79 protein-coding genes, 3 tRNA genes and 1 pseudogene (1 of these 83 only partly in view) are annotated in these 115,343 nt (G+C 53.6%); 50 read left to right on the top strand and 33 right to left on the bottom strand.

Going from position 1 to position 115,343, the window contains the following annotated elements; genetic code table 11:
• Window positions 1-81: 81 nt before the first annotated feature.
• Window positions 82-486 carry a type II toxin-antitoxin system VapC family toxin gene (locus AC5S16_RS14135; protein ID WP_493930723.1) on the bottom strand — a complete coding sequence of 135 codons (405 nt, stop codon included), beginning with the start codon at window positions 484-486 and terminating at the stop codon, window positions 82-84.
• On the bottom strand, window positions 486-737 hold the full coding sequence (locus AC5S16_RS14130) for a type II toxin-antitoxin system VapB family antitoxin (RefSeq protein WP_493930722.1): 252 nt from the start codon (window positions 735-737) through the stop codon (window positions 486-488). Before AC5S16_RS14130 ends, AC5S16_RS14135 begins: the two co-directional genes overlap by 1 nt.
• Window positions 738-1,482: 745 nt before the next feature.
• Between AC5S16_RS14130 and AC5S16_RS14125 the strand changes: the two genes are divergently transcribed.
• Entirely contained in the window at window positions 1,483-2,208 is a 726-nt protein-coding gene (locus AC5S16_RS14125) for a hypothetical protein (RefSeq protein WP_493930721.1), read from the top strand.
• 299 nt (window positions 2,209-2,507) lie between these two features.
• Here AC5S16_RS14125 and AC5S16_RS14120 read toward each other — a convergent pair whose 3' ends face one another.
• The 6 genes from AC5S16_RS14120 to AC5S16_RS14095 form a co-directional block, all read right to left on the bottom strand.
• Window positions 2,508-3,098, bottom strand: coding sequence for a hypothetical protein (locus tag AC5S16_RS14120; protein WP_493930720.1), 591 nt, complete (start codon window positions 3,096-3,098; stop codon window positions 2,508-2,510).
• Window positions 3,099-3,110: 12 nt separating this feature from the next.
• The gene (locus AC5S16_RS14115; RefSeq protein WP_493930719.1) at window positions 3,111-3,281 is read right to left on the bottom strand and encodes a hypothetical protein; all 171 of its coding nucleotides are present in this window, start codon (window positions 3,279-3,281) and stop codon (window positions 3,111-3,113) included.
• Between the two features lie 440 nt (window positions 3,282-3,721).
• Window positions 3,722-3,970 (bottom strand): helix-turn-helix domain-containing protein, encoded by a 249-nt coding sequence (locus AC5S16_RS14110; RefSeq protein WP_493930718.1) that lies wholly within the window; start codon window positions 3,968-3,970, stop codon window positions 3,722-3,724.
• Between the two features lie 146 nt (window positions 3,971-4,116).
• Complete coding sequence (locus AC5S16_RS14105) at window positions 4,117-4,365, bottom strand: helix-turn-helix domain-containing protein (protein ID WP_493930717.1); 249 nt, start codon at window positions 4,363-4,365, stop codon at window positions 4,117-4,119.
• Between the two features lie 581 nt (window positions 4,366-4,946).
• The gene (locus AC5S16_RS14100) at window positions 4,947-5,168 is read right to left on the bottom strand and encodes a hypothetical protein (protein WP_493930716.1); all 222 of its coding nucleotides are present in this window, start codon (window positions 5,166-5,168) and stop codon (window positions 4,947-4,949) included.
• Between the two features lie 182 nt (window positions 5,169-5,350).
• Complete coding sequence (locus AC5S16_RS14095; protein ID WP_493930715.1) at window positions 5,351-6,067, bottom strand: sensor histidine kinase; 717 nt, start codon at window positions 6,065-6,067, stop codon at window positions 5,351-5,353.
• Between the two features lie 353 nt (window positions 6,068-6,420).
• Here AC5S16_RS14095 and AC5S16_RS14090 point away from each other — a divergent pair, with 353 nt between their 5' ends.
• The 5 genes and pseudogenes from AC5S16_RS14090 to AC5S16_RS14070 all read left to right on the top strand — a co-directional run bounded on the left by AC5S16_RS14090 (window position 6,421) and on the right by AC5S16_RS14070 (window position 15,850).
• A complete protein-coding gene (locus AC5S16_RS14090) occupies window positions 6,421-7,140 on the top strand; it encodes a response regulator transcription factor (protein WP_493930714.1) in 720 nt (239 codons plus the stop codon).
• Window positions 7,141-7,280: 140 nt separating this feature from the next.
• Window positions 7,281-7,472, top strand: a pseudogene (locus AC5S16_RS14085) (hypothetical protein); the annotation flags it as partial.
• A gap of 150 nt (window positions 7,473-7,622) precedes the next feature.
• Complete coding sequence (locus AC5S16_RS14080) at window positions 7,623-10,235, top strand: hypothetical protein (protein ID WP_493930948.1); 2,613 nt, start codon at window positions 7,623-7,625, stop codon at window positions 10,233-10,235.
• Window positions 10,236-10,304: 69 nt separating this feature from the next.
• The gene (locus AC5S16_RS14075) at window positions 10,305-13,454 is read left to right on the top strand and encodes a TonB-dependent receptor (protein WP_493930713.1); all 3,150 of its coding nucleotides are present in this window, start codon (window positions 10,305-10,307) and stop codon (window positions 13,452-13,454) included.
• A gap of 125 nt (window positions 13,455-13,579) precedes the next feature.
• Entirely contained in the window at window positions 13,580-15,850 is a 2,271-nt protein-coding gene (locus AC5S16_RS14070) for a prolyl oligopeptidase family serine peptidase (protein WP_493930712.1), read from the top strand.
• A 312-nt stretch (window positions 15,851-16,162) separates the two neighbouring features.
• Here AC5S16_RS14070 and AC5S16_RS14065 read toward each other — a convergent pair whose 3' ends face one another.
• The 5 genes from AC5S16_RS14065 to AC5S16_RS14045 all read right to left on the bottom strand — a co-directional run bounded on the left by AC5S16_RS14065 (window position 16,163) and on the right by AC5S16_RS14045 (window position 22,151).
• Window positions 16,163-18,103: an asparagine synthetase B family protein gene (locus tag AC5S16_RS14065; protein ID WP_493930711.1), complete on the bottom strand. Its 1,941-nt coding sequence runs from the start codon at window positions 18,101-18,103 to the stop codon at window positions 16,163-16,165.
• A 9-nt stretch (window positions 18,104-18,112) separates the two neighbouring features.
• Window positions 18,113-18,490 carry a lasso peptide biosynthesis B2 protein gene (locus tag AC5S16_RS14060; RefSeq protein ID WP_493930710.1) on the bottom strand — a complete coding sequence of 126 codons (378 nt, stop codon included), beginning with the start codon at window positions 18,488-18,490 and terminating at the stop codon, window positions 18,113-18,115.
• Complete coding sequence (locus AC5S16_RS14055) at window positions 18,471-20,498, bottom strand: prolyl oligopeptidase family serine peptidase (protein ID WP_493930709.1); 2,028 nt, start codon at window positions 20,496-20,498, stop codon at window positions 18,471-18,473. Before AC5S16_RS14055 ends, AC5S16_RS14060 begins: the two co-directional genes overlap by 20 nt.
• On the bottom strand, window positions 20,495-21,751 hold the full coding sequence (locus AC5S16_RS14050; protein WP_493930708.1) for a hypothetical protein: 1,257 nt from the start codon (window positions 21,749-21,751) through the stop codon (window positions 20,495-20,497). The genes AC5S16_RS14055 and AC5S16_RS14050 overlap by 4 nt, the downstream gene beginning before the upstream one ends.
• Window positions 21,752-21,896: 145 nt before the next feature.
• On the bottom strand, window positions 21,897-22,151 hold the full coding sequence (locus AC5S16_RS14045; RefSeq protein WP_493930707.1) for a PqqD family protein: 255 nt from the start codon (window positions 22,149-22,151) through the stop codon (window positions 21,897-21,899).
• Window positions 22,152-22,565: 414 nt separating this feature from the next.
• On the opposite strand from AC5S16_RS14045, the gene AC5S16_RS14040 reads away from it, so the two are divergent.
• Complete coding sequence (locus AC5S16_RS14040) at window positions 22,566-24,407, top strand: ABC transporter ATP-binding protein (RefSeq protein WP_493930706.1); 1,842 nt, start codon at window positions 22,566-22,568, stop codon at window positions 24,405-24,407.
• 21 nt (window positions 24,408-24,428) lie between these two features.
• Here the strand turns inward: AC5S16_RS14040 and AC5S16_RS14035 are convergent, their stop codons facing one another.
• From AC5S16_RS14035 to AC5S16_RS14025, 3 genes are all read right to left on the bottom strand, one after another.
• On the bottom strand, window positions 24,429-24,866 hold the full coding sequence (locus tag AC5S16_RS14035) for a helix-turn-helix domain-containing protein (protein WP_493930705.1): 438 nt from the start codon (window positions 24,864-24,866) through the stop codon (window positions 24,429-24,431).
• A gap of 506 nt (window positions 24,867-25,372) precedes the next feature.
• Window positions 25,373-26,002, bottom strand: a complete 630-nt coding sequence (locus AC5S16_RS14030; protein WP_493930704.1) for an RNA polymerase sigma factor — start codon at window positions 26,000-26,002, stop codon at window positions 25,373-25,375.
• Window positions 26,003-26,314: 312 nt separating this feature from the next.
• Entirely contained in the window at window positions 26,315-26,902 is a 588-nt protein-coding gene (locus AC5S16_RS14025; RefSeq protein ID WP_493930703.1) for a hypothetical protein, read from the bottom strand.
• 912 nt (window positions 26,903-27,814) lie between these two features.
• Between AC5S16_RS14025 and AC5S16_RS14020 the strand changes: the two genes are divergently transcribed.
• From AC5S16_RS14020 to AC5S16_RS13915, 22 genes are all read left to right on the top strand, one after another.
• Window positions 27,815-28,591 carry a hypothetical protein gene (locus AC5S16_RS14020; RefSeq protein ID WP_493930702.1) on the top strand — a complete coding sequence of 259 codons (777 nt, stop codon included), beginning with the start codon at window positions 27,815-27,817 and terminating at the stop codon, window positions 28,589-28,591.
• 458 nt (window positions 28,592-29,049) lie between these two features.
• Window positions 29,050-29,565, top strand: a complete 516-nt coding sequence (gene nusG, locus AC5S16_RS14015; protein WP_493930701.1) for a transcription termination/antitermination protein NusG — start codon at window positions 29,050-29,052, stop codon at window positions 29,563-29,565.
• Between the two features lie 196 nt (window positions 29,566-29,761).
• Window positions 29,762-30,274, top strand: coding sequence for a transcription termination/antitermination protein NusG (gene nusG / locus AC5S16_RS14010; RefSeq protein ID WP_493930700.1), 513 nt, complete (start codon window positions 29,762-29,764; stop codon window positions 30,272-30,274).
• Window positions 30,275-30,371: 97 nt separating this feature from the next.
• The gene (locus tag AC5S16_RS14005) at window positions 30,372-30,752 is read left to right on the top strand and encodes a hypothetical protein (RefSeq protein ID WP_493930699.1); all 381 of its coding nucleotides are present in this window, start codon (window positions 30,372-30,374) and stop codon (window positions 30,750-30,752) included.
• Between the two features lie 318 nt (window positions 30,753-31,070).
• Window positions 31,071-32,072, top strand: coding sequence for an MDR/zinc-dependent alcohol dehydrogenase-like family protein (locus AC5S16_RS14000; RefSeq protein WP_493930698.1), 1,002 nt, complete (start codon window positions 31,071-31,073; stop codon window positions 32,070-32,072).
• Between the two features lie 133 nt (window positions 32,073-32,205).
• Window positions 32,206-38,292, top strand: a complete 6,087-nt coding sequence (locus AC5S16_RS13995) for a type I polyketide synthase (RefSeq protein ID WP_493930697.1) — start codon at window positions 32,206-32,208, stop codon at window positions 38,290-38,292.
• A 209-nt stretch (window positions 38,293-38,501) separates the two neighbouring features.
• Window positions 38,502-44,936, top strand: coding sequence for a MupA/Atu3671 family FMN-dependent luciferase-like monooxygenase (locus AC5S16_RS13990; RefSeq protein WP_493930696.1), 6,435 nt, complete (start codon window positions 38,502-38,504; stop codon window positions 44,934-44,936).
• Window positions 44,933-49,573, top strand: coding sequence for a type I polyketide synthase (locus AC5S16_RS13985; RefSeq protein ID WP_493930695.1), 4,641 nt, complete (start codon window positions 44,933-44,935; stop codon window positions 49,571-49,573). The genes AC5S16_RS13990 and AC5S16_RS13985 overlap by 4 nt, the downstream gene beginning before the upstream one ends.
• 96 nt (window positions 49,574-49,669) lie before the next feature.
• Window positions 49,670-52,708: a type I polyketide synthase gene (locus AC5S16_RS13980; protein WP_493930694.1), complete on the top strand. Its 3,039-nt coding sequence runs from the start codon at window positions 49,670-49,672 to the stop codon at window positions 52,706-52,708.
• A 183-nt stretch (window positions 52,709-52,891) separates the two neighbouring features.
• On the top strand, window positions 52,892-53,638 hold the full coding sequence (locus tag AC5S16_RS13975; protein ID WP_493930693.1) for a thioesterase II family protein: 747 nt from the start codon (window positions 52,892-52,894) through the stop codon (window positions 53,636-53,638).
• Between the two features lie 117 nt (window positions 53,639-53,755).
• A complete protein-coding gene (locus AC5S16_RS13970) occupies window positions 53,756-56,791 on the top strand; it encodes a type I polyketide synthase (RefSeq protein WP_493930692.1) in 3,036 nt (1,011 codons plus the stop codon).
• A gap of 454 nt (window positions 56,792-57,245) precedes the next feature.
• Window positions 57,246-58,022 carry a TylF/MycF/NovP-related O-methyltransferase gene (locus AC5S16_RS13965; protein WP_493930691.1) on the top strand — a complete coding sequence of 259 codons (777 nt, stop codon included), beginning with the start codon at window positions 57,246-57,248 and terminating at the stop codon, window positions 58,020-58,022.
• A gap of 380 nt (window positions 58,023-58,402) precedes the next feature.
• Window positions 58,403-58,879, top strand: coding sequence for a hypothetical protein (locus tag AC5S16_RS13960; protein WP_493930690.1), 477 nt, complete (start codon window positions 58,403-58,405; stop codon window positions 58,877-58,879).
• A gap of 132 nt (window positions 58,880-59,011) precedes the next feature.
• The gene (locus tag AC5S16_RS13955) at window positions 59,012-60,004 is read left to right on the top strand and encodes an NAD-dependent epimerase/dehydratase family protein (protein ID WP_493930689.1); all 993 of its coding nucleotides are present in this window, start codon (window positions 59,012-59,014) and stop codon (window positions 60,002-60,004) included.
• A 63-nt stretch (window positions 60,005-60,067) separates the two neighbouring features.
• Window positions 60,068-61,261 (top strand): glycosyltransferase, encoded by a 1,194-nt coding sequence (locus AC5S16_RS13950; protein WP_493930688.1) that lies wholly within the window; start codon window positions 60,068-60,070, stop codon window positions 61,259-61,261.
• A 57-nt stretch (window positions 61,262-61,318) separates the two neighbouring features.
• Window positions 61,319-62,197 (top strand): alpha-1,2-fucosyltransferase, encoded by an 879-nt coding sequence (locus AC5S16_RS13945; RefSeq protein ID WP_493930687.1) that lies wholly within the window; start codon window positions 61,319-61,321, stop codon window positions 62,195-62,197.
• Between the two features lie 1,454 nt (window positions 62,198-63,651).
• Complete coding sequence (locus AC5S16_RS13940) at window positions 63,652-64,554, top strand: hypothetical protein (RefSeq protein WP_493930686.1); 903 nt, start codon at window positions 63,652-63,654, stop codon at window positions 64,552-64,554.
• 260 nt (window positions 64,555-64,814) lie between these two features.
• Complete coding sequence (locus tag AC5S16_RS13935) at window positions 64,815-65,630, top strand: hypothetical protein (protein WP_493930685.1); 816 nt, start codon at window positions 64,815-64,817, stop codon at window positions 65,628-65,630.
• A 206-nt stretch (window positions 65,631-65,836) separates the two neighbouring features.
• On the top strand, window positions 65,837-68,173 hold the full coding sequence (locus tag AC5S16_RS13930) for a condensation domain-containing protein (protein WP_493930684.1): 2,337 nt from the start codon (window positions 65,837-65,839) through the stop codon (window positions 68,171-68,173).
• Between the two features lie 568 nt (window positions 68,174-68,741).
• Window positions 68,742-69,617, top strand: a complete 876-nt coding sequence (locus tag AC5S16_RS13925) for an alpha-1,2-fucosyltransferase (protein ID WP_493930683.1) — start codon at window positions 68,742-68,744, stop codon at window positions 69,615-69,617.
• A gap of 87 nt (window positions 69,618-69,704) precedes the next feature.
• The gene (locus AC5S16_RS13920; RefSeq protein WP_493930682.1) at window positions 69,705-70,316 is read left to right on the top strand and encodes a glycosyltransferase family 25 protein; all 612 of its coding nucleotides are present in this window, start codon (window positions 69,705-69,707) and stop codon (window positions 70,314-70,316) included.
• Between the two features lie 654 nt (window positions 70,317-70,970).
• The gene (locus AC5S16_RS13915) at window positions 70,971-72,521 is read left to right on the top strand and encodes an ABC transporter ATP-binding protein (RefSeq protein WP_493930681.1); all 1,551 of its coding nucleotides are present in this window, start codon (window positions 70,971-70,973) and stop codon (window positions 72,519-72,521) included.
• A gap of 2 nt (window positions 72,522-72,523) precedes the next feature.
• Here AC5S16_RS13915 and AC5S16_RS13910 read toward each other — a convergent pair whose 3' ends face one another.
• Window positions 72,524-73,276 carry a LytR/AlgR family response regulator transcription factor gene (locus tag AC5S16_RS13910; protein WP_493930680.1) on the bottom strand — a complete coding sequence of 251 codons (753 nt, stop codon included), beginning with the start codon at window positions 73,274-73,276 and terminating at the stop codon, window positions 72,524-72,526.
• Window positions 73,277-73,290: 14 nt separating this feature from the next.
• Window positions 73,291-74,421 (bottom strand): sensor histidine kinase, encoded by a 1,131-nt coding sequence (locus AC5S16_RS13905; RefSeq protein ID WP_493930679.1) that lies wholly within the window; start codon window positions 74,419-74,421, stop codon window positions 73,291-73,293.
• 354 nt (window positions 74,422-74,775) lie between these two features.
• On the opposite strand from AC5S16_RS13905, the gene AC5S16_RS13900 reads away from it, so the two are divergent.
• From AC5S16_RS13900 to AC5S16_RS13880, 5 genes are all read left to right on the top strand, one after another.
• Complete coding sequence (locus tag AC5S16_RS13900; RefSeq protein WP_493930678.1) at window positions 74,776-77,448, top strand: TonB-dependent receptor; 2,673 nt, start codon at window positions 74,776-74,778, stop codon at window positions 77,446-77,448.
• A 139-nt stretch (window positions 77,449-77,587) separates the two neighbouring features.
• The gene (locus tag AC5S16_RS13895; protein ID WP_493930677.1) at window positions 77,588-78,523 is read left to right on the top strand and encodes a tetratricopeptide repeat protein; all 936 of its coding nucleotides are present in this window, start codon (window positions 77,588-77,590) and stop codon (window positions 78,521-78,523) included.
• A gap of 254 nt (window positions 78,524-78,777) precedes the next feature.
• Window positions 78,778-79,365 carry a carboxymuconolactone decarboxylase family protein gene (locus tag AC5S16_RS13890; RefSeq protein ID WP_493930676.1) on the top strand — a complete coding sequence of 196 codons (588 nt, stop codon included), beginning with the start codon at window positions 78,778-78,780 and terminating at the stop codon, window positions 79,363-79,365.
• A gap of 494 nt (window positions 79,366-79,859) precedes the next feature.
• The gene (locus AC5S16_RS13885) at window positions 79,860-80,810 is read left to right on the top strand and encodes a class I SAM-dependent methyltransferase (RefSeq protein ID WP_493930675.1); all 951 of its coding nucleotides are present in this window, start codon (window positions 79,860-79,862) and stop codon (window positions 80,808-80,810) included.
• A 383-nt stretch (window positions 80,811-81,193) separates the two neighbouring features.
• Window positions 81,194-82,315: a YqcI/YcgG family protein gene (locus AC5S16_RS13880; protein WP_493930674.1), complete on the top strand. Its 1,122-nt coding sequence runs from the start codon at window positions 81,194-81,196 to the stop codon at window positions 82,313-82,315.
• A 144-nt stretch (window positions 82,316-82,459) separates the two neighbouring features.
• On the opposite strand, the gene AC5S16_RS13875 is transcribed toward AC5S16_RS13880, so the two are convergent.
• The 3 genes from AC5S16_RS13875 to AC5S16_RS13865 are packed head-to-tail and all read right to left on the bottom strand — an operon-like array spanning window position 82,460 to window position 87,919.
• Window positions 82,460-85,636 (bottom strand): DNA polymerase III subunit alpha, encoded by a 3,177-nt coding sequence (locus AC5S16_RS13875; RefSeq protein WP_493930673.1) that lies wholly within the window; start codon window positions 85,634-85,636, stop codon window positions 82,460-82,462.
• Window positions 85,636-87,138 (bottom strand): DNA polymerase Y family protein, encoded by a 1,503-nt coding sequence (locus tag AC5S16_RS13870; protein ID WP_493930672.1) that lies wholly within the window; start codon window positions 87,136-87,138, stop codon window positions 85,636-85,638. The genes AC5S16_RS13875 and AC5S16_RS13870 overlap by 1 nt, the downstream gene beginning before the upstream one ends.
• 7 nt (window positions 87,139-87,145) lie before the next feature.
• Window positions 87,146-87,919 carry a P-loop NTPase family protein gene (locus AC5S16_RS13865; protein WP_493930671.1) on the bottom strand — a complete coding sequence of 258 codons (774 nt, stop codon included), beginning with the start codon at window positions 87,917-87,919 and terminating at the stop codon, window positions 87,146-87,148.
• 370 nt (window positions 87,920-88,289) lie between these two features.
• Between AC5S16_RS13865 and AC5S16_RS13860 the strand changes: the two genes are divergently transcribed.
• On the top strand, window positions 88,290-88,916 hold the full coding sequence (locus AC5S16_RS13860) for a hypothetical protein (protein ID WP_493930670.1): 627 nt from the start codon (window positions 88,290-88,292) through the stop codon (window positions 88,914-88,916).
• Window positions 88,917-89,080: 164 nt separating this feature from the next.
• On the opposite strand, the gene AC5S16_RS13855 is transcribed toward AC5S16_RS13860, so the two are convergent.
• The gene (locus AC5S16_RS13855; RefSeq protein ID WP_493930669.1) at window positions 89,081-91,441 is read right to left on the bottom strand and encodes an ABC transporter permease; all 2,361 of its coding nucleotides are present in this window, start codon (window positions 91,439-91,441) and stop codon (window positions 89,081-89,083) included.
• A 187-nt stretch (window positions 91,442-91,628) separates the two neighbouring features.
• On the opposite strand from AC5S16_RS13855, the gene AC5S16_RS13850 reads away from it, so the two are divergent.
• Window positions 91,629-92,381 (top strand): 4'-phosphopantetheinyl transferase family protein, encoded by a 753-nt coding sequence (locus AC5S16_RS13850; RefSeq protein ID WP_493930668.1) that lies wholly within the window; start codon window positions 91,629-91,631, stop codon window positions 92,379-92,381.
• A 434-nt stretch (window positions 92,382-92,815) separates the two neighbouring features.
• Here AC5S16_RS13850 and AC5S16_RS13845 read toward each other — a convergent pair whose 3' ends face one another.
• Window positions 92,816-93,205, bottom strand: coding sequence for a DUF5367 family protein (locus tag AC5S16_RS13845; protein WP_493930667.1), 390 nt, complete (start codon window positions 93,203-93,205; stop codon window positions 92,816-92,818).
• A gap of 60 nt (window positions 93,206-93,265) precedes the next feature.
• Here AC5S16_RS13845 and AC5S16_RS13840 point away from each other — a divergent pair, with 60 nt between their 5' ends.
• Window positions 93,266-93,883, top strand: coding sequence for a TetR/AcrR family transcriptional regulator (locus AC5S16_RS13840; RefSeq protein ID WP_493930666.1), 618 nt, complete (start codon window positions 93,266-93,268; stop codon window positions 93,881-93,883).
• A 108-nt stretch (window positions 93,884-93,991) separates the two neighbouring features.
• Here AC5S16_RS13840 and AC5S16_RS13835 read toward each other — a convergent pair whose 3' ends face one another.
• The 5 genes from AC5S16_RS13835 to AC5S16_RS13815 all read right to left on the bottom strand — a co-directional run bounded on the left by AC5S16_RS13835 (window position 93,992) and on the right by AC5S16_RS13815 (window position 102,777).
• Window positions 93,992-97,381, bottom strand: a complete 3,390-nt coding sequence (locus AC5S16_RS13835; RefSeq protein ID WP_493930665.1) for an NERD domain-containing protein — start codon at window positions 97,379-97,381, stop codon at window positions 93,992-93,994.
• Window positions 97,382-97,457: 76 nt separating this feature from the next.
• Window positions 97,458-100,967: a DEAD/DEAH box helicase gene (locus AC5S16_RS13830; protein WP_493930664.1), complete on the bottom strand. Its 3,510-nt coding sequence runs from the start codon at window positions 100,965-100,967 to the stop codon at window positions 97,458-97,460.
• Entirely contained in the window at window positions 100,951-101,730 is a 780-nt protein-coding gene (locus AC5S16_RS13825) for a Hachiman antiphage defense system protein HamA (RefSeq protein ID WP_493930663.1), read from the bottom strand. The genes AC5S16_RS13830 and AC5S16_RS13825 overlap by 17 nt, the downstream gene beginning before the upstream one ends.
• A gap of 421 nt (window positions 101,731-102,151) precedes the next feature.
• A tRNA-Pro gene (locus AC5S16_RS13820) sits at window positions 102,152-102,228 on the bottom strand.
• A 33-nt stretch (window positions 102,229-102,261) separates the two neighbouring features.
• Window positions 102,262-102,777 (bottom strand): DUF4112 domain-containing protein, encoded by a 516-nt coding sequence (locus AC5S16_RS13815; RefSeq protein WP_493930662.1) that lies wholly within the window; start codon window positions 102,775-102,777, stop codon window positions 102,262-102,264.
• Between the two features lie 75 nt (window positions 102,778-102,852).
• Here AC5S16_RS13815 and AC5S16_RS13810 point away from each other — a divergent pair.
• The 5 genes from AC5S16_RS13810 to AC5S16_RS13790 all read left to right on the top strand — a co-directional run bounded on the left by AC5S16_RS13810 (window position 102,853) and on the right by AC5S16_RS13790 (window position 105,362).
• Window positions 102,853-102,927 (top strand) — tRNA-His (locus tag AC5S16_RS13810).
• A gap of 28 nt (window positions 102,928-102,955) precedes the next feature.
• Window positions 102,956-103,669: a DUF72 domain-containing protein gene (locus AC5S16_RS13805; protein WP_493930661.1), complete on the top strand. Its 714-nt coding sequence runs from the start codon at window positions 102,956-102,958 to the stop codon at window positions 103,667-103,669.
• Window positions 103,666-104,760: a YheT family hydrolase gene (locus AC5S16_RS13800; protein WP_493930660.1), complete on the top strand. Its 1,095-nt coding sequence runs from the start codon at window positions 103,666-103,668 to the stop codon at window positions 104,758-104,760. Before AC5S16_RS13805 ends, AC5S16_RS13800 begins: the two co-directional genes overlap by 4 nt.
• A complete protein-coding gene (locus AC5S16_RS13795; protein WP_493930659.1) occupies window positions 104,738-105,295 on the top strand; it encodes a hypothetical protein in 558 nt (185 codons plus the stop codon). Before AC5S16_RS13800 ends, AC5S16_RS13795 begins: the two co-directional genes overlap by 23 nt.
• Window positions 105,286-105,362, top strand: a tRNA-Arg gene (locus AC5S16_RS13790). Before AC5S16_RS13795 ends, AC5S16_RS13790 begins: the two co-directional genes overlap by 10 nt.
• Here AC5S16_RS13790 and AC5S16_RS13785 read toward each other — a convergent pair.
• From AC5S16_RS13785 to AC5S16_RS13775, 3 genes are read right to left on the bottom strand one after another with little or no spacing between them, the layout of a single operon-like run.
• Window positions 105,341-105,703 (bottom strand): HigA family addiction module antitoxin, encoded by a 363-nt coding sequence (locus tag AC5S16_RS13785; RefSeq protein ID WP_493930658.1) that lies wholly within the window; start codon window positions 105,701-105,703, stop codon window positions 105,341-105,343. The two genes, AC5S16_RS13790 and AC5S16_RS13785, sit on opposite strands and share 22 nt — an antisense overlap.
• Before the next feature lie 19 nt (window positions 105,704-105,722).
• On the bottom strand, window positions 105,723-106,001 hold the full coding sequence (locus tag AC5S16_RS13780) for a type II toxin-antitoxin system RelE/ParE family toxin (protein ID WP_493930657.1): 279 nt from the start codon (window positions 105,999-106,001) through the stop codon (window positions 105,723-105,725).
• 54 nt (window positions 106,002-106,055) lie between these two features.
• Window positions 106,056-106,547 (bottom strand): hypothetical protein, encoded by a 492-nt coding sequence (locus tag AC5S16_RS13775; protein ID WP_493930656.1) that lies wholly within the window; start codon window positions 106,545-106,547, stop codon window positions 106,056-106,058.
• Window positions 106,548-106,607: 60 nt separating this feature from the next.
• Between AC5S16_RS13775 and AC5S16_RS13770 the strand changes: the two genes are divergently transcribed.
• Genes AC5S16_RS13770 through AC5S16_RS13760 form a run of 3 tightly spaced genes read left to right on the top strand, consistent with a single transcriptional unit; the run spans window position 106,608 to window position 108,665 of the window.
• A complete protein-coding gene (locus AC5S16_RS13770; protein WP_493930655.1) occupies window positions 106,608-107,075 on the top strand; it encodes a GNAT family N-acetyltransferase in 468 nt (155 codons plus the stop codon).
• 15 nt (window positions 107,076-107,090) lie between these two features.
• A complete protein-coding gene (locus AC5S16_RS13765) occupies window positions 107,091-107,654 on the top strand; it encodes an anthranilate synthase component II (protein WP_493930654.1) in 564 nt (187 codons plus the stop codon).
• A gap of 36 nt (window positions 107,655-107,690) precedes the next feature.
• Complete coding sequence (locus AC5S16_RS13760; RefSeq protein WP_493930653.1) at window positions 107,691-108,665, top strand: nuclease; 975 nt, start codon at window positions 107,691-107,693, stop codon at window positions 108,663-108,665.
• Window positions 108,666-108,827: 162 nt separating this feature from the next.
• Here the strand turns inward: AC5S16_RS13760 and AC5S16_RS13755 are convergent, their stop codons facing one another.
• Window positions 108,828-109,943, bottom strand: coding sequence for a VWA domain-containing protein (locus AC5S16_RS13755; RefSeq protein WP_493930652.1), 1,116 nt, complete (start codon window positions 109,941-109,943; stop codon window positions 108,828-108,830).
• On the bottom strand, window positions 109,927-110,997 hold the full coding sequence (locus AC5S16_RS13750) for a VWA domain-containing protein (RefSeq protein WP_493930651.1): 1,071 nt from the start codon (window positions 110,995-110,997) through the stop codon (window positions 109,927-109,929). The genes AC5S16_RS13755 and AC5S16_RS13750 overlap by 17 nt, the downstream gene beginning before the upstream one ends.
• A 239-nt stretch (window positions 110,998-111,236) precedes the next feature.
• Between AC5S16_RS13750 and AC5S16_RS13745 the strand changes: the two genes are divergently transcribed.
• The 5 genes in view from AC5S16_RS13745 to AC5S16_RS13725 are tightly spaced (at most 30 nt apart) and all read left to right on the top strand, a layout consistent with a single transcriptional unit that may run on beyond the window.
• A complete protein-coding gene (locus AC5S16_RS13745) occupies window positions 111,237-112,571 on the top strand; it encodes a DUF1015 domain-containing protein (RefSeq protein WP_493930650.1) in 1,335 nt (444 codons plus the stop codon).
• Between the two features lie 22 nt (window positions 112,572-112,593).
• Window positions 112,594-113,280 (top strand): N-acetylmuramoyl-L-alanine amidase family protein, encoded by a 687-nt coding sequence (locus AC5S16_RS13740; RefSeq protein ID WP_493930649.1) that lies wholly within the window; start codon window positions 112,594-112,596, stop codon window positions 113,278-113,280.
• Window positions 113,277-113,861 carry a GerMN domain-containing protein gene (locus AC5S16_RS13735; RefSeq protein WP_493930648.1) on the top strand — a complete coding sequence of 195 codons (585 nt, stop codon included), beginning with the start codon at window positions 113,277-113,279 and terminating at the stop codon, window positions 113,859-113,861. Before AC5S16_RS13740 ends, AC5S16_RS13735 begins: the two co-directional genes overlap by 4 nt.
• Window positions 113,858-114,652 (top strand): glutamate racemase, encoded by a 795-nt coding sequence (murI, locus tag AC5S16_RS13730; protein ID WP_493930647.1) that lies wholly within the window; start codon window positions 113,858-113,860, stop codon window positions 114,650-114,652. Before AC5S16_RS13735 ends, murI begins: the two co-directional genes overlap by 4 nt.
• A gap of 30 nt (window positions 114,653-114,682) precedes the next feature.
• Window positions 114,683-115,343 carry the 5' portion of an enoyl-ACP reductase FabI gene (locus AC5S16_RS13725; protein ID WP_493930646.1) on the top strand. 107 nt of this gene lie beyond the right edge of the window, so only the first 661 of its 768 coding nucleotides appear in the window; its start codon is at window positions 114,683-114,685; its stop codon lies off the right edge, out of view.

Below are 115,343 nucleotides of genomic sequence, written 5' to 3'. Positions count from 1 at the left end.
GGTAAAATCGGGCGCGACGATAGGTTCCAAAAACAGGATCGGCTTGCGATCCCACCAAGCTTCTAAGTAACAGAATACAAATTATTTATCCAGTATCATCGCCGCCCGGATATCCGTCTTGGAAAAATCATTTCCTTTGAAAAGGAGCGGAAGGTTCCGTGTTTTTGCGAGGGCATAGGCGGCGCAATCAATGATGTTAAGTTGTGCAGGGTGCCCTCGCCCTTTCCCAAATTTGCTATAAGCCTCGTATGCGTCGCTGGCGAGCTGCCCGTCGAATGGTTCGACGACGAATCCTGCCCGGTCCATCAAGGTGTCAAATGTCACGATCGCGTCTGGTCCGAGACGCGACGACAAGACGATACGAGTCTCCAATACAGTCACCGCTGAAATCAGGCGCAGCGGCGCAAGCTTCATCGTTTTGCGGTATAAGAGGCCATCGTGCTCATTCGCTATGGCTGCGACGATCGCCGATGTATCAATGACCATCAGTGAGGCAGACCGTCCGGGCCGTAGCCGAGAATCTCATCGGAAGAACGGTCATCGAGAACCGGCATGCTGGCTAACTTTTCAAATAAAGCATCCACTTCGTCTGTTGCAATCGCCGCGGACTGCCGCGTCACCCGTATCAGACGTTCCTCGATGGCTCGTACAACAGCAGTATCCAAATCCTCGCCCGTAGCGGCGGCCAGCTCAGAGGCGAGGTCACTTGCTTTGGCGGAATGGAGTTCGAGAGACATATCACCCAACCTTGTCTCTCTACTTTACCGCTAGCAACGCTGCTGATCAATCAGTACAGATCAAATCTGGAGGCCCTTCGGATACAGGATATCTACCGCATTGGACTATGACCTTTCGCCGAGTTTATTGATATCGTTCTTGCTTCGTGAAGGCTCCAGAAAATTTCGCGTCCGCTCCTGGCCGTCTGCGAAGGCGACGTTCAAGAAGTGCTAGAGTGCCCGATTCCACCGGTCTTCCCGCGGGCCCAAGGGGCCTGTGAAGTAGCGCAGGCCACGGCGTCTTCACGGAATTGCGGATGCGATTAAGGAGACTGGGCACTCGCAGCGCCCGAGAGACGCCACGATTCGACGGCACATTAATATGAAGGACCGCCGACCTAAATCATGGTGAAGCTTGCCATGCGTCGTCTCCACCGGCTGCCGGCTTGGGCCGGTTTTGCGAGGGGTATCTTCAAGCCTTGCTCGATCTCGACTGTTCTCAGACCCGGCGACGGAAACCGAATGATTCTCACCTGGTAAGAGCCCAGACGACGAATTCTAAGGCATCTGTCTAGCCACAAGACGCGCTCCTGCACGCCATGTCGGGAAATGCGTCTCAATTTTGAACAACATCCCGAATCCTAAATACAACTTGCTCTGTCTATTGGGGTATCGCGAGCATCTCGACCCGCAACAGGGAGGAGATCTCATTTTTCCAAAGCAGAATGGAGAAATTCCCGAATGTAGATCCCCGGAGTCATGAGCTATGAAGAGGAATCAATTCCCAGGCAGTTCGGAACCGACGCATCGTCGGCGTTATCAGTGGCCTCAAGAAGCGGAAAAACTCGTCCGGCAAAAACCCCGCCTCCATCCCTCGAACCTCATTGAACAGTTACAGCAGCTAACCGGCTATCCGCGCGATGCGTGTTGGAGGTTTGCTGCCAAGTACGGCGTGCGAAGGCCCACACATTATCGCCTTTGGACCGATGAGGAACAGCAGAAGGTTCTCGAGATGAGTGAGACCCGGCTGGTACCGGAAATAGCAAAACACTTCGGCGTCACTCCAAAGGCAATCTATCATGTGATCGCGCATCACCAACGTCAAGTATCCCGGCGCTCCGAGTGGTTCGGCTTGCATGCGATCGCCAAGTATCTCACTACCAAACCCGGCCGCGTCCGCTCCTGGATCGACTCCGGGAAACTGAGGTGCGTGATCGAACAGCATGGAATGCTTAAATATACGATGATCTCCGGAGCGGAGCTTGTTCGCTTCTGCAAGAGCAACAAAGATGAGTTGCTTCGCCAGCGCATACCCGAAAAGCGCATTCTGTTCTTGACGGACTACGTCGTCGCCGCGGACGTGTCAGACGATTATGGCGCTCGTTCCGACAAGTTGGAGAGAGAGGCCTTCGCACGAGGAGAGTACAAAAAGCTCTCTGCCGGCGAGTCATCAACATCCGATTTTGACGACGGGGAAGAAGACGAAACATAAAGGAACTCGCCCCGTTGGAGATGCTCTTTTCCATGGACTGATAGCAGTTCGAAGAGTAGGCCGGCCCTGGGATGCGTGGGGTTGCATCGCCGCTATTTGCATTTCGCACGGACCGATTTACAACTAGGATTGGTCCGTATGCGCGCGGATGGGAATCCCTCTTCTTGCTCGTGTTTCCATTTGAGCCGCGCGCCAGAGCCACTTGTGGTTTGAGCAAGGGTGATTCAGCGCTGAATCAAAAAGCAATGGTAGTCCAATATCTCTTGGATCTCTTGCCAAGACTCAAGTAATGCCATTGGCTATCTGGATTTTGGATAAGTCCAACGACTCTTGCTCACCGAAGGCTCGGAGGGAGTGACCGGAACGTTGCTTCCCAATTGCACCTCCATCCATCGGCGGTGCGCATGTTCTTTCCCGGCATGGTAGGCATCTCGTTCTGGAGTCCCGTGAGGAAACCGATAAGGAGTCCAAGTACCATCCATCATATATCTCACTACGTCGAGCATTCCCAATCTATATTCCTCGCTGTGAACCCCCTCCATCGTTCGGAGTTCCTGATCCACCGTCTGCTCGACTCGCGCTGGGAAGCCCTTGAATTTCTTCGTGTCAGGAATGAACGAGGCGACCCCAATCCAGTCCTCTCCTCTTCTGCGCGCTGTTCGATAGGCATCCAACTCCTCTCTTTTCGTGTGCGCTCCATAAATCCCACCGCCAAGTTCGATGTGCTCGCCGGTATCCGTATATTGACCAATAAATCGGACACGCCATCCCGGACCGTAGGCTAGAGGCTCAATAATGTAGTGAGAAGGTTTGAGGTCCCGGTGCGTCTCGAGCTTCGGAGAGCTCTTTCGTCGTTCGATGGAAGTCTTCTTCAATACCTTGTCCCGCATACCTACTGGACCTCATGGATAGAGATTCCCATCGGCCTCGATATTCGGCCCGAATGGGCCATATCCTGCTCCGTCGCCCTGGCGGATGCAAGCCATCGCTCCCATTGCACCGCTTTTTTGGGGGGCCGCGCTCAACAGGCTGATCTCTCCTCCGTCCGCATCGGAACTCGCGGCACGGCGCAAACGGTCTCAAATACTCTACTCGAAAGAAAGAAATTTTCCCAACAGGGAAAATTTACATTGCTATCTTGCTTCTTAGCCTTCCGTAATCGTGCCAGGCGTTCGCGGAAGGGAACCTAGAATTTTCAGAATGCATCCTAATACGATGTATTTCGTTGACAAATATACCGTATTACGTGTCAACGTGATCCACGCGACCGTAAACGCATCGCGTTTAGCACGATACCAGCGGCTGGTTCTGTCATCGGCGTCGCACGAATCATTCTCCCGGGAGCCACGTTGGATTCGATTTGTTCTCGTAAAAAGAAGCAACATTCACTCGACGTCCAAGAGCCCTACGGCCATGCGTATTGAAAGGTCAATGTCCGCACACGGATGGTTGGCAGAAGATACCCGAATACAGGAGCCGATCTATCGTCGCTCCGTTGGAAGATTGCGTAGGCTTAGGCTGACGGCTTCTTGCGGCCGATATGCTCTTTTCTCAGGCGTTCGGCTTCTGATATCAGTCTGCCAAGCTGCACGTCGAGCAGGGTTGCAAGATCATGCATGGTCCGCAACGTGGCGCTCTTCGTTCCCCTTTCCAGATCTCCTATGTAGCGAAGGCTATAGCCAGATGCAACTGCCAGATCCACCTGAGACATGCCTCGCTTGTCGCGCCAGGCGACCAGAACCAGCCCAAATGCCTGCTCCAAAGTTAACGACTCTTGCTTCCTTATTCTGGTCACAGAGCCATCTTTGCGGACACGCCAGAAGTGGGCAGGCACTATAGTGCTATGCTGTTCTGCCAGGAATGTTTACCGGAGTAAAACCATGAAAAGGAGACGGTTTTTCTAGTGGCTTACAGGAGACCTCTTGCCCTTTTAAGGAGTTCTTCCAACAGCACGCCATAGAAGACAGCGAAGATCTCCATCGTATCGAGCGTAGGACTCGCTTCGGCGCGCTCCGTCGCGCCGATCGCCCTCACACTCAGCCCAGTAGCTGCCGAAACGTCCGCCCGGTCCAGACCTCGCTCCTCCCTCAGAGTCCTGATGATCTGACCGAATGCTTTCCTCAGGTTTGGCGGTTTGGTCCCGCTGCGATCGGACATGCCTCCGATCATTTGGGATTGGCATCGGTAGCCGGAGGAACTATTGTGCCGACCTCATGTGGAACTATAGTGCTATAATGAATTGCCGTAATTTGGGCCCAGGAGTGAGGAGGGATTCTCTGTTTGTTGTCAGCGGGTATCCCCGTGCGTCCGCAGACACGAAACCTGACAGAAGTTTATCAGGAGGCTTGTATAACTATCGTCCTTGCAGAACGCGCGGAAGGAGGGAGAAAGCGGGTTGGCTATCGTTGACTTCCCACTAATTCGTGTAAACCGTCTTACCGATCAGCATCCGATGGTTTTGGGTTTTTCTCCAAAGCCCAGGCGATGAGGAATCTCACAGCGTCCTGTGGCGACTCGAAGCGATGAACAAACCGGTACTCTTTGATGCGGGCGTGAAGGTCTTTCTCCAATCGCAGGTGCATGATTGGATTTGTGGTCTTCCGCTGCTGGGGCGTTTTCTTGGTAGGCACCCCGAGATCATAAGAAGAACGCCCGATCAATGCTAATTTTGATCTTGCGATCTGATGATCGCATGATCTCATGGTTCGGCGCAGCAGGATCACTGCGGCATGGGCCAGTCAGAGAGCAGGCGGTGGTGGCTCATTGTCGAGAGCCCAGGCGAGGAGGTGGCGTGCAGCATCTTCTTTCTTTTCAAAGCGATTCGCAAATCGGTAGTCGATCAAACGCTGATATAGATCGGTATCGATGCGGAGGCGCAGGTAGGTCGTATCTTTCTTTTTCTTGGCGGGCTCTTTCTTATCGAGTTTCTTCTTGCCTGCATTGGGTCCGGTGGCTCGCACTCTTCGATCATAGAAAGAACCAGGGATCAGTTCTATTTTTGATCACAAGATCACTTGAGCACATACGATCAGATGATACGATGTATCAGAGTGTGACGAATTGTGACGATTTCGACAAACAAGTGCCTGTCAGCTGCATCCTAGGGCATAAACGATATGACGTGCGTCATCGGCGCGAGAGACTACGAGTTCTCAGATGCAGGCAATTCAACAACGAAAGATGTGCCGCCATCGACCCCAGCTTCGACGCAGACGCGGCCACGATGCAGATCCACGACTCGGCGCACAAAGGCCAATCCGAGACCGCGGCCATTGGATCTCACATCGTCCGGCTGATCACGACGGGAAGGTGTTCCATGCAGTTTTTCGAGAATATGGCCTGGGATACCAGAGCCTGTATCGGAAACGGATATGCGAATGTAGTCCTGCTGCTGCCCGACTTCGATGCCAACGAATCCAAGACGAGGGGTATTTTCGATCGCATTCAGGATCACATTCTGGAACGCACGGGAAAGGAGTTTCGCATCCCCCTGCACATAGCAGGGCATGGGAGGGGTCTGATAATCGAGTTCAATATTCTTCAGGTCTGCGTCCATCTCCAGTCTGTCTGCCACTTGCAGGACGAGAATATCCACCTGTGTCGGCTCAAGAACTGGCTCTGAACTGTCAAGATCGAGATGATCCACAATGCCGGATCGCAAACTCTCGACTTCGCGTAGCTCGCGACGGATTCCGTCGGCGATCTCAAGCAAGCGACCGTGATCGATAGCTTTATCGGCAGCCAGCGATTCCAGAACGAGACCATGTTGGCGGATGTGTTCTAGCGGCACCTTGAAATCATGGGCGAGATAAGTAAGCCAGTCATGTATTTGAGACGGAGGATGAGGAGAATTATCCATACAAGGCTGATCCTGAACTGTGGGGTTGTCGATATAGTGCCAGCGGTCGCGGATTCGTTTCGCTTGCCCATCGGAATGCTACTCCGTCCGAGGGCAAGATGACTACTTGCGAATGAATTACGCTGAGGAGACTGGAAGCGAGCACACAAACGTTTGACTTACAAAATAAGCCCGAAGACGAGGGCGGTTACAACCAGTAACCGCAAAAGAGCACTTAAGTTCGTATTTTGAAATGCTGATGAACAATGGTAATTTGCGAAGGTTTATTGATTTGAATATGGGCATTTCATGACTACAATTAAGGTCAAATACCGCTGCTTTGTTGACTCCCCCAGAAACTAACTATTGCGATTATGAAGTCTATTCTTCTTGTCGATGACGACACGTTTATGTGTGAGCGGCTTTGCGCTTTATTGGGACGCTTCAAGCTCCAGGTCGAAGCTGTGCATACCTTCGAGGAGGGTTATAGGAGGGCCTGTGATCGCGCCTATTCTCTCTACCTGATCGATCTGTGCATTGGAACGGATCACGGAATTCTGCTCATCAAACAATTGCGCGCGATGAAGATCATTGCACCGATTCTGGTTTGGAGTCAGCACGACCCTGCACAATTCGAGCCGAGAGCTCTCGATGCTGGTGCAGACGCTTTCATCGAGAAACGCACCGAGCCGGAGTGCCTGGTAAGTCGGATCAATGCTCATTTGCGCAGGGAAGAGTGGCGTGAAGGATGGAAGCCATCGTCGGAACGCAGAGTTCCAATTGGCCGCGCGGTTCTTGATCGCGAAGCGCATGCGATCGAGATTGATACCCGCGTCATCAAACTCACGAAGAAAGAGACCAGCATCCTCGATTTGCTAAGTAGCGATGCAAATCGCGTCTTCAATCCAGCCGATATCCTCAAGCAAATATGGGGACCCTCCTCACTGCAAACTGAGGAGGCCGTCCACTCCGTGATTAAACGACTGCGCAAGAAACTGGACGAGGAGTGCGGGCTGTCCGGGCTGATTGAGAATTATCACGGGAGAGGATTCAAGCTGCGAAAGCAGGCTCTCCTTGAGCTCTCGCTGCTCTAACTGAATACCGTCAATGAATGCCTTTCTTTTGCCAAAATTGACGGCAATTCTGGTCGTGGCATGACCGTATCGCCGCGCATTCTGTTTTACAGCCGGGTCTCTTCTGTGCGTAGTAGTGAGCAAGAGGAGAATTCAGCAGCTTGCGCCTTCCGGCCCCATTTTCCAAAGTCAAGACCCCCGAGGAAGTCTTTGTCGAGCACTATGACTGGCTTGTAAAGTGGTCTCTCCAGTTCAGTGAGCAGTTCCCCGAAGATGCGAACGACCTCGTCCATGACCTCTATCTCCTGCTCGTTCGCTCCCGACCGAGAATTGATACTTCTAATGAAGACCGTGTGCGTGGATACCTTTACACCATGCTCCATAACCTCGCGATTTCAAAAGCGAGACGCAGTGGTCATGACCCTCTTTCCGCACTCTCCATCGTTGATTATGACTCGGTAGAATACGGCATCGCAGCCGTCGACCGAAGTGAATTGATTTTCGTGCGCAGCGATCTGGCACGAATCAGCGAATACGCAATACGCCGCAAAGAAACCTCCCGGGCCGCGTGCGTGCTCATCCTCCGATTCTTTCTCTCCTATTTCCCGAGTGAAATCGTAAAACTTCTTAGGGCGACCACGCGCGTAGCTGTCGAGAACCATCTGCGGGTAGCGCGTATCGAAGCTCGCGCCTATCTGAAAAAACCACAATCTCTCCGCTTTCTAGGTTTCGATGTTACCCCCTCTCCTGCCCCTGCGCTGTTGCCAGATAATCCGGAATCCCTGTTTTTCGAACTCCGCAGACGCCTCTTCGAAAACAACGTCGGTGCATGTCTTTCCAATGCAGCCATCGAATCCTGGTATGAGCCCATTTCCGTCTCCGTGGAGATACCGGAACTCGCCCACATCGTAGGTTGTCCTCGCTGCCTGGACAAACTCAATCGCGTTCTCGGCTTACCGCCTCTCGCAGAGCGCTTCCCGGGCGATTCGATAGACCGGGACTCAGGAGGGCAGCCGCCGGCATCCTCAGGTGGCGGCATCACAGAAGACGCTGCCCTGAAACGCAAAGAGCGCAACACCTACGAGCACCAGCCTCGCAAGCTCCAGATTGCGGTAGACGGGGAGATCCGTGCTGCCCAGCGCGTGTCCCTCACTCATAATGAGCTGCAGATCAAACTAAATCCGTTACGGAAACCCTCTTTTCTTGAGGTGTTCAGCGAACAAGGTGTCCGGCTTCTCTATCTCCAACTCGACAACTCCGTGCCGAATCTCTCTGCCCCCACAGCCACGATGGCAGAGCTGAGCGACGGTCGTTCCGTCGAAATGGAATTTAGTCTCGCTCGCGGCGCGGCGGTAGCAAGCGCCATCTATTACGATCCGTACGTTCCGGAGCTTCTCTCAGAAGAAGGCGCAGATCCGCAAGAACAGAGGTCGCTGGAGGATGGTTCTTTAACTCTGCCAGAACGGAATGCAGCCGGCGGCCAACTCAGTCTTGGAATCCGGCGCGTTCGTTCCTTGCTGTCCCAACTGCGATTTCTGGTGCCGGTTGGTCTCGGCATCGCATTGGCAGGATTTTTCTTCTTTTTCCTGCAAAATCTCCTCAAGAAACCAACCTCAGCGGTCCATGATCCGGTGAAAACGGCAGGGGGACTCATTGCCCAGTTCGAGTCGCAGCGCCGAGCAGCCATTTTGAATGGCGGAGCGATTCATAGCACCTACTCACTTGAAACCGTATCTTCCAAGGGCAAGGTTCTCGACACAGAAACCATAGAGCAATGGAGCAGTATTCAGCCGCGTCGCTCAGCCATCCGATTGACAAACTCCAGGGGTGTTCTCCTGGCGGGCCGTTGGCGCCCAGAGAAAGGCAAGGTCCTTACTTACGCGAAGGATCGTTCCTCAGTCAGGCGTCGGCCCCCCAGCACAGGCACACCCAATCTACAAGAGGTATGGGAACTGGTACCCGGTGACGAGGCTGTGCCGGTCTGGACAAACTTTGCGGCGGAGGCCAGCATTGCGCGTCGCGCGAATGAATATGTGATTCATTACGAGAGGCCTGCGAATCATTCAGAACGAGGGATCGTTCGTGCGGACCTCGTCTTCGATCTCGCTGCAACGCGGCCAATCCGACAGGATCTCGTACTTAGTGATGGCGGTACCACTAGAGAGTACCGCTTCCAGGAGTTGACATACGACGTTCTGCCGGCGGATCAGCTGCATGACAGCGACTTCGAACCGCCAGCTGAACTGGGAGATCTTCGTTCCGATCTAAGCCCATCCACAACCCTTCGTGGCAACAATGCTCTCCTCACGCTTTCCGCACTAGAAATTCTTGAACGGTTTGGGCCTGACATTTCCGATGCACTCGATCTTGAACGGCTCCCGGATGGACGAGTGCAGGTCAGCGGCGTTGTCGGCACCCCCCAACAGAAGACCACTGTTTCAGAGGCACTGATGTCTCTGGGGGCAAGCGATCGATTAAAGGTCGCAATACACTCGTCCGACGAACCGTTCACGGCTGCCGCAAACCCCCAGTCAATTCGAGTGGAATCCACTGCGCCAATATCCGTCGCGGATACGCGTATTCCATTGGATTCGGAATTGCGTGAAGCTTTTGTGTCCCAGGGCCTTGCGGGCAATGATCTCGAGTCGCACATCCGTGACGTCGCAAGCGCCGCTGTAAGTGACAGCTCCAGACTTCACCGGGACGCTTGGCTACTTCAGCAGATCGCCGCGGAAGACTTCAACATTAGAGTTCTGCAGAAACTTCGACGTAGTGATCAACGTCGTTGGATCGTACTGCTTGATCATCATGTTCGCTCGCTCGACCAGCACCTTGTTGTCTTGTCCCGCGATCTCTTCTTCCTGCCTGCCCCCTCTTCCTCCCCGACTGGACCACTCCTTCCCCTTGACAATGCTGCCGAACTCGCAGAAGAGTCGCAAGACCTGAGGCACGATTGCAAGCAGATGGAAAGATTGCTCATGGCCGGATTGACCCTCGCCCCGCCCGGTTCCACGTCGGCAGCTTCGGTGACTGAACTCGCGGAGTTGCTGGCCCAGATCAAAACCCGAGAGAGGGTCGTAAGCGCCACGGTCGAGCACCTTGCGACGAATCCCTGAGGCCCTGAGGCCGACGTTCAACACCGTCTGAATCACTGACTGATTTTCACCGGATCGAGGTATCTTACTATGCGTGTCTTTGCTTTGCTTCGTTTGCAGCATGCCTTCTGGGTCGCACTTCTTTTCCCGTTCCTGACTACCTGTTGTGCGCTTCATGCCGATACCAGTTCGGCAAGCCTGTCTGTGCGCGTCGAGGACAGCTCTCACGCGGTCATTCCGGACGCGACGGTGATCCTCCGTAATGTCGCCACTGGCCAAAAACAGCAATTCGTTAGCTCTGAGACAGGTGATGCCCGGTTCGCGTTTCTTCAGCCGGGACAATATTCTTTGCTTGTTCAGAAAGCCGGCTTTGCCGAGATCTCCATCAGCAACGTTGTCCTCAATGTCGGAGACAATCGCCAGTTGCCGGTTGTTATGAAAGTCGGCAAAGAAGCCCAGACTGTAACCGTCGACGCCAGCGGCCCAACAATGAACACAACCGATGGATCAGTGAGTACAGTCATCGATAGGCAGACCGTTGCCAATATTCCTTTGAATGGGCGGAGCTTCCAAGATCTCATCTCAATGACTCCCGGAGTAGTAACAGCGAGCCCACAAACGAACAGCTCAACCCCGGGCAGCAATGGAGACTTTAGTGTCAATGGCCAGCGCACAGAAGCAAACTACTACATGGTCGACGGTGTAGCCGCCAATGTCAGCGCCGGGCCTAGCACAGCCAATGGCTATGGGGCTGCTGGCGTCATGGCCGGGACTTCCGCCCTTGGAACAACTCAGAGTCTGCTCTCTGTAGATGCCCTTCAAGAATTTCGTGTCGAAAGTTCCTCGTACTCGGCTGAGTACGGGCGTTCGCCGGGAGGCCAACTAACGTTTGCTACGCGATCGGGGACAACGAATTTCCATGGCAGCGCCTACGACTATCTCCGCAACGGGTGGTTCGACGCTAATGACTGGTTCAACAATCAATTGAAGCAGCCTAAGCAACAGCTTCACATGAATGATTTTGGTGGCACCCTTGGAGGGCCTGTAAGGCTCTGGCCTTTATATCCAGGAGAGAACAAGACATTCTTCTTTGGCTCCTATGAAGGGCTGCGTATGACGCAACCAGTGGCCGCATCTATCCTGTACGTCCCAGACATATATATGCGCCAGCAGGCCGCGTCCGCTATTCAACCTCTGCTGAATGCCTTTCCGAAACCGAATACAAATGGAATTGATTACGGCAGTGCAATGGCACCGAACTTGGCGCAATTTTTTCAGGGCTATTCTGTTCCGGGTAGCATCGATTCTACAAGCGTTAGACTCGACCACACATTTACATCAGGCCTGTCTGCGTTCTTCCGCTTTGCTGACACGCCGAGTTCTACGGACTCAAGATCATCCTCCATCGTTACATCTGGGAAGATGAATACCCAGATGTACACGTTTGGGACAACATACTCCCTGACGGCATCTATAACGGATCAGTTTCGTCTCGGCTACAGCAACAGCGATTCTGCAAGCAAAAGTGTGATTGACTCGTTCGGTGGTGCGACACCTGTAGATTTGGCAAACGTCATGGGAAGTTCTGCCGGGGTGACCGGGCAAGATCAGAGAGCGCAATTACTGATAACGATCACAGGCGCTGGAACGGCTTCGCTCAATACTCCAGTGGCAAGCGTAAATCAGAGGCAGTGGAATCTGACCGACAGCATTGATGTGGAGCACCGCAGCCAGCATTGGAAGTTCGGTGCGGATTTCAGACGAATCAATAGTTTGCAGACACCGCAGCCGATCATTACATTGGCGAGCTTTACGAGCTTCAACAGCATACGCGACAACCGAGCAGACAGCGCTACATACCTCACTTATACTCCCGTTCGCCCTATCATTAACCAATTCGCTCTTTACTTTCAGGACGATTGGCGGATCAATTCACGCTTGTCTATCTCTGGTGGCCTACGCTGGGAACTAGCTCCTCCACCTCATAACGGAACCAATCCACAACCGTACACACTTGCTGGGACTCTTGGCGATCCGAAGTCTCTGACACTTGCCCCGGCAGGTACCCCACTATGGCACACAGCATGGTACAGTTTTGCACCTCGCCTTGGAATGGCATGGCAAGCGCACAATACAAACAACTGGGCGACTGTGGTTCGTATTGGAGGAGGCGTCTTCTTCGACACTAGTAACCAAGCGGCTATACCGACCTTCTCGGCGTTTGGTTATAGTGCCTCGACGACATACTCCTACATCCCACTGCCATTTACGCAAGCACAGCAGACGGCGACGGTCAAACTTAGTCCACCCTTCACCAATATTTATCTCTTTCCAACTCGGCTTCAGCTTCCCTACACACTCGAATGGAACACAAGTGTTGAGCAGCAACTAGGCGTAGAGAATATGGCGACTATCACATATGTGGGTTCTGAAGGAAGGAGACTGCCCGGCAAGCAACAACTGTCCCTTGCTTCGCTCAATAGTTCATTAGGGACCGTCTATTACCTTCAAAGCCTCACGTCTGATTACAACGCACTACAGGCGAAGTTCCAACGCAGCCTCGGCAAAGGATTGAACGCACTCATTGCCTATACATGGGCCCATTCCGTCGACTATGGATCAAACTTCGCAGCACTTCCTCTCACAAGAGGTAATTCTGATTTTGACGTTCGCAATAGTTTTCAGGGCGGATTAACCTGGCAGCTTCCTAACTCTAAGCGGTCGACGCTGTTTACGCAGCTATTCCATGATTGGGCCATTGATGGGCGCCTAATTGCTCGCTCAGGCTATCCCATTACTCTTCAGGGGAATACCTTGACAGACCCAGCCACCGGAAGTCGATACATGACCAATGTCGATCTGGTACCAAGCAATCCGCTCTATCTCTATGGCAGTCGATATCCAGGTGGGCGTGCGCTGAATCGCGCCGCATTTTCTCTCCCTATCGGTACTAATCCCGGAAATGCGCCAAGAAACTTTGTACGCGGGTTTGGAGAAACTCAGGTGAATTTTGCAGTAAGGAAAGACATTCAGCTGGTGGAACGGCTTCACCTACAGTTTCGCGCAGAAGCCTTCAATATTTTCAATCACCCGAATTTCGGCTATGTCGATCCCGCACTCGCCGATGCAACTTTTGGACAGGCAACTCAGATGCTCAACCGTAGTTTGGGTACAGTTGCCTCGCAATACCAACAAGGCGGCCCCCGTTCCATGCAGTTTTCGCTTCGTCTCTCCTTCTGAACGAGGTTCTCATAGAAATGCCAGCCATCGGTCTGCATTTCTGCACGTAAAGTTTTGGAGATAACACTGTGCCGTCTCGCTTATTCAGTCGACTGGATTTCTTGTGTTTCTTGAGTGTAGTTTGCTTGAGCGTTGTACTCCCACGCGCGCAAGCAAAGCAGCTGCTTACACCTCAGGCATGTACTGAGCTTCACTACGTTGCCCAAGGGGGCGATACCGATCGCTCTCGTATGGCAATAAGTCCGGATGGCCGCAAGATCGCATATGTTCTGCAGGTTCCTGACGTTTCTGCGAATGAGAACAACGAGGATCTATATGTCACAGGGCTTCAACATGGACCAAAGATGCAGCCTGCGGTGTTGGTTGCCTCAAATCGCACTATAGAAGCGATCCACTGGTTCCCAGACAATAGACATCTCGCTGCGCTGTTACGCCATGGGCAAAGGATCGTTCTTACTGAGATAGACAGCATCGCCAAAACTCAAGCGGTTATTTGGCAGGCAGATAACGACATCACGGATTATTCGATGGATTCCTCTGGTCGGACTATCGCGATAGGTGTAAGGATCGCGCCACACGTAGAGCATCCGTCTGAAGCGTCGCGTGATAGCAAGAGAGGTTATCGCCTCGACCGCTCGTCTATCAGTCATTCTGAAGGTTCCAGACGCCGAATTTATATCCTGCGTCATGCCGACAACGATCATTGGGTCGTATCGTCGCCCATCAAGGTTGTGTCGCCGTTATCCGGAAAGACGATTGATAACATACTCGACAACCACTCACTATCCATCAATCTTTCCCCCAATGGCCGTATGCTTCTGCTGGACACTACGGAAAGGTTCTTAGACATTCGCAAAGAAGGTGGATGGCAAGAGAGTCATCTGGCGAAATATGTGTGGGAACGTGGTGGCGCAAATGTGTACGTCAGTTATTTGTATGATCTTGAGACCGGACAAACCTCTATGCCGCTGGAGTCACCATATAGTTTCAAAGCACTATGGGCGCAGGACAGTAGGTCCTACATGCAGGTGGCGCTTGCACCAGTCGGGAGTGAATGGGAACGTTTGGACCTAGCAAAGAACACTCCAACCGAACATATGACCCATCTATTTTCGGTCGAAGTCAGTACTGGAATGGTGAGCGAAGTACTCAGTCGCGCAGAAAAGCTACCTGTTGCCTGGACACGATCAGGAGAGGTCATCGTCAGGAATCCATCTGGTACGTTGACAACGTTTAGGAAAACATTAGACCGGTGGATACCAACAGACACGAAGAGCATTGTCCCAGCAGGAGGCGCGACATATAGTGCCTTCGTATCCGATGGGGATCACGCGGTTATGGAATATCAAGATGCGCGAACCGCACCGGAGCTTGTTGCTTGGGATTTGAAATCTGGGCAATCATGGGTAATCGTGAAACTCAATCCCCAAATTGAAAACTTTACATTGCCCAAAACAGAAAGGATCAGTTGGACTACAGCGACTGGCTACACGGCAGAGGGTCTCTTGCTCCTACCGCCTGACTACGACCCCCATAGACGCTACCCTTTGGCCATCGAAAATGGTTCAATTCTATACTCGGGAGAATTTGTTTGCGATTCAGGAGTAAACCATGTTCCAGCCTTCACACGAGGCATTCTTGCAGACGCAGGGGTGATGTACCTTATGAGGTATTGGCCAGGAATTGATGATTGGAAGACAAACTACTATTCAAAGGGTCTTCCTGGAGGGATATCTGAGGCCGCGTTCCAGCAAGATCTCGTTGAGAGTGCAGTGAAATATTTGGACCAACGAAAAATGATCGATCCAACAAGGTTAGGACTGATCGGATTTAGCCGTGGAGGTTGGTATGTCGACTACATGTTAGTACATTCAGCAATTCCGTTTGCTGTGGCATCAACGTATGACAACGTCCAATATTCTCTAGGTGAATATTGGTATATGAACAACGAACGAACTGCCCGCCAATGGGCGGCTATGTATGGTGGCCCCCCGTACGGCAAGAGCCTGAAGAATTGGCTTGACTATTCCATTTCCTTTAATCTGGACAAGGTTCATACACCGCTGCTGATGGAGATTATGGGCTACGGAAAGAAGTACGACGACCCCGACTCGCCGCCAGACAATCTAGCGATGCACAATGAGGTCTTTGTTGGATTGAGTGAACTTCACAAGCCCGTCGAATACTACTACTATCCTAATGAGGGTCATCAGCCCGATCATCCTGAGGCCCGTATCGCGAGCTTGCAGCGGAACGTCGATTGGTTCCTATTCTGGTTGCAGGGATATGAGCGCACAGACCCCCGAGATGCCGATCAATACAAGCGCTGGGAACAATTGCGGTCTCTGAGAAAAGCAAATCAATCAGGAAGCGTGAAGGGAACCGAGGCTCAGTAGTTAACGATCAATCTTCCGACAAACGACGCAAACAACAGAATTTGGATATTCAGATATCGTTAGTGGGCAGTTGCTGGTGCTGCTAATTGACCTCAAGGCATATCCAACAACTGCCCACAGAAACGTCACGCGGGTTACTCGTCGCTACGATAGGCGGCGTTTGTAGACTCGCTGGACGAATTGTCGGACCCTATCGGTTGCTTGCCACCCATAATTACGGATGACGCCTTCTTCACATTGAGTACTTCTGGTTTGGTGTATTTCATTGTAGTGCTCCTTCGTGTTGGATTTTCCACGCGTAACAACATCGTGTCAGGAAGCTATAACGCGGGAACTTGCTCTGCGGCCACCATCTCGCCAACAGGATTCCGAATTAATTCCACTTCTACTCTTGAAATTTGCGCGATATCGCAGCCACGTCTCCAGCCATGCGAATCGTAAGAGTAATCCCCACCAATGAGTCGTATTGCCTCGGACTGTTTCGGTTAGCGCCCTTTCGATGCACGTTTTGTCTATGTATCCGTACTCCGCTAGGAGTGAGGTTCTTAGATTCATAAGTAGTTGCGGTGCTAGTTGACTGATGTTCCTGAGGCGACTTGCGAGCAGATATGCCTTGCGGCGGCGTTCCAGAATCTCCTCTGGGACAATCCCCCGTAAAGCAAGCCGCATCAATGCGCGCCGCCGACCGGGCTGAGCTAGTTGATCCGTCGGGACTTGTAGAAGGAATTCGAGAAAATCTCGATCAAGGTACGGATAACGATATTCATAGCGGTAGACTTCGCTCGGCTTCAAGTGCGGCTGGTTCCGTAGGGCGAACCACCACGTCAGACTCTGTTCTGCCGTGACAGATCGTACACTGAAGGGCTTGAAATGAGCTAAGGGAAGCTCACTAAAGGCTGCCTTGACATGCTGACTTGCCATCTTCGTCAGCCAAGGGACACATGTTGTAGAGGATTCGATTTGCGATGAGTCCAAATGGCATCTCACAAATGACACGGTTTGGCTGAGTAGTTGAACAAGCGATAACCTAAGAGCGAGGCACCAAGCAATGGCATCTTTTGCTCCAGCAAAGAATCTCCCCGCGAGTACCAGATCTGCAATTTCTGCAGAAGGATTGAGAATTCCGCCGGTGAATTCATCTCCGCCTATTCCCGAAAGGATTGCCCGATAACCTCCTGCCCCAATTAGAGAATAGATATCGCGGTCGCGCCTGATGTGACTATGTTCGATGCCCGGGTATAGGTACTGAGCTGCGTTATCGGGGAATCTTTCAAAGGACGTCGGGTACAGAGACGTATCCAGGTGGAACCCCTGGCGACCTCGCTTTGCTTCGACCAAAGTGAAGTAGGGCCGTTCATTCCAGGTCGGTTCAGAGTCATCAAAGAACGACAGAGTGTCAAGTGGTTCATTCACATCACTAGAGCATTTGCGCAGGCGGTCGGCAACACACACGATGGAAGTCGAATCCATCCCTCCGCTGAGCTGGGCTAGCACGGGTGCGCCTGCACTGGTACGTCGTGCCACCGATTGTTCAAACAGATGGAGAAACTCCGCCTTAAGATCGTCTGCAGACCTGAAAGACCTTTGCCGCTGTACTGTGGGTGACCAAAACTGTGTTCTTATCGTTTCCAGGGAAGACACTTTCACAAAGTGGCCCGGGAGAACAGCCTCTATCTGTCGATATGGAGTTCGCCCATAGCATGGCAGCATAGCGAGATACGCGGTCATGTAGACGGGGTCTAGGTGCTCAAAAAGATCGTTTCCAATGTATGAATCTAGATAGGTCGCCCATTTTACGGTACCGAGGGCGTTGTGAGTGTAGTGGAGTAGTCTGGTACCTGCATGATCGCGCGCCAAGTAGAGCTTGCGTATTCGGGAATCCCAGAGCACCAATGCCCAGTCACCGATTAGACGCACAAAGCACCCTTCACCCCAACGCTCATACGCGCGCAGAATGATCTCAGAGTCGGATGTTTCTTCGTCACAAAGGCCAAGCTCACTGGCGAGGTCACGGTAATTGTCCAGTCGACCGTCATAGACAAGTACATTCCCTATGGCGTCCCGTACCGGCTGTGCCTCGAGCCTAGAACGTGCGTGAGTGTACTGCGCCTGAATCCCGAACGCGATCTCGGAAGTGATCTCGAACCATTCTCCGTCAGAAGCAAACCGCCGGGTATGCTCTGCCATCGCTTCCAGCTCTTCTCGCTGGACCGCTGGTCCGCCGGGACGCCATATGCCGAAAAGGATATTCATAGAAGCGCCTCAGCAGCGGTCAAGGACCTGGTACATCTCAAGCATGTAGGGCTTATCGTTGATGACGGCACCGTTCAGCTCCGCCCAGGCGTGGTTCTCGAAGGTGCCGATGGAACAGCCCGTCACGAACTCCGCGGGCCACCCATAGCTGCGAAGAACACTGACGCAAGCCACCGACCTCTGAAGGCAAAGAACCGTCTTAGGATAGAAGACACAAGCGAGGTCCATGGCCCGGCAAACTCGCTCATACGGAATTCTGCAGTCCTCGGCAATCTGCCTGGTCTTGCTCCTGTGAACGATCCCGTATGCTTTCTTCAAGCCGCCCCTCCGTACCGCGAAACCGACAGCCATCAGCATGAAGTAGCTTCTAAAGAACAGGTACGCCATGACGAGCACCTCCTTCGTCGGTCACATCGAGTTGCTCACAGAGGAACGCAATCTTTCGCGCGAGCAAGTGAACACGCTCAGTGAGGGTAAGGGTGGGAACATGACCCCAGTTTTCGGCGTAGTCCAACAGGATCGGGTGCCTCTGTCCAACCCGCTCCTGAAGCGCCGCGACGATCTTTCTTGCATGGGCAGGGTTGCAACGATCGTCCGCATCGCCAGAGACCACGAGCATCGATGGATAATCAACCATGTCCTTGACATTGTGGTAAGGCGAATAAGACAACAGAGCTCGGAAGTCTTCGAGATCTTCCCACGTACCATATTCGGACCTCCACTTCGCCGCCCGGTCAAAATGCTCATAGCGCACCATATCGGTGAGAGGTCCCGTGCATACCACGGCCTTGAACAGTTCAGGTCGCTGGACCGCAGCCGCGGCGACTAAGAGGCCGCCATTGGAGCTTCCCATGATTGCGAGGTGCTGCTCGTCGGTGATGCCTTCAGACTGAAGCCACTCGGCGGCTGCCACGAAGTCATCGATCGATGTTTGCCGCTTCCTTCCGACCGCCGCCTGGTGCCATTCCTCACCGAACTCGGATCCACCCCGGATGCCTGCTCTGGCAACGGTTACTCCGAACTCGAGCATGACCTTGGTGAACCGGGAAAAGCGCGGTTTCTCGGCGGCCCCGAAACCGCCGTATCCCACAAGGACAACCGGACGAATACCCGATTGACCGTCTCCTTGGGGCTCGATGAGAGTCATCGGAACATTTGTTCCGTCGAGAGAGGAGTAGCGGAATTCGCGAATGGTAGCTGAAAGGTTTTCCTCGGAATGGCTGAGCGGTGTGGCTACGCCTGACGCGCCCATCCCAAGGTTGATCTCCCACAGGGTCGGAGCTTCTGTGTAGCTCTCATGAAGGAAGAATATGGAGGATACCTTCTCCGCGAGTGTCGGCAGCACCTCAATGGATCCTGTACCGGGAAGGCGATAATCTCCGATGAACTCTCCGTCGGTGGACCAATGCTCGACCCTTGTCAGCCCATGATCAACATAGCTAACAACGAGGCCGCCATCAGTGACGGCGCATCTCCGGATTCGGCCCGGTCTCTCGGGAACAACCACGCGTTGAGTTTCATGTCCATCGCAGAGTTCGAGGACCCTTCCACTCCGCGGGTCGTCTCGTTCGATCAGGAACATCCTCCCATGAGCGATCAAGGGTGTGACCGCTTTCTTCAGGTGTTCGCAGACAGGCTTCCAGGGGTCAAGAGGCGCATCTTTCATGACGAACAGAGCCTGCGCCATCTCCTCGCTGACAGAGTTGGTTACCAGTGCGCCAAGCATACTGTCATTTCCAAGGAGGATCAGGCGGCTCCGTGCTTCCCATGGAATTGTAAAGAGCACGGTATCTTCCGCAAGCTCTGTACCAAAACGGTGGTGGCGAATGGAGAGTGAATCCGTCCGCTGAATAGGCTCCATCGCGTAATAGAAACCCAATCCTTGTCGGTCGAACCTAAAGCCGCGTCCGTACCCTAATGGAAGATGGTCCGGCAGAATGATGCCCGACCGCACGTCAACAACATGTACCTCCAAGGCATCCGTGCCACTGGACCGAACCCCGTAAGCAAGGAATGAAGCATCACGAGAGATGTGCAGGATTTCAACGGAGATTCCGGAGCCAAGCGCATCGGGCCCCACCAAGACCCTCTCTGCTGCGCCGTTGTCAGTGCATACTCGAATCGAAGCCTGTTCCTCAGCCCGTCCTTGCTTTCTGAGAAATAGATATCCGCCGACACGAGCTGCCTGATCGATAAGGTCGACCGAGAGCGTCGCACGGATAGTTCGCAGGAGAGAGTGATATCGATGGCTCCTTAAGAAATATTCATCGCAGATGTTGCGCTGTCGGCGCAGCCAAGCCTCTGTCTCCGGCAACTTACGCCTTTCGAGCCAGCGATATGGATCCTGGACCTCCACGCCGTGAATGATCTCGGTGACGCCCGTCATACCGCTCATGATGAAAGAGCCTCCCCGGATATGAGCTCCGCGGCGGCACGATCCATGCACCGCGCCAACGTGCGCGCGAAGCTCTGAAATGCCGGTTGGTCGCGCCGTTCGGAATGCAACCAGTCTCCCCGGCCATGCAGGTAGTCCGCCATCGTAAGCAGAGGCATGAGTGAGATGGCCCTGTCGATCGCGCAACTATCGATCAGAGGAAGCCATTTCGCGCGGTAGGTTCCACAAAGAGCTGGAACCCACTCCTCGTGCTCCCCGTCGCGGATGACGTGCTGGATAAGCTGCTGCAAGGTCAGGAATGGACTGCCGATCCCGCCCTCGGCCCAATCGATGAAGCGATACCCAATGCCATCAAACAGGATGTTGTCGAGATTGATGTCCCCATTCACCAAAGTGTCGGGAATCTTAAGTTGCTCCATCTCAGAGCAGGCTTCGTCTACGACACTCCTAATTTCGTGTAGCCTCGATGGAGCCAGCGGCTTGACCTTTGTTGATGATTGCTTCGCCATTGCTTCTTCAAGGAAAGAGAACATCTCTGGAAGATCGAATTGGAGACTACTGAGGGGACGATTCATAGCACCGGCCGCCCCAATGCAGGAAATGTACTTGATACTTTCGATCTGCAAGTCCGCCAGCGCTCTTACAGCGCCTGTCACCAGCCCCAGATCTCTGGTTCCGTTGAGAGACATTCCTATGTCTTCTGTAATCCACGCATTCCAGTCTTCTCGCATCGCGACGACTCTCGGAAGCAGAGCTGGAAAAATCTCTGCAATCCCAACCGTGAGTGAGCATTCATGTTCATTCGGCTTACCTGTTGCCTTGAGCCAATAGGAACTGCCATCCGTAGCATTGAGTCGTAGAAGAGCGAACGAGTCACTTGCGTTGTACTGCTGTACGTCATCGGTAAACTCAATGTTTCGTCCAGGGATACAGTCTTTAATCCAGGCTTTAGCCTCCCTCAGCCAGCCCCGACGAGAGAAGGGCCCAGAGGACGGATTTTCGCCAGCTATCATCTTGGACAGAAAGTCACCTTCGCTGGCGGTAAGGTCTGACGCATCAACTTCCTTGAGGTCTTTTGCTTCGAGCTGGTTTGCGGTTGTTATCTGGAATGGGGTGAGTAGTTCCCCAACTGCACAGGGCGAGCCTGCCGCTGGTGGCTGCAGAAAGTCGAGCACAAAAGAGTTAAGGTTCCACTCCCGAAACACGGCGCGATTGATTTCTTCGGCGATTCGGGTCCATTTAGGGATTTTCAATCGAGGTAGTCTGAAGGTTCCGCGATCTGGCTCAACCACCAGCCTGTCTGATGCCGAATCGAGAAGCGCGACCCTGTACTCGATCATCTCTGCGTGGTTTTCTAAGGCAGTCGTCATGGACACTTCGCTTTAGAAAGCTATAAAGCTACATTGTTACTAACCGTCTTACCGTCAATTGATCGACGAACTCTCGCACGTCGGCGGCGACTACCGCGCGATCATGGCTCGTCGACTCTGAAATGTCGTCGATAATTTCCTCTACACTCTTGCCTTCTTTTAGTTGTGCCCAGACATAGCCTCCCGACTCGTTAAGCGTCGTCAGTTCGTCGGCTGGAATGTCGAGAATCATCGCACCCTCTTTTGTCACGAGGAATCGAAGATGAGGTTTCGGTGTCGGCATATTGCCTTCTCCTTCTGGCAGCTGGGAAGAGCAAGACAGATTCGTGCGTTTCTTCGGATCTTGCAGATATGCGAAGATCCGCTCTGACGCCAACGGGCGAGTCGACTGGCCGCAGCTATGAGGGTGCAATGTGCTGGGAGTTTTTCAGAAATGCCGGCGAAGTCACTTCGTGAGGTGCGGCGGTATTTGATTAAACCTCAGACACTACCGATCCAGCTGTGGAAAGGAGTGTGCCACTCGCGAATCATCCTTGCAAGAGGAAATGAGACGCAATCCCCGACAAAAGACACGGCAAGTATCAATAGCCACCCAAACCAGCGCTAAAGTGTGGACAAGGCCAGAGCACACCATGGCATTCATCGATGCTCGCGAGAGCGGAAAGGCTCCTCTCCCCATCGTTCTGAAATTTTTCCTATGGATCATACATCAGCACCTAAGATCGGCAGCCGCATGAAGGAAACAAGATGGCTCTTGTTGCATATACGTCCGTATACGCCGAGGGTGGTTGGTTCGCTTGGGCTAATCGTCGCCGCTGGAATTGTTGCGACACTCGATCCTCTCTTGATGAAGTACGTCATCGACCGTTCATTTCCAAACCACCATTATGTGGAAGCCGCCGTCATTGGCGCGCTAATCGCTTTGTGCTTTGCAGTTCGCGCGGCCCTATCTGGGAAGGGTATGCTGTGGAGTTTCCGCGTTACTCAAGCCGTGGGACAGGATCTTCGCCGCGAGTTGCTTCAACACATGACGCGACTCTCTGCGGACTGGCATGAGAAAACAGTGTTGGGCGACAAACTAAGCCGCTTTAATACTGATGTTGAGCAGATCGCACAATTCGGTTCTGATGCTGCCAACATGATTGTCCGGTCATCGGTGTTGTTTTGTCTCAACCTAGTCGTCATGCTTCGGCTGAGCGCGGGAATGACCTTGACACTATTGCCGCTACTGCCGGTGTTCTATATGGTTAGACGAAGGTTCAGGTCGCGGATTCAAGATCGCGCAAGAGAGGCACAAGAAGGAACCGGTTGGGCAATTGGACGCATCACAGAGCATCTTGGAGGCGTCGTCCAATTGCAGCTGCTCGGCGCCACTAATGCAAGAATCGCGGATAGCGTGGTTTCCTGGGCCGAAGTCGTAGAGGCGCAGTGGCAACAGCGTCGTACCGAAATCAGCTTTACAATAGCCATCAGTTGTGTGCTCGCCCTGGCGATCCTCGTTGCTCAAGAGGTCGGGATCCATGAGTTTGCTGAACAGGAACTCACTCTCGGTACAGTTGTAGCGTTTTACGCCTACATCACTCGCATCTTCGAACCCGTTTCCTCTGGCATGGAACTTTATGCGCGCGCGCAGCGGATGCTGGCAAGTGCAAGGCGCGTTCTTGAGATATTGGACGAAGATCCATCCGTGCCCGATGCCGGCACTTGCTCACTGGATATCGGTCGACTGCGGTCAGGACTGCGTATGAACGAGGTCTTCTTTCGCTATGCGGACCGCTATGTGTTGCGCAACATCTCTCTCGATATCCATCCAGGTGAGATCGTCGCCATTGTCGGCATGAGCGGCTCTGGCAAATCTTCGTTGGCCAGGCTCTTCGTGCGCTTGGCCGATCCATCCAGTGGCTCCCTACTGATCGATGGCCGACCGGTTGCGGACTATTCACTAGCCAGCCTCCGTAGAAGCATCTGCTATGTGCCCCAGGCTCCCACGCTTTTTGAAGGAACCATTCGCGAAAATATTCTTTGTGGGAGAGCGAGCGTCGCTCAAAGCACAATCGACGAAGTGTTGGTGGCCACTCGTCTCGAGTCCGTCGTTGCTCGTCTCAAACGTGGTCTCGACCATCGGCTCTATGCCGGCGCGGCGGGCCTGTCCGGAGGGGAACAACAAAGGCTTGCGATTGCGCGCGCACTCGTGCGGGATGCAGCTGTTCTCGTGCTCGATGAATCCACGGCTGCTTTGGACGCACCGACGGAAACCAGCGTGCTGCAATCCATACGACGGTTACGTCCCGATCTGACTCTCATTGTGATCTCGCACCGCGTCAAAGCCTTGAACTGGATAGATCGTTTTTTGGTGCTGGAGAATGGGCTACTGATTGCTCAGGGGAACCATCAGAATCTCTATGCGGAATGCAGTCACTATCGTCTTCTTCTAGCACAAGGCGAGGAAGAAACTCATTTGACTTTCCTGGATCGCATCAACTCGATTATCGACCAGCTTCAAGTTCCAGATGGCCCGGTTAGAGGCAGCCGTCAATGATTGCCGCTTCCATTGGAGACTTCAGGAGTTCTCGGACGGGGTGTCGTTCTCATCGGAATCGTGACCCAAGATTATCTTTTCGATGTAGTCGTGCGGCTTGTACCCGGTTCGCTTGCGAAAATAGCGACTAAATTCGCTCAACCGGTCGTATCCCATATCGAAAGCGAGTGCGGACAACTTCTGTCCCGGTTCTGCCTTCATGCACCAAATGGTCCGCGCCAAACGGAGGGAATCCTGGCGCTTATACATCGATTCGCCATAACGAGCCTTGAACTCGCGTTGAAGTGAGCGCATAGCGCAGCCCAAGGCCGGGCAGATACACTCAAGCCGGATGCGATTACTACCGTGATAGTCGTCAAGGATGCCATTGATCAGGGCTGCGCGATCCGCGACACTTCCAGGCACCAGGCCATTTCGATATGAGGACATCCAAACTTCGATTCTGCTGATCGCTTCCATTTCTTTTCCAGAGAGCTCCTTTCGCCTCTTGCCGGACATAGCTCGAACTCATGCCTCGGCGCGTTGCGAGGTGCGGGCGCGCTGCTGTTGAAACCATATGGGATATGACATGACGAATCCGCATCTGACTTCGGGGAGAACAATCCGAGACGGACGCCATGTCTTTAGCCAACAACGAGGGACCAAAACCATCGATTCGATCCTTGAGCAGATTCCGGATGAAACATGAGCAGCGCGCATGTCCTTTGGCATGTACGTCTGCTCGCCTCGAACGAACGGTTCAAACAGCGCTCAGAGAATTCTGGCCTCACTCTTCGAACAGTGGCAGGTGGTATCGCTACCATCCGTCGATCACGGGGGGTCAGAACCTCCTACTGGACGATCCCCACGGTAGCTATTGCAGGGCCCTCTCAGTAAATCGGGAGTCGCACAACAGTCCTCTACTGATATAAATCTCCGTTTGCAGGGAAAACCCGCCGAACTTTTGTAATTTTTTTTTGGATGGCTTATTTGGCTGCGAAAATGGTGCGTAGTCGCGAAATAGAACGTCGAATCGAACCTTCCACTCCACGCACGCTCAAGCGGACGTCGGGAAGCTCAGCGATTTCCCTAATGGACAGTCCTTCCCGGAACCGAAGCCGAAAGACCAGTTCATCCCGCTGTCCGTTCTTGGACGATCGAAGTGTGCAGGACAGGCGTTTGAGCAGATCCTGCACTAAAATTCTTTGATTCAGGTCCTCTTCCGCTTCGGATCCTGAAAGAGGCACATCCATGTCGTCAAGGTCCACACCGTCAATTCTTGTGCCCTCAAAGCGCTTCTTTCGTCTCGCGTCACGAAAGAAGGTGCGCGTAGTCTTGGCGGCCAGATCGCGGAGGAGGACTTCTGCCTCCTCCTCACTTCGAGGTCGAAAATTCCGAAGATACCTATAATCATTGCGAAAGATGCGCACATAAATCTCCTGCACGATTTCGTCATGCAGAAAGACTGAGTGCTGGTTATGCGACGAGGCGATCGACGATGCAACTGCCGTCATGTTCCGGTGATAGCGCCGATAAAACTCAATCCATGCGTCTTCGTTGGTCGCATCGCAACATGCTAGAGCGAGATCCAAGGCAGACAGGTCCGCGTAATCCATAGAAAACCGCCGCAAAGGCAAACGGGGCCTCGAGCAGATAGCGCAGGATAGCCACTTCTCTGATGCCGGGTCCCAGTTCAATTCGAGAACAGATTGTTCTTGATAGTGAAAGTCGGTATTTCAGCGTTTCAGGGGAATCGTTCTCGGAGAAGAAAACATATTACATCGCGGAAACGACGCAGTGAAACAATCGAAAAAGACCCTCATCTCAAAGGGTTTTGTTTCCGTTGCTTGTAAGCAACTATCTGGAGTGTCTGTTGCTTATAAGCAACAGACGCTCCAGAGAAGCCCGGCTTGACTCATTTCGAAGCCTCAAAGCGCATCGCGGAGCTGCGGTAGCAGGGCAGAATTGCTGATTGCGACGAGGGCAATAAGCCTTCGTGTCATCAGAAAGTATGACCCGGCGATACGCTGCAGACGCAAAGGAACGGAGATGTCCGCCTTGTCATGGCGCAGTGATCGTTTCAGTTGCCGAACCTCCCTGCGAATATCCTGTGCGCTCATCCGAAAATGCTCTGTTACTTCAATTGCCTCGGTACTCCACTGTTGAAGATAAAATGCCACATCCACGAGAATCTCGGCATTTTGCTCTATGATCTTCAGGCCCTCCCATCCTCCCACCAGTTCCCAGGTGATGGTGCGTCCCAACCGAACCTCGCTCCGAAGGTCGATCTTGTCGGGAGTTGGTTCGAGCAGGTCTCCGGCCACGACCTCCAGGCCGACTTTGCTAAGGGGTTGAAGTTTGTTCAGCAGTTCCGGTAGGGTCATTGTCACACGCTTCCGTCGACGCTTCATCGCATATACCACCAGCGATATCAGGAAGCCTAACAAGACCGTCAGTTCCGCAAAAAACCAGAGGTTTCGAGACATGGAGTGATCGCGGGTGCCTCTGCCGCGCATCCGATTCTAATTCAGGCATCTGCTCGGATGGAACTTCTCTTCAACTGGAACTTCGCACCCTTCACATATATATCTTGTCAGCGTTTTCGCTTCCTTGGCGCCCGGAAGTATGGTGCGCTGGCTGGTGGCTTGAAGGACAGTAAGGCGTAACCGACGGAATTCATCGACCTCGCCAACATGCATATGTTGCTAGCGGGTCCAAGGTCTCCCGTCCTTCCCCTGCAGTTCCGCTAACTTGAACACCCCCATGGAAGAAGGTTTTGTGTACCGGATTCCTGAGACCATTCTCAACGGAGCCAATCTGCCTGCAGCATCGATGGTGTTGCTTATAAGCACCACACGATGACGGCTTCGGCCATATCCTCTTTATTTCCACGTTGTCGGGCTTTGCGTCTCAAGTTTCCTTGCATGGTCTTGCGAGGTATGTAAAACTCCGCTCATTCTTGGTCAGATTGGCGCTTTTGCAGCGTCAACAAGCTCAGGGCGTTGAAATGTATGGCGAGTAAGTACCAGCGCGCAACCTGAGGAGACTGAAGGATGCAGTTAAACCTTGTACTGTACCTGCTCTGAGGCAGGTTTCCCAGAGTTTGCTTGTTAACAGGCCATGACCACAGCCGGTGGGCAGGGGTTGGCTTCTCGAGATCGTGTGTCGGGAAGCACCGCCGAGCGCCACTTTCGCGTTGTCCTGAACAAGTGTCTGTTGGAGGCGAGGTGTTAAAGCTTGCGAAACGACCCGACCACCGCTTTGCCGATGCTGAAAGTCGGAAGGACCCCGCTGGGTTCGGACGACCCGACAACTCATCGGGCGTTCCCACCTCAGATCGAGTTTTACCGCGTTCTCACACTGTCCCTATCGCGTTGGCCAGAGATGGACCTGTGGCGTCAGAGAGAAAGCCGGTTCAAGGAGTCGGCGTGGAGCTACCAGAACCAGCGCGATTCGACCATAACCCGGTGATGATCGAGGAAGAACTTCATCGAGTTCTTCAAAGTAAATTGTTTTCGAGATCGTCGCGCCTAAGACGCCTGCTTGAATACATCATCATTCATTGGCTCGCTGGCGAAGTGGACCTACTCGACGGTTATAACCTGGCGTTAGCAGTATTTGGACGAGGCCCATCCTTTGAGTCAGCGCTCGATCCTATCGTTCGGGTTCACGTTTCACGCCTCCGTAAGCTCCTGACACGCTATTATCTGGAGGAAGGAATCCGAGATATTCTCCGCATCGACATTCCCCGGGGCACATACATACCGGTAGCGCGAGCGCCTTCACACCATCCTCCTAACGCCCTAACAGCGACAGACTTCGAAAATATCTTAGTCATGGTCGTTCCATTTGAAGTCAGGGGCGGCACGATGCAAGAAACTCCGTATGCATTTGCTTTTGCCGACGAGCTCATGTATTTGCTGACGCAAGCTCCGGGCATCTGTGTCACGTCTCGCATTTCTGCTGCACATCTTGATCCATCCCTTGATGCTCGACTTGTCGGGCAGCGGTTCGGCGCACAATTCATTGTCGAAGGAGTCGTCACGACTCTGGTGGACAAGTGTGATCTCATCGTCCATCTATCCGATACCGCAAGAGGCCACAACCTTTGGTCAGATCACTTTGCTGCAACCGCAGAGAGTCTGATGGCCACATCTTCGGAGATCGCTCGCGCTCTTATCCATGAAATCAAGAAGGCCAGATGAGATCGGTATCGCTGATTGGAGAGGCAGGGCCTACATTAACCTTTCCTTCAAACTTTAACAGTTACAGAGTAGCTACTGCGATGCTTCGATCCTTATTACGGAATGCTTGCATGCCTCTGACGCAAGCTAGTTGCATTTGGGTCGAGATCCAAAAGATATAAGCGACACATGGCATTCGATATCGGACATCGTGTAGATCGTGCGACCTTCACGGTTGACGCTTGGACGTTTGCTCCAGTATTAGCTTAGGACAATGTGTAACAGTAACTTTTGAATTGTTACTCGCGCAGAAAAACCTCTTCTGCCATACTTCTCGGGCTTGAACTAATGACTGTCTTTTGTAAGGGAAGAGGCCTCGGTGGCCAGACTGGCGATAGCCTGTGTTCTTTTACAACAATGAGACGTCTTGCTCTAAGCATTAAGGACTTCGGAGTTGTAGGGAGAGGGACTGCAGCGTCATGTTGCCCGAAGAAAAACTCCAGTGGTTTGCTGTTCAAGTAATGCCTCAACATGAACACTCTGTTGCTCTGCAACTAGAGATCAAAGGGCAAGAACACTTCCTTCCCACAGTCCAATCCGCGCGGCGATGGTCGGATCGAACAAAGATTCTGACGTTGCCATTATTCCCAGGATACCTGTTCTGCAAGACGAAGAGATCATTGTTCGGAACCGTGCTCAATATCCAAGGCGTATACCGCATTGTGAGCTTCGGCGGTAAAGCGCATCCGATACCTGATGACGAAATCCTTTCCTTGCGGCGAGTCCTTGATTCCGGAAGAGATTTATGCCCGGTGCCCTATGTATCACTTGGCCAGAAAGTGCAGATCGCGCAGGGGCCATTGTCCGGTGTCACGGGAATCGTCACGCGCCTCAAGAAGAGGGATCGCTTGGTTATTTCGGTTGACTTGATCATGAAGTCAATTTCCATTGACATTTCAACATCTGAGCTTTCTGCAGTTCATCTCGCTTCATAATGGAGGAGTGCTTCTGTACGCCGTTGCAGAATCGAGCTCAGAGCTTCATTTCTCTAGTGGTGCATTTGGCTGGTCATTTTTCTTTTGATTGAAATGGGAGACAGCACTCAGAAGTGGTCGCTGCTTCTGGTCCTAAGCAGGTAGGGGTTGGATCCACGCTGTCGAGGCCCAGATCGCGAAGCAGATCGGTGGAGAGATGACGATTCAGTCTGGCGCCCATTGGTATGCCCTTCAAGTCCGTCCGAACCACGAAGCCTTGGTTGCGTCACGGCTACGGATACTTGACATTACGGAATATGTGCCCAAATCTCTCTCGGCGCAAACAGCGCTCCATGGGAAGAAAACAAAAGTCTTAATTCCAGGATATGTTTTTTGTTTTTTTGACTTGATGCTTGGCCCCAACCTGTATTTAGTCCCCGGCGTGATTCGGATCGTGGGAAATGGTAAATATCCTACACCGATCGAGAAAAGAGAAATGGATATCCTCCAATTGCTCTCAGATATTTCATTGCCTTTCGAATCTTGTGGCTATCAACACTACAGTCGTGAGGTTACTCTGATTGATGGTCCGCTGGCGGGAATGCCCGGCTCAGTTCTGAGCGACGGCATGGGCTATAAGTTCGTCGTCTCTTTACCAGGACTGCGATATTCTTTTGCCGTTTCAATTCGCCCCGAATGGATCCCTGTACTTCCTGGATCGAGTCAATGACGTCGCGTGGACCAGTGAAAGGAAAACGCGCACGGCGATAGAAGTTTGTGGATTCGTCATTGAACGGGTCCTTCCTTTCTCCGGCGGGAGAATAGTGATGTCTAACGATCACATCATCTCGTTGATTGATCGGGAGCTTTCTTTCTTGCAGGAAATGCGTTCCCTGCTCGTTGGGGTACCTATTATTCCTGAATCATCGAGACAGATTGAGTCCGCGCTGGATCCTGCACTGACTAATATGCATTTGCCGTATCAGCCTACCTCGGTTCGACGAAAAGTCCAGCGCCGAGGGTCTTATGGGGGAAGCGTGCCCGCAAAGGAAAAGAAAAAGAGCGCTGTTTCTACCGCAACCGCCGTCAAACAGCCAAAAGCGGCTCTGACCGCCAATATACCCATTGGGCCAATTGCTGTATCAGCGGAAGAGGCAAGAAGAGTACGGGAAGGCATAACTAGAGTTCCCAAGATTTTGGACAGTTGATACAGCAGCGCACTGAAGCCAAAGCTGGGAGGATGGCAACACAATTTGCGTTCGGTTCAACGACATCCCCAGACGTTTCCTAAAGACTCCTTCGACAACCGATCAATCCGAGCCGGATAACCTGTGCCGGGCACACTTCAACGATGTAGGAACCAGGAGCATTTTGTGGGGATTAATTGCAAAGCATGGTTTCTCTATGCTGGAAGTCGTGGAGAGAACGGGAAACACGCTACGCTGCGGTTGGAGTCGCATGAGCTTCCTTCTCCGGGGCCCAAAGATGTACTTGCCGAGCCGATTTTTGGCTGCTGGGAAGGAAATATGGCGCATGCAATCATGAGAAAACCCATTGACGTGTGCCATCTAAGACGTGAGCCGCGAGTCGTTCTTGGAAATGCTGGCGTTGTTCGTGTTCTAAAGCCTGGATCCGATGTAAAGTCGCTGAAAGAAGGTGACTATGCGATGATTGTTGCCGCCTCGGTGGTTGACCGATGGGGATATCCGGACAAGATATTTGCTTACGATGCGCCCTATACGATGGGATGCCTCAGCACAAAGATCATTGCGAAAGAGCATGAACTTCTGCTCATTCCCGAGTCGAGCAGATACTCACTGGCCCAATGGGCCGCATTTGCTGTCAGATATGTCACGGCGTGGTCGAATTGGGAGCTCGCGTTTGCGACGTTCCGCCTTCTTGTCCCTACAAGCGACTCTCCAACCCCCAATGTTTGGGGGTGGAGCGGTGGCACTACCCTTGCCGAATTAAGTCTGGCCGTGCGAGCAGGATGTAAGACCGTTATGGTCTCCGGCGATGATCGTAGGCTTCAGACGATTGCAGCGTTGGGTATCGAGCCTCTGGACCGACGAAATATACCTCTGCCACTGTTTGATGATGCCCGTGTGTCGGATCCAGCGTACAGGCGAGAATATGAACGGACCGAGCGCGCATTTCTTGATCAGGTTGAGAAACGCACCTGCTCTGAGATGGTGCAAATATTTGTGGATTATCTTGGTACGCCCGTCCTGCGTGCAACGCTGAAGGCGCTGAGTAGAGAAGGCATCATCACCACAGCTGGTTGGAAAGAAGGAATGCCCACCCGATTCCTTCGATCGTCGGAGTGTATTGCGCGGCATCAACACATCCACACGCATTATGCAACGCGCAATCAAGCCAAGGCAGCAATGCAGTATGGCGAAGACAATGCCTGGATGCCGATTCTCGAAGAGGCACCAGTACCATTTGAAGACGTTCCTACCCTTTCCGATCGATTTCTGAGGGGGGATGTGGGTTATTTCCCGATCTATTCGATTAACCCCGCTTAGCCTTACTTTGCAGAGTGCGGGTTGCCTCCCTACCTGTCACATCCCCTTGCCGGGTCCTCAGCTTTGGACATGAATGAATCGTAAATAGCCTTGCACTTCATTGAAGCACCATACGGTCAGATGGAGGTTACCGATGAAATCCAATATCAGTGAAGCTGCGCCGGCCCCCGTAGCTGTCGTTGGTATTGGGTGCCGGTTCCCAGGGGCCAATACGCCCGATCAATTCTGGGAGCTTCTCGATCAAGGGAGAAATGCTATCACGGAAGTGCCCAAAGATCGCTTCGACCTTGATAGATATTTCGATCCTATCCCTGGCACACCTGGCAAGGTGAGCAGTCGATTCGGCGGCTTTCTGGACGATGTCGCGGGATTTGACGCAGCTTTCTTTGGGATCGCGCCGAGCGAAGCGCGCATGATGGATCCTCAGCAACGACTCCTATTGGAAGTCAGTTGGGAAGCCATGGAGGATGCAGGACTAACGCTCAAGATGGCACGTGAGGTGCGTACTGCCGTTTTTGTTGCAATGCAATCGAGCGATTACCTATCCCATTTGCCGCTGAGTTCGATTGATTTCGATCTCTCAGCTGTCGCCAATACTTCTAGGGGTGCTGCAGCCGCCAGAATTTCACACGCTTTTGGTTTTTGTGGGCCGAGTATGACGATAGACGCAGATCGTTCGTCTGCACTCGTCGCCATTCATCTTGCAACTCAAAGCTTGCAGACCAATGAGTCCGATGTTGCGTTTGTAGGAGCATCGAATCTAATTCTTTCGCCTGAAATGAGTGTCGCGTTGTCGCGCTCTGGTCTCCTGGCTCCGGATGGGCAGTGCAAATTCTGCGATGCTCGCGCCGATGGCATAGTGCGGTCCGAGGGAGTAGGAGTCGTGGTACTGAAGCGCGAAGAGGACGCCATTGCGGCTGGTGATCTGATTTATGCTGTGATCCGCGGGAGCGCAGTCCGCCATGCCGCGGCAACCGGAAATGATTTTCTCGCCCCCAGCGTTGCCAGCCAAACGGCACTCATTAAGGCGGCATATGCCCGTGCTGAAATATCCGCTTCCAAGGTCCAATACATTGAGGCCCATGGTGCTGGGAATCCAAAAGGCGATGCCATCGAAATTGCTGCTCTTCACAATTTTCTCTTAGGAGAGGAACGGTCTCATCCATGTCTCGTAGGCTCAGTAAAAACAAACATTGGCCATGCGGAAGCGGCTGGAGGGATGGCGGCATTTATCAAGACCTCTCTTTCCCTGCATTATGCACGAATACCAGCGACGCTTCATTTCGCGAATCCCCATCCGGCCATAGATTTTGATGATCGCTTTCTCCGGGTCTCCACATGCACGGCTTCTTGGCCGAACCCTGAACACAAAATCGCGGGGGTCACCTCGATCGGTCTTACAGGGACAATGGCCCACGTCGTGCTGGAGTCCCCCAATCACCAGACACCGCTAAGCACGGCCAGATCTCTTCTTTCGCCCGTTATCATTCCTCTCTCGGCGCGCTCACAACAAGCACTAAAGGATCTCGCCGGACGCTATCATCAAAGTCTTGAAAGTAGCCAGCACCTCAGTCTAGGGGAGATTGGGTATAGCGCTGCAATGCGCCGCGAGCATCACACCTGCCGCACCGCCTTCGTTGCAACCTCGCTTACCGAATTACAAGGTTGGGTCTACTCACTACGGGCAGAAGCAGAGTTCCCGGTCGGTGTATCTATTCGACGTGAGAACAGGTCTCCGATCGTCTTCGTATTTTCCGGGCACGGAAGCCAATGGCGCGGAATGGGCTGCGATCTCCTCAGAAGTTCGAGCACTTTCCGATCGGCCATCGAAGAGTACGACACACATCTGCAACGAGAGACCGGCCTCTCGATATTGGAAGCGCTGACATCTCCGTCGACAAATTTGGAAGATTTTTCAGTTACGCAGCCGCTACTGGTTGGAGTCATGATTGCACTCGACCGTGTCTTGCGTTCCTGGAACATTCAACCAGATGCAGTTATAGGGGCAAGTGTTGGCGAGGTTGCGGCTGCTTATTCTGCGGGGGCGATATCGATGCGTGACGCAGTAAGGATTGTCGCTCTGCGATCAAAAGTGCTCCAGGAACTCGCAGGGGATGGTGTCCTTGCAGTCCTGCAAATGTCACGTGCTGATGCCGAAGAGTTGATTGAGGAGTTTGGTGATCAGGTTGCGGTCGCCTGCGCTAATGGCCCGAGATCGACTGTTCTCACAGGTGCCGCTAAGGCACTTCATCAGATCGTCGCCGGACTGAAAGAGAAAGGCATTCAATGCACGATTCCTGATGTACGCACGGCTGCCCATAGCAGACTGATCGAGCCATTCCAACACGAGTTCCGAGACCGCCTGCGAGATATTACCCCAGTTCGAGGAACCATCAGCCTTTGGTCAACTGTGACGGGATCGCTAATCCCACATGGTGAATTGAATGCCGATTATTGGGCGGCCAATTTGAGACTGCCTGTCCTTTTTGAAGATGGTATTCGCAGTTTACTGAAAGCAGGATATCAAACGTTTATTGAAATCAGCCCACATCCGCTCCTTTGCGAATCAATACTGGATGTGGCCTTCGAAGAGAGTATTTCCGTCACCACCGCCTTCTGCTCGCAGCGTGAAAAGGGAGATAAGGCGCAATTGCTTGAAGTAGCAGCGAGACTCTACGAAGCCGGATATGATTTGGATTGGTCCGCGCTGAATGAAAATGGGCAACCCCGCTTCCATCGACTCCCTTGCTACCCGTGGCAGCATAAAACCTTCTGGCATAGTGGAGAATCATCGACCGAAACTGCACACGATAGCAACGGTAGGACGCCAGAGCCGGAAGGTTCGATGCTGGCCTCGAAGCTGAAGCGGACCACAACGAATGAGAAAAAGATTGTCCTTAGCGATCTCCTTACCAATCTGGTTGCGAAAGTGGTGGGTATTCCTCACGAAGATATTGATCCCAGACTCTCGTTCCGAGACATGAACGTCACATCTTTGATGGGTACCGAAATTCGTGTTCAGTTGGAGCGTGCCCTCGGGACGTCACTTTCTTCGAGCCTTCTGTTCAATTATCCGTCGATCGAAAGCTTAGCGGTCCATATAACCGACACAACCGAGGGGCATGCCCATCTTGCGGAATTGGTGACCAAGGCCCCTTTAGCAGAAGCACAGAGCCAGACCGATCCGGAAGCCATTGCAATCGTTGGCATGGCATGCAACTTTCCCGGAGACATCGACGACGCCGAATCGTTCTGGAATTTTTTGATACACGGAAAGGATGCAATTGGCGACATCCCATTCGACCGCTGGGATGTGAATGAATATTATGATCCAGATCCGGCTGCACCGGGCAAGTCGTATAGCAAGTGGGGAGGATTTCTTTCTTCTGTCTATGCGTTTGATCCCGAGTTTTTCGGGATTACTTCGCGACAAGCGGAAGCCATGGATCCACAACAGCGCCTTGTTCTCGAGACGGCCTGGCATGCACTCGAGGATTCCGGCGTAGTCCCCAGTGAGCTTTTTGGGTCAGAGGCAGGCGTATTTCTAGGTGCCATCACTAACAACGACTACGCAAGTCTCAAAAGCAACGCTTTTCCAATCTATGTTGCAGATGCACATGACAGTGTTGGGAATGCAGTGGCATCGACTGCAGGCCGGCTGTCCTATTTCCTGGGTGCACACGGACCAAGCATGTGCATTGATACTGCTTGCTCCTCTTCTCTAGTCGCCGTCCATCTCGCATGTCAGAGCCTGCGGCTCCGGGAGTGTTCTATTGCTATCGCCGGAGGTGTCAACGTCTTGTTGAGCCCGGAGCCCACTGTCCTGTACAGCAAAACAAGGATGCTCTCACCAACTGGACGGTGTAGGACATTCGATGCCTCTGCCGACGGGTATGTGCGGAGCGAAGGGTGCGGCATCATCGTTCTTAAGCGGCTTTGTGATGTGTCGCCCTCCGACAGAGTCCTGGCGGTCGTCGCCGCGTCGGCAGTAAACCAGGACGGCCGGAGCAACGGTTTGACGGCTCCGAATGGAGTGGCGCAGCAGAAGCTCTTGAAACAAGCACTCGATCGTTCCGGCTTGAAGTCTAGCGACGTTGCGTTGATCGAGGCCCATGGAACTGGCACTCCTCTCGGAGATCCCATTGAGGTAGAGGCCATTGGAGCAGTCCTGGGGTTGGAACGACCTATCAATCGGCCATTGTTGGTCGGATCTGTAAAAGCGAACATCGGACATCTCGAAGGAGCTGCGGGCATCGCTGGCTTGATCAAAGCCGTGCTATGTCTAACGCATTCATCTGTTCCACCGCAAATTCATTTCGACACCGTCAACCCAGCGATAGACTTACCTCGTCTAGGGATTCGCGTGCCGTTGTCACCGGAGCCTTGGCCATCGCCGGTAATAAGGCGCGTCGCCGGCGTCAGCTCGTTCGGATTTACCGGCACAAACGCGCACGTCCTCCTGTGTTCAAAGAGTACAGAAGGAGACAATTATGAATACGGCTCGTTCTCAAGGCCTGCATATTTAATCACAGCATCAGGGCGTTCGCCGCAGGCTATACAGAGAGTTGCAGTACAGTACCCGAAATTCCTTGAAGCCCACGTGTCAACTCCACTCTCTGATATCGCATTCACGGCCAATGCGGGAAGAGAGCATCATCCCCATCGTATTGCTGTTGTGGCGAGCAGTTCCGCTGACGCAGCTGAACGGTTTCGAGAGATTTCTCAAAGCCTCTCTGAATCCAAAAGCTTGAAACTTGCCCTCAAAAATAAACGGCCCAAAATTGCCTTTCTTTTCGCTGGGCAGGGATCGCAGTACCCATATATGGGGCGCCAACTCTACAGCATAGATCCTGTATTCCGAAAAGAAATGGATAGATGTTCCCGTTTCTTGGAACAGTGGCTTAACCGATCTCTAGTCGAAGACCTGTATGTATCGCGTGGTCCGGAGATGATTCGCGACCTTACGCTGTCGCAAGTGGCGATGTTTTGCATCGAATACTCGCTCGCGAAGACCTGGGAATCATGGGGTATTCGGCCTGATTTTGTGATGGGCCATAGTCTCGGGGAGTACGCGGCTGCGTGCATTTCCGGTCTCTTGTCTCTTGAGGATGCTTTGACCTTTACCTATCACCGGGCAGAGATTTTCCAAAACCTGACCGAATTGGGCCATGCCGTTATCGCATTTGCTGGACAAGAGCGCATTCGATCAATCATAGACGAAACCTCTGATGACATCGTTATCGCAGCTGTGAACTCGCCTTCACAGGTACTTCTGAGTGGAACCGAAGAGTCAATCCGAAACAGTGTTTCCAAGTTGAAAGACCACGGAGTCGACACGAAACATCTCGATGGCATGATCGGTGTTCACTCTAGATTGATGGACCCAATTCTTGATTCGGTTGAGGAACTCGCTACCAAGCTCGACTTTGGAAGGCTTGCGATACCGTTCGTGTCCACCGTTTACGGTTCGCGCATCGATGAAGCAACACTGTCCTCGCCATCATATTGGAGGCGACATCTCCGACAACCAGTCGAATTCATGATGGCGATGGGCGCGCTCCATTCAGAAAAGTGCGATTTCTTTCTCGAGATCGGGCCTCGGCATACCCTTATCAGGCTGGGTCAGGCTTGCATTCCGGCTGATGAGCACCTATGGCTTCAGTCTCTCAGCAAAGAAAAACAAGACTGGCAGCAAATGCTCGAAACGCTTGGAGAACTTTACACTCATGGCGTTGATGTTGACTTCTCGGCATTTCACCGTGCTCATCCAGGCCATGTTACCTCTCTACCGCAATATCCATTCGAACGACAAGAATTTCGCCCAGCCTCCCCCTCGAGTCATCGAGCGGAGGTTGTCCGTGATTCGAAAAATGATGACACCGAGAAACAATCAGTCTTCAGTGCAGAATGGCTCGCGTGTGACCCGGGTAATCGTAAGCTCCTGTTAGAGCAAAACCTCAAGTCGATGCTCAATAAACTGGCGGCAATTCCTCTCGATCAGATCGCAGACGACGCGCGATTTGAGGAGCTTGGTGTGGACTCCCTTATAGCAATGGATTTGGTGATGGTGTTGGATAAAACGCTTGGGGTTTCGGTGTCGGAAACAGTCGTGAGCGACTACCCCACTCTCTCGGCACTGACGGATCATCTCACGGGCCTGCTTCAGGAATACCTCAATGTTAGTCCGTCGGCGTCCCTTCAACCCCAAATGCCTGCATAGGTCGGTTTCTTTACGCGATGGAAGTGGCGAACGCTGTCCACCGAAGACCAGCCGTATCTGACGCGATAACAAACCGTATTTCTACTCCGTCCCGAGACTTGAACTTCGCACTTAACAGACGTTGCTGTGCTTTCGGAAGTGCAAGTGCTTAAACGAACATGAGCTACGTCTTGATACCTCACTAAGAGTCAGATAACAGGTGTGTAGAGATGACACTGAGCGCACAATTCCAATGCTCGATGGCGGATATGTTGAACCAACACGCCTCGAGGCGGCCGGACGCCATCGCATACATTTATTTGGATGATAGCCTCAACCAAACCAAGCGGCTCACTTTCTGCGCCCTGCAGAAAGAAATAAACACGATCGCGCACGAACTCCATAAATTCGCTTCTCCGGGCGAAAGAGCCCTACTTCTTTACCCGTCCGGTCTGGAATTCATAAGCGCTTTTCTCGCCTGCCTGCAGGCCGGCATCATCGCAGTGCCAGTGCACGCACCGCGGTCTACACGACACCGGGATCGCTTGGATACCATCGTGAGAGACTGCCAGCCAAGCATAGTCATGACCAGTCAACATTTCTTCGCCCAGGCCTCGGGCGTTTTTCCTGCCGAGGCCGGAACTCTAGGCTTACCACACCTCTTTACCGATGAGATTGCGCTCAGCTCAGCCAGCGAAGATCATCGAGTTCTCGTTAGCGGAGAAGAGACCGCATTCCTGCAATACACATCCGGTTCAACCACCTCGCCTAGGGGTGTGATGGTCACGCACAGTAACATTGCTGCGAACGAACGAATCATCAAGGAAGCCTTTCGCGCAAACCAAGACTCTGTGGTGGTAAGTTGGCTCCCGCACTATCACGACATGGGTTTGATCGGAGGCATACTTCATCCGTTGTGGGTCGGAGCGCAATGCATCTTGATGTCCCCTCAAGCGTTCTTACGGAGACCGAAATCGTGGCTTCAGGCAATCAGCGACTATCGTGCGACTATAAGCGGCGGTCCCAACTTCGCGTATGAATTGTGCAGCTCACGAATTTTGGAGGAAGAGAAGCAGACGCTGGATCTCTCTCCCTGGACGGTTGCGTTTAACGGTGCGGAGCCTGTCCGCCTCGCGACAGTGGAACGATTCTGCGGCGCGTTTCAAGCTTCTGGGTTTCGAAAGAATGCAATCGCGCCGTGCTATGGACTTGCAGAAGCAACGTTACTAGTCTCGGCAAAACATGAAGGATCCGAATACACAGTCCACAATGCTCCCGCAACCGGATCTAATAGCGATTCCGTGCAGGATGCCGACAACCCTTCCAAACGAAAACGCCTGGTTGGTTGCGGCGAAATCGGTGTCGAGCTTAGTGTGCAGATCGTAGACCCACAGACCAGAATGGATCTTCCCGACGGAGTTGTGGGTGAAATTGTGGTTTCGGGTCCAACTATAGCTGCGGGATATTGGAAAAACGAGGAAGCAAGTCTTGAAACATTTCACACGGGAGAAGCAAACTCTCCACTCCTGAGCACGGGAGATCTGGGCTTCCGGATCGCCAAGGAGCTCGTCGTGACGGGGAGACTAAAAGATCTGCTAATTGTTCGTGGAAAGAATTATCACGCCGAAGATATCGAGGTAGCCGCAGCGAGTGTCCATGAAAGCCTACGCACTTCGCCAGGGGCCGCCTTCTCGGTGGAGACAGAAAAACATAGCGAAGCGATCCTGATACAAGAACTGCCGAGACGGCTGAATGGTATGGAATCTCTTAGCCGTTTGGTCGAAGACATACGCCGCGCCGTCGCAGAGGAAGAGGAACTCATTCTCGATAGGGTTGTTCTGGTCGCCACGGGCGCCATCCCTCGTACAACAAGCGGTAAAGTCCGGAGGCAAGCATGTCGCAGCTTGTATTTGGAAGGACGACTGGATGTTTTGTTCTCCCATGTCATGCCTGAAACTTCTGAGGAGTTTCCCACGATAGCACTCGAAGTTGACAGGGAAACAACCGTACTGGAAAAACTACAGCACTTGGCGGCCCACATTCTTCAGGTTGACCCCCGAGCGATACGCACAGATCTATCCCTTCTGTCTCTCGGTCTCGATTCATTGACGGCGGTCACGTTGCACGCGAAAGCGGCGGAATCGTTAGGAATACACATCTCACTCGAAAAAATGCTCCGGGGTACATCACTTCGCGAACTTGCCGCAGGAGCGTCCACTACCTCTGATCCGCCCGCGGAATCTCATGTCGTGACGTCACCAGAGGGCCTGGGCTCATATCCGCTCTCCGAAGGACAGAAGGCTCTCTTTTATATTCACCTTCTAGACCCTCAGAGCCCTGCATACAATTTGTTTTCGGCGTCGCGTACTGATTCACCTCTTGATATTTCTGCCTTTTGCGGCGCAATCCGCGAACTAATTAATCGCCATTCGCTGCTTAGAAGTTTAATCATATCTACTCCTGATGGACCGATGCGTTCTGTCGTCGAAGATTATCCATCACCTCCTACAGTGCAGGACGCCTCCCAATGGAATGAGGAAACGCTGGAGAATTACCTCAAGGAGGCGGCAAACAGACCATTTGAGATCTCAAAGAATCCGCCCTTTCGCGTAGAGCTGATCCGCCAAGAGGGACGCGGCGACATAGTATTGCTGGTAGCCCATCACATCATGCTTGACCTCTGGTCAGCATCTATTCTGCTGGATGAATTGGCTGACATCTACACGGCGATCCTCGAAAACAGTCCGCTTCCATCACGGTTGCCGCATATCCCGTATTCCCAATTTGTAGATAGGCAGCTACTGGAGCTGAAAACCGAGAAGCTCAAAGCGCAAAAGACGTATTGGAGGGGCCGATTGACTGAAGCGAATACGTCTTTGGCCTTGCCCGCTGATCGCAGTCCTGCGTTGTCGGCAAGGCGAGGCTCGACACTCTGGTTTGAGTTAGATGACACAATTGCCGCCCAAGTCGGACGTCAAGCCCAAGTTTTAGGCGTGTCGCTTAACACTTTCTTGTTAGCTGCCTTTTCCGCCCTTCTCTTACGGATCTCAGCCCAGGACGACGTACTTGTAGGCGCACCCGTATCAGGCCGTACTTTTTCCAGCTGCGCGGCCTGCATCGGATACTTTATCAACCAAGTAGTCTTGCGAAGCCAATGGTTTCCCGGCATGCGGTTTGCTCAATTTGCCACGACAATGCAAACCGAAGTTGCGGCAGCTCTGTCGAATCAGGATTATCCCTTTTCCCATCTAGTGGAGGACCTTGAGATTCGGAGAGAGGCACACCGTACACCATTGACTCAAGTCATGTTCGGTCTACAGAGTACCCGCAATATGACGGGGACGGAGCTTTCTCGATTCATTTTGGGCCACCGAGGAGCTGAGTTCCGCAAAGGTGCATTGAAGCTTCAAGCTATTCCAGTAGAAAATCTGGGGGCGCAGTGCGATCTATCGCTCTTTTTCGCCGACCAGCAACAAAGGCTGTCAGGTCTGATCCAATACGATTCCGACATTTTCGACCGGGCATCTATCGATAGAATCAAACGTGAATTCGAGGTATTGCTCGACGCTGTATCCCAAGACCCTGATCTAGAGTTGGAGCACCTTCCAATCATGGATAAGGATCAAAGCGAACGCATGCTCATAGCATGGAACGCAACATTGTCTCCATATGTCCCAGAAATGTGCGTCCACCATTTAGTCGAACAAACAGCAAATACCCATCCAGACCTGACAGCAGTTTCTGCACACGACGGGACCCTCGAGTATCGTCAGCTTATTTCACGATCTGTCGTGATCGCAGCAACGCTTCAGGCAAACGGGGTCATAGAAGATTCTATTGTTGCTCTACAATGCTCGCGGTCGGTACATCTTCCCGTCGCAATGCTCGGTATTCTGCAAGCGGGAGCAGCCTTTCTACCACTCGATCTGTCACTGCCTGTGGATCGTCTCCGTTACATGGTGCAGCAATCTCATGTTCAGATTGCGGTGACAGATGATGCAGGCGCGGCTGAGACATTGACAGCGATCGGAATTCCACAAGTCGTTCGCGTCGATCTACTGACTCACAATATGCCCTCAGTTTCCAAGGCCGAAGATTGGAAAATCCCGCCGGCCAATCCGGATGCTTTGGCGTATGTCATCTTCACATCCGGATCGACAGGAGTCCCAAAAGGAGTCGTGGTGACTCACCGCAATCTTGGAAACTTCTGTCACGCGATGACGCACATTATCAACTGCGGCGCAGGGGATCGATTCTATGCGCTAACAAGCATATCGTTTGATATTTCCATTCTGGAGTTGCTGTGGCCCTTGACCTGCGGCGCGGAAGTAGCGATTATTCCGGAACAGAAGAAGCGCGTCCGCTCCTTGCTCTCGACGGGGGTGCAGGCAAACAGGGGTTTGGACTTTAGCTTGTTCTATTTTGCTGATGCCTCGAATCGTTCGCTGCACGCTCCGTATACTCTCCTGATTCAAGGCGCGAAGTTCGCAGATGAGCACGGCTTCACGGCTGTCTGGACGCCCGAACGCCACTTTCACCAGTTCGGGGGTCTTTACCCGAATCCTTCCGTGACGAGCGCAGCGCTCGCCGCTGTCACCGAGCGAATTCGTATTCGGGCGGGCAGTGTCGTCCTGCCGCTTCATAATCCGATTCGCATTGCGGAGGAGTGGTCTGTCGTTGACAACTTATCTCAAGGAAGAGTGGATATTGCGTTCGCCTCCGGTTGGCACGCAAACGACTTTGTCCTAGCACCTGGAAACTTTGAGGAGCGACGGCGGCTGATGGAAGATGGAATCAGTACCATCCAGCAACTCTGGCGCGGACATCCGATCGAAGAGCGCAACGGCATTGGAGACACAATCTCGGTCGAGATCTTTCCGAAACCAGTTCAACCTGAACTCCCGATCTGGATTACCGCCGCAGGCACTCCGGCGACATTTCAGCTTGCGGGTGCCCTCGGTGCGAATGTCCTAACTCATCTCTTAGGACAAGGTATCGACGATGTGCAAGAAAATGTCAAAAACTATCGACGCGCTCGAGCGAACGCGGGTCTCAATCCAGACCAAGGCCGTGTCACGCTGATGCTCCATACGTTCCTTGGAAGCAATCGTGAAGAAGTCCAAGCCATAGTGCGAGAGCCCTTCAAGCAATATCTGCGTTCTTCTGTGGGCCTAATTGAAAAATTCATCAAGACAATGGGGCTGCCAGTTGATTTCGCCCAGCTCACTTCAGCGGACTTTGAAGCCTTATTGGATTTTGCCGCTCAGCGGTACGCCGCAAACAATGCTTTATTTGGTACCGTATCCGATGCTGCTTCCCTGGTAGAGAACTTCAAAGAGGTCGGCGTAAATGAAATTGCCTGTCTGATTGATTTCGGAATCGAATCTGGGACAGTAATAAATAGCCTCTCAAGTGTCAGGGACTTGATGACACATTTGAATCTACCGAGTTTGCCGATCACCCAAAGCAGACCAAAGGAAGCGTCGCGTCGGCATTTGCTCCAATGTACTCCGTCGATGATGAAACTCCTGCTTGCTGAAAAAGATGAAGCATCGCTCCTCCACTCGATTGACACTCTGCTCCTGGGTGGAGAGCCAGTGTCGGCATCTCTAGTTGAACGCATTAAGGCGGAATATTCATGCAAAGTTATGAACATGTATGGTCCGACAGAAACCACCATTTGGTCCACAAGCCAGGAACTTGATGTAGCAGCTGGAGTCACGGTGGGCAGGCCAATTTCGAATACGGAATGCTTCATTCTCGACCGGCGACGTATGCCAGTTGATGTGAATATGGTCGGAGAGCTCTACATAGGTGGGGATGGCGTCGCACGAGGATACATCGGGCAGCGTGACCTAACCGAAGAGCGTTTTATCCCCAATCCGATTCCAGGCAGCAGATCGGGTCGTTTATACCGCACTGGGGATTTGGCGCGATTCAAGCAAGATGGAGCAATCGAAGTTCTCGGACGAATTGACCAACAAGTGAAGATCCGGGGACATCGTGTGGAACTCCCGGAGATAGAGTTTGCGATTGGTCAGCACCCCGACATCTCCAATGTCGCTGTTGTGAAGTCTTCTGGCGATTTCGGCGACGGCCAGGAATCGTTGGTTGCCTACTTCGTTCCCAAGCATGGAAGTACAGTGAACCGCGAGACTATGCGTCTTTTTCTCGGGAGCAGTCTTCCTTCCTACATGATTCCATCTCATTTTGTGAGCATGGATGCGCTGCCTCTTTTGCCTAGCGGGAAGACCGATCGCAAGGCCTTAGAGCAACGGCCCATCCTCCCCGCTCAGGCAGCGGGTTCAAGCACCGCCTTGCCGGCTTCTGTCGAAAACCTCGAACAGGTGATTGAAAAAATATGGATGGACACTCTTCATATCGACCGCGTCTCACTCGATGACAACTTTTTCGATATCGGCGGTCACTCACTACTCATGGTTCAGGTACACAATGCACTGTCGGCAGCGCTTAGGGGCAACTTTCCCTTGATCAAGCTTCTTGAGAGTCCTACTATCCGCTCACTGGCAGCTGCTCTTACTGAGCACCAAGCAAGCAGCAGAACGAGCGCAGCACAATCTAGTGAAATCGACCGGGCGGCGATGCAACGAAAAGGATTGGCGGCGATGCGAAGGAATGCAAGTTCCACGAGGCCGGTCGCATGAATAGAGAAGATAATAGCGCGGACCTCAGCGTTGCTATCGTCGGGATTGCTTGTCGCTTTCCCGGCGCCGCCAACGTTAGTGAGTTCTGGAATAACCTCCGTGAAGGTGTAGACAGCGTCAGCGACTTCTCTGAGGAAGAACTGCGATCATTCGGTATTCGTCAGGGGATATGGAAGCGCTCCGATTTTGTCCGCTCCGCTCCTGTGCTGGACGATTTCGCGTGTTTCGATGCGTCATTTTTTGGTTATTCTCCAAAGGAAGCGGCGCTAATGGATCCTCAACATAGGGTCTTTCTAGAGTGTTCGTGGGAGGCGCTAGAAGCTGCAGGCTACATTCCAGACAACTGCCCCCAGCCATGTGGAGTGTTTGCAGGTACCAGCCTAAGTAGTTATCTGCTCTACAATCTCCTACCGAGATTGCGTAATCCGCATAGCGATGACAGTCTGCAAACGATGATTGGGAATGATAAGGATTTCCTAAGTACTCGCGTGTCCTATAAGCTCAATTTGCGCGGTCCGAGCATTGATTTGCAGACAGGTTGCTCGACATCGCTTGTCGCCGTGCATATGGCATGCCAGAGTCTCATCAGCTATCAATGTGACTTGGCTCTTGCAGGTGGCGTGTCAATCCAGGTGCCCCAGAGGCGTGGCCATATATTTCAGACGGGGGGAGTATGTTCCCCGGACGGCCGTTGCCGCGCGTTCGATGCGAAAGGGGCAGGTACGATCTTTGGAAGTGGTGTAGGCGTCGTGGTCCTGAAGCGTTTTCTCGAAGCGGTGCGCGACAGGGATCACATTATTGCGGTGATCAAGGGATCGGCAGTAAACAACGACGGTGCGGCGAAGTTGGGTTATACCGCGCCTAGCATTTCCGGCCAATCTGAAGTGATTCAGACAGCCCAGTTGATGTCTGGAGTCATGGCTCGATCGATCGCTTATGTGGAGTGCCACGGTACGGCAACTCCTCTTGGCGATCCAGCAGAAATCACGGCTCTCACGAATGCTTTTCGAGTAAGCACCGATGACGTCGGCTTTTGTGCCGTCGGATCAGTGAAGTCCAATATCGGCCATCTTGACGCCGCAGCAGGTATCGCCGGATTGATCAAGACAGCTCTGTGTCTAGAGCATGAAGAATTGGTTCCCAGTGTTCACTACGAACAGCCCAATCCGGAAATAGATTTTGCCAAAACACCGTTCTATGTTATTTCAACACGACGGCCATGGCTACGAGACAGTTCCGGTAATCTCCGGCGAGCTGGCGTGAGTTCTTTTGGGATCGGCGGTACAAATGCCCATGTAATTCTCGAAGAGGCGCCGCCACAGTCCAGAGAACCCGCTACGCGGGATCAACATCTACTACTACTTTCTGCTGCCACTCCTCAATCTTTGGAATCCTTGACAGAGAGATACATTCGTTTTCTTGAAACGCATTTGGACGACAACATTGCTGACGTTTGCTACACGCTGCAAATGGGGCGGCACGCGCACGCGTGGAGACGGGCAGTCGTTTGTACCAACACCGAAGACGCCATAGCATCTCTACTTGGCGGTCCAAACACTTGGAGCATTACACAGGAAACAGGCCGCCAGAACCGTACTGTGGCATTTATGTTTTCAGGTGGAAGTGCCCAGTACGTTAGGATGGGCGCTGGCCTTTATTCTTCTCAGCCAATATTTAGACAGCAATTCGACATATGCGCCGAGATCCTTCGTTCATGGCTTGATTGCGATATTGCGACCTATCTTTTTCCCCGGGAGCGGTCACCAGAATCGGTCGCCGCCATTCGCGGCACGACGCTTGGGCTTCCATCCCTTTTCGCAGTCGAATATTCGTTGGCGAAATTGTGGATCGAATGGGGGCTTCGGCCATCAATGATGATTGGACACAGTCTCGGCGAGTACACTGCCGCGTGTCTCTCAGGGGTTTTGAGCTTGGAGGACGCGCTTGGCGTCGTTGCCACCCGTGCTCTCCTGTTGGGTACTCTTCCCGCGAGCGCCATGTTGAGCGTTCCATTGAGTACTGACGAATTGGCTCCCTACTTGGATGGAAGCAGCATCACGATTGCTGCAGTTAACGGTCCTGCCCAGACTGTGCTCTCGGGAAGTACCGACGTTGTGGAGAATCTAGTGGTACGTCTCCGCGAAGATGACATAGAGACCAGGCGCCTTCAGGTTCCCGTTGCAGGTCATTCGCCGTTTATTGATCCGATACTTAAAGATTTCCAGCACTTCGTCGAGAAAATCGACCTCAAAGAGCCTCTTATTCCTTATGTTTCGAACCTCACAGGAGACTGGGCAGATGCCAGCCTCATTTCAGACAAAACATACTGGGTGCGCCATCTGCGCGAACCTGTTCGGTTTTATGACGGAATGCAGCAACTTCTAAAGAAACGCCCCGGCATCCTCCTCGAAGTTGGTCCGGGAAATGTTTTAACCACTCTTGCGCAGTCGATCCTTGAGCCTGGCGGCCCGCAGACTGCACTCCCGTCGATGCGGCATCCCTATGACCAGGAGTCAGACGAAACATTCTTGCACAGAACGGCAGGGCGCCTATGGGCTTTAGGGGCAATCGACAACTGGCCAAACTTCTATCACGAAAAGGATCGGCGGCGAGTCCCACTGCCAACCTATTCATTTGAGAAACAAATACATTGGCTCGAGCCGCTCAACAACGAGATAGGTGACGAAAACATCGAGGAAAATCATGTCCATGATACTTCCTCATGCTTCTATGCTCCGATCTGGAGGTCCGAGCCAAAAGTAGAATTTCGTTTGGATGGCTTGCCAACGAACACGAAGGTCGTAGTCTTCACCACTGGTAGTGCTGTTTGCGAAGAAGTGATTAGGATTCTGCAACAATCTGGTTGCCGAGTGTTTTCGGTCTGCGCGGGCCAAGAATTTTCGCAACGGGATGAAAATCATTTTTCACTAAGGCCTCTTGATGAGGAAGATTACATTCGGCTTGTGTCGTGCATAACGGAGCCCGAAATTGATACTGACATTTCTCTCATTCATATGTGGACTCTGACTTCTGAGGAGGTAATCGACAGGGAAACTGTGTTTCGCAATGTCGCCGAAGCCGGAGTTGCTTCGACGGGTCACTTTGTAAGAGCCATAGCATCTCGAAATGATGCGCAATATAAACTTCACATTTCGCTTGTGTCTGATCGTCTATATCAGGTCCATGACAACGATGATGTTATCCCAGAGAAGTCTCTGCTTATGGGAATCACTGTTGTGGCGCCACAGGAACATCAATCCGTCGATTGTACTTTGATTGATATTGGCTCGGGCAACGATGGTGCCTCGGTTGCAGCGCTCTCTCGATGGATCGTAAGAAGCATATTCAGCCGAGACGGTCACAAGATTATCGCACTGCGCAACTCCAGAAGGTGGTCTCTCGATTACTCGATTGCGAGATTACAGGAATCCAATCAACGCCCACTTCTGAAAGACGGTGGAGTCTATCTTTTGCTCGGCGGGCTTGGTGAAATCGGACTTCATATTGCCAAAGAACTTTTCACTAAAACGAGGGCTCGGCTTCTAATCGCGAGCCGACATGATGTCCCGCCGGCTGAGAAATGGGATCACCAAGACTTCGAACAAGAGTCTTCCTTGGCTGCCGGTCAGCTGGCTGGACTGCGCGAATTGAAGGAGATGGGAGCCGACTTGACAGTTGTGAACGTAGACGTTTCGGATGCAAACTCTATGCACGATCTCACGCAGAGAATCATGAACGATTACGGCGCACTCGATGGAATATTTCAGTTGGCGGGCGCGACAGGGCAAGGTGTCGTTCATCTGGTAATGGACGGAGATGCTGAAACGGCCATGAAGATCGGCAGCGCCAAGGTCAGAGGCACTCGCAATATCGAAATGATGGCTTTGGTCTTGAAACCCGAATTCGTTGTTTTGTTCTCCTCGACGGCTGCGACCCTCGGCGGCGTTGGACTGTCCTCCTATGCTGCGGCCAACGCAGTCCTTGAATCGACAGCGGCGGCGCAATCGATCCACTCCGAGAACGTGCGATGGGTCAGCATTGCCTGGGACGCCTGGCTTACTGCGAGGTATGCCGCAGAATCCTCGTTGCCTCCGGACCTGCGAGAGTTTGCGCTCTCTCCTCAAGAAGGACTTGACGCGCTGATGCAAATACTGGAAAGAGGAATCGAAGGTCCGGTCATCGTCTCATTAGGAAATCTGAGAGCCCGCATCCGGCGAGCACACGCACCCTCTCACGGTGCGGAGGGCCTAGTGGTCCATCCCAGCGCAACGATAGAACCGGCAACAAATCGTGCTTATGTTCCGCCTGCGAGCCAGTTGGAACAAACGATAGCGAGCTCTTGGCAAGATCATCTAGGCATTCCAAGGGTAGGGCTCGATGACAAGTTTTTCGAACTCGGCGGTAATTCATTGCTTGCGCTGAGAATTGTTTCGCAACTGAAGCGGGTTTTGGGGAGGGAAATCCCCGTCACCGCAGTCTTCGAAGGAGGCACCGTCCGGAGAATGGCCGAGGTTCTTGCTGCGCCAAGTACTGACGGCCGATATCTGGACGATAGCAGAGCTCGAGGTGCTGAACGTCGACGCAGGCTGGAAGAACAAAATCAACCTGGTGTTCTCGCCAACGGACCGGTGGCCTAGTCACCCTCCTAAAACGTAAAGCTGTAAAGTAGCTGCACCACAGTCGCCACAAGACACGCATTACAAGTGTCTTTAGCGAGAATTACGAAGGACTCGATGAGAGACATCGCTATTATCGGCATGGCAGCACGTTTCCCCGGTGCCAGAAACGTGGCGACCTTCTGGAATAACATTTGTTCAGGCATAGACTCCGTGCGCGAAGTCCCCGAGGCGGAATTGGTACGAGTTGGAGTCGACCCTTCTGGAGCGCGGCGTAACACTTATGTGCGCAGGGCAGCATTTCCAGATGATGTAGAATTTTTCGATTCTCGTCTCTTCGAAATCCTTCCTACTGAAGCGGCTATTCTTGATCCGCAACACCGAGTGCTGCTCGAGTGCGGCCTCGAAGCTCTGGAAGACGCTGGTCAGGATCCGGATCGTTATGCCGGATCGATTGCAGTCTTCGCAGGATGCACATTAAACACCTACCTATTAACTCACCTCATGACGCACCCGGCCCTGATCGAAAAGATCGGACCACTCCAGCTAAACATCTCGAGCAGCCCAGACTTTCTTGCAACGCGTATTTCTTACAAACTAGGCCTGCATGGAGTCAGCCACACGGTGCAATGTGCTTGCTCAACCTCATTGGTGGCGGTCCACCTTGCCTGTCAAAGTCTCCTGTCGGGAGACGCAGACATGGCCTTGGCTGGGGGCGCCTCCCTCAACTTCTATCTTCGCAACGGTTATAGCTATCTTCCGGGAGGGATGTTCTCGGAAACGGGAATCTGCCGCCCATTTGATAGCAGGGCTGATGGCACTGTATTTGGTAGTGGCGCAGGCCTCGTTGTTTTGAAAAGGTACGACGACGCGAGACGTGACAGAAACCACATTCACGCAATCATCAAAGGCTCCGCTGTTAATAATGACGGCTCAACCAAGGTGGGGTACACTGCCCCGAGCATTGAAGGTCAATCTAAAGCGATTGCTGAAGCCCTCGCGAATGCTCGGGTCCCTGCCAACACAATCAAATACGTCGAGACGCATGGCACTGGCACACCGATTGGAGATCCCATCGAGTTTCAGGCCCTTCTCCGCGCCTACGGTTCTCAAGGACACGACGGACCGCCATGCTTTATTGGATCAGTGAAGTCGAATATCGGCCACCTCGATTGCGCTTCAGGAATAGCTGGCTTGATCAAGGCTGTTGAGATATTGAAACATGGGTGTATACCGCCGACATTGCACTTCGAGGCGCCGAATTCCCTGATATCTTTGGACTCAACTCGATTCCAGATCAACACACACACCATTTCGTGGCCAGATCCAGATCTCCCAAGAAGAGCATCTGTTAGTTCATTTGGAGTTGGAGGCACAAACGCACACCTTGTCCTGGAGTCTGCGGAATACGCGGAGCGCCGGCCGTCTGAATTCGATAGCCCATTTCATCTTATGGTCCATTCCGCCGCGACCGACACTGCGCTCGCCGCCGCTGTTTCACAGCAAAACGCGCATCTTACAGCGGACCCTGAACTGGATTTGCGAGATGCTGCATTTACCCTGGCTCTAGGCAGGAAGGAGCGTCCTTGGCGCACTTTTCAGATATTGCGTGCAACGGACGACGGGCACAGACTAGTTCGAGCGGCGCGGGAACCAATGAAGGTTAGTTCTGGAACGCACCCCTCCGTAATCTTTCTTTTTTCAGGGCAAGGATCTCAGACGATCGAGATGGGCCGCGAGCTTTATCGTTGGGAGCCAACGTTCCGCAGGGTATTGGATGAGAACCTCGCGCAGCTCGCACAGTACATGGATTACGATCCCAGGGGACCATCTTGGCTTGAGCATACGAAAGACGAGATTCAACCAATTTTCCAGCGTACCGATTGTGTTCAGCCGATCATGTTTGCTTTTGAGCATGCGCTGGCAACTCTATGGATGAGTTGGGGAATTGAGCCGTCCTTGATGATCGGGCACAGTCTGGGCGAGTACACAGCTGCCTGTATTGCAGGAACAATGAGTGTGGAAGATGCCCTCAAGCTTGTAGCACTTCGCGGACGTTTGATGCAGGCTACAGCTCCTGGTGCGATGCTAGTGGTTCCATTAGGAGAAGCCGAAGCCTCGGCCATGGCGAATGATCAGATATCTCTGGCCGCGGTCAACAGTCACACGCAGTGCGTTATGTCCGGCGCAAGAGATCAGATCGGTGCTCTTGAAGCAAGGTTGGCAGCGGACGGCGTCAATGCTCGCCGGCTCCCCGTGCAGCAAGCTTTTCATTCTGTGCTGATGGAACCGATACTCGATGAGTTCCGGAAACACCTCGATCAGGTGCGGCTTGCAACGCCGCAACGGACCTGGCTTTCGAACGTGACGGGAAAAATAATTACTCCTGAACAGGCAATCGATCCAGCCTATTGGCTACGACACCTCCGATATACTGTACGGTTTTACGACAATTTGCGTGAGGCGCATCAGACACCGGACGCGATATTTCTTGAGGTCGGGCCTCAACGAACGTTACAGCAACTTGCGAACAGGCTGCCGCTCTCGTCGCGGAATCAGATAGCCATCGCGTCAGTCGAAAGTGCCGAAACCGAGCATCTATCGCTCATCTCTGCTTTGGCTACGTTTTGGATGCGAGGAGTAGGGATTAACTGGCAAGCGTTTTATCAGGGCCAAGATTGCTATCGCATACCGCTTCCTACTTATCCATTCGAACGTCAGAGATGCTGGATCGAACGCGCAGCACAAGCAGAAGTGCCGCTTAGTAACGATCACGCGTCGGACACTTGCCATCCTGAAGAGTCAAAGCGTGCGCCCCAGGCGAACAATCGACCTGATATGCCAAACGCATACGTGCAACCAGTGACGCCGACCGAGGTCTCGTTGACCAAAATCCTTGAAGCGGCATTGGGTATAACGCCACTGGGTTCGAAGGACAACCTTTTCAATCTCGGGGTCGACTCCCTAATGGCGATCAATCTCGTTAGTCAATTTAGAGAACAATTTGGTGTGCTTCTGACGGCTGTCGACCTCTATGAAGCCATCGACATTGCTTCTTTGGCAAGAATTGTGGACGAGATGGTCGATGAACAAAGGTCCTCTTCACAAGTACCTCCAGCGTCTTCCTCGAAGATTGAGCATCCTCAGGTCTATTAACAAGTTTCCGCGAATATCATCCCAATCGGTTCGCGTACTTAGCAACCATTTATGAGATGGTCGTGGGCTCTTCGTAAGACGAATAGATTAGCTATCGACTTGTGCCGACTTGGGAGCCAAATGCCAATGTCCATACACGTTTCAACCGAGAACCGTTGGCTCCTTCGAATCTCTAAGAGTGCCATGCCATCCCTAAGACTGGTCTGTTTTCCCTTTGCGGGTTCTGGCGCGTCGATTTTCAGGCCATGGATCGACCGCCTGCCGGCAGAGGCCGAAGTTCTGGCGGTTCAGCTCCCAGGCAGAGAGAATCGTCTCCGCGAACCTTACATCCGCGATATGGAGGAGCTCACCGGACAGCTCGAGCGCGAGATCGGGCCGGTGCTCGACCCACCATTTGTGTTCTTTGGGCACAGCCTAGGCTCGCTCATCGCCTACGAACTGCTTCAGCGACTGAAAGCGACAGGACGAAGCCAAGCGGAGTTGTTTTTCGCGAGCGGCGCCCCTGCCCCGCACACATGCATATCTTCGGGGGAGCCCACCACGCTGACTAAGGATCAGATTCAACAAGATCTGCGAAAGATCTCCGGGACTAACACCACTCTTCTTGACAATGCCGAACTGTTCGCACTTCTGCTTCCCATATTCCAAGCCGACTTCGAACTCTACGCCAATTATCGACACACGAAGCTCCCGCCTCTTCAAACTTCCATCGTTGCAATTCGCGGAGCCGACGACACTTACATTACTCACCAGCGCCAACTGGAATGGAATCGGCATACTGATCATCAGTTCTCGTTGCATGTCATTCCTGGTGGTCATCACTTCATGGTCGATTCTTCTAAAGCTCTGCTTGCGTTGGTGAATAGCTATCTCGCCCCAATACTCAACCGGCGGTCCCAAGACGGACATCCTGTAGTCCAGGGCGCCTGACACGCCAATCTAACACTTCCAGAACCAACTAACGCTGAGAGTTTTTTGCCAGCGGCACTTCGTGCCCTTCTTCGTGCCACATGGGAAGTTGCAACCGAGACACTTGAGGAGAAGTACATGCTTTCCACTCACATTTCCGATCAAGTCCAGGTAAGGGATGGAGTCGATCCGGAACCCATTGCCATCATCGGCATGGCCGGACGGTTTCCCAAGGCGAAGAACGTGCGCGAATTCTGGACCAGGCTTTGCAACGCAGAAGACTGCATTTCTCGCCTTACACCAGAGCAACTAGAGTCGGAAGGCATCGATGTGGCAGTTTTTCAGGATCCCGACTATGTTGCTGCGGCACCTGTGCTCGACGACATCGAGCAATTTGACGCGGAATTCTTTGGAATTACCCCGCACGATGCAGAACTAATGGACCCGCAGCATAGAATTTTTCTTGAATGCTGCTGGGAGGCTCTCGAAGACGCGGGATATGATCCAAAGAGCTGCGGACAGGCTATGGGGTTGTTTGCCGGCGCTCGAACAAACACGTATCTGCTCAATATCTTTTCTCACCCAGGTCTTGTTGACGCAGTCGGTCCCGTCCATCTGGGACTCGGCAACGATCTAGCCTTCCTCACCAGCCGCGTCTCGCATTTCCTCAATCTCACCGGTCCTGCAGTTTCTATCCACACCGCCTGTTCCACCTCACTTGTTGCAGTTCATCTCGCCTGCGAAACTCTCAGACAACGCCGATGCGACGCCGCGCTGGCCGGTGGAGTCGCTGTCAATGTTCCTCACTATGTAGGATATCGATATGCAGAAGGGTCGCTGCAGTCTCCCGATGGCCATTGTCGTACGTTCGATGCCTCAGCTCGTGGGATGGTCCTCGGAAGCGGCGCGGGCGTTGTAGTTCTCAAGCGGCTCGGTGATGCGCTCACCAGCCATGATTCGATCTACGCTCTTATCCGCGGTTCCGCAATTAATAACGACGGTTCGGATAAGGCGAGTTTTACAACGCCCAGCGCTCAGGGGCAGACCAACGTTATCCGTGAAGCTCTGCGCGTCGCGAATGTCTCGCCCGACACCGTCGGCTATGTCGAGTGCCACGGCACGGGAACACCGCTTGGCGACGCTATTGAAGTCCGCGCGCTCATGAAGGCATTCGGCAGGGGCACTCCGAAGTCGTGTGCGATTGGATCTGTCAAGACGAACGTGGGTCATCTGGATGCGGCTGCAGGGATGTCAGGACTGATCAAGACAGCACTCAGTCTAAAACATCAGACGATTCCGGCGTCCCTATACTACGAGAGACCAAACCCCCAGATCAGCTTTGAAGGGACACGCTTTTACGTCAATACGGCCACCTCGCCCTGGAACCAAGCAGACGGACTAAGGAGAGCAGGTGTCAGCGCCTACGGTGTCGGCGGCACCAATGCTCACATCATCCTTGAGGAGGCTCCTCCGCTGCCGCCCTCGGCAGCGGAAGGGGCGCTACAGGTATTGCCTCTCACTGCTCGGTCCGAGAAAGCTCTAAATCGAGGTTGCCAGAACCTGGCTGAGCACCTCCGCAAACACCCGCTGCTGAACCTTTCAGACGTTGCGTTTACCCTGCATGAGGGAAGGCATCCCTTTGGATTCCGCCGTGCGCTGGTCTGCAACAGCAGAGACGATGCAATCGCGGCACTTGATCCAGGCAACGATTCGTACCGGGTATCTCGGAATTCCTGGGGCGCAATCCCTCCAACAGTAACGTTCCTTTTCCCCGGTCAAGGAGCGCAATACCCAGGTATGGGTAAGGAACTCTACGAAAAGGAGCCTGTGTTTCGCAAGCACATACGTCAATGTTCAGACATCTTGGCACCTTCGCTCAATTGCGACCTTGTGGAGCTTTTGTACGATGCTTCTCCTTCGGCGCAGTCGAGTCACGAAATTGATTTTGGTGAGACATGGATTGCACAGCCGGCACTTCTTGCCGTCGAGTTCGCGCTTGCCAGTCTTTGGAAATCCTGGGGAGTTGAGCCCGCATCGATGCTCGGACACAGCGTCGGCGAATACGCGGCCGCCGTGTTCGCTGGAGTGATGAGTATCGACCAGGCACTCCGGCTGGTTGCCATACGAGGACAACTGATGCGACGAACCGCTCCAGGCGCGATGTTGGCGGTCTCGCGACCCGGTGACGATATCGCCCCTCGGCTAGGGGATGAACTGGCCGTCGCAGCTTTCAATGCGCCCGATCTGTGCACAATCGCTGGCCCAGCCGACGCGATCAGAATCCTCGCAGCGGAATTGAAAGCAGAAGGAGTCGCTTGCCAGCTTTTGCGGGCATCGCATGCTTTTCACACTCACCTCGTTGAGCCGGCGATGGGACTTTTTTTCACCGAGCTAAGCAAGATTCGTCTCAATCCTCCACGAATTCCCTTTATCTCCTGCGTTACTGGGACATGGATTCAGCCGGAGGATGCACAGAGTCCCGAATACTGGTCTCGGCAGATGCGTCTTCCTGTGCAATTCGATGCCGGTCTCACAGAAATGCTTCGCGGAGAGAACAGAATACTGCTCGATGTCGGGCCGGGACAGACGTTACGCGGCCTGGCATTTCGTAAAGGACGCTCCTCCGAAGCCCCTCATGTGTTGGCAGCCATGCCGCCATCTACCGGTTTGAGCGAACAACGATCTGTTCTTGCCGCTCTGGCGGAACTCTGGGAATTCGGTGCGCCGTTGGACTGGTCCAAAATACGCCATGGCCAGGCTCGACGCATTTCTCTGCCCACATATCCCTTCGAGCGCAAGAGATACTGGATTGACCGGGTAAAAGGCTCGCATCATCGCGACCGTTCAAAGTCCGACCAACCTGTCGATATGGGCAGTGATCTGCCTTCCTCGAAGGCTGCAAGGCCGAACCTCAGGAACATCTATGTCGCACCACGAAACGACCTCGAACTGACGCTGGCCGGGATTTGGGAGGAGTTCCTTGATCTCGATCAGGTTGGTATTCATGACGACTTTTTCGAACTCGGAGGCCACTCCCTCCTCGCCACTAAATTAGTCGCTGAGGTTCGCAGCAGGCTCGGCGTCGAAATACTCCTTGCAAAGTTGTTTGAGGAGCCAACGGTAAGGCAGATGGCGGAGACCATCCTTGCGGCCACAGCGAGCTTCACCCAATAATCTCTGAATCACCCATACTCATTGGCTAGAAAGCCTCCGGCCTAGTTCATCTCGTTACATCGCGCAACCCAAAATGCCACCTCATCTGCGCAGCTACAGGCGTCTGCTGCGGCGCAGGTTGCTCTGAGGAGTAGGACGGGTCAGGTTCATGCCCCTAGCGGAGATCGGCTCGCTCCAGGACCTTTATTTTCAGTCGCTAAAGAATGGAACAGAAGTGGTCTGTTATCAAGCGGCGCATTCCAGACGGCAAGATCAAGATGTTGCTATCTAGCGCGTTTCGACAATGCAGACGTCGGGAACGTTCGGAGCGCGATTGAGAGTAACTGCTAAAGAACAGCAATCCATGGGCGTCAAGTAACTATTGATTACTCAATTCAGGTGTGTGCTGGCACGGCCGCATCTTTCTACTGGCACAGTTAGAAGTACAGAAATCGAGATGGGAGGGCTAAACACAATGCAGATATCTGATGTTCAACGCCTTCGACAATTGATAAGAGAACACCAGCCAATATCGAGCCTCAAGCAACTTTGGGATCTGATGAAAGAGCGAGAGTCGATGTCCCAATTGCAAGATGCTTGGGAGTTGGTAAGGGACGGTCGTGAATGGCTTTCACGCCAACTATTTCTAGATATGGTCATGGGATTCATCGGCGATTGTCGAATCGAAGGATCTTATCTCGAGTTTGGCTCGGGGCATGGAGGCTCCCTGGTTTCGGCCTTCTCAGCAGCCAGCCGTAATCCGTTCCTGAAAGAGATGCACTTCTATGTATTTGATTCCTTCGAAGGATTGCCTGAGCCGATGGGCCTCGATGGAGACGAACTCCGCAGGTATAACAAGGGTGACTTCGGCTGTGCGCTGAGCCAATACCAGCAAAATGTCAGCAAGGGAGGAGTGGATCTAAGCAGGGTTACGCTGACTCAGGGCTGGTATCACGAAACTCTAAACGACACTCTCAAACAAACGCTGCCCTTAGAAAAAGCAGCTGTTATCCTAGTCGACTGCGATCTCTACGAATCAACCGTTCCTGTGCTCGACTTTGTTACTGAGTATATCCAGACGGGCACAATCATCATTTTTGATGATTGGTTTTCCTATAAAGGTCGGACAGACCGTGGCGAGGCGCGAGCATTCAGGGAATGGCTAGTAAAGGAACCGCACCTTAGTGCGACAGAGTTCCATAAGGTTGACAGGACCATTAATTCCTTCATTATGCAAAGCGATCGCCTTTGAGCTGAGTGATCGGTCAGGAAGTGTTGTGCAATCTGTAGCTGTTGCTCACGCTTCCATTTGTGTGAGCACTCGCGGAATAGCTTACAGGCGGGACCAGTCAGATCAGGAGGAAACGAACAGCTTTTTACTCGCTGTGGATCTGAGGATCCTACCCTCGACAAACGCTACTGACAAAATGCCTAACTATACAGATCACCCTTCAAGCGGCTCTAAAACCCGCTATTAGCACTACCCGCACTAATGAAGTCTTTCCAAATAGCTCCCCAACTATCTTGATCCGCGCCCATAGAGGCATAAGGAGCCACTGCTGTCTTCGAAGTTGACTCCGTTAACCCATCTGATGGCGAAGACAAACCTTATGAACGTATTTGGAGGCTACTTTGATCAACTTCTCGAGCATCACGCGCCATCTTATTCTCGTCTTTGCACTCCTTAGCCCGGGAGCCGCCGTGAGCATGGCCCAACAGGAAACCCAGCAGGCATCTCCCCACTGCTCAAACGCCAATTTAAGTGGCGGGTACGGTTACAGCGTAAGCGGAGTCGCCGCGAATGGAGAGCAATACTCGCTCGCGGGTCGGTTTGTCGCGGACGGCCGGGGCGGAGTGACAGGCACCGGCGTCCAATCCGTCAGTGGCGTGATTACGCGCCCCACGTTCACCGCAACTTACACAGTAAACGCGGATTGCACCGGAACGACGGACATTACGTTCGATTTTGGTCTGACGACGCAGCTCGATTTCACCATTGTCGATGACGGAAAGTCGGTCTATATCATATCTTCCGGCACCAACGGCACCATAGGCGCCAACGAAACCGGCACAGCCACCAGGCAGTTCAACAGACCTCAGGTTCTCTGAGTTCTCAGGCTGACAATAATGGATCTCTCTTTAACTCTACGATGACCGCGGCGGATCATTGCAGATCCGCCCGTCACGTCTGTCGTCATTGGCCCAGTACTCATACTGTATATCTCTCAAAAGGAGCAGATTATGAAGCGGATCTTAGTGACAGGAGCTGGCGGCTTCATTGGAGCTCATTTAACAAGACGCCTCGTCGAGGAGGGCTTCTGGGTTCGGGGTGTGGATCTGAAGCTCCCGGAATTCTCAGCATCGCCATGCCAGGAGTTCCTGCTCGGTGATCTTCGGGATCCCAATATGGCGGACCGTGCCACGGCGGAGGTTGAAGAGGTCTATCAGCTGGCTGCAGATATGGGAGGTGCAGGGTACATCTTTACGGGCGATCATGATGCTGTCGTCCTACACAATTCGGCAACGATCAACCTTAATGTTCTGGAATCCGGAAGGAAAGCCGGTGTGTCTCGTTTCTTTTACTCTTCGTCGGCATGTATTTATCCGGAACGCAATCAGATGGACCCGACAAACCCGAACTGTTCGGAAGCTTCCGCCTATCCGGCCGCACCAGACAGCGAATACGGATGGGAGAAGCTTTTCAGCGAACGTCTGTACCTCGCTTATTCCAGGAACTTCGGGATTCAGGTCCGTATAGCACGTTTCCACAATATCTTCGGTCCAGAAGGAACCTGGAGGGGAGGCCGGGAAAAGGCTCCGGCCGCTATTTGCCGCAAGGTCGCCGAGGCCTGTCCCGGCGGAGAGATAGAGATATGGGGTGACGGAGAGCAGACCAGATCTTTCCTCTACATCGACGATTGCATAGAAGGTGTTCGCCGACTTATGGACTCGGAGTTCTCCGGACCAGTCAATATTGGCTCGGAGGAGATGATTACGATCAATGGCCTCGCTGAACTTGCTATGCAAATTGCCGGCAAGCCTCTCGGGATTCGCCATATCTCCGGGCCGTTGGGGGTGCGCGGACGCAACTCTGATAATCGATTAATCGGTGAAAGGCTCGGTTGGACCCCTGCTCTTCCTCTGCGTATTGGACTTGAGGCAACATACCGCTGGATCGATCAACAAGTACAAATCAATCGAACGCAGCCAACGGCGGGTGTCGCCGCGGACTAGCCATCGTACTCCGAGTTCCAATGTCGAGACAGCTGAGCCACGAACAAATGGACATTATCCCCCATGCGTTTATTGATTACGAGCTTCGGAACACGAGGAGACTTTGAACCATTCTTCGCTCTGGCCAAAGAGTTGACGGCGCATCAGCATGAGCCAATCTTCGCCATTCCGGAGTCGGCAGTTCCGATGCTCGAACAATCCGGCTTCCGGTATGCAGTGATCTCCGCCGACGACCCTACACTGCGCGATAAAATTAACCTCTCATGGTCAACCCAGCCTGATGCTTATGAAGCGAGTGGCCGGTTGGTAGAAGAGTTTTCGACCCTTCAATCCTATTTCCCAGCCGCCCTCAAGGAATTGACAGAGCTGTCGAGGGATGTATCTCTTCTCATTAGCGGTCCGGGACAGCCCTTGGCTCGCATCGTTCACGAGACTACCGGAGTTCCATTTGTATCTGTACAGCTCTCACATTTCGGCGGAAACGGCGGTCCTGCGGTTCGTGAAGCAGGAGACAGGCTCGTCAATCCCTTCAGGCGTAAGCTTGGCCTTCCCGCCGTTAAGGACCCGTTAACCTTCGGCGCAAACTCTCCGCAGCTGGCGCTCTACGCAATGAGTCGTCATCTAAGACCGAGACCCGCCACTTGGCCTAGCCATTACCAAATGACCGGTTTCTTCTTTGCGGAGTCTAACTACCATCCTCCATCGGAACTGGTAGCTTTCTTACAGGCAGGCCCTGCTCCTGTAGTCGTGAATTTAGGCAGCATGCCGCATGAATCTCCTGAACGCCTTCTTGGCATCATTCTTCAAGCACTATCGCTCTCCGAGAGTAGAGCTCTCATACAGGGATTTGATCTCACTTCCGGCTCGCTGCCGGAGAATCCGACTGCATACGCGGTTGGGTATGTTCCCCATTCATGGCTGTTTCGCTTTGCCAGTTGTGTTGTAACCCACGGTGGCGCCGGCACAGCGGCAGCGGTGTTCCGGTCGGGCATTCCTGGAATTTTCATCCCGCACAGTGAGGTATACGATCAACGCTACTGGTCACAGCTCGCCCATGAATACGGCTGTACGGTTCCACCGATCCCTATCCAGAAACTCAATCCAGCTTCACTCGCACATGCGATCCTGCAATGCCGGCACGATAGCACCCTCCGGAACAAGGCACGTGATCTCGGGAACAAGATTCGTAGTGAACGGGGAGTGGGCACTGCACGCCAGCTGATCGAGACAATGATCTCGAGCTTTGGCCTGTCGTAAATCAATCTACCGCAGCATGAATGCTCAATCGATAACTCCGCAGTAAAAGGTGAACCCATGGTTATAGTCAAACTGATTGGTGGTTTGGGCAACCAGATGTTCCAATATGCCCTCGGACGATGCCTCGCAACTTCTCGGGGCGACGGCCTCTTCCTCAACCTTGAAGCTCTTACTTCCTCATTTACGCTTGGTAACGCCTCGCCGCAAACCGTGCGAAGTTTTAGTCTCGATGTATTTAACATCGCAGCCGATATTACAACCGTGGATAAACTCCAGAGCGAACGGGCTAATGTCATCTGGACCGTGACAGAGAGCGGATTTGGTTTCTTTCCAGAAGTCCTTAATGAAGGCCGAAATCATCGCCACCTGGGAGTCGTCGGGTGGTGGCAAAGTGAAAAATACTTTGTTGAAATCACCGACATAATCCGCAACGATTTCAAATTCAAGTCCAGTTACAAGTCGCCGTATCCAGCGTCTCTGGTGGCGGAACTCTCCGGATCGGACTCTGTATGCGTACATGTTCGGCGAACAGATATTCTCAAAACCGAGGATCCTAAAGGCCCAGTCGAACTCGCTTACTACGCCCGCGCAATCGAGGCAGTGCGGGAGCGAACGAAGGCAACACGCGCTTTCGTTTTCTCCGATGATATTGCATGGTGCAAGAAACAACTGTCATTATCGCTGCCAACCATATTCGTTAGTTCAGAGACTCCAGACCAACTGCATCCGGCGGACGATCTCTACTTGATGTCTCTTTGCAAGCATTTCGTAATTGCCAACAGCACCTACTCTTGGTGGGCCGCATGGCTTGGCAGGGCCCCTGAGAAGGTGGTGATTGCTCCGAAAAAGTGGTATCGTGCTGACGATCCGACATTCAAAGAAGACTCATACCTCACGTCCGCCGATCTGACTCCTAATACATGGATCCGAGTCTAGACTGCTCCTTCGGTCCTACCGCATCCACTATCCCCGTCACACATAACTATCAAGAGACACCTCGACTTCATTCCGGCACACCGACAACCATCATGCATGCAAGGGACGAGATACCTGATCGGAGCTGAGGTTGCCGTTGCAGCACTTCGGCTAGACTCCGTGCCCCTCTTGGAATGTATCGGCCGTCGAAAATCCGAGTGTGACCTCGTGGAAGTCGCCTCGCCGTGACCCATATCCAACGCCGGAAAGAACTCTTCACCTATACGGCTATTTGCGGGTGTGTCCTCTCCCGGGTAGATAGCTCAGGCCTCGTCTTGACGCCACACTATTCGGACTGTGGCAGGAATTCCCCTGGATGTTGATTGTGGGCGGGCGATTCACAACAACGGATAGAAGTTGTACATCCAACATTAAAACGAGTCGGCACGATTCGCTTGCGAACACACGATATGCCTTGAACTCCCCACGACAAACAATCGATTCAGAGCACAGCAGCACTTGTGCTAGTGGCTGTCTCAACTCAAATCATTCCACAGAAGAAGATGGGATAAAGACTTATGTACGGTGTGTTCGCATACAAAAATACAGGCAATCTTGGCGATGCAGTCCAAACTGTCGCCCTCACTAGGCTCCTTCCCGGTAAGTGTTTCAGCATTTACAGAGATAGTCCGCTTCCAGTCATGAGCGACGGGACGCTATTCATCGCCAACGGCTGGTTGGGAAAATGTGCGCCCCAGGAAGACGGTAACTGTGTCTTCGCGGGAGTACATATTTCCTCTTCCGAGCTCGACTGGATTAATCGGATGCGTGATTGTAAAGTGCCCATCGGTGCGCGCGATCCTTATACCGGATCCCTCCTGACTGCATGCAATACGCCCCACGTCATGGTAGGCTGCGCGACTCTAACGTTTGATCGTTATGTGGGACCTAGAAAAGGACGATATTGCGTAGACGTCAAGCGAAGACCGGGTACAACTTTTCTAACTAATGATATTGGAGATATCTCTTGGGCGGATCAATGGATGCTCGCTCTTCAGCGTCTGCAGCAACTGAGGACTGCAGAACTAGTCTATACGAATAGGCTCCACGTCATATTGCCATGCTTGGCATTTGGTACACCTGTTATCTTTCCTTTGGCGGACTTACACTCTGTGTGCGCGAAGGAAAGACTGACCATTCTTTCTAGCCTGGGCTTCGTGTATGACGAAGAAGTCGTTCTCGATGTTTCTAACTTTGCGAACAACTATAGACACTTCTTAAGTGATCTACTGTGCCGCCCCTGTAAGGACTCTTGTGAGACGCCAGAATGTCCAGCCCTTCCACCCCTTTACATGTCAGGGGTCGAGCGGCCCAAAGTTTCCGTAACGGACCGTCAGCCGGCCGACCCCACGGTCTTCTACCTGCGCAGTCCGCGCCACACCTCATCATTTCTACATGAACAATGCAATCACCACGTGGAGGTGCTGAATCAACATGGCCGTAATGCTTATTCGGTGTCTCTGCATGCGAACACAACGACGCCGGCAGCTGAATCGAATAGCATTGACCTCAACAGAGCCGCGAGACTGTATGACCCGAAAAGGGATTATATTTTGCTCTCAGGGGAGTTATCGAATGTCGATCGCGATAACCTCTTGTTTGATTGGCCTGGGAAGAAAGTACTGCTGGGGGTTGAGTTAAGCCCACAGATCATCATGGAAGCGCGTGACAATCTTGCCGGGGTCTTTACGTTGTCCGAATCGACCAAGACTTTGCTAAATCTTGCCAACCCAGCATTGCCTGTCTTCCAGATCGAATATCGCGATCGCCTCAGCCGGCCATCATGCGGAGTGCCTCGCCATAAGGATTGCATCATCGCGATTGCGGGAAACATTCTCGATTGCCCTAGGGACATTAGGCTATTAGGCCATGTATTGAATACAAGGACATCTCTTGGATTGAACAGCTTAAGGACGTTTCGATGGGAGCTATTGGATGGCCTGTCGGACGAGGAGATTAAGCCCATTCTGGAGCAAGCGCCAATCGTGTTCTGCTCTCCAACCCTGGAACAGCCCTGGCTCGTGTCAGACGCTAAGGCCTATGGATGCCTAGTGCTCGGGTATGGAGGAACACATCCAATCGCAGTAAGCGATCAGATAGTTCATCTTCACACGTTTAGATTTGAAGATATAGTCGCCTTTATAGAGAACGCGCTGAGCAAGTATCCGAGTTGGCCCCCTGAGTTAGCGACCGAGGTCACCAACGATGGCATTAGCTCCCAATCGCCTGATAACGCACATCTTCGAGAATACATTTGGAATGCATGGGATAAGATATTTCAACAAATGAATAGTGGGCATGCTCGGCTGTCTGATTAGAAGATGGGTGGCTGACGTGGACTACACATGGTCGTTTTGAACATTTCCCCACTGAGAACGCGCAGCACATAAGCCGCCGCGGGTCTAGACATGCGGGAAGCATTCTGCATATATCTCTATAGACATCCCATTCACAACAGTGATCACGGGTCGGAAAGTCGATCTTTTCACGACTCCACTTGATCTTCTACGGCGCCTAACAGCCCCGATAATACTACTTCCTTCAACGGCCCATCACCAATTTAGTGACGGAGACTATCATGCATAACCTGAGCTCTGACGACATAGAGAATATCCGGAGGGCGTTCAACGACTTTCTGTCGATCCATGTGCAATCTACTATGCAAAAGTTTGAGGAACGCATGCGCAATTCGCTCGACCCCAATCTAATCCCCGCAGATTTAACATCCCTGCTCGATATAGCACACGAGAGCAGGCTTTCTCGCACCGCAATCGGCTTCGACGGACAAATCATTCGAAGTGGAATCGTGGTCTCATTATTACGGGACATGGCATTCGATGTATTTATAGAAACTGGCACCTTGCAAGGGGCTACGTGCTTTCTAGTGGCCGCGCAGACCAACTTGCCCATAAAAAGCTGTGAGCTTCCTCACCGTGCTCAGTCTATAGCACACGTCACTGCCCAAGCGTTTGGCGGGAGAATTGAACTAAGCCTTCTAGACAGCCGAGACTTTCTTACCAGCACGCTGCGCGCAAACACATACCAGCGGCCATTTTTCTACTTAGATGCGCACTGGGAAGATGATATTCCCCTTTTAGGCGAGTTGGAGATAATCCTACGAAATCAGGCTGAGTTTGCAGTAATGATTGATGATTTTCGCGTACCACACGATTCGGGATTCGGGTTTGATTCATACAAGAATGGAACGCTTGAGTGGAGCTATATTAAAGACACAATCGCTCGATCAGAGCGTCGGCTTAAAATGTTCTATCCTTCCTATTCGAGTGCGATTGAGACAGACGGGACAAGGGGATTCATACTGCTGGTATCGGATTCTCTGGGCGTAGTTATTGGAAAATCCATGGTGCCACGGCTCTTAATAGAGCAACAATAACGGAATTGGCATCTTGACGTATGATACGCGGCTCTTCGAGAGTGCACGAGTTCCCAAAACACGTTGCCGAAAGCCGCTAGCGGTCGCGGAATATGACCAGCATGCGCGGATGCGTCTAAAAGACTGAGGGCGATCTGGCGCTGCAGCGTCCCTAAGTGCCTTCCAACCTAAGGTTGATCCAGTATTCCTACCGCCCTCGGAGCTTTATGACGATACCTGGGATCATTCACCTGCTGGTAAAGAACAAAGAAGTACTCCCTGATTTATTCAAAGAGAACCTTGATATCATGCGTCGCTATTACAAAGAGCACGAGTTTCGCATTTACGACGATGTTGATATCGATCAGTTCGCATTAGCTTACGATCCCGTCTACTACGACAAGGTGATTTCAAGACTTCCCCTGCAGATCATGCGCGTTGATGCAGTTCGATACCTGTTGATGGAAGCAGTGGGCGGTATCTATTTCGATTTCGACATCCGGCTGCAAAGACAATGGGAGCCCTCGGGCGGCGCGGTACTGGTAAGCAGGGAATGGACATGGCCGAAAGCAGACGATATCAAAGTAAGCGTCCACAACTGCGTATTTGCCAGCACAGCGGGGCATCCCCTATGGCGGAGACTGCTCGACGGAATAGGCAATCAGGTCCGCGCCGATGGCGCAATGCGAGGTGAATGGCATTCCGTATTCGACATCACTGGGCCAAACGCGATTTCAAGAATAATCACCGAGGAACATCTTACGGAGGTGCTGGACGACGTCCACATCTTAAAACCATCATGCATCTATCAACCTGGGCTTTCCACGAGCCGGCCGGAAGATGCGTTCTTTATCCATCAAACTACAGGCGCTTGGACCAAACCGTCCGGATCCATATCCGCAATCGACGAAACCGAGCACCGTGATCTGTTGGAGGCGGGTCTAGGTCTCGTAGCGTCCTTTCTCGGCTCGTCACCCGAGAATATCGACACAGAGGCCTCCTTAATCGACCTCGGTTTTGACTCACTCCTAACTCTCACCTTGCAGGCGTCACTTGAAGACGAGTTAGGAATTTCTATCCCACTTGACGACATGCTTCGCAACTTGTCGCTTCGTGAACTGGCATCAAGAGCAACAGTAAAAGCTGTTGTGAGCAAAAATATTGTAGCGGCTGGCGGTGAAGGACCTGGTGATTATCCGCTCTCGGAGGGTCAACGTGCTCTCTTTCATGCTCAGGCTCTTTTTCCCGGTAGCTCGGTAGGCAACCTGTTTTCTGCCTCAAGATCCCTCACTCCGCTGCAACTTCCTGCTCTCGCCCGCGCTTTGCATGTACTGACCGAACGCCATTCTCTTCTTCGTAGCCTATTCCTGAGTTGCCCAGAGGGACCTACCCGGATTGTGCTTCCTGCACATGTCGCCGCCTTTAAGGTCAACCATGCCTTCGATTGGGAAGACGAACAGTTAGAAAACTATCTGTGCGACGCCGCGAATAAGCCCTTCGATCTCAGTCAGGGGCCACCCTTCAGCGTCGAGGTATTCCTACGAGGCGAGCGTGGAGACATTCTTTTAATTGTGATGCACCACATTATTGCCGATCTATGGTCAGCAGCTCTTCTCCTTGAGGAACTCGCAACAATCTATTCTGCGGCTTGCGATGGTCGCGTTGTGTCATTGTCCGCGGCCGTTCCCACGCCATACTCCGCATTTGTGGAGCGCCAGCGCGCCAACCTTGGCAGCGGAGAGCGCATTGAATCTGAGCGTACCTACTGGATTGCCTACTTGAAGGATGCTGTCCCACTTCTCGGTCCGCCCCGTGACCACATGCCAGATTCACCTGTCCGTAAAGGTGCCTCCCACTGGTTTCGGATGGAACAAGAACTGTCTCGTTTGGTCCGCCGTTTTGCAAGCGTTTCTAGGGTCTCGCTGTATGCTCTTTTGCTTGCCTCATTTGAAGCACTGCTTTGGCGAATTTCTGGGCAAAGCGACATTTTAGTTGGATCGCCGGTTTCCTGCAGGCGGTTTGCTTCAGAGGCGGGAACGGTTGGCTACTTCGATAATCAAGTCACCTTCCGAGGGAGGTTTGAGTCGAATTTGGCGTTTGCTGATTTCCTCAAGAGCGTACAAGCAGATGTCAGAGCAGCGCTTGCAAACCGTGAGTATCCCTACTCACTTCTCCTCGACGATTTGAGACTTAATCCAGAACTGAATCGAACACCTGAGACACAGGTAGTGTTCGGGTTTCAGAGGGCAAGGCGCGCACCGAGCGATGAAATAGCTGCATTCATACTTGGGCACCCAGGGGCGCGGTTCCATCGAGGATGCGTGGAGCTAGAGGCCATTCCCGTACAACGCCAGGGAGTGCCGTGCGATATTGAACTGATAATGACTGAGGACGCGGACGGGGTGCTCGGTGTGATTCGTTACGATGCTGGCATGTTTAGACGCAAATCTATCGACCGCATAGTACAAACATTTGAAGCCCTTCTAACTGCAATTGTAAGAGATCCTACTTGTCGGTTGACCGACCTTCCAGTTCTCTCCGACGACGTCGTAACAAAGATCTAATCGATTGGAAACAGTCATGCTCGTTCCGCGCACCGCAGACGATTGTCACGATCCTGCTCCCGAACCAATCGCTTCACACCCGACAATACCCAGAGCTAAGCGCGGAATTACTGGATAACAGCATCCCTAACATCCCAGAGATCCTGCCTGCGCAACGGTCGACGCAGAAAGAACGGCTTGAATTCCTTCACATCTCTATGATTACTGACGACGCTGTTCCTCAGCCCCTGCTCTGCAATACATCTGACCTTGGCTCGCAGTGACAACGAGGCGATATCCTGATTGGAAAGCGCGACCGATCTCCAATGGTTCTGGGTCTCATGATGTAACTAACGTGCTGACCTTAAGGGGCGTATTGTCGCATGCAAAGTTGGCGCGGCGGTCTCCGACTTCCTTCCGCTACGCATTAATACGGCGGCGTCTCAGATCCAGCAGAAGGCTAGACAGGCGCAATACCTGGCCTTGGCGTTCGATTCGCCGAGGTGACTTGCCAAACTACACAGTCAGCAATTGCGTTAACAGGAGGAGCAGATGACTCCATCTCCGACTCAGTTGGGGAGGTTGCGACATGGTAATAGTTGAGCTGATTGGAGGGTTGGGCAATCAAATGTTCCAATACGCGCTCGGTCGTTGTCTATCTATCCATCGAAACGATGGTTTGTTCTTATATCTCGCAAATGTTGCCTCAGAAGACTCCGATCAGCCTGAAGACGGAGACCATAGAAGATTCGGCCTCAACGTCTTCAATATCCATTCGCAGATCACCACGATCGAGAAGATGCAAAACGACGGGGCTGACCTAATCTGGACTGTGATGGAGCCTGGATTCGGATATTTTCCAGAAGTCCTTACGGACTCCGGTCCCCACAGACATCTAGGATTGAGGGGCTGGTGGCAAAGCGAGAAGTACTTTGAAGGCATTGCAGATGTCATTCGCGCTGATTTCACCTTCAAGAGCGCTTTCCGGGTCCCTCACGATATCTCTCTGGTTGAAATGGTCAACAACCTTGACTCCGTGTGTGTTCATATTCGGCGCACCGACTACCTTCGGGCTGAGGATGACAAGGGATGGCTTGGCTTGGACTACTACCGACGGGCTTTGGAGATAGTTTGCTCTCGAGTTGTTCATCCTCATCTTTTCGTATTTTCGGATGATATTGCATGGTGCAAAGAGAACATCAGTTTCCCATTCCCGACTACCTACATCGAGCATGGGCATTTGCGGGAGTCTCACGCAGCGGATGACTTGTCCTTGATGATTCAATGCAAACACTTCGTAATTGCAAATAGCACATACTCATGGTGGGCTGCGTGGTTGGCGAGCCACCCCGATAAGTTTGTGATTGCACCTCGCCGGTGGTTTCGTTCGGAGGAAAATAATGTTCTTAATCCTCCATCCAGGAATTCCAATCATCTTGTTCCTGGAACCTGGACGCGAATTTAGGTTAACCGGGACAAGTTCTTGATGTTAGGACAATGATGTCGCCAGAGTTATATCGTTCCGTCGGAAGGTACAGAGGAAGAGGCGAAGATGACACGCGTACTGGATTGCTTCGATAAGGCATTTGTGATCAATGCAGATTCACAACCTGACAGGCTTTCGAAAGTTTCTCAGGAACTCTCGCGATTGGGTATTGAGTTTGAGCGCTATAGAGCCATCACAGACACACAGCCATCTTCGATTCTCAGAGCGTCCGAGATAGGTCTCACTTTGGGCCACCATGCCATCGTCAGCCTCGCCAGAGAACGGCAATACAAGAACGTGCTGATATTCGAAGATGACGTCGTTTTTCGGCCTGAGTTTCTTGTACAGTGGGGGCAAGTCAGTTCGCAAGTGAGCAGGCTAGAGTACGATTTGCTCTATTTCTACGATTGGCTGGCCGAGCAAACGCCGTCGGCGCCGCGTCTTGTTCGAATCAGCGGAACTCTTTGCACCCATGCCTATTGCGTATCAGCTCGTTACTATGACTCCTATCTCGATACCCTGAACCGATACATGCAGCTAGCAGCAATCGATCAATTACTCCTTCGGGTCGATGCTGAGAAATGGGCTATCGTTCCGAATCTGATCGGACAGGATGGCGGCATCTCATCTATCTATGGTGACGCTCGAACCCTCCGCTGGTCCGCACAGGACGGATAACCGTAACCTGGATACTTCTTGGATTGTGGGTGTCAAGATCGAATTTGCCGAGAGCTTGTCGTCTCTCCGCCAGACGAGTACGTTTCATTCTCGCAGTAGACCGACCCATTTCCACGATGCTCGCATGGGCTTACGATTCAATATTGACTAAAGCTGTTCAAACTCACCCGACTCGGCGGATGTCTTGCTCATACCGTGATCTGCCGTCCATAAATAGAGTCAACTGGAGAGGCCTGGTTCGCCTAACCGATATCGAACTCGGAGAGATCATCGGTGTCCAATTTGTGGGTAATTGAAAGAAGAATCGGACGCTTACCTTGATGTCACCGAGCCTCACACCGAATGATGACTACTTCAGCAAAACAACCTTGGCGTGTCAGGCTGGCTTCTCTGCGCCGTATCCCGGAAATTCTGGTGGAACTGTGGCACGCCAGCGGGCTTCTTGTCATCGTTTCGATCGGCCTCCGACTGGTTCTGGCGACTTTTCCTCCCTTAATACTGTGGGCATCAAAGACATTAATTGACACTCTTATCCACGTCCAAACATCGCCAGGCCTCTTATGGCCTAGAGCATGGAGGTTCTTTGCGATCGAACTAGGCCTTATTGTCTCAACCGATGTCTGCGGGAGGCTCGCGAACTATTCAGACGTACGGATGAGTGATCTTTTTGTGCACTATCTGAACGTCCGGATTCTCGAGCATTCAAACAAACTCGATTTCGAGGACTTAGAGAGCCCTGTATTTCAAGATCAGTTGGAACGCGCACGCTCACAGATAGGAACCCAGTTGGGAGTCTTATTCAGTCTTGCCCAAATACTCCAAAACGCGATTGGTCTCGTGGCATTGATTGGCGGTATCGCGCTATACGCTCCATGGCTCGTCCTTTTGCAGTTGGTTGCACTACTTCCTCTCGCTGCAATGGAAATGTATTTCGCTGGGGCCGCGCACTATTTACACCGAAAGAGAACTCCGTTGCGCCGGACCATGGACTACCTCATGAACCTCTCTACAACGGCAACGACCGTTAAAGAGATACGAGCATTTCAGCTTGGGCACCATTTTGCCGAGGAATATAAGGCACTTGGAGAACAGTTTAAGAGCGAAAACGCTACTCTCTCGAAACAACGCAATACTCTTGGGGGAATGTTGGCGAGTATCGGATCAATAGCCTACTACGCGGGCTACGGAGTTCTGGTCTGGCAGGCCGGCCATGCAATCATTACGATTGGAACTCTGTTCTTCCTGGGAGCCAGCTTCCAGCGAAGTAAATTGCAAGTGCAAGATATCCTCACCACATTGTCACGAACTCTCGATCAAACCTTGCATCTTGGCGATGTGTTCGAATTCTTCCGCAACGCTCCTCGTGCCCGTCCTGCAGGAGAGAGGCGCCAGATGCCTCGCAACATTGTGAAAGGATTTGAATTCCGAAATGTATCATTTGGCTATGCCGGATCGCCGAACGATGCCCTCAATGGAGTGTCATTTGTCATTGAACCCGGCGAAACGATCGCTCTGGTGGGCGAAAACGGAGCCGGAAAAACGACTTTAACGAAACTTTTGGCAAGGCTTTATGAACCGACCGAAGGATCGATATTGTTGGATGGAGTAAACATTCGGGATTACGATCAAGAGTCTTATCAAAAGCAAGTCAGTGTTGTGTTTCAGGATTTTGTACGATACGAGATGACGGCAGGCGTGAACATTGGGTTCGGCGACGTTTCATCGCGGGATGATCATGCCAGAATCGAGACGGCTGCGAAAGCGGGACTGGCATTGCCGATAATTGAGAGACTGCCCAACGGCTATCAGCAGCTACTTGGCAAGAGATTTGAGGGCGGAATGGAAATTTCAGGTGGCGACTGGCAAAAGCTTGCTTTGTCCCGGGCGTGTATGCGCAAAGCTCAGTTGCTCATCCTTGATGAACCCTCTGCATCGCTCGATGCGATGAATGAATTCCTATTGATCGAACATTTTGCCAAGCTCACGTCTGGGAAGATGGCAGTATTGATATCCCATCGATTACCAGCAGTACGGATGGCCCATAAGATCCTAGTCCTCAGCCACGGACGGTTGATTGAAGAGGGCACCCACGAAGATCTCATTGCCTGTGGTGGAGAATATGCCTCGATGTTTCATCTTCAGGCATCCGGTTACAACGACGATTTCGGATTTTCGCGAACAAACGTCAGCGCCCCTCAGCCCTAAGGTTATCGACTGCAGTGGCCCAGAAGGAGCCTTGCACTCTCGCTCTGGTAACGGCTCATACGAAGTTCCTTGCCATTTTGCAGGATAATCTTGTGATGGCCGTGAAACCACGGATGAATCTCTTTAACCTTCGAGACGTTTATCAGCGTCGAGCGATGAATTCTAGCGAACTGCTTCGGATTCAACATGGATTCGATGTTTGAGAGCGTATTGCGCAGTTCATAGCCAATGTTTCCCACGTGCAGCCGCACGCTGTTCTTGTCCGCTTCGATCCAATCGATGTCTTTGGCTTCAATCAAGAGAATACGTCCATTGACGGGAACAGCAATGCGCTCCTGATATTGTTGCTGCTTTTGAACCGCAGTGAGCGCTTGCAGTAGTTGAACTGCATATCCACCATCGACGGATGGCGCAAGTCGCACTTTCGCACGCGCTATGGACTTTTCCAGGCGCTCCTTTCCAAAGGGTTTCAGAATATAGTCCACAGCGTTTGCTTCAAACGCCTCAATGGCATAGTCCTTGTATGCCGTCACAAAAATTGTAATCGGCATCGCGGCTCCATCTACCGCCTCTATAACCTCAAGGCCGGTCAATCCAGGCATCTGTACATCGAGAAAGATGAGGTCAGGGCGCTCTTCTTTGATGGCCTGAAGGGCAGATATGCCATCCCCACACTCACGTAGTACCTCAATGTCCCTATCAGTACGCAGGACTCTAATGATGCTGGTCCTAACCAAAGGCTCATCGTCAATCACAATTGTCCTGATAGTCATAACGAGAGGAGTGCCTCCGTTTCTGGAGACTCCAACGTGTTTATTTCGAAGGGCAAGCCAATCCTGCATACCACTCCCTGTGGGGACTGGGGTTGAATAGAGAGCTTTGCGGAGCCACTGTATATCTGAACTAAGCGCTGTTCGGTGTTAGATAGTCCGATCCCCCAGCCTGCACCGTCATGACCTATGCTGGCGGGAAGGACGCTGTTGGAATTGCATATCTCGATCTCCAAGCCCGTGTGCCCGTGCCAACTTTTGATCTCGATCACATCACCGCCTGGATTCTTTGCCACACCATGCACAATCGCATTCTCCACGATTGGCTGAAGAATCAGTGCAGGAACGGAACAGTCCAGGGTTTCGGGAGCGATGTGGGAACGAATCTTTAGGCGATCTCCGAATCGTACACTTTGGATATTTAGATAGTGATCGACCAGAGCCAGTTCGCGTCGCAAGGAGATTTGCTGTGAGGAATTCTGCTCCAGAAAAATTCGTAAGAGAGAACTCAAATCGAGCAGCATTTGTTCGGCAGCATCGGGATCCTCTCGAATCAACGTTCCAATGGCATGAAGAGTATTGAAGAGGAAATGGGGGTGCAACTGCATCTGGAGAACCTGGAGTTGCGCTTGCGCCAATTGCCTTTCCAATTGTGTTTCCCGCAACTGTCTATCGCTGCTCTCCCGATAAAAATGCAACGTCTGAGCTAAGGCGGTGATGGTCCAATAGGTGCCAATGTAAATTGCTGCATCCTTGCTCAGAAAAAACATGATGTAGACCCGGATAGCTCGCATTCCTGGCTCGAAGAAATGCGACGCAACGGACTGAATACAAACAGCGAGGAACGCGCCCACGAGACTGGCCGCCAAATGCAAAGCGAGAGAGCGAATGGGGCGGCGCGGATTGATGGGATATCTTTCCGCAAGCCAAAGTACAGGCGGCGTGAGAATGAACCAGGTATACCACTGCTCCATCGACCAGCGGAGATATGGCACCAGATGAACAGCATGGCCCTGAAGCAGCTCGTAACCGTACCACTGCAATGCAAATAGGATTACTACTGCCGTCCATAGAGCGAAAAGCTGCGCTGCGCGGATGGCTTGCACTTTGATCGATGACGATTGCTTCACAGACAGCTCCCGATTAAAGCTTCTGTCAGAAATAGTAAGTCCGCTTTCGTACCGCTGAAAAGCCCCTTTGAGCTGAGATTACGATTCAGCATTCTATGGCTACGATTCGTCCCAATTGACTTTTCCAGGCTGGGGTTTCCTGCCTATGGTGGGGCTATGAAGGGCCTCTAGGCAGGAGTAAGAAACATGAAAGATGGTCTGCTGGTCAATGAACAGAGGTGTCGGACGCGCCGATGCAAATGCGATGGATGGTTTGCGCAGCTCGACCGCAAGGTTTGCCGTGATATTGCACTTCTCTTGATATTGCTGATATGCCCCCGTTTTGGGATAACCCAGCAACCATGTGGTTTAGGCGTGCACATTGATGGCGTCGTCACTGATCCTACTGGAGCCGTGATTCCTGGAGCCACAGTACGGGCTGCCGGGGTAGCGGCGACGACCGATGCAATGGGGCGCTATGTAATCCCTTGCGTTGCCGCCAACGAGCTCATCGCAGTGCAAGCCAACGGATTTGCAAATGGCACCGCGCGCGTACCAGTTCGGTCAACCGGAAAAGTTCATCTCAACATCCGGTTGGAGGTTGCAGCCGTTCAGACGGATATTCAGGTCAGCGGAGACTCAGGAGATGATAATGGCAGTGCCACCACGGCTCTGAACACAAAGGCTGTGCAGGCCCTCGCCGATGACCCGGATGATTTTCTGCGTCAGCTCCAGGTGCTGGCGTCCGAGGCTGGTGGCGATCCAACTCAGTCGACCATTTCAGTAGACGGTTTTCAGAATCCAAGCGCCCTCCCACCGAAGAACTCGATTGCATCCATTCGCATCAACCCCGATCTGTTCTCAGCCAAATCCAAGTGGCCTCCTTTCTCTGGAGGCGTCATCGAAATTACAACAAAGCCGGGGGCTGATGCCTTCCACGGCGCCGCCTTCTTCACGGACAGCGACGGAATCTTCAACGCCACCGACCCGTTTTCCGTTACCGCCACGCCTGCTGGGAGGCGGCGATACGGCTTTGAATTGAGTGGGCCGATCATCTCAAAGAAAAGTGGATTTTCGCTGGCACTTGAAAAGCGAGACATTGACGAATTCAACGTGGTGAATGCAGTCACGCTCGACGCAGATGGCGGCCTAGGATCGAACGGAAACGGCGTTCCGGAGCAGCAGACAGTTTCAGCTCCACAGCGGCTCTGGATTGCATCGGCACGTGGAGACTGGCAGTTAACGCCCAATAATGTAGCCAGTCTCTCGTTCTCAGCGAATGTGAACAATGAAGGCAATCAAGGTGTCGGCGGTCTCGTACTCGCCGATGCCGGGTATTCGAGCTTGGTCAGCGAATACGATCTGCGATTCCATAATACGCAAACCATCAGCCCGAATATCCTGCACGAAACCCACATCGGATATAGCTGGAAGCGAACAGCTCAGACACCGCTGTCGAACGCTCCTTCCGTGCAGGTTGCCGGATACTTCCTTGGCGGGGGTGCAACCAGCCAAAACCTCAACAACCGAGAACGTGATCTCGAAGTAGACGAAGATATGACCGTCGTGCACAAGAGACATACGTTTGCATTCGGAGCACAATCGCTCGGCATCTTCGTGCATGATTACGACCCGGACACATTTAATGGCGCATACGTGTTTGGCGGCGGGAGCGCTCCTGTCCTCGACGCAAACAACAACCCAACCGGCGCGACAACGACCATCAGCGCTCTCGAACAGTACCGGCGAGCCCTGCTCGGTCTTGCGGGCGGGTCGCCGACCACTTATCAGGTGACCACGGGGACGCCGCTGGTTCCGTTGGCGCAGTGGCAAGTCAATTTATGGGCGCAGGATACCTTCAAGCTTACAAAGAAGCTGACGGTCGATACTGGCTTTCGCTACCAGTTTCAGACTACGCCAGGCACATTCGCCAACTTCGGTCCCAGAGTTGCTTTTGCATGGTCACCCGATAAAAAACAGACGTGGGTGTTTCACGCTCGCGCAGGGCTCTTTGCCCTAGCTACCGACCCGAGCTACGCGACTAATGTTTATCGCCTAAATGGGACCCTGCAGCGGCAGACGACGGTGTATTCTCCAAGTTACAGCACACCCCTTACTCCGGTTCCGGGGTCCATTCAGGTTGCCACAACCAATTTGTTTCCTCCGAATCCCTTTCAATCCAGGTCATTCATGAGCTATGTCGACGTTGAGCATGACTTTGCCCATCACTGGCATGCCAGTGCCAGATTCCTCTTCGGAAAGGGCTATGGTCTCATCCGCACCGTCAACATCAATGCCCCACTGGTCGCCAACAGCGTCGGTGTCGCTCCAGATCCTACAGCAGCTCTCGAGGCGCCACGTCCAATCGCCCCCGGTGAAAACATGGTGGAGTATCAGAATTCTGGTCACGGCGATGGCCCGCAGTTATGGTTCAGCCTCGAGCAACACAGTTACAAGCGGTTTGGCCTCTTAGCTAGATATGTGTATGTGAATTTCAAGGCCGACAGCTCGGGCAATCGACCTCCACAGTCGAGTTATTCCAACAAAGGAGAATGGGGGCGTCTTGATTGGGAGAGAACAAATAGTTTCACTCTTTTCGGAAACCTCAACCTTCCATACAAAATTCAGGGGACAGTTCAGTTTGATGTCGGTAGTGGGCTTCCTTATAACGTCACGACGGGCACAGACAACAATGGCGACGGAAATTTCACGGATCGCCCCTCGTATGCATCCGCCACGGGTTCGGGTGTCTATAACACGCGGTTCGGTTTATTGACGACAAATACAGTTAATGGGAATGTGCCTGCCAGCCTTGGGACCATGCCGGGCGTGATTCATCTGGATACGAATCTGAGCCGCGCCTTCGTTCTTAACCCCAAGGACAAGGATCACCCCCGAATAATGACATTCAACGCGCGTAGCGCGAACCTCCTCAACCACACGAACGTGACGACTGTGAATACGGTTGCCTCATCGTCAGCGCTTGGCCAAGCTGTTGCGGCCCAAACTGCAAGAAGGCTGGAGTTGGGAGTGCGATTTGCTTTTTGAGCTAACCTCCTCCTTAGTGCGAGCACGTCGCGGCGTGGGTAACGAGTCCCGAAGTAAGAGATGCATCTTGTCACGTCTACCGAGGCTCCGATCTAGGCAGATCGGAAGTGTCTGCGGCACTGTAGTTCTTGTCGTGACGATGTCCACGTGGCAGATGACGGCGTCTCAAGAGCTGGGAGTAGTACTACAAGAGGCCATCGAGGCAGAACGTGCAAACCGTCCCGAAGACGCAATTCGAATCGTCGAAGCGTTGCTGTCCGGTAGCAAACTCTCGTCCAGCAACTTCGTAACGGCTTGGAACGTTCTCGGGCTTTCCTATACCGATGAGGAGCGATTTAACGAAGCGCGTGCGGCATTCGAAAAGGCCATATCGGCCTTCAAGGTCATTCCCGAGCCCGAGGCACGTTCAATGCCCAACGGGTTGGCGGACCTTCTGTCCAATCTAGCCGATGTATACAGCCAGACAAACCAGCTTGATGCGGCATTACATCTCCGTCTCAAAGCACTTTCCGCATACCAAGAGGCGAATAACTTCGCCGGCATCGCCAGATCTTACGCGAACTTGGCTGGAATAGAGTTGAGTGAAGGGCATCTTCGGCCAGCCAAGAAATACTTGGCTGAGGGCTATTGCGTTTTGCCCAAAGCAGCGAACATGGGAGCCGATGATCGCGCAATGTTTTACACCATTCGTGCCTGGGCATTCGAAAGAGAAAAAGACTATCCTAACGAGCTTTCGTCCTATGAGGCTGCCTTGCATCTCTGGCAAGACCAGCACGGAAACGATTACGGGATGTCAGGATGGGCTCACATGCTTCTTGGAAACTCCTACCTTCATTTGAACGACCTCGTGAATGCAAAGAAGGAGATGCAGGCGGGACTCTCGATTATAAAGCGTGCATTTGGGGAACACAGCGTTCGATATCTCACCGCAGAGCTAGCATATTCCCGTGTGCTTGATAAAACAGGAGCACGCGATGCTGCCAAAAACCTCAGACAGGCTAGCAAAACAGAACTCTCGACTCTTTTTAGTGGTCAATGTCCTTCTTGCCTTGTCAGTGTTGACGCTCTTCATTGATAGGTAGCCCCATCGTCTGCGGCGTGATTTCTGATCTAGCAGCGGTATGACCCCGGTCAACCATGTGGTCGCAACCGAGAAGTCGCATCATCACTTGGTGTGTCTCTGTGATGGTCTCAGCAATGCCTCTGGCGAAGTCATCGTCGTTGAAAAGAAGAGTTTCCGTGTCTGCCATGTCCGGCCTTTCTAAAGGGCTGCCGTCGCCAGCCAAATGTTGACGAACACGAAATTATTCATCTCACGATGATGGAGATATGCAGCCGCGCTACTACAAGGAGCACATAATGACTATGCAACCAACTTTCGGACGATACGCAGAGATTCCCATTGACAGAATGAATAAGGAGCAGCGGGAAGCCTACGAAAAGGTCTCGGCGGCACCGGGCAGTTTTCTAGGGCCATACAAGATTTGGGCGGAGAGTCCAGCGCTGATGAACTTGATGATCCCCATCGGCGTGTATTACAGAGAACATTTTAGTCTTAATAGTGCCGAACGAGAGATCGCGACGCTCCTCATCATTTCTAAGATCGGCGCACCGTTTCCGATCTCCAACCATGAGCGAATGGCAGAAGAAGCCGGTATTTCAGAAGAAAAGGTAGAACGCATGATCATCGGATTACCGGTCGCGTTCGATGATCCACGCCAGCAGGTGATTTATGAACTATCGACAGCGCTGATCAACTCCCGCTATGTCGCCAAGGGGTTATACGAGCGTGCGGTGAAGCTGCTCGGCAACAATGGGGTGTCAGATGTCACGCTGATCCTTGGCTACTACAGCATAGTGTCATACACTCTTGCATTTCATGATGTGCCTTCCGGCGCAGAAGGTCTGAAGCAATGAGAAGGGTTTCGAGATTTATCCGGGATGACCAATTCCGAAAAGCTCTTTCGGCCTGAATAGCATAGACTTCCACACAGCCAAATCTGCTCACGCGCGCTCCTGATACAAGGAACAGAGAATCATCATCCTCAGTGCCATCGTCTGCCTTCTTCATGCTGCCGCTCTTTGGCGCGATTCTAAATGTCCTGCTGGGGAACACCCTACCGAAATCAGGCCGCCCTCAAAGACAATTGCGCCCGACCGAACGCGCTGAGTCTCAGCACCATTCAAATGGTTCGTTCAATCAATCCAATGCGAGGTTTGTAATGACAAATGCAAAACGAGAAGACAAGGGAATAGTTACGACGGATCTCTCCTCTATACTCTTGAAATGCCAAGGTGCAGAGCCCCCGTTAGTTAGCAAACATGCAGCTGACACAAAACGCGGGAGACTAGTAGCACTTTTGCGCGGTTACTTCGCATCTCCCGTAATTGCCACTCTCGGTGAGATGGGCATGGCTGAACGGATGCTGGAGGGTGAATTTTCTGCTGCGGATTGGGACTCTCTCCCCCATCCGGAGATTATCTCTGTCCTCTTCCGTTACCTTCACAGCATTGGCCTGCTGACACGAGGGACAAACAAGGAATATTCGCTCACTCCAGAAGGACGCACATCTGTAGCGAGAAACGGTGCTTTCTCATTGCTAATGTCTTATGCGCAGTATCTTCACGAACTGCCAAACCTGCTCGCGGGGAAGGAAGCAAGGCCTTCCGTAAACCGCCGCAGAAACGTCTATGGAAGCGGGCAACTGCACAGTAAGAAGTTTTTTCCTGAAGCCTTCGACTTCTTTTCATCACACGTACCTGAAGCCATCATCGACATAGGATGCGGAGACGGTCGTTTTCTTGCATTGGCGCAAGAGCGATGGCCGGGTCTAACCACCTTTGGCATTGACCTCTCCGAAACAGCAGTCGAAGAAACCAAAAGGCGTCTCGGCCCAGCGCTTGACGCCGGCTTGGTAGCGGTCGCTGCGAATGGACATGATGTTGCAACCTGGAGCCAAGCTGCTCCAGAAAGAATTCGTAGAAGTCTGCGACTGATAATTTCGATGTGGTTTGTCGGCCACGAATTTTCCGAGGGTTCGCCTGCGAAAATGGTGGCCTTCTTTTCCGCGGTACATGCTACGCTTCCTCAAGCTCAGGTGATCCTCGGAGAGATAAACAACATTCCGGCTGAGGTCTTAGCTGGAGATCACGACCTGTCGATTATGCCTGAGTTCTTGCTCTTCCATGAACTATCTGGGCAGGGTGTGCTCTCGTGGGATATGTGGCAGACAGTCGTGGATAATATCCCGTATTCGCTTAAGGCCGAACGGCGCTTCGATGAAGTGAGATCGAGTTCGGGAGAAACCATTCCAGCGAGTTTTCTCTGGCTCCTTGAACCTAAAGTGTCATCCTCGTCCTAAGCCGGATTCTTGTTTCACAGCTATAGCTGCGGAGCAGCTGGTTTTCATCTGGGATTCAAGAGATCCGTTTCCAACGGAAACGTGCTTTCTGATACTTATCCACAACGGCACCTTGGTCGCTTACCTGCTGAGTGTACGGAAATCCGCACGCTAATTCCGGGGCTCTGCTGGGTCCGCAGAAACCAATTGCATAGTTGGTACCGTACTACCCTCGTCCTAACAATGCAGACTTTGTTATGCGATCAGACTTCTTTTGCTGACCAATGCTAGCCACATGACACTCTCTCGATAGTTGTAGTGTTATCTAACTGACTTTGAGCACGATTTCGGCTTCCTTCTGTAAATCATGAAAAATGGGATGAAAACCAATCAAGGGAAGAAACATGTCCGTTGAAGTGATCATGACAGGCCGCCTCGGCAACAATCTCTTTCAATATGCCATAGGTCGCATCATCGCCGAGCACCATCGATTGGAACTCACCTGCGTACCGCCGAAACACCCTGTTTTTGCATTTATGGGGCGCGAGCTGGATATTGGTTCTTCCGCTAGTTTGGATGGACTTCAAGATTGTTTCCCTAACGCACCACTGCATATACCGGGGAGACGATTAGAGATCCCCGTCGAAAACTTCGACATGACTACAGATGACTCATGGAACAGCCACACCATCGATCTCTATGGCCTGCTCGCAAACCCTACACCTCGAAAAATTCGGCTTCTTGGTAACTTCCAACGATATGAGTATTTCGAACCATTTCAGAGCTCCATTCGAAACTGGTTTGACTTTCGGTCACCCTCCTGTCCTTATGAACTGAGACCTCAGGACGTGGTGTTGAATATTCGTCGCGGTCTTGACTTCTGGTTACATGACGCCACCCTGTCTATGTCGTATTACCACCAGGCGCTGAGCCGACTGCACGACGTTGGTAAGGTGTATGTATGCGGCGTCGGTCTGGACAGTCAGGTTCGGTTGTCATTAGCCAAATATTCACCTGTCTACTATGACGCAACACCGGCCGAACACTTTGGATTTATGAAGCGATTTCATCGCATCATCCTCTCGAATAGCACGTTCTCGTGGTGGGCGGCATTTCTGTCGGACGCCAGTGAAATATTGGCACCTCGGTCCACCCTGGGCTGCCAGCTAGGCCTCAGTGGTGTTGGAGAAATAGATCTAAACATGAACGAGTCCTTCGAGGGTCATGAGATGTTTGTAGTCGGAACCTCGCCAACTTATCGGCTCCGCCGCAGCAGGAATCTTGGGCCGGGTATGGTTCTAATATTTCAGCCCCGAACTCTTTTCATCGATCCGACGACCTCTCAGCCGATCGCATCTTCAGTTCGGCAACGTATACACAAGCGTATGCTCGCCTATGACGGGATGCCCGTTCATCCCGATATCGGATTCTATGGGGACTCTATCAATCGCGAATGGAAGCAGTATGCTTTGCCGGACGATAATGAAGCAGAGCGCGGAGCTTGCCCCTTCCGTACACTTCCTTGAATCATCCGAGGTGCATCTCGCGCCAACGTGGCCTCTGCACCGGGCAGTGCAATCGTTGAGCTCAGTCTTGACGAAGCTCCGGCCGCCTTGGTCCTTGTCATCGATTCCCAACCCGGCAACACCGTGAGAGTGCGCTTCGGCGCTCTAATGAAAATCATGTGACACCATCTTAGCTGCCGAGAGTCTTAGCTCCTCGACGTACTCAACCTTCACGGAGATTGTTCCGTCCAGATTCTGTAGCTTCCCTTCGATCAGAAGAGTTGAGCTGTGTGTGGACTCCATGCGGTGAGAATCATAGAACTTGGGATCGAAGATGGCATTCGATAGGCCAGTCTCATCTTCTAGACTCATGAACATGTATCCCTTGGCTGTTCCTGGACGTTGCCGCGCCGCCACTGTGCCCGCGATGAGCACCCGCGATCCATCCGGAATGTACACGAGATCCGCTGCAGGGATCACACCGATCTCATTCAGAAATTCGCGGTGATAGCTCAGCCAATGGGCTCCTAAGGCAAATCCTGTCCCCGAATAATCTGCCTGGAGCCGCTCCTCGGTCGTCATCCTCTCGAGGGGCATTTCCGGTTCCTCCCCTTCTAGCGATTCGAAGAGAGGACCGGGAGAACGCAAGGCGCGTTCTACGTCCCACATCGCTGTCCGGCGGTGCTGCTTGTTCGCCGTCTTGTAGAAGAGATTCAATGCACCGACAAGGGCCAGGGCGCGCAACTCACCTCCGCGAAGCTCGGGAACGCGCCGCAGCAGGTCCTGAATCGAGAGGAAGGGACCATTCTTGCGTTCTCGAACGATCGCCTGCCCAGTGCTTTCTCGCAGGTCCTTCACGTAGCGCATTCCTATGCGCAAAGCAAACTCAGGGGCTCCCAGATCGATCCGTTCGAGCGTGCAGAGCCAATCGGACTGATTGACATTGATCGCGCGTGACTTTACTCCATGCCGCCGTGCATCTCGTAACAGGATGTCCGGGGCATAGAATCCCATCGGCTGCGCGTTTAACAGTGCTGCACTGTAGGCGACAGGGTAATAGAGACGGAGCCATGCGCTTGCATACGCTAAGAGAGCGAAGCTCGCGGCATGGGACTTCGGAAACTGGAACTCCGCCGATGAGGCCACCATATCCAAGATGGTTTGTTGTGTCTCCTCATCGACTCCTTTCTTCGTCATCCCCTCGCGCAGAAGTCTTTCCATCGCGTGCATCTGCTTGTCTGCGCGCTTCCGTCCCATCGCACGTCGCAGCTGTTCAGCCTGACCTCCGGTAAGACCGCCCATGATCATGGCGATCTGTAGAACCTGTTCCTGGAAAAGAGGTACGCCAAGCGTCTCTTTGAGCACAGGCTCGAGGTCCGGATGGGGGTAATACACTTCCTGACGACCGAGCCGCCGCTCGATATAGGGGTTTACCATCTTCCCGATCACCGGCCCGGGGCGGATGATGGCGACCTGGATTACGAGGTCGAGGAAATTGGCAGGCCGGGTGCGCGCGATGGCAGACATCTGAGCACGCGACTCCACCTGGAAGAGACCAATGGTGTCAGCGATACTCAGGACCGCGTAAACGCGCGGATCGTCCATCGGAATCTGGCCCAGGTCAATCTCCATCCCATAGTGCTCGGCGATGAACTTGAGACAGGTCTCAATCGCCGCCATCATGCCGAGGCCAAGAACATCGATCTTGATCAGCCCCAGGTCCGAGCAATCATCTTTGTCCCACTGCAGAACGATGCGATGCCGCATGCTTGCCGGTTCAAGGGGAACGACGGAGCTGAGCAAATGCTCGCAGACGACCATGCCGCCGCTGTGCTGTCCAAGGTGGCGTGGAAGGTCCTGCATCCGTTGGGTCAATTCAAGATACTTTGCGATGGTGTGATGCTCGGTATTCAGTCCGGCCTGTGCGAAGTGCGCCGGCATCGTATCCGATGCACCCTTCCACTCGAAAGAGCCGACCGTCGAAGAGAGGCGGGATAGAGTCCCGTCGTCAATCCCCAGTACTTTGCCCACTTCCTTCGCTGCCGATTTATTCCTATAGGTGATGACATTGGCCGTCATCGCCGCACCTTCCGCGCCATACTTGCGGTAGAGATATTGAATGACGCGCTCACGCTGATCGCGGCTCGGCAGATCGAGATCGATATCTGGCCATTCACCACGCTCTTCCGACAAAAACCGTGCAAAAAGAAGATCCAGGCGAATCGGATCGACGGCGGTAATGCCTAGGCTGTAGCAGACAACACTGTTGGCGGCGCTGCCACGCCCCTGGATGAGAATCTCCTTCTCTCGGCAAAAGCGGATTAAATCCCACACAATGAGGAAGTACCCGGCAAGTCCGAGTTTCGCAATCAGCCCTAGTTCCTTTTCAACCTGTTCGCGGGCGCGTTGTAGAATGCGTCCGCCCTGAATGCCATATCGTCTTTCAAAGCCTTCGAGAGTGCGAGCGCGAAGAAACGAATCCATCGTCTCGCCGCTCGGGACTTCGTAGCGAGGAAACTGGTAACCAAGATTTTCTATTTCAAATTGCAGGCGCGCAGAAAGCTCGCTTGAGTTGTGAATAGCTTCTGGCAAATCTCGAAAAAGTCTTTCCATCTCCCGCGGGGAACGTAAATGCCGCTCGGCATTCCCCTCAAGTGCCAATCCAGCGCCTTCGAGAGTCGTGTGCAGACGGATTGCGGTCAATACATCCTGAATCTCGCGTTCGACCGGTCTTGCATAGGTCACGCCGTTGGTCGCAAGCAGAGGGAGATGGAGAGTTCGAGCAATGGAGACGGCCGCCTGGTTGCGAGCTTCCTGTTCCCGATTCCGATGTCGTTGAAGCTCTACGAAGACATTGCGAGGCCCGAAAGTCCGAACGATGCGCTCAACCGCCCGAAGTCCCTCGTCGTATCCTCCGCGCATGAGTGCTTCGGCGAGCGGTCCTTCGAGGCCACCGGTAAGACAGACGAGACCGGCGGAGTATTCTTCAAGCTCCGGAACACTAGCTGCCCCGCTGCCTTTTTGTGTTTCGCGTAGCTTGTATTTCGTAATGAGCCGGCAAAGATTCTCGTATCCAAGCTTGTTTTCAACCAGGAGGGGATAACGGCAGCGCGCGGCGGTTCCGAAGAGCGTGTCTTCCAGCGTGATTTCCCCGCCGACATGGGCCTTAATCCCTGCTTCTTTCGCGGCAAAATGCATGCGAGGCGAACCATAAAGACCATCTCGGTCGAGAAGCCCTATGGCAGAAATCCCCTTGGCTGCGCAGACCTCTGCCAAGGTCTCCGGCAAGGAAGCAGCTTCGAGGAAACTGAAAGCGGAACGGCAATGCAGTTCGGCATACATCAGTCGTACTCCCCCTCGATGAACCATTCGCCGTTGAGCAGATTGCGGTATGCCTTTACGATCAGCGCCGTCTGATCGCGTTGCATAAGGACAAGGTCCCACTCGTCTCGTCCCCAGCGCCTGGGACTCCACCATTCACCCGACCTGCGCCAGGGACCAGCCGCCGATTGCACTCGATACCGTCGGTTCTCAAACCACACGGAGACAGGCGCTCCCTCGTGACTCTGAATGTGAGCGATCCGATGCGGACGATATATTCGAAGAGCGGATTTCTTCGGGGCAATTCTTGATTTGCGTATTGCCTTTGCATCGGGGGTGAAATGGACCAGACGAAAGGTCTCCGCGCTGTGCCGTTCGATGACTTCAGGCGATCCCACTCGATCCTCTCCCACCAGCCTGCGCAATCGAGCGAGCGTCACTTCCAGCTGTTGCGGCTCCGGCCCCTGCGGCGTAAACATGCCTTCCTGCACATGCCGCGGTCGCATGGGTTCGGCTTCCAAGCGCAATTTGGCAACCGGCGCACCCGGTGGATGGGCTGCAAGATCAAGTTGTACGAGCTTCAGAAGCAGCATCGCGTCCGTGGTCGGGATAGGGATTCGGATGAACCGGCTGTAAGGGATGTTTGTCGCGGTTGCGCCATTGCTCAGCAGATCCAGTTGCAATTCCATGCGCAGTTCAGCTGTCGCGAGTGCTCGGTGAACGAGTCTCTGGCACAACTGATCGAGCATGACCCGGATGACAAAGCCAAGCGACTCCATGTCGTGGACGGGATCGTCGAGTTCGACCAGCTCGACAAACCTCTGGGGTAACTCAGTCGGCGCAAAAATGCGCGCTGACTCACCTTGCGCCAGGCGTTGTAACCACAGGCCGTCCTGACCCAGGCGCGCAACGAGCGATTTCGAGGGGAGAGCCGCAAGCTGACCGAATGTGCGGATTCCCCAGCGATGCAGGATGGTGGCTATAGCAGGGTCCAGGTCAAGCAGCGTGACGGACAGTGGCTTGAGCGCTTCCGCTTCTTGTCCGGTCGGAATGATTCGTAGACTGCGGGTGGATCGCGCGGCAAATCTGGCGACGTCGGGACTGCTCGCGATGCCAACACGCGCATAAAGAGACACGGATCGCGAATGCTCACGAATCTGCTTTCCAATCTCCTCCAATGTCCCCATGAGCCTGTGCAAGCCATAGAGATCAAGCACGACCGTATCCAGCGCGATCCCTTCGATGCGCGGCGAAAATCTCCAGACACAATCGAGAAGAGCTGCATGGGCAGAGATCTCCAGATCCGGCTGGCGCTCGCATACGACCATTCCGGCGTAGCTCTCGGCTTCGGTCCTTGTCATGCCCGCGAAAATGCCCGCTTTCCGAGCCTTGGCATTGAGAGCGACCACACGCGTCAGAGGCGGCGCGCCTTCCACGATGGCTACAGGCTCACCGTGAAGTTCAGGTCTCAGACGCAGGCATGCTTGGCAAACGAAATTGGGAAGATAGACACAACCAAACACAATTCACCTATCGATACCCTTGAACTGTGGTGGTGAAGTTGGCTATACGATATGCAGATTGCGGAGGTTTACGCTGGCGCGCGCGTGTCACCTCGGCACGAATGCCGATCGAATCGATCAGGCAGGCACCCTCCACATACAGGCCGGAGCCATACTTTGCATTCGTCTGCAACAGCTTGACGTCTGTTTGCTCGAGTTGCACTGTCACCGACGCGCTGCTTCCAGCAATCGGAATCTCAGCTGTGCTCACGAAGGCTGTGCGGGTGTTTTCGACTGAACGGAGCATCTTGAACCAGGTAGTGAGTGGAATTTTGATGGACTCCATCGCAGGTATATTGGCGCAATCCAGGATGACCAGCCCAAATCCTCCACTCTGGAGGATGATGTCGGCTGCCATGAGCAGCTGATCGAGAACCCCAAGTTGGGCACGCCTATGAATCCGGACCGCCCCCGGACGAATCCAAAGGAGATTCCTGAGAAGAACCCCGTTTTGTTTTGCGCTGACCGGATCGAAGCTGTCGCTTGCGTCCAGGATCGCTGCCGCTTCTCCGGCAAAGGTGACATAGGCTAGCAGGCTTTGTAGAAGACTGGTTCTTCCACTCGACGCCGGACCGCAAAGCTCGATAAGACCGCCGCGTGGAAAGGCCTGCATACTGTCAAGATCGTGAAGCCCACACAGGATCGATTCCTGATCGTCTGCAGCTTTGGGAGTGAGCGCACGCGGAATCCGATTCGCCAGAAGCGATTCAATCTGAGATCGGATTTGAGCAGCAGTCGCCATGCCTCAATATTTCGCTTTTTGTTCGCCTAAGATTCTTGATTTTCTTTTGTCGCTCCCAACTTGTCAACATTCGTTGGGGCATCCGGATGTGGAGATCGGCTTAACTTGCTGAAATCATTGGTGAAGATATGACGGGAAAGAATAGCAGGTCTGCTTCTGCCCTTAAATACTATGGAAAAGCGCCGGATGAGTTGTTTGAGGCAGTTTCATAGAAGCTATATTTTGCGAAGGAATCCATGCCCTTACACAAACTGGTCACTCCGAGTTAGTTTTTTTCTATGGATATGGCATAAAGGATGTGTGCCGAACTATGCGATCACTTCATGAAAAACTCCAAAGTCTACCCATTCGTACTCGATGGATTGCGATCATGGTCTTCACTGTTCTCCTGGTCTTTACTTGCGGCTGGAAGATACAGAATTTTTCCGAAGATGATCTGGGGCCTGCAAAAAGAATATTCACAAGGACAGCAGGACTTCACTATGAACACGATGTGGAGTTAGGTCTAACCATCCTGGCAGAAGTGTATCCAGACAAGGTCGATTACTTGCGGAAACATGGCAATCCGATCGAGTTCATCGCCTGCTCGCGTGGCAGAGAAGGGTTCACCACGCTTGAGGATGGCGTGATTCATGTGTGCGATCGACATCGTAACAGGCCGGCAGAGATCGCAGTCGTTCTTTCTCATGAGATCACCCATCTACAGCGGCATGATCCGGACGATCAACCGCCTAAGCATTCTTTCCTCAGGCGCGTGCTGTGGTTGACGGAAGAACAATACGCTCATGAACAAAGCTTGCACACGGCCATCAGACTCTTTCCCAGATATCCGAGCGTCTGGGCAGCTATGGGCTGGCAGTGGCCGCTTGAGGTCTTCCTCATCTATGCGAGTCCCTTTGCTGTTATCTCACTCCTTGCTCTATCAACTCTGGTTTGGAGCGAAGGCAGGTCCGCCAAGAATCAACGCGCACTTCGTCCCCAGACGAGTCGCACCTGACGTCGATCCATTTTCCACTCGGACATAGCGTTGACCCTCTGGCCAGCTTCTAGTTGGTCCCCGGACAGGGGGGCGCCAGGACAAATCCAGAACACAAAAACTGTTCAGAATATCGGTTCGCCGAGTGGCATGGGCGATAAGGCAACAATTAAGTCTGCGTCATGCTATTCGTAGCGCAAAGCTGCCATCGGGTCTATCCGCGTGGCTCTTCGAGCTGGCAACCAGCAAGCCAATACGATAATAAAGACCATGACGCAGGGAACGAGGCCCAGGATCAAGGGATCATTGGCACTCAGTCCGTATAGAAAACTGGCCATGATGCGGCGCAGAAAGAATGCGCCGACAACCCCGATGACAGAGCCTGCAATCGCCAACTTCGCCCCTTGCCGAAGAATGAGGCGCAGAACATCCCCGGATCGCGCTCCAAGAGCAATGCGAATTCCGATCTCCCGTGTGCGCTGCGAAACAGAATATGCCATCACCGCATACACTCCGACGGCCGCCAGCGCCAGTGCCAGCAAGGAGAATCCACCAAGTAGCAGGAGATCGAAATTGCGCAGCGAATCGGAATCGGACACCATCGATTCCATCGTTTTGATCTCGTATGCGGGAACTTGCGGATTGATGCTCGCGACGACATCGTTGATCGAATGAAGAAGTTCGTTCTGCGTCAGGCGGCTGCGGACCGCGATTGCCATATTTGCCTCAAGGAGTGAACGCATACTGTCTGGGACCTGGGTATACGGATAATAGGCGGTCGGCTCGATCACGACATCTGCCCCCCAGTGTCGAACGTCGGCTGCAACTCCAACGACGACACACCACGAACTGCCTGCGAACCGCGGTTTGATACGCTTGCCCACCGCACTTTCGCCCGGCCAGTATTTGCGCGCAAGACTTTCGCTCACGATGGCAACGGGCGAAGAGGTTTCCGTATCCTGTTCAGCAAAAGCGCGGCCTTGCAGCAGGGGGATTTGAAGTGTGCGGAAATAATCTTCGTCCACAGCCCGGTATCGCGTCACGATCTCTCCTTGGAGCGGAGCAGGCGTTTTGCCTTCCGTGTCGATCGGCATCGAAGGGTCAGTGCCTCCAAGCGGAAGGTCGCGGGCGATTGCAGCCGATTGCACCCCAGGTAAAGCGCGCACCCGTTCGGCTACATCGTGGTAGAAATCCGAAATTCGCGACCCGGTGAGTTGTGTCGGTGCGGCGATGCGGAAGGTAAGCATATTCTCTGGAACAAACCCGAGTTTGATGCTCTTGAGGGACCACAGACTTCTCAGTGCTAGTCCGGTTCCAATCAGGAGCATGCACGCAAGCGCCGTTTCACTGATAACGAGAATAGAGCGATTACGACCGAATCCACGGCTCGACGATCCCCCATGTTCCCGCAAACTCTCATTCATGTCCACCCTGGCGGCTTCTATCGCAGGCGCGAGCCCGAAGAAGACACCAACTGCCACAGATACAAGAAGCGAAAAGACGAGGACGATGCCGTCGATGCCGATCTGTTCGATACGCGGGACCGATGGAGGATGGATAGCGAGCATCCCGCGCAATAGAAGAAAGGCGACAGCAATGCCCATGGCGCCGCCTGCTCCCGCCAGCAGCACGCTCTCGGTCAACAGTTGGCGAAGGATGCGATAAGAAGATGCTCCGAGCGCAGTGCGAACGGCCATTTCGCGCTGCCGCGCGGCACCGCGAGCCAAAAGGAGGTTAGCAACGTTGGCGCAGGCAATTAGCAGCACAAAGCCAACGCTGCCCATCAACATGATTAACGCTGGCCGCACGTTCCTCGTAAAGGCGTCATTGAGGGTTTGCAGGTAAACACCAAAACCCATATCCCCACTCGGGTCCTGGCGATGCAGGCGAGCTGCGACGGCATCCAGTTCATTGCGGGCCTGCTTGAGGCTGACTCCGTCCGGTAAGCGGATTAAACCACTCAGCCAGTGAAAAGTCGGAGTCGAACTGACGCCACTGCCTGGTCGAAGCTGCAGGGGTGTCCATAACAATTCCTTGTCCGTAAAGCCATCGAATCCCGCAGGCATCACACCGATCACGGTATATGGCGCGCCATCGAGTTGAATGGGCTTGCCGACGATGCCGGGATCGGCACCATATCGACTTTTCCATAAGGCCGAACTCAGCACAACGACGTTGCCGGCTCCCGCGACGTCCTCTTGTGGCGAAAATAGCCGTCCAAGCGCAGGTTCAACCCCCAGGGCCGGAAGCCAGTCATGCGAGACTTCGCCGCCTGTTACGCGCTCGGGTTGAGTCCCTGCGCCGCTCAGATTAAACGCCCAGGAGACGTGTGCCCCCATTTGAGCCAGTAGGCCGCCCTGTTGTTTCCAATTTAGAAAATCCTGTGTGGAGAAGAGATTGCTGTTTCCATTGGCCTGGCGTTGCGAAACAACGATCAGACGGCTGGAATCATGAACTGGCCAGGTTTTCAGCAGGACAGAATGAATCACACTGAACATCGCGGTATTGGCGCCGATCCCCCAGCGCGAGCGTGAGCACTGCTGCAATCGTGAAACGCGTGGACTTCACAAGGGACCGGATTCCGAAACGAATGTCCTGCAACAATCTCTCCATGGATGTTCCTCTACAGGGTGAGACGTTAGAATGAACATCTTGTACGCACATTGGGAGAGAAAATCGCAAATCATCGCCCGGTTGCGTCTTCGGTACAGAAAGGCCTACGAGGAGACTCAGATGAATCCTCAATTTGCAATCGATGATCTAGAAATACATCTGTGGGCCTTTACGATTGATCCAACCGAAACTGTAGCCATGCCGTTTCGCCCGTTTTTGTCGGTCGACGAAAGGCATCGGGCGAACCAGTTCAGATTCGCGTACCTGAGCAATGGCTACACCATCTGCCGTGGGCTGTTACGGCTTCTTCTCAGCCGCTACTTGGATGCTGATCCTGAGTCCATTCAATTGCACTATCAGTCGAAGGGGAAGCCTGTTCTTAGAAGGCACACCGGTATCGAGTTCAATCTCTCTCATACAGATGGAATGATGGTGTGCGGAGTGGCGAAAGGCTGCGAAATAGGTGTTGACGTCGAATTGCTGCGGTCCATGAATGACGTACAGGAACTTGCGGAAAAATTCTTCTGTCCGGAAGAGGCTCGCGAGTTGCTTTCACTTCCAGAGGAGCAGCGAACACCATCGTTCTATCGTTGCTGGACACGGAAGGAGGCATACATCAAAGCCATCGGGGAAGGACTATCCACACCATTACATGGTTTTCGTGTGACCTTGAGTCCTAACGACATTGCAAGGTTTCTTCATATTGAAGGCGACAGAGACCTTGCTCAGTCCTGGAATCTGTTCGAAGTGAGATTAGGTGATCCATACATAGCGGCGGTGGCTTATCGGGGATCTGAGCGGACGGTCCGGGTGCATCGCAAAATCGATCCACTGACATTCTTGAAAAGTGATGCCTCCTACGGATCAAGATAACGCCTTCTGTTCCACGATCCCATCGTGGAACATGCCTCTATCTCTCCCGGTTTAGACTTCAAATCTCGACTTACGTGCACCGTACTTGGCTTCTCAAACAATGCCGCATCTTGGGAATTCTTGCTTATAGGTTTACTTTCGGTCTGTAAGCGCTCAGTAAGCGGCTAATCCATGGTGAATGCATTTCCGTCTCAAGTGCGATACGACTCTGAGGTACACATAAAAAAGTGCCCGTCATCTCTTTGGGTGTCGTCCGAACTGAATGCTCTGAAATCACCTCTCCGTGCCGATCAAGTATGCAATAGATACTTGATCGATCTTCCAAATCCAAGCCGACGGTAAGTCCGTCAGATGACGTTGGACTCGGTATACATACCGCTGTCTTTTGCCTCTTCATAAGAGCCTCCTATTCGAACAAGCGTTTTTCCCTGTTTTCAGTTAGCAGCATTCAGCGTGATGATCTCCGCGATCCCCAAGACGACGGCATAGGTGGCAAATAGAAATGCTCCATAGCGACCTCCTGATGCTTCCTGAATTCTGGGCATAAATGTTGAAAGGTGAGACAGAACGATGGCTTCACCAATCATGCCGGGAATAGCTAATAGCAATCCAGCAGAAGCCCATTCCGAGGGTGCGATCCGCAACAGTTTCAGAAGGACAACGACCAAGATCGCACTGATTAGAGGGGAGAGAAAGAAGCTAATCCAATAGCGAGTATTGGTCGTCTCTAAAATCTGAGCACCGCGAAACGCATAGTAGATGCTGCCAACAATCCAGATGATGAGCCCTAGGAACAACAACGAGAGACGGTTTTGCGTATTCATGGGATTCTCCTTAGCGAGTATGTACCAGGTGGTACATACGGTTAATGTACCATATGGTACATGTCCAAGGTTTGGGGTACTCGTGATGTGAAACTGAACCATGAAGAAATAGTCCTCCGCTGTCTTGGAGCCTTCGTTCGAGCTGGAACCCTGGATTTGAGCCTGGATCAGCTCGCTCACGAAGTAAGAGTGAGCAAACGCATGCTGATTCACTACTTCGGGGGGCGAGAAGCAATAGAAGAGAGCGCGATGGACTTACTTGAGATCCGGCTTCGCGCACAGTTCACACCCAATAACTTTCCCTCCGAAATCTCGTTGCAACAGGTCTTGTCGGAACTTTGGCGAAGGACAACTGATCCAGCCTCCAAAGGAGTTCTCATGCTCACCATGGATCTTTCAAAACGCGCTTGGAACGGATCTACAAGGGCCCACGAGTTCTACGTGAAACAGCAGCGATTATGGGTAGATTTGCTGTTGCATTATTTGCCGAACAAGCAAGTAGTGGAGGATGTTCTACAGTCCTTTCAAGGCGCGGTCCTGACCTATTTGGTCACTGGTGACCCTGAACGTGGCAAACGCATGCTCAACCGTCTTTGCAAGACGCTTGCCCCTGAAAGCGACACGCTGCGAACTCAGAATTACTCGCGCAAAGTTCGTCGATTACATAAGCCGAGCTGAAGAACCTCCTCTCCGAGTAGTTCGGCCTTCTCATCCCATCTGCTATCGCTAGTTGCGAGCATACGATGGCCTCTCCCGGCAGCATGAGCAATAGACACGCACACGTTTTTAGCGCCCTCGTATCGCGTGGATAGCCTGGACCGCGAGCTTTCCGAATTTAGCGTCTTCTGCTAGGTCTTCAAGTGCGGAGATTGAGCCCTTATTGCCGATCTCTTCCAACGTCCGAATTACCGTTTGGAGAACACGCTCATCGGCAGTACCACCATGACGAAACAGACTCGTCAAAAATGTTCGGTGTCGGAGGGCTGACTCCAGAATAGGGCGCACTTGTTCTGGATATACCTTAGCCAGGTTGATGGCGTTTTCTTTGTTGCGCCACTGAGACTCATTTATCTTCTGGAGAATATCTGGAAAACACAACGAAAATTCCTCTGTCAGCGTCTTCCATCCGAGTCGAACGTCCTCGTCATTGTTCCTGCCGTCTGTCACCTTCATCGACCAGAACACAATTGAGCTAACGATGGCCCATGCTTTCCGGTCGTCGTGAGCGCCATCGAGAATTGGAGGAGGTGTTTCACTCAAGCGAGCATAGCCCGCCACAGACGCCAGAAAGGCACTGATGACATCCTGGGTGAAAGGAGAGTCGTCATCCAGGTTTGTGGCGAATCGCTGGAAGATAGGCAAACTCTCCACGTCTGCTATGGGAAGGAGTTCCCAGAGAATCCAATCGATGTGGGAGCCGGGACGACTACACATTGCTGCGAGCTCTAGCAGCTTCTTCCGTTGCAGAGGGGACAATTCACCGTAAGCCTGGGAATATGCGCCCATGAAGATGTCTTCAAATATCTTGCCGAGAGCGCTGTAAGCTGCATCTCGCCTGTACTGTGTCCAGGTTGTTTCGAGAAGAGCGGCGGTTTCGGCTTGCCCAATCGTGGGCTCGTCGGTTGCTTCGATCAGATCACACATTTCGGTGAGGGCACCTTTAGCTGAAACTGGTGCTTCGAAACCGTCATAGGCTGCCAACGCTTCGATAATCTCTGTCTTGACCAAGAGATCGTTAGTCTCGAAGCCTTGCAACATCTCTCTTACCTGAGCGATTTGGTTCGGCCCGAGTTTTGAAGAGCGGAAATGAAGATAGCTGAGCATCCGCACACCTTCCATGCGTAACCATCCAATCCCCGTTTTCCACGCCCTCTGGCCGAGATCGATGAGGTCATCGAACTCTAGGCCATTGGAGTCACGCTGAAGGTCGATTAGAAGCGCAAAGAAGGAAAAGTATCTTGCGTCATCGGCACGTACACTCCTTACGAGACTGTGAAGAATCGGCAAGGGGCGGAGCTCTCGTTGCGACATCATGCGTGAATACCGGATTGCCGAAAGGATGCCAGCACAGACAAACGGTGAGCCATTCCCATAGGCAAACAAGCCGCCGTACAACCGAATCGCTTCGCTGTAGGCACTACGCACTCCGACACCAGCTTCTTCCGCTGCACGTCTGACACCATCGAGAAAGCTTGTATCTGTTAGCTCGAGGAGCTTCAAGAACTCTTGTTGGATCGCTTTATCTTCGAGGTTCTCTGCAACGACCCCGCAGAGGACCGCTCCGTAGCTGGAAAGTGGTCTGTTGCCCGTAATGTCGAAGCCTACGAGCCCCTTCTTACCGTTCTCTGTCTCAAACGTCTGGCAAGTGAGCTTAATGGTGGAGGTTTCGCTTACCCCTAAGGCGAGGAGGGCAAGACACTGCTTCCTTACTGCCACCTGTGCAACGGAACCACAATGGCCTCGCAAGGCTAGTCCAAGCGGCTTTGTGTTGTCAGCTTTGGCGATAACCGCTGCTACGGCTCCCTCAGTCTCACATTGCCCCAAAGCCAGCTCGAAAAGATGAGCGTTTCTGGGACGGCTCAGGTCTGAAGCCAGATCGTCTGCCGTTTCATTTTTTCGAGTCAGATACTGTGTCTTAAAGAAGTCGAGCAGGAGCTCGTGTTCGAAAAAGATGTATTCGTCCCCAGGCAAGATCAATCTGGACTGCAGCAGCTCTTCGAGAGCGGCAAGCGGCTTCTGCTGCTTTTGATAGAAGGTCTCCGCGAGTGCTTCAAAACGATCTCGTCTGACCGCCATCGTCAGAGTCTCCATCATTTCCCCTGCAACGGTCCGCAGAAATGCTGAGGCCACAATGTACGCTCCATCGAGAGCGTCCCTGACATAACGGCTGTACAATTCCCATCGAGACTCGGGATGGTTGCCTCTCGCGTGACACTTTCCCGCCAGCTTCAGATCGAAGGCATTGGTGAAAGTCTGTGACAAGTGGGCGAGCCCTTCAGATGGGGACTCTCCAGCGTAATAGGAAAATATTTGGAGCTTCTCATTTTCGGCGGGGAGCTTCACCGAAATCGCAGACCCCTTAATCTCTGGAGGAAGTTCAATGCCGGCTTGATCGGCCATTACAAGCCGAGCCTCACGGAGAAGAACAAACGCCTGGAGTTTTTCAAGAAGCTTTGGCCTGAAAGCTTCCGGACATTCATTGAGGGCGTCGATGACGATGATCGTTCGTAATCCGCAGGCATTGATGTCGCCGATCAGATCACCGGCGCTTACCTCGGCGAATGGAGATATGGATTGTTGCAGCAGGCGTGAGAATTCTCCGCCGTCGTATCCTTTCAGATCGACGGCGATTGGAACTTCATTCCCGCTGCTGGCGAGCGAGACGACAAGATGTCGCAGATGAAAAGATTTGCAGCTGCCGCTTGGGCCTACTAACACCCGGTGCCTTGGCTCCATGAGACGGTCGATCAGGTAGTGGCCACGCGCTCCGTCAGCAGTTGTTTCAGGCAGGGGCGCCAGGTCGTAACTGTAAGACTCTCGCAGGCGCTGCCGATAGGCATTGACTGTTCGATGCGCTCGAAGCACTCGTTCATCGATTGCCTCTCCCAGCGAGACGGTTTGCAAATTGAGAGATTCCTTTGCAAACCGCTCCCAGTCCGAGATCTTCCAGGAACGGTCTCTTCTCTGTGAGGTCACGCTCGCAATCAAATCGTCGCATCCCATGACTTTTACTTTGAAAGAGCTGATTTCGATCTCGGAATCAGGATGCAGCGTTGGATAGATGCAGGCTATCGTTTCGAACTCGCGATAGAACTGTCCATTGAGCGGCGCCGGCAGATTTTGATCCGTCTTCTGTCGTCGGGACATCTCATCGCTCAGCACCTTGGACTGGCCCTCTGCCTGACTCCAGGGGTTTAACCCGGGGTATTCTCTCTTCTCGCCAGTGAAATCGCGGATTGACCAGTTGCCATTCTGCCCGCCAAAGGCAGCTCCACTCAGGGACTTCAGTTCAATAAGTGCGGTGTATTGGGGCAGTACCAGTATGAAATCGAATTGGCGTGGACCGATACAGAAATTGGAGAGGATGAGCCCATCGAAATCCTTGACAGTTTGAAACAGACGCCGGAGAACGACTGCCTCCGTGCCCTTTACTGGTTGGCCGATCAGGATTCGCACAAGTATCCTCTCGATTTCGCCCTGCTCTCAGGAAGCCGGATAAGAGCGCTTTCTGACAATGGCGGCCGCCGCACCATTAAACAACCCATAGATCGTTCGGACCCAGGTAGCTCAGGTCAAGAACGCCGGGTTCAGTCGACGCGGTGGTGCGGACTACACCACGTCGGTTAGGGCTGAGAGGATGGTTGAGAAGCCCCAGAGTCGTGCCATCCGCTGAGAGGATCAAGGGCTGACCGCTCCAATGATGAAGATAAAGAGGAGCTCCAGGAGGCGCCGGAGCACCATACCACTGCGCGTTCGCGCGATAGTTCCGCTCAGCCCAGGTACGATCTCCACGCGGTATGAATTGCTGTGCGAAATCAAGCCACATCGCTCTGGTTTCGGTGGTCGGCCAGTCTGGCCGAGCAGCGAAACCAGCAACTACGGACGATTGCAGCCACTCTCGCAGTTCACGCTGGTTAGTGAACACCGCGCCAGTGTCATTCGCAGCTTTGATGGCGGCAAGGCGAGAATTGAAGCCGGCCTGAATCAGTATCGATGCAGAACGATTCATCGTACCTGTTTCTACCGCGGGCACGGCTAATCCTAACTCATAATCATCCAAGTTCATGCCGAGCTGCCCGACGATATCGCCGTTCGCCGAGGCACGAACCCGGAGCGCTTCCATCGCCCACGGCAACCGATATACAAGGCCGCCCTCGATAAATCGCAATGCGTCGCCCTCTTGTCCAGCAATCGTTTCTGCCAAAGACTGACCCAGAAGCCAGGTTCTCAGAATGGCTCTCCAATTTTCGGGGAACGGATCAGGAGTGAAAGGGTAGAAGGCAAACAGGCTTTCTGCCAATGCTGTGATGGCGGCAATCGCTGCCTCCGCATCCGACACGAGAAGTGCGGCATTCGCTTGCACTAACAACTCGTTGGCCGCGGTCGCCACAGCATCGAGTGCATGACCCGCCTCAAGCCCAAGACCAGCGAGGAAATAGCCTCGACGGGTGGCGGGCGTCGAGCGAGCCCAGATGAAACGGCTGCGGGTCAGTAAAGCGGTACGAAGTACATTCCGCGTCGCATCGTCGGTGCGGAGCAATCGTCGCTGCCATAAAGACGACTGAAGGATCGCATCCAAAGCTCCTTCGATGCCATCATCAGGAACGTCCGCTTCGCCGATCAGGCTCAGGATTGCGGTATCGAGCGTTGCGATGTTTCGTTCCCAATCTTCCACTGCTCTTTGACGTCTGTGCGGTTGTTCGTTCGGGATTTCTGGGAATGTCCAGGGCTCAGCACTATTGACGACATATTCGACCAGTCGATTGATATCGCCGCCGATCCGGGCGTGCATCCTCAACAGAAGATTCTGTACGAGTTGCGCAAGACCACTCTCCAGTTCGCGTGCGCCGAGGTCTTCGATCAAGGCGACCCATTCAGTGTGTCTTCTGCCCTTGGGGTCCTCGAAAATGGGATGAAGCACAAGCCCTTCGAGATCGACAAAAGCGCGTCCTGCGCGTCCGATTACGTTTTTGAATTCGGAAACTTCGATCTTGGCACCCGAGCGGTAAAGCGAGTGCATGACCACTGCTGTCGCTGACAGATTGAGCCCCTGAGCGAGTGTCGGGGACGAGATCGTTACCTTCAAGACGCCATCACGAAGAAGCCGTTCAATTTCTTTTCGGTAAGCAGTTGGCAGTGCGCCGTGATGAAGAGCGACACCGAGCCGCAGGCACTTCAAGAGATTGCTGCCGGCGCCGAGCCACTCCTCGCCGAGTGAGATGGCGGTCTGCAGCCGAGCAGGATCTGCGATGAGCAAAGAATCCAGCGCACCGCGCTCGTGAAGATCGACGATGATGTCGGCGAACGGTTCAACGCTGCGGCGTTCAGGGCAATAGATCAAAACGGTCTGACCGTCCTCAACCAATCGCCACGCGGTCGCCAGGCTCAGTTCCTGCTGGTTGTCAGGGAAAAGCCGGGTTCTCAACTTTTTGGGTGGTACGCGACGCGGCGGAGCTGCGCCTGTGAGGAACACCGGAACAAAGGGCCGCTCTTCGCCAACGCGGAGGTTGAGCCGCGCGGTAGGCGAATTCCAGATGACTTCGCCAAAACGCAGCCGAGTCGGGCGCCAGTCATGCTTGACTGCACCGCCCGGTCGATCCCGCCGGAGCCACGCTGCAAAGTCCTCCAATTGGTCGCCGTCCGGAAGAATCGCCGAGAGGCAAACGATCCGGCGCTGGTTCGCGTCCGGACGTCTGAGGAGGCGCTGGATTTGAACTTCGTATCGAACCTCACGCTCACTCGGCCCAATCATGTGACCCTCATCGAATATGAGCAGACCGACATCGTCGAGCAGAGAAGGATCATTGCGGAGGGCAAAGTCCAATTTTTCGGGTGTGGCCACGACGATGTCTCGCTCCCGAATCGTGTCCTCATCAAATGCCGACACGCCGATGCTCCCGTAGAGGGCGGAGATCGTCTTTCCGAGCGGTCCAAAAGTGCGTTGGAGGGTCGTTTCGGTCTGAGCTGAAAGTGCGCGTAGCGGAGTTACGAAAACTACACGCCTTCCGCCTGCCAGACAGCGAAGAATACACAACTCGGCAATTCGTGTCTTGCCGGCACTTGTAGGCAGCGACACCACGAGGTCATCGGATTCGTCGATGGTACGTGCGGCGGCGATGACTTGAGACGGCCATAGATCGATCTCTGCCTTTGATCTTCGGCTGAGGGAACCTATCATCAGTTCGCGCAACCCCGGCCATGAGCCTAAAGCGTCGCCTACTGCTTCACGCGGTAGGCGTTCGTGGAACGTATTCGACCACAGGTCCAACAAAAGTTGGATCGTGACTCTGTGCGTCCACCACTGAGGTAGAAGATTTAGCTCCGAGCAGACGGCAAGGCTTTCTCGAAGGCGCGCGATGGAGCTGTCAACCAGCGGCCTTTCTCCGCGGTCCATTGCGAGAAGGAACTGCGCCATAGCGCCGAAATAGTTGTCGGTTATAGCGAGGTCAAGACCTTCGAATAAAAAGTCATTGCCATCTCGATCTGCGTTCTGATTCCCGAGCCGCTCCAGAAACAAGTTTCTGACACTGTTGTCTGAGCCGGTGCCATTCAGTCGAAACGCGAGAACGAGATCCCGGAGAACATTTATCTCTCGGCGCATAAGAAGCGCAAGAGCCTGCTCTATCGGATTGAAGTTCGTCTCCGCCCCCACCATTGAGAGTAGCGAATAGGCGCGTGCTGACAGGTGCGCGAGGTGATAGCTCGCCGCAGCCATAACGAAATGGAAGTGGCGATCGCTTTCTTGGTGATTCCCCTTGGCCATGACGGCTTCTAGGGCTGTTGCTGCCTGTTCGAATGCGACTCGGGCCGGACCGGGATCACCACCAATTTCGAGTAACCGTAATCCAAGTCCAAGCAGACCGTAGCCGTAGCTGTGGAGGTCGTAACTGAGTTGGGTTGAAAAGGCGGGCGCTCCAGGAGGAAGCACGCCATTTCGCCAGATCATGGCACGTGCCTGCCCACGAGCAATCAATCGCCCCCGGAATCCGGTGGAGGATGCGTCCGTGATTGCGGTGACGATGGCTTCAGGTGTGGTTGGCATTAGCGATCACCTGCTCATAAACGGCACCTACGAACTCAGCATGACCATCAACGTGCAGGCCTACTCCTAACTGGTCGATAGGTCCTGGATATGCTTGTAACGCCTGGGTCAGAAGTGTCTCCGGCGCGTTTCCTGAGAATGTGAACAGCAAGTGCTTTACGCTCTCGGCTGGAATACCGTACCGACAGAGAGCGTCGTCAATAGCGTCGACTAGCGGCATTTCATTCCCGAGCTCAAGAAGTCTGGCGGAGACGAAAGCCAGCGCGTGCGACGATGGTAGGCCACCGTCTTTGTCTAGCCCCGTCCGAGCTTCCTCCAGAGTTTGGGCGCGGAGAGTGACACGGCTCTTGGCTTCGGTCTTCAAAAAGAGAAGGCGATGGGTTGTGGGGTCGAGGATTAGGCCAATCACATCGTCTCCACGCATTGCCATGTTCCGGTGATCTTTCCACCGCAAGCGCTTAATCGGAGCCCGATAACCGCTATGAGCATTGATCCATTCCGTTGCATAGATCTCACCAAGGTCGCCAGACCGGATCTGGGCTGTCTGGGGTAGCGAATCGATGATCAATTGGGCAGCTGCGGGCTTGCCGAGACGCTGAAGCGCGCGGGCGATGCGTTCTTCCGCGGCATAATGGGTCGGCACCACTGCGGCAGTGGTTTGAATGGCAATAGCGGCGTGTGTCGGCCTGCCGGTCATAAGCCGCACATGGTTATTACCCAGCGGCACGTCGGCGGAATCGCACCACTCATTGAACTGAACCATCGCGTTTCCAACATCATACCGCTCTTGGCTAATCCAATGGGCACAGCCTGCGTGTGATCTGTGGTCTCACCCGCTATCGAGTAGCCGTACGCCTCTTACCGAAAGCAGTGAGTCCCAACTCATGCATAATCGCCAATGTACTCATCGACAACGAAGACAGCCGACCTGGCCGTTCCGCTGTCTTTTCTGATGAATGGCCAGCCTCGGCATTGTTCCGGCGGTATGCAGCTTTTTGGAACCCTGCATAGGCAAATCCTTACATTTTGATGGGAAATAGGGGTGGTGCCACTGGTGCCGTTTTTGGGTAGAATTGGTTCTACGGCAGAGATTCCAGAGACGCCATGGAAGGTATGGAAAATCTGGAACTTGCTGAATCTAAACTGAATACGGCTAAAGCGGTTCAGTTCCAATCAGTTGATTTTGGTCGGGGCGGAGGGATTCGAACCCCCGACCCTCTGCTCCCAAAGCAGATGCGCTACCAGACTGCGCTACGCCCCGACTTTTCTCATTGTACAGTAGGAATTTTTCATTTTACATGCGGTATGTCATCCACTCTGCGGCCCAGATGAGCATGAGCAGCGGTACGAAAAAGATTGCTGCGACGACCAGAGCAAGCAACAGCAGGAAGGCCCAGTCTCTCCATGTGTGGCGGTGCGGCTGCTCAAGGTGGCGCGACATGAGCGCGAAATTGCGGCGATTGGCTTTCCAGGCGATGTCGAAGGCGTCGCCAAGCAGAGGAATGCTGCCGATCAGCACATCGATTCCGAGATTGACGACCATGCGCGTGAGGGTGATGTAGGGCACTCCGCGGAACCAGGCGGCGACGATGATGATGCAGGAGGCGAGCCCGGCGATCACGTCGCCGGCCCAGGGGACGAGGCCGATGATGCCGTCGAGGCCGAAACGGATGGTAGTGCCGGGGATGCGGAACCAGTCGTCGAGCAGGTGCGCGAGGAGATCAAGGTTCTCGTTAGCGAAGAGGTTTCTGCCGAGCTTCGTGCGGGAGCGAAGGCCTTGATCTTGCGGAGGCAGAAAGACTGGCTTCATTGTCTATCTCAAGTTGGATGCGGTGTTTTGCCGCACTCCATCGTAGTTGAAAATGCTACAATCAATAGCTGTACGGCGGCTATAGTTCAGCGGCAGAACGCCTGACTGTGGCTCAGGATGTCGTGGGTTCGATCCCCACTAGCCGCCCCATGGATTCAACGGTTTAACCCCGCCTGGCATGCACGGACACATTTATCTCGGCTCCTCCGGCTGGGCATACGCAAGCTGGAAGCCGGACTTCTATCCGCCAAAACTTTCCTCGAAAAAATTTCTTGAACACTACGCGACGCGGCTGAATTCAGTCGAGGTGAACTATACCTTCCGCGCATTGCCGAGCGCGGCGATGACCGAGTCGTGGCTGGCGGCAACAGGGCCGGAGTTTCGCTTCTCGTTCAAGGCTCCGCAGCGGATCACACATATTTTGCGGCTGAAGAACTGTGCTACAGCGCTTGAGGGGTTTGCGCGCTCGCTTGAGCCTGTGATTCAGGCAAAGCGCATCGGAGTGGTGCTTTTTCAGCTGCCTCCGAACTTCAAGGCAGATATCGAGCGGCTGGAATCGTTTCTGTCAGAGGCTGCGGCGACCGGCTTGAGGGTGGCGTTTGAGTTCCGGAATGAGTCATGGTTTACGGAAGAGGTTTACTCAGTCTTGCGCAGGCATGGAGCGGCGCTTTGCGTGGCGGAGAGCGATGAACTGGCGACTCCGGATGTGGTGACGGCGCCGTTCTCGTGCTATCGGTTGCGGAGAAGCGATTATTCTCCTCAGGAGCTGGACGGGATTCGCGGCCTGCTCAGGCAGCGGGCTGAGTCCGGCGATGTGTTTGCGTATTTCAAGCATGAAGAAAGCCCGACAGGTGCGCTTCATGCGGCCGCATTACTGGAAGGCCTGCGTTGAAGACTTTCATCAAGCTGGCTTCCGGGGCTGTGTCGAATGGATGGCACAGCGATTTCATTCCGCGCCGCTTTCTCAATAACGGGCACGTAATGACGCTGGCGGGCAATTTTCTGCCGCGTCACTGGTCGCTGCCTGAGGCGGAGAATCTGATAGTGGAGGTCGAAGCGGCTGCGCCGGGATATGAAGAGTATGGGCCTTCACGCATTCTGTGCCACTGTCACTGGCAGCCGGAGGAAGTGCGCAGTAAGCGGCTGACGGTGGTTCTGGTGCATGGGCTCGAAGGCTCGTCGGGCTCGCAGTATGTTCTGGGCAACGCGACGCGCGCGTGGGTTGCTGGATGCAACGTTGTGCGCATGAATATGCGCAGTTGCGGCGATACGGACATGCTTTCGCCATCGATCTATCACTCCGGATGCTCGGGCGATGTGGCGCGCGTGGTAGAGCGCATTGTCGACAAGCAGGGACTGCAGGCAGTTGCGCTGATTGGCTACTCGATGGGCGGCAACCTGGTGCTGAAGTATGCGGGCGAGGCCGGCGTGGAAACCCCTCAGGTGCTTAAGGCGGTGGTGGGGATCTCTCCGCTGATGGATCTTGCGGCCTCTTCGGCAGCGCTGCATGAAGCGCAGAACCGTTTCTACGAGCGGTATTTTCTGCATGCGATGCTGGCGCGTGTGCGGAGGAAGGCGGACCTTTTTCCGCGACTGTATCTGCCGTTGCTCACGGATGGCACTCTAGGCAGGATCCACAGCATGCGCGATTTCGATGAATATATCGTCGCGCGTTTTGGTGGTTTTGCAGATGCAGATGACTACTACTATTCAGTTGCCAGCTCGCGCGTTGCGTCGCAGCTGCGTGTGCCGACGCTGATAGTTCATTCGCTCGATGATCCTTTTATCCGCATGCTGCCGGAGACGCGGCAGGCGCTGATCGACAATCCTGAAGTCAGTTTTCTTGAGACGAGTCACGGCGGGCACTGCGCCTTTCTTGCTTCCGCCGATGGGTACGACGGCTACTGGGCAGAGAAGACATTGCTCGGTTTTCTGCTTGCAACTGTAGAAGCGCACGGGAATGGAAGCCGACTGGTCGGTTGAGATCGGCGCGGAGCTGCCGGTCATCGCGGTTCCATGGAAAGGGTTTGTCGACCTGCGCGAGGCTTCGCGCATCACGAAGATTTCTGAAGCTGTTGCCGATCCGGCGCTTGCTGTAGCCTTGGTCCGGCTCAATGCGCCGGCATCTCCGCTATTTACATCAAAATGCGACAGCTGGGCGCTGGCTGCGGAGGAGATCGATCCTTTCGAGTTTGATGCGAGCAGGAAAGAGGCGCTTGTCGGGCTTTCCTGTTATATCGACGTGATCGCTCGCGACGGCGCGTTGTTTGCATCGTTTGCTGCGCATGAAGACTGGGCACAAGCTTCGGTTCTTGCTCTTAGAAAAATTACTTTGTCACAAGCGACGGTGGAATTTGTAGTGAGGCAGTCGTTCGTCGGCGAGCGCGAGGGTTTCGCGATGACGCTATATGTCTCAGCTTGCGGTGCGCATGACGAAGCGGCGCGACGTGTTTTTGAGCTCGCACTCGATCATGCAATCACAGCTACAATAGAAGCATCCGCCACTGCGGGCGAGTAGCTCAATTGGATAGAGCACCGGCCTTCTAAGCCGGGGGTTGCAGGTTCAAGCCCTGCCTCGCCTACCATTCCAAATGCGCTTAAGCAATGCGCTGGCCGGGCGGACTTCCTCTTCGATCTGGCTGCCTGCTTCCTGGCGGGTTTTGCTCAGGTCGTACATCTGTTGCAAATTCAGCCAGAACTCAGGACTGTTGCCAAAGTATCGGGACAGGCGCAATGCCGTATCCGGAGTGATGGCACGCTTCCCCTTGATGATCTGGCTGATGCGTGTCGCGGGGACACGGATGTCCAGAGCCAGCTGGTTCTGACTGATGGAAAGCGGGGCGAGAAATTCCTTCTCGAGCATTGAGCCGGGATGGGTTGTAATGCGTTGTATGTTCCAGCCGTTCCTGGGGCGGCAAATGGCCATGATGATCTCCTCAAAGCTACTAGTGATAATCGGTGATCTCTACGTCGTGCGCTCCATCGGCAAGCCAGCGAAAGCACACGCGGTATTGATCGTTAATGCGGATGCTGTCCTGTCCCCTTCGATCTCCCTTCAGTACTTCGAGACGATTTGCCGAAGGGATACGCAAGTCCTCAAGAGAAGTGGAGGCTTCTAATTGATCCAGTTTACGAAGAGCAACATTGGCCATGTTTGACCATCGACGGCTTTTGCGAAGGGTGAACAACTCCAGGGTATCCCTGTCCTTAAAGCTGGCGATCATCTAACGTGGAGGGTATGACGTGATGCGTCATATGTCAAAGATTATATGTTCCGCCTACCAGACTTTGAAGACTTTTTCAGGGCTGCCTGATTTGTTGTACTGGCAGACCTGCTTGCCGGCATTCCAGTTTGTTCCGTCGGTGTAGATCACCTGTTCCAGGGTGACGCGGCTGATTCCGTAGACATAGCCTATGGCGGGGAGCGCGGCTTCGATGGTATTGCCGCTCAGGAGCATCTTGATGGTCGCGGTTGTGGCGTCGAGATCGTAGAGGCTGTTTTTCGTAGTCAGCTCTACTTCGACGGCGATGGACTGGATTGGTTTGCCGCTCTGGTTCTGGTAGCCGAAGTCGAGGTTGCCGGAAGAAGGTGCGTCTGTGCGTACGGGAAGATATCCGGCATGGCTTTTGAGCGCGACGCTGGTGAAGACGACCGGGCAGCTAGACTGGCTGGCGGGCGCTCTCAGAACTTCCTGTGCAGGCTGAGGGCTTGATTGCGCCGCTGCAGAGACTGCAGCGAGGAACAGACAGGCAAGAGTTGACCGCTTCATCGGACGAACCTCTCGTGTCCCACAGGGTAGCACAGGCATAATAGGTTTATCACTGAAGAAATGCCTTCTTCCGCACAGATGAAAGTCCATCGCGCCGGGCTTGACGAGATAGAGCCTGCATACAGGATTGTGTCCGAATATTACGAAGCAGTTGGGGTGCTGGTGCGAGAAGATCAGGCCACTTTTGAGCGTGAGTATTTCGGACCAGGCGCGGGCGTGTGGCTGGCTATGTCGAAAGACGAAGTGATCGGCTGCATCGCGCTTCGCCGTCTGCCGCGTCGCAAACATAGCGCGGAGGTCAAGCGGCTCTATGTCCGTCCGGATTACCGGGGACAGGGCGTGGCCGAGATGCTGCTGGCAGAGCTTGAAGCTTTTGCCGCGGAATATGGCTACAGGACTCTTTATCTTGATTCGAAGAAGGACCTGATGCCCGCGATCCGCTTCTACCGCCGGCACAACTATCAGTTCTGCGAGCGGTACAATGATAATCCGCAGGCGACGGTGTTTATGTTGAAGCATCTCAAGTAAACTGAAATTAACCCCATGGTCTTTGTTCTGGACAACTACGATTCCTTTACCTACAACTTGGTGCAGTACATGGGCGAGCTGGGCGCGGAGATGACAGTTCGGCGCAACGACGAGCTGACGGTTGAGGACGTGGCAGCGCTTGAGCCGGAGCGGATTCTGCTCTCGCCCGGGCCGTGTACGCCGCAGGAGGCGGGGATTTCGATCGACCTGATCCGCCACTTTGCCGGCAAAGTCCCGATTCTCGGCGTGTGTCTCGGGCACCAGGCGATCGGCGCAGCGTTTGGCGGCGAGGTGGTGCGCGCTCCGCACCTGATGCATGGCAAGACGAGCGCAGTGGAGCATGACGGCAAGACCATCTTCACAGGTTTGCCCAGCCCGATGACCTGCACGCGTTACCATTCGCTGATCGTTTCCGAGAAGGGTCTGCCGGAGGAGCTCGAAGTGACGGCGCGCACAGCCGATGGAACGATCATGGGGCTCCGTCATCGAGAGTATCCGGTCGAGGGTGTGCAGTTTCATCCGGAGAGCGTGCTTACGCAGGACGGAAAGCGGCTGATCAGGAACTTTCTGGAGTTGTAGAATTCTTCCAGGTTAAGCGCGTCCATTCAGGCATTTATGCAGTTACCTTCTGTTCTCCGGCACTGGAAATTTTTCCCCCTCGCATGCGTGGCCTTTGCGGCACATGCGCAGCAGAAGCCCATTGCCTACGTGCCCACCGACGGCGTGACGGTTTCGGGATCGCTCGAAGTGGTCAACGGCAAGGCTGCCATCGGCAACAGCGGCAGCATTACAGCGGGCGACAAGACGGCGCACATCACTCTGGAGCGCGGAGGCGAGCTGCGCTTGTGCGCTTCGACCCGGATTCACCTGACGACGGACAACTCGGTGGTTCCTGCGACGGGGCAGTATTCCTCGGCGCTGATGATCTCATTAGCGCGCGGCGCGATTGAAGCGAGCTACAAGCCGGGAGCGTATTCTGATGTGATCCTGACGCCCGATCTGCATATTCTTGTTTCTGGCCCAGGCGATGCCGACCTGAAGATGCGCGTGAACCAGAAGGGTGACACATGCATCGACAACCATGGCGCGAACGCTCCTTACATTACAGTTACCAGCCAGTTTGAGAATGGTGTTTACCGCGTGAAGCCCGACCAGCGCGTGTTGTTTGAGCATGGAAGCATCAGCCAGGTGGTCGACAACGAGACGGAGCCCTGCGGCTGCCCGACGGATACTTCGGTTGCAGTTGCGAGTACTGACGGAAAGGCTGTGGGCGGGCCTTCGTCTACACCTGCCGACACGACTTTTCCGCTGGCGGTGAGTGAGGGATTAAAGCAGCCTCCTCCGCAACCGGCTCAGCCTGCTGTTCCTGCAGGAACTCCGCATGCCCAGGTGGATGTTCCGCTTACCTACAACGGAACTACAGACAAAGTGGGGGACGCGGTAACACCTGCGGCTTCTGCTCCAGCTTCCACGCCTTCAGCCCCTGTCGTTCCTCCGGCTCCGCCCCCGCCGTCTCCGAAACCGGCTGGGTCAGGCGGCTTCTTTCACAAGATCGGGCACTTCTTTTCTCACCTGTTTGGGCGGGGGTAGTAGCTTCTCTCCCAGAGGTCGTTTTTTTTCAGCGAATTAGAGTTAATTGGACGCAGAATCTCGCTGAGGATTCTCAGCACAGAGGACACAGAGCAAAAGAAAAGGCATGGCTTAGGCCATGCCTTTGTTTCCTTCTTTCTCCTACTTTCAGGAGAGGGTTCGCTATTTTCCCGGTGCGTTAGGCTGGGTTGAGGCGGTGGAGGTGGTCTTGTCGGTCTTCGGGTAGTAGCCCGATTTGGTGCGGACGATGAGCTTTCCGTGTTTGGAGGCGCTGGCTACTACTTTTACGACGCGATATCCGCCCTGGCTGGCCGGCTTGGTGGAGTGGTAGCCGATGGTGTATTGATTGCGGATGTCGCGCGCGACCTCAGCGCAAATCTGGTCAACCTCAGAAAGGGAATGGGGAAAATAGGCCATGCCACCGGTTTCTGTCGCGAGCATCTGCAGGGCGCGTTTGGCGCGGCGGGCTTCGCGTCCGCCTCCTGAATCACCAAAAAGAAGGCCAATGGAGTAGACGATGGGGCCTTGCAGGTCCTGAATGCGGCGGATAGTCTGCTCGAGATTCAGGCTGGAGGCATTGTCTTCGCCATCGGTGACGACGAGCAGCACCTGCTTGGGCCGCTTTGCGCCTTTCGAGAGCTGGTCGGCGGAGGCGACGATGGCGTCGTAGAGCGCGGTGCCACCCTTCGAGTCGATGTGGGCCAGGCCCTCGCGCAGCTTGCCCAGGTCGGAGGTGAAGTCCTGGTCGATAAAGGCTTCGTCAGAGAAGTTGACGATGAAGGCTTCGTCCTCAGGGTTCGAGGCGCGGACGAGATCGAGCGCCGAAGAGTTTACGGCATCGCGCTTGTCGCGCATCGATCCGGAGTTGTCGACGAGGATGCCCATCGATACAGGAATGTCCTGGTGCTGGAATCCGGTAATGGTCTGGGCGACGCCGTCCTCGAAGACATGGAAACTATCTTTATCAAGGTCATTGACGATGCGGTTGTTGTCGTCGATTACGGTGGCGTTCAGGACAACTTCGTCGACGTCGCGGCGGAAGGTGAAACCTCCGCGCTGACCGCGGTCAAGAGTACCAGGCGTAGCGTTCCTGCCCGGACTGGAGGGGCTTACGGGCTGATTATCGGCGGCGTCAGGCGAAGCAATGGGATCGCGGTCGACAGTCAGTGGCTGCTGCTGGGCCGGAGCTGCTGATGGCTGCTGTTGCGCAGGCGCGTGGAGACACGCAGTCAGGAGAAGGAAAAGAAAAACAGTATGAGGTTTATTGCAAAGGCGCATAGTATCCGTTGCGAGCATGCACAGTCAGCTGGGGGAGGCCCGTGGGCGGTACCAGCTTTACTTTCAATTTACGCCACTTGCCATCTTTTCGCGCATCGTCGGGCTTATACCCGATCACATATTCATTGCGCAGTTCGGCACTGATCTTCTCGGCAATGTCGCCCATTTCGGCCACATCGTCGACGCGGAAGAGGCGTCCGCCGGTTTCGTTGCTGATGTCATTGAGCAGGAGGGGGCCAAGGCGCTCTTCCGTTGTGGCTGCATAAGGATCAAAGATGCCGATGGAGTAAATCTGCACTCCGGCTTCACGCACGGTGGAGCGGACTTCATTCTCGGTGTAGCGGCTGCGGTTGTCGCCTCCGTCGGAGACGATAAGCAGGGCGCGGCGCTCGTATTTGGCTTGTTTCATTTTGCTGAGGCCGAAATAGATGGCGTCGAGCAGGGCGGTACGGTGTGCGGCACGGATGTTGGCGAGGCGCGCCTCGATGTCCTGCGGATTGGAAGTAAAGTCTTCGATCAGCTCAGGACGGTCGTTAAATCCAATGACAAAGAACTCATCCTGTGGGTTGGCCGTGTGCATGAACTGAAAGATGGAGTCACGCGCGCGGATGACCTTGTTGGCCATGCTGCCGCTCAGGTCGAAGATAATGCCGATGGAGACGGGTGCGTCTTCCTGCGAAAAGGTCTTGATGTTCTGCAGCTTGTTGTTCTCGTAAAGGAAGAAGTTGTCCTTTTCGAGGCCGGTGACAAGGCGGTCCATGGGATCGGTGACGATGAGCGGTACGAGCACGAGGTTCACGTCGACGCGGATGCGCTCATTGCGGCGCGCACTCAATGCTGGTTCGCCTTCGACGGGAGGCGGCCCGGCGTTCGGGTCGGGTTTAGGCGGAGGCGGCTGGACGTGAATCGTGTTCAGCTGGTCGTCCTGCGCATGCGCATGAGGCAGGATGAGCCCTGCGGCCAGGAAGAACAACAGGAGGGGGATGAATGCAGACGGCCTGTGTGCTTTTCTACTGGAGGAGCTTGCGATGTTGCGCCCTGACGAGAGCGCCATAGTACATACCCCCGGGGTCGAAGAGCTTACGGCTCTTTGTCGAGAATCGTAGCACGGCAAAGTGACAGCCGTTCGTGAAGTTTTCGATGGCATGAGAAGAAAAAGCGTTGAGCGGTTTATGCAAATGATTTCAACGAGGCGCAAAGAAGCCGGGGCAAACCGCTGGGATACAATGCAGGCAGGACTTCGAAATTCCAGAACAACAAATCCTGATCGTCCGGGAGTTTACGACCGCACGCATGGCCCGCATTTATCCGTTCCGCGCCCTTCGTTATAACCCCTCGCTTGTTCGCGTTGAAGACTGCGTGACGCAGCCCTACGACAAGATCACTCCTGCCATGCAGCAGGCCTATTACCAGAAGAGTCCATACAATCTGGTGCGGATTATTCTGGGGCTGCCGGAGCTGTTTGACGGTAAGGAGACGGGCGACGTCTATACCCGGGCAGCACGCGACTTCAAGGCATGGCGGGAGAGCGGCGTGCTGGCACAGGAGCCTGAACCCTGTGTCTTTGCCTATGCGCAGAAGTTTACTGTGCCCGGATCGAATGGGAAGGTTCTGGAGCGGCGCGGTTTTATCGCGGTCGGCGGGCTGCATGATTACAGCGAAGGCGTGGTCTTTCGCCATGAACAGACGCTTTCCAAGCCCAAGTCGGACCGTTTGAACCTGCTGCGCGCCACGCATGCGCATTTTGGCCAGATTTTCATGTTGTACTCCGATCCGGGACTGACGGCGGAGAAGCTGCTTTTCTCCGATGACGCGATTCCAGATATTGAAGTGACGGATGAGTACGATGTATTGCATCGCGTGTGGAAGATCAGCGACCCGAATACGATCAATATTCTGACGAGCGCGCTGGCGGACAAGAAGCTGATTATTGCCGACGGGCACCACCGTTATGAGACGGCGCTGAATTACTCAAAAGAACATGCCCCGAAGCAGCCCATCACGAGCGAGCGCAGCGCGAATACGCTGCCGCAGCCGCCATATCCCGAAGCGGCGGTGATGATGACCTTCGTGAATATGGATGCGGAGGGGTTGGTGATCCTGCCAACGCATCGCGTGGTTTTCGGGCTGAAGGATTTTTCTCCGGCAGTGTTCGTGGAGAGCGCCAAGACATATTTTGATGTGGAGCCGGTGTCTTCGACGGATCCCGAAGAACTAACCGCAAAGCTGGCGTCGGCCGGTGCGGAGAAGACGGCGCTGCTTGCGGTGACCCGAAGCGGGAGCTATCTGCTCAAGGCAAAGCCTGAGGCGATTGCGAAGGCGCTCAATAATCTTTCGGAGCGGCAGCGGCAGCTCGACGTGGCGCAGCTGCATGGAGTGGTGCTCGAACAACTGCTGGGCATTACGCCGGAGGCGATCCGCGAGCAGACGAACCTGCGCTACTTGCGCGACGCGGGCGAGGCGGTGGAACAGGTGCTGCGCGGTGATGCGGATGTGGCGTTCCTGATGAATCCGGTGACCATGGCGCAGCTCAGAGAGGTGGCGTTTGCCGGGGAAGTGATGCCGCAGAAATCTACGGACTTTTTCCCTAAACTGTTGAGTGGCCTTGCGATCTACCCACTGGATTAGGAAATCCCGGTATCTTTTCTTTGTGACGCTGGCCTGTGCGCCGCTGGCTGCGCAGGAGCCGCCTCCGCAACCGAGCCTTCCGCCGCCGGCGAATCTTCCGGCACTGCCTTCAGGAGCCAGGGCCCAGGTGCAGCCGCAGTATGTTGTTGTGCTGGATGCAGCGCATGGCGGCAACGATACCGGCGCGCGCCTGAATGACAAGCTTCTCGAAAAAGATGTTGTGCTTTCCCTATTCACCAGGTTGCGCGCGGCGCTTGCTTCGAAGGGGATTCAGGTAGTGGCGACGCGCGATTCCGATGCCACTGTCTCTCTGCAAAATCGTGCCGAGACTGCGAACCATGCGATGCCCGAAGCCTGCATCACGCTGCATGCGACGGCGACGGGAACCGGCGTGCATCTCTTCACGTCGTCGCTTGCTCCTGCGCCGTACTCGCGCTTTCTGCCGTGGCGCAGCGCGCAGTCGGCGTATGTGACGCAGAGTCTGCGGCTGTCTTCTGAGATCAATTCGGCTCTGGGGCACGCGGCTGTCCCTGTCATGCTGGGCAGGACATCGCTGCAGCCGATGGACAGCTTTGCCTGTCCCGCGGTCGCAGTAGAAGTCGCGAACGGAAAGAACGTTCCGCTGAACGATGAGGGATATCAGAAGAAGATTGTGGATGCGCTGGCTGCAGCGCTGGCGCAGTGGAAGAATGACTGGAGGCAGCCATGATTCCACGCGTGCAGCGAATTCTTTTCTGGGTGATGCTGCTGGCCGGCGTCATCATGGCTGTGGTGCTGATCCGCCTGAGGGAGCGCGCGCATGACCGCCTGATGGCGGCGGCGGACAGTCTTCCGCCAAGCGCGCCGCTGAATGCTCCGGTAGAAAAGATATCGCTGCTGGTGGCGAATGATGCGGATGGCTCGCTGATTCCGGTGGAGCGCAGCTTTCCCATGCCGAAGGAGCCGAATGCGCGGGCGCGCGTGCTGCTGCAGAAGCTGATTGAAGAATATGCCGCGCCGAAGTCGCCGCATCCCATTCCGAATGCACTGGGCATGGATGAAGTGTTTCTGATGCCGGTGCCGCAGCAGAAGGGGCAGATGGCGGTGGTGAACCTGAACGGCGCGTTTGTCGATGCGCATCCGTCAGGTATTGAGCCGGAGACGCTGACGCTGCTCTCGATCATCGAAACGCTGCATGCGAACCTGCCGCAGATCACCGAAGTGCGTTTCCTGGTGAATGGCCAGCAGAAGGACACGCTCGCCGGACACGCCGACCTGACGCGCGTGTATGAGACGGCGGTGAGTCATTGAGGATCGGCGTCTTTGATTCAGGAGTCGGCGGGCTGACGGTCCTACGCGCGCTGCTCAGACAGCTCCCCGCTGCAGACTACATTTATCTTGGCGATACGGCGCGTTTGCCTTATGGGTCGAAGTCGCAGACGACGATTGCGCGCTATGCAGTGTCGAGCGCGCATTTTCTGGTGGAAGAGCAGCGCGCTGAGTTTCTTGTCATCGCGTGCAATACGGCGAGCGCGCTGGCTCTCGATGCGATCAAGGCTGCGGTCTCTGTTCCTGTGCTTGGCGTGATTGAGACAGGAGCGAATGCCGCGCAGGCGAGCTCGAAGTCAGGTGATGTTCTGGTGATTGCCACCGATGCGACGGTCCAAAGTCACGCGTATGCGAAGGCGTGCAGTGAGCGCGGGCTGCGCGCGTATGAGAAAGCCTGTCCGTTGTTAGTGCCTCTGGTCGAAGAGGGATGGATCGAGCATCCGGTGACAAAAGAAGTGCTTCAGATTTATTTGTCTGAATTGCAGGAGCACGCAAAGAAAGAGCAGATGACGCCGGATACGCTCGTGCTCGGGTGTACGCACTATCCGCTGCTGCGCGCGCAGATCGAGCGTACGGCGCCTTCGCTGCGCGTGATTGATTCAGCGGATGTGACGGCGGAGCAGGTGGCTGTCGCGATCAATGGAAAAAAATTGACGGGCAGCAGCCAGCGGCAGTTCTTCGCGACGGATTCCGTCGATAAATTCCGCAAGCTGGGGACGCGTTTCCTGGGCGAGGCAATTGATGGGGTCACGCTCGTAGACCTTGGCGGCTGATATCCTGAATAGTTTTTGGAGGAAGAGATCATGTTGAATCTTGAAGGACGCGTTGCCGTTGTTTTCGGCGTGGCGAACAAGCGCAGCATTGCGTGGGCCATTGTGCAGAAGCTGCATGAAGCGGGCGCGAAGCTCGCCATTGGTTACCAGAATGAGCGCCTGAAGGCCGAAGCTGACAGCCTGATCGCGGAACTGCCGGGCGCAGAGGCCTTTCAGTGCGATGTGTCGAGCGATGCGGAGATTGAGCAGGTCTTCGAGCAATTGAAAGAACGCTACGGCAAGCTGCATATCCTGGTGCACAGCGTTGCTTTTGCTCCCGGGGAGGAGCTGAAGAACGACTTTGTTCAGACCACACGTGAGGGCTTCCGCGTGGCGCATGACGTGAGCGTCTATTCACTGATTGCGCTGAGCCGCGCGGCTGCTCCGCTTATGACGGAGGGCGGCAGCATCCTGACGATGACCTATTACGGCGCGGAGAAAGTTGTTCCGCACTACAACGTGATGGGTGTGGCCAAGGCCGCACTGGAGGCTACGGTGCGTTATCTCGCGGCGGATCTCGGAAAGCAGAACATTCGTGTCAATGCCATCTCAGCGGGGCCGATCAAAACGCTCGCCGCGCGCGGTATTGGCGGGCTGGGAGACATGCTCAAGGCGCATGCTGAGCGCTCTCCGCTGGGGCGCAATGTAGAGC

This window comes from Acidobacterium sp. FHG110202_01 (assembly GCF_059115305.1).
The sequence above is the reverse complement of the archived record's forward strand: the minus strand, read 5'-3'. Positions and strand labels throughout refer to the sequence as shown.

What these genes read in the sequence shown, in the direction of transcription:
- AC5S16_RS13895 (WP_493930677.1), top strand. Translation starts at nt 77,588, where the DNA reads ATGTCCACGTGGCAGATGACGGCGTCTCAAGAGCTGGGAGTAGTACTA.
- AC5S16_RS13750 (WP_493930651.1), bottom strand. Translation starts at nt 110,997, where the DNA reads ATGGCGCTCTCGTCAGGGCGCAACATCGCAAGCTCCTCCAGTAGAAAA.
- AC5S16_RS13965 (WP_493930691.1), top strand. Translation starts at nt 57,246, where the DNA reads ATGCAGATATCTGATGTTCAACGCCTTCGACAATTGATAAGAGAACAC.
- AC5S16_RS14090 (WP_493930714.1), top strand. Translation starts at nt 6,421, where the DNA reads ATGAAGTCTATTCTTCTTGTCGATGACGACACGTTTATGTGTGAGCGG.
- nusG (WP_493930700.1), top strand. Translation starts at nt 29,762, where the DNA reads ATGACGATTCAGTCTGGCGCCCATTGGTATGCCCTTCAAGTCCGTCCG.
- AC5S16_RS13920 (WP_493930682.1), top strand. Translation starts at nt 69,705, where the DNA reads ATGACACGCGTACTGGATTGCTTCGATAAGGCATTTGTGATCAATGCA.
- AC5S16_RS13775 (WP_493930656.1), bottom strand. Translation starts at nt 106,547, where the DNA reads ATGAAGCGGTCAACTCTTGCCTGTCTGTTCCTCGCTGCAGTCTCTGCA.
- AC5S16_RS13805 (WP_493930661.1), top strand. Translation starts at nt 102,956, where the DNA reads ATGCACGGACACATTTATCTCGGCTCCTCCGGCTGGGCATACGCAAGC.
- AC5S16_RS13850 (WP_493930668.1), top strand. Translation starts at nt 91,629, where the DNA reads ATGAATCCTCAATTTGCAATCGATGATCTAGAAATACATCTGTGGGCC.
- AC5S16_RS13795 (WP_493930659.1), top strand. Translation starts at nt 104,738, where the DNA reads ATGGAAGCCGACTGGTCGGTTGAGATCGGCGCGGAGCTGCCGGTCATC.
- AC5S16_RS13970 (WP_493930692.1), top strand. Translation starts at nt 53,756, where the DNA reads ATGCTTTCCACTCACATTTCCGATCAAGTCCAGGTAAGGGATGGAGTC.
- AC5S16_RS14060 (WP_493930710.1), bottom strand. Translation starts at nt 18,490, where the DNA reads ATGGCGTACCTGTTCTTTAGAAGCTACTTCATGCTGATGGCTGTCGGT.
- AC5S16_RS13985 (WP_493930695.1), top strand. Translation starts at nt 44,933, where the DNA reads ATGAATAGAGAAGATAATAGCGCGGACCTCAGCGTTGCTATCGTCGGG.
- AC5S16_RS13980 (WP_493930694.1), top strand. Translation starts at nt 49,670, where the DNA reads ATGAGAGACATCGCTATTATCGGCATGGCAGCACGTTTCCCCGGTGCC.
- AC5S16_RS13765 (WP_493930654.1), top strand. Translation starts at nt 107,091, where the DNA reads ATGGTCTTTGTTCTGGACAACTACGATTCCTTTACCTACAACTTGGTG.
- AC5S16_RS14030 (WP_493930704.1), bottom strand. Translation starts at nt 26,002, where the DNA reads ATGGATTACGCGGACCTGTCTGCCTTGGATCTCGCTCTAGCATGTTGC.
- AC5S16_RS13915 (WP_493930681.1), top strand. Translation starts at nt 70,971, where the DNA reads ATGAGTGATCTTTTTGTGCACTATCTGAACGTCCGGATTCTCGAGCAT.
- AC5S16_RS14095 (WP_493930715.1), bottom strand. Translation starts at nt 6,067, where the DNA reads ATGGATAATTCTCCTCATCCTCCGTCTCAAATACATGACTGGCTTACT.
- AC5S16_RS14040 (WP_493930706.1), top strand. Translation starts at nt 22,566, where the DNA reads ATGGATCATACATCAGCACCTAAGATCGGCAGCCGCATGAAGGAAACA.
- AC5S16_RS13945 (WP_493930687.1), top strand. Translation starts at nt 61,319, where the DNA reads ATGGTTATAGTCAAACTGATTGGTGGTTTGGGCAACCAGATGTTCCAA.
- AC5S16_RS13860 (WP_493930670.1), top strand. Translation starts at nt 88,290, where the DNA reads ATGGTCTTCACTGTTCTCCTGGTCTTTACTTGCGGCTGGAAGATACAG.
- nusG (WP_493930701.1), top strand. Translation starts at nt 29,050, where the DNA reads ATGTTGCCCGAAGAAAAACTCCAGTGGTTTGCTGTTCAAGTAATGCCT.
- AC5S16_RS14105 (WP_493930717.1), bottom strand. Translation starts at nt 4,365, where the DNA reads ATGTCCGATCGCAGCGGGACCAAACCGCCAAACCTGAGGAAAGCATTC.
- AC5S16_RS13770 (WP_493930655.1), top strand. Translation starts at nt 106,608, where the DNA reads ATGCCTTCTTCCGCACAGATGAAAGTCCATCGCGCCGGGCTTGACGAG.
- AC5S16_RS13845 (WP_493930667.1), bottom strand. Translation starts at nt 93,205, where the DNA reads ATGAATACGCAAAACCGTCTCTCGTTGTTGTTCCTAGGGCTCATCATC.
- AC5S16_RS13925 (WP_493930683.1), top strand. Translation starts at nt 68,742, where the DNA reads ATGGTAATAGTTGAGCTGATTGGAGGGTTGGGCAATCAAATGTTCCAA.
- AC5S16_RS14055 (WP_493930709.1), bottom strand. Translation starts at nt 20,498, where the DNA reads ATGAGCGGTATGACGGGCGTCACCGAGATCATTCACGGCGTGGAGGTC.
- AC5S16_RS13785 (WP_493930658.1), bottom strand. Translation starts at nt 105,703, where the DNA reads ATGGCCATTTGCCGCCCCAGGAACGGCTGGAACATACAACGCATTACA.
- AC5S16_RS14130 (WP_493930722.1), bottom strand. Translation starts at nt 737, where the DNA reads ATGTCTCTCGAACTCCATTCCGCCAAAGCAAGTGACCTCGCCTCTGAG.
- AC5S16_RS14035 (WP_493930705.1), bottom strand. Translation starts at nt 24,866, where the DNA reads ATGGAAGCGATCAGCAGAATCGAAGTTTGGATGTCCTCATATCGAAAT.
- AC5S16_RS13865 (WP_493930671.1), bottom strand. Translation starts at nt 87,919, where the DNA reads ATGGCGACTGCTGCTCAAATCCGATCTCAGATTGAATCGCTTCTGGCG.
- AC5S16_RS13995 (WP_493930697.1), top strand. Translation starts at nt 32,206, where the DNA reads ATGAAATCCAATATCAGTGAAGCTGCGCCGGCCCCCGTAGCTGTCGTT.
- AC5S16_RS13755 (WP_493930652.1), bottom strand. Translation starts at nt 109,943, where the DNA reads ATGCGCCTTTGCAATAAACCTCATACTGTTTTTCTTTTCCTTCTCCTG.
- AC5S16_RS13760 (WP_493930653.1), top strand. Translation starts at nt 107,691, where the DNA reads ATGCAGTTACCTTCTGTTCTCCGGCACTGGAAATTTTTCCCCCTCGCA.
- AC5S16_RS13745 (WP_493930650.1), top strand. Translation starts at nt 111,237, where the DNA reads ATGGCCCGCATTTATCCGTTCCGCGCCCTTCGTTATAACCCCTCGCTT.
- AC5S16_RS13840 (WP_493930666.1), top strand. Translation starts at nt 93,266, where the DNA reads ATGTCCAAGGTTTGGGGTACTCGTGATGTGAAACTGAACCATGAAGAA.
- AC5S16_RS13830 (WP_493930664.1), bottom strand. Translation starts at nt 100,967, where the DNA reads ATGCCAACCACACCTGAAGCCATCGTCACCGCAATCACGGACGCATCC.
- AC5S16_RS13935 (WP_493930685.1), top strand. Translation starts at nt 64,815, where the DNA reads ATGCATAACCTGAGCTCTGACGACATAGAGAATATCCGGAGGGCGTTC.
- AC5S16_RS14075 (WP_493930713.1), top strand. Translation starts at nt 10,305, where the DNA reads ATGCGTGTCTTTGCTTTGCTTCGTTTGCAGCATGCCTTCTGGGTCGCA.
- AC5S16_RS13990 (WP_493930696.1), top strand. Translation starts at nt 38,502, where the DNA reads ATGACACTGAGCGCACAATTCCAATGCTCGATGGCGGATATGTTGAAC.
- AC5S16_RS14125 (WP_493930721.1), top strand. Translation starts at nt 1,483, where the DNA reads ATGAAGAGGAATCAATTCCCAGGCAGTTCGGAACCGACGCATCGTCGG.
- AC5S16_RS13930 (WP_493930684.1), top strand. Translation starts at nt 65,837, where the DNA reads ATGACGATACCTGGGATCATTCACCTGCTGGTAAAGAACAAAGAAGTA.
- AC5S16_RS14045 (WP_493930707.1), bottom strand. Translation starts at nt 22,151, where the DNA reads ATGCCGACACCGAAACCTCATCTTCGATTCCTCGTGACAAAAGAGGGT.
- AC5S16_RS13880 (WP_493930674.1), top strand. Translation starts at nt 81,194, where the DNA reads ATGTCCGTTGAAGTGATCATGACAGGCCGCCTCGGCAACAATCTCTTT.
- AC5S16_RS13955 (WP_493930689.1), top strand. Translation starts at nt 59,012, where the DNA reads ATGAAGCGGATCTTAGTGACAGGAGCTGGCGGCTTCATTGGAGCTCAT.
- AC5S16_RS14120 (WP_493930720.1), bottom strand. Translation starts at nt 3,098, where the DNA reads ATGCGGGACAAGGTATTGAAGAAGACTTCCATCGAACGACGAAAGAGC.
- AC5S16_RS13885 (WP_493930675.1), top strand. Translation starts at nt 79,860, where the DNA reads ATGGCTGAACGGATGCTGGAGGGTGAATTTTCTGCTGCGGATTGGGAC.
- AC5S16_RS14000 (WP_493930698.1), top strand. Translation starts at nt 31,071, where the DNA reads ATGGCGCATGCAATCATGAGAAAACCCATTGACGTGTGCCATCTAAGA.
- AC5S16_RS13975 (WP_493930693.1), top strand. Translation starts at nt 52,892, where the DNA reads ATGCCATCCCTAAGACTGGTCTGTTTTCCCTTTGCGGGTTCTGGCGCG.
- AC5S16_RS14135 (WP_493930723.1), bottom strand. Translation starts at nt 486, where the DNA reads ATGGTCATTGATACATCGGCGATCGTCGCAGCCATAGCGAATGAGCAC.
- AC5S16_RS14025 (WP_493930703.1), bottom strand. Translation starts at nt 26,902, where the DNA reads ATGCGCGGCAGAGGCACCCGCGATCACTCCATGTCTCGAAACCTCTGG.
- AC5S16_RS13950 (WP_493930688.1), top strand. Translation starts at nt 60,068, where the DNA reads ATGCGTTTATTGATTACGAGCTTCGGAACACGAGGAGACTTTGAACCA.
- AC5S16_RS14005 (WP_493930699.1), top strand. Translation starts at nt 30,372, where the DNA reads ATGTCTAACGATCACATCATCTCGTTGATTGATCGGGAGCTTTCTTTC.
- AC5S16_RS13735 (WP_493930648.1), top strand. Translation starts at nt 113,277, where the DNA reads ATGATTCCACGCGTGCAGCGAATTCTTTTCTGGGTGATGCTGCTGGCC.
- AC5S16_RS13875 (WP_493930673.1), bottom strand. Translation starts at nt 85,636, where the DNA reads ATGTATGCCGAACTGCATTGCCGTTCCGCTTTCAGTTTCCTCGAAGCT.
- AC5S16_RS13815 (WP_493930662.1), bottom strand. Translation starts at nt 102,777, where the DNA reads ATGAAGCCAGTCTTTCTGCCTCCGCAAGATCAAGGCCTTCGCTCCCGC.
- AC5S16_RS13890 (WP_493930676.1), top strand. Translation starts at nt 78,778, where the DNA reads ATGCAGCCGCGCTACTACAAGGAGCACATAATGACTATGCAACCAACT.
- AC5S16_RS14065 (WP_493930711.1), bottom strand. Translation starts at nt 18,103, where the DNA reads ATGAATATCCTTTTCGGCATATGGCGTCCCGGCGGACCAGCGGTCCAG.
- AC5S16_RS13780 (WP_493930657.1), bottom strand. Translation starts at nt 106,001, where the DNA reads ATGATCGCCAGCTTTAAGGACAGGGATACCCTGGAGTTGTTCACCCTT.
- AC5S16_RS13825 (WP_493930663.1), bottom strand. Translation starts at nt 101,730, where the DNA reads ATGGTTCAGTTCAATGAGTGGTGCGATTCCGCCGACGTGCCGCTGGGT.